Annotated in this window: 99 protein-coding genes and 1 riboswitch (1 of these 100 running past the window's edge); of the genes, 54 read left to right on the forward strand and 45 right to left on the reverse strand. The window is 59.9% G+C overall.

What is annotated here, in order from left to right; all coding sequences use genetic code 11:
• Positions 1 to 324: 324 nt before the first annotated feature.
• Positions 325 to 2514: a TonB-dependent siderophore receptor gene (locus ACUTQY_RS15660; RefSeq protein WP_042784526.1), complete on the reverse strand. Its 2190-nt coding sequence runs from the start codon at positions 2512 to 2514 to the stop codon at positions 325 to 327.
• A gap of 202 nt (positions 2515 to 2716) precedes the next feature.
• Here ACUTQY_RS15660 and fes point away from each other — a divergent pair, with 202 nt between their 5' ends.
• The 4 genes from fes to entS are packed head-to-tail and all read left to right on the forward strand — an operon-like array spanning position 2717 to position 14182.
• The gene (gene fes / locus ACUTQY_RS15665) at positions 2717 to 4024 is read left to right on the forward strand and encodes an enterochelin esterase (protein WP_230079597.1); all 1308 of its coding nucleotides are present in this window, start codon (positions 2717 to 2719) and stop codon (positions 4022 to 4024) included.
• A gap of 29 nt (positions 4025 to 4053) precedes the next feature.
• Positions 4054 to 4278, forward strand: coding sequence for an MbtH family protein (locus ACUTQY_RS15670; RefSeq protein WP_033643114.1), 225 nt, complete (start codon positions 4054 to 4056; stop codon positions 4276 to 4278).
• Positions 4279 to 4329: 51 nt separating this feature from the next.
• Positions 4330 to 12840 (forward strand): amino acid adenylation domain-containing protein, encoded by an 8511-nt coding sequence (locus tag ACUTQY_RS15675; RefSeq protein WP_342188183.1) that lies wholly within the window; start codon positions 4330 to 4332, stop codon positions 12838 to 12840.
• Positions 12841 to 12898: 58 nt separating this feature from the next.
• Positions 12899 to 14182: an enterobactin transporter EntS gene (gene entS / locus ACUTQY_RS15680; protein ID WP_046687064.1), complete on the forward strand. Its 1284-nt coding sequence runs from the start codon at positions 12899 to 12901 to the stop codon at positions 14180 to 14182.
• Between the two features lie 4 nt (positions 14183 to 14186).
• Here entS and ACUTQY_RS15685 read toward each other — a convergent pair whose 3' ends face one another.
• Entirely contained in the window at positions 14187 to 14546 is a 360-nt protein-coding gene (locus ACUTQY_RS15685; protein WP_033643111.1) for a winged helix-turn-helix transcriptional regulator, read from the reverse strand.
• Between the two features lie 101 nt (positions 14547 to 14647).
• Here ACUTQY_RS15685 and ACUTQY_RS15690 point away from each other — a divergent pair, with 101 nt between their 5' ends.
• Both ACUTQY_RS15690 and ACUTQY_RS15695 read left to right on the forward strand, forming a co-directional pair.
• Positions 14648 to 15202 carry an NAD(P)H-dependent oxidoreductase gene (locus tag ACUTQY_RS15690; protein WP_033643110.1) on the forward strand — a complete coding sequence of 185 codons (555 nt, stop codon included), beginning with the start codon at positions 14648 to 14650 and terminating at the stop codon, positions 15200 to 15202.
• A gap of 91 nt (positions 15203 to 15293) precedes the next feature.
• Positions 15294 to 15944, forward strand: coding sequence for a LysE family translocator (locus tag ACUTQY_RS15695; RefSeq protein WP_072022528.1), 651 nt, complete (start codon positions 15294 to 15296; stop codon positions 15942 to 15944).
• A gap of 15 nt (positions 15945 to 15959) precedes the next feature.
• Here ACUTQY_RS15695 and ACUTQY_RS15700 read toward each other — a convergent pair whose 3' ends face one another.
• The gene (locus ACUTQY_RS15700; RefSeq protein WP_046687062.1) at positions 15960 to 16736 is read right to left on the reverse strand and encodes an NAD(P)H-dependent oxidoreductase; all 777 of its coding nucleotides are present in this window, start codon (positions 16734 to 16736) and stop codon (positions 15960 to 15962) included.
• Between the two features lie 84 nt (positions 16737 to 16820).
• Between ACUTQY_RS15700 and ACUTQY_RS15705 the strand changes: the two genes are divergently transcribed.
• Positions 16821 to 17714 (forward strand): LysR family transcriptional regulator, encoded by an 894-nt coding sequence (locus tag ACUTQY_RS15705; protein ID WP_096242258.1) that lies wholly within the window; start codon positions 16821 to 16823, stop codon positions 17712 to 17714.
• 21 nt (positions 17715 to 17735) lie between these two features.
• Here ACUTQY_RS15705 and ACUTQY_RS15710 read toward each other — a convergent pair whose 3' ends face one another.
• From ACUTQY_RS15710 to ACUTQY_RS15730, 5 genes are all read right to left on the reverse strand, one after another.
• On the reverse strand, positions 17736 to 17897 hold the full coding sequence (locus ACUTQY_RS15710; protein ID WP_162882344.1) for a hypothetical protein: 162 nt from the start codon (positions 17895 to 17897) through the stop codon (positions 17736 to 17738).
• A 141-nt stretch (positions 17898 to 18038) separates the two neighbouring features.
• Positions 18039 to 20105, reverse strand: a complete 2067-nt coding sequence (locus ACUTQY_RS15715) for a TonB-dependent copper receptor (RefSeq protein WP_046687060.1) — start codon at positions 20103 to 20105, stop codon at positions 18039 to 18041.
• Positions 20106 to 20328: 223 nt separating this feature from the next.
• The gene (locus ACUTQY_RS15720) at positions 20329 to 20742 is read right to left on the reverse strand and encodes a DUF2946 domain-containing protein (RefSeq protein ID WP_072055820.1); all 414 of its coding nucleotides are present in this window, start codon (positions 20740 to 20742) and stop codon (positions 20329 to 20331) included.
• A gap of 337 nt (positions 20743 to 21079) precedes the next feature.
• Positions 21080 to 22381: a PQQ-dependent sugar dehydrogenase gene (locus ACUTQY_RS15725; protein ID WP_046687059.1), complete on the reverse strand. Its 1302-nt coding sequence runs from the start codon at positions 22379 to 22381 to the stop codon at positions 21080 to 21082.
• A gap of 10 nt (positions 22382 to 22391) precedes the next feature.
• Positions 22392 to 22817 (reverse strand): DUF2231 domain-containing protein, encoded by a 426-nt coding sequence (locus tag ACUTQY_RS15730; protein ID WP_033643104.1) that lies wholly within the window; start codon positions 22815 to 22817, stop codon positions 22392 to 22394.
• 168 nt (positions 22818 to 22985) lie between these two features.
• Here ACUTQY_RS15730 and ACUTQY_RS15735 point away from each other — a divergent pair, with 168 nt between their 5' ends.
• Positions 22986 to 23444 (forward strand): YbaK/EbsC family protein, encoded by a 459-nt coding sequence (locus tag ACUTQY_RS15735; protein ID WP_033643103.1) that lies wholly within the window; start codon positions 22986 to 22988, stop codon positions 23442 to 23444.
• An 80-nt stretch (positions 23445 to 23524) separates the two neighbouring features.
• Here ACUTQY_RS15735 and ACUTQY_RS15740 read toward each other — a convergent pair whose 3' ends face one another.
• Positions 23525 to 23902 (reverse strand): VOC family protein, encoded by a 378-nt coding sequence (locus ACUTQY_RS15740; protein WP_033643102.1) that lies wholly within the window; start codon positions 23900 to 23902, stop codon positions 23525 to 23527.
• Between the two features lie 24 nt (positions 23903 to 23926).
• Between ACUTQY_RS15740 and ACUTQY_RS15745 the strand changes: the two genes are divergently transcribed.
• Positions 23927 to 24142, forward strand: coding sequence for a hypothetical protein (locus ACUTQY_RS15745; protein WP_033650383.1), 216 nt, complete (start codon positions 23927 to 23929; stop codon positions 24140 to 24142).
• A gap of 240 nt (positions 24143 to 24382) precedes the next feature.
• Here ACUTQY_RS15745 and ACUTQY_RS15750 read toward each other — a convergent pair whose 3' ends face one another.
• From ACUTQY_RS15750 to ACUTQY_RS15760, 3 genes are all read right to left on the reverse strand, one after another.
• A complete protein-coding gene (locus ACUTQY_RS15750; RefSeq protein ID WP_128868960.1) occupies positions 24383 to 24772 on the reverse strand; it encodes a hypothetical protein in 390 nt (129 codons plus the stop codon).
• Positions 24773 to 24778: 6 nt separating this feature from the next.
• Complete coding sequence (locus ACUTQY_RS15755) at positions 24779 to 25159, reverse strand: nuclear transport factor 2 family protein (protein ID WP_046687056.1); 381 nt, start codon at positions 25157 to 25159, stop codon at positions 24779 to 24781.
• 229 nt (positions 25160 to 25388) lie between these two features.
• A complete protein-coding gene (locus ACUTQY_RS15760) occupies positions 25389 to 26399 on the reverse strand; it encodes a LacI family DNA-binding transcriptional regulator (RefSeq protein ID WP_033643098.1) in 1011 nt (336 codons plus the stop codon).
• Positions 26400 to 26715: 316 nt separating this feature from the next.
• Between ACUTQY_RS15760 and ACUTQY_RS15765 the strand changes: the two genes are divergently transcribed.
• From ACUTQY_RS15765 to ACUTQY_RS15775, 3 genes are all read left to right on the forward strand, one after another.
• On the forward strand, positions 26716 to 27639 hold the full coding sequence (locus ACUTQY_RS15765) for a substrate-binding domain-containing protein (protein ID WP_033650386.1): 924 nt from the start codon (positions 26716 to 26718) through the stop codon (positions 27637 to 27639).
• A gap of 67 nt (positions 27640 to 27706) precedes the next feature.
• Positions 27707 to 28882, forward strand: coding sequence for a Gfo/Idh/MocA family protein (locus tag ACUTQY_RS15770; protein WP_033643096.1), 1176 nt, complete (start codon positions 27707 to 27709; stop codon positions 28880 to 28882).
• Positions 28883 to 28892: 10 nt separating this feature from the next.
• Complete coding sequence (locus tag ACUTQY_RS15775; RefSeq protein WP_033643095.1) at positions 28893 to 29834, forward strand: sugar phosphate isomerase/epimerase family protein; 942 nt, start codon at positions 28893 to 28895, stop codon at positions 29832 to 29834.
• A 53-nt stretch (positions 29835 to 29887) separates the two neighbouring features.
• On the opposite strand, the gene ACUTQY_RS15780 is transcribed toward ACUTQY_RS15775, so the two are convergent.
• The 9 genes from ACUTQY_RS15780 to ACUTQY_RS15820 form a co-directional block, all read right to left on the reverse strand.
• Positions 29888 to 30985 carry a hypothetical protein gene (locus ACUTQY_RS15780; protein WP_046687055.1) on the reverse strand — a complete coding sequence of 366 codons (1098 nt, stop codon included), beginning with the start codon at positions 30983 to 30985 and terminating at the stop codon, positions 29888 to 29890.
• A gap of 61 nt (positions 30986 to 31046) precedes the next feature.
• Entirely contained in the window at positions 31047 to 32084 is a 1038-nt protein-coding gene (locus ACUTQY_RS15785; RefSeq protein ID WP_046687054.1) for a Glu/Leu/Phe/Val dehydrogenase dimerization domain-containing protein, read from the reverse strand.
• Positions 32085 to 32100: 16 nt separating this feature from the next.
• The gene (locus ACUTQY_RS15790; protein WP_046687053.1) at positions 32101 to 34980 is read right to left on the reverse strand and encodes a type I polyketide synthase; all 2880 of its coding nucleotides are present in this window, start codon (positions 34978 to 34980) and stop codon (positions 32101 to 32103) included.
• Between the two features lie 13 nt (positions 34981 to 34993).
• Positions 34994 to 36169, reverse strand: a complete 1176-nt coding sequence (locus tag ACUTQY_RS15795) for an NAD(P)/FAD-dependent oxidoreductase (protein WP_033643091.1) — start codon at positions 36167 to 36169, stop codon at positions 34994 to 34996.
• 40 nt (positions 36170 to 36209) lie between these two features.
• Positions 36210 to 36767, reverse strand: a complete 558-nt coding sequence (locus ACUTQY_RS15800; RefSeq protein ID WP_050440105.1) for an allene oxide cyclase barrel-like domain-containing protein — start codon at positions 36765 to 36767, stop codon at positions 36210 to 36212.
• 22 nt (positions 36768 to 36789) lie between these two features.
• Positions 36790 to 37818, reverse strand: a complete 1029-nt coding sequence (locus ACUTQY_RS15805; protein WP_033643090.1) for a PLP-dependent cysteine synthase family protein — start codon at positions 37816 to 37818, stop codon at positions 36790 to 36792.
• A gap of 42 nt (positions 37819 to 37860) precedes the next feature.
• Positions 37861 to 38589, reverse strand: a complete 729-nt coding sequence (locus tag ACUTQY_RS15810; protein WP_033643089.1) for a thioesterase II family protein — start codon at positions 38587 to 38589, stop codon at positions 37861 to 37863.
• Positions 38586 to 40193: an AMP-binding protein gene (locus ACUTQY_RS15815; protein ID WP_445652998.1), complete on the reverse strand. Its 1608-nt coding sequence runs from the start codon at positions 40191 to 40193 to the stop codon at positions 38586 to 38588. The genes ACUTQY_RS15810 and ACUTQY_RS15815 overlap by 4 nt, the downstream gene beginning before the upstream one ends.
• Before the next feature lie 300 nt (positions 40194 to 40493).
• Positions 40494 to 40718, reverse strand: coding sequence for a hypothetical protein (locus ACUTQY_RS15820; protein WP_033643087.1), 225 nt, complete (start codon positions 40716 to 40718; stop codon positions 40494 to 40496).
• Positions 40719 to 40855: 137 nt separating this feature from the next.
• Between ACUTQY_RS15820 and ACUTQY_RS15825 the strand changes: the two genes are divergently transcribed.
• Both ACUTQY_RS15825 and ACUTQY_RS15830 read left to right on the forward strand, forming a co-directional pair.
• Entirely contained in the window at positions 40856 to 42997 is a 2142-nt protein-coding gene (locus tag ACUTQY_RS15825) for a TonB-dependent siderophore receptor (RefSeq protein ID WP_052752691.1), read from the forward strand.
• Positions 42997 to 44136 (forward strand): ABC transporter substrate-binding protein, encoded by a 1140-nt coding sequence (locus ACUTQY_RS15830; RefSeq protein ID WP_071845143.1) that lies wholly within the window; start codon positions 42997 to 42999, stop codon positions 44134 to 44136. The genes ACUTQY_RS15825 and ACUTQY_RS15830 overlap by 1 nt, the downstream gene beginning before the upstream one ends.
• A 4-nt stretch (positions 44137 to 44140) precedes the next feature.
• On the opposite strand, the gene ACUTQY_RS15835 is transcribed toward ACUTQY_RS15830, so the two are convergent.
• Positions 44141 to 44749, reverse strand: coding sequence for a TetR/AcrR family transcriptional regulator (locus ACUTQY_RS15835; RefSeq protein WP_033643085.1), 609 nt, complete (start codon positions 44747 to 44749; stop codon positions 44141 to 44143).
• Positions 44750 to 44928: 179 nt separating this feature from the next.
• Here ACUTQY_RS15835 and ACUTQY_RS15840 point away from each other — a divergent pair, with 179 nt between their 5' ends.
• Positions 44929 to 46470, forward strand: a complete 1542-nt coding sequence (locus ACUTQY_RS15840; protein ID WP_342188388.1) for an MFS transporter — start codon at positions 44929 to 44931, stop codon at positions 46468 to 46470.
• Positions 46471 to 46472: 2 nt separating this feature from the next.
• Positions 46473 to 47858: an MmgE/PrpD family protein gene (locus tag ACUTQY_RS15845; RefSeq protein ID WP_033650510.1), complete on the forward strand. Its 1386-nt coding sequence runs from the start codon at positions 46473 to 46475 to the stop codon at positions 47856 to 47858.
• Positions 47859 to 47903: 45 nt separating this feature from the next.
• Here the strand turns inward: ACUTQY_RS15845 and ACUTQY_RS15850 are convergent, their stop codons facing one another.
• Positions 47904 to 48218, reverse strand: a complete 315-nt coding sequence (locus tag ACUTQY_RS15850; protein ID WP_042784504.1) for an ArsR/SmtB family transcription factor — start codon at positions 48216 to 48218, stop codon at positions 47904 to 47906.
• Between the two features lie 186 nt (positions 48219 to 48404).
• Between ACUTQY_RS15850 and ACUTQY_RS15855 the strand changes: the two genes are divergently transcribed.
• Positions 48405 to 48827: an MAPEG family protein gene (locus ACUTQY_RS15855; protein ID WP_033650398.1), complete on the forward strand. Its 423-nt coding sequence runs from the start codon at positions 48405 to 48407 to the stop codon at positions 48825 to 48827.
• Entirely contained in the window at positions 48824 to 49180 is a 357-nt protein-coding gene (locus tag ACUTQY_RS15860; RefSeq protein ID WP_046687050.1) for a thioredoxin family protein, read from the forward strand. The genes ACUTQY_RS15855 and ACUTQY_RS15860 overlap by 4 nt, the downstream gene beginning before the upstream one ends.
• Here the strand turns inward: ACUTQY_RS15860 and ACUTQY_RS15865 are convergent.
• The 5 genes from ACUTQY_RS15865 to ACUTQY_RS15885 form a co-directional block, all read right to left on the reverse strand.
• Positions 49161 to 50696 carry a phospholipase D family protein gene (locus ACUTQY_RS15865; protein ID WP_046687049.1) on the reverse strand — a complete coding sequence of 512 codons (1536 nt, stop codon included), beginning with the start codon at positions 50694 to 50696 and terminating at the stop codon, positions 49161 to 49163. The genes ACUTQY_RS15860 and ACUTQY_RS15865 overlap by 20 nt on opposite strands.
• An 86-nt stretch (positions 50697 to 50782) precedes the next feature.
• Positions 50783 to 51574 (reverse strand): AraC family transcriptional regulator, encoded by a 792-nt coding sequence (locus ACUTQY_RS15870; protein WP_033643079.1) that lies wholly within the window; start codon positions 51572 to 51574, stop codon positions 50783 to 50785.
• A 357-nt stretch (positions 51575 to 51931) separates the two neighbouring features.
• Entirely contained in the window at positions 51932 to 52249 is a 318-nt protein-coding gene (locus tag ACUTQY_RS15875) for a cupin domain-containing protein (RefSeq protein WP_033643078.1), read from the reverse strand.
• A 233-nt stretch (positions 52250 to 52482) separates the two neighbouring features.
• Positions 52483 to 54453 (reverse strand): FAD-dependent oxidoreductase, encoded by a 1971-nt coding sequence (locus tag ACUTQY_RS15880; RefSeq protein WP_342188366.1) that lies wholly within the window; start codon positions 54451 to 54453, stop codon positions 52483 to 52485.
• 17 nt (positions 54454 to 54470) lie between these two features.
• Positions 54471 to 55643, reverse strand: coding sequence for an MFS transporter (locus ACUTQY_RS15885; RefSeq protein WP_232092961.1), 1173 nt, complete (start codon positions 55641 to 55643; stop codon positions 54471 to 54473).
• Between the two features lie 181 nt (positions 55644 to 55824).
• Between ACUTQY_RS15885 and ACUTQY_RS15890 the strand changes: the two genes are divergently transcribed.
• Positions 55825 to 56694, forward strand: coding sequence for a LysR substrate-binding domain-containing protein (locus tag ACUTQY_RS15890; protein ID WP_046687048.1), 870 nt, complete (start codon positions 55825 to 55827; stop codon positions 56692 to 56694).
• Between the two features lie 90 nt (positions 56695 to 56784).
• Here ACUTQY_RS15890 and ACUTQY_RS15895 read toward each other — a convergent pair whose 3' ends face one another.
• Positions 56785 to 58563: a bifunctional diguanylate cyclase/phosphodiesterase gene (locus ACUTQY_RS15895; RefSeq protein ID WP_046687047.1), complete on the reverse strand. Its 1779-nt coding sequence runs from the start codon at positions 58561 to 58563 to the stop codon at positions 56785 to 56787.
• A gap of 4 nt (positions 58564 to 58567) precedes the next feature.
• Complete coding sequence (locus ACUTQY_RS15900) at positions 58568 to 60448, reverse strand: diguanylate cyclase domain-containing protein (protein ID WP_046687046.1); 1881 nt, start codon at positions 60446 to 60448, stop codon at positions 58568 to 58570.
• A gap of 180 nt (positions 60449 to 60628) precedes the next feature.
• Positions 60629 to 60704, forward strand: a riboswitch (Fluoride riboswitch).
• A gap of 40 nt (positions 60705 to 60744) precedes the next feature.
• On the opposite strand from ACUTQY_RS15900, the gene ACUTQY_RS15905 reads away from it, so the two are divergent.
• The 3 genes from ACUTQY_RS15905 to eno are packed head-to-tail and all read left to right on the forward strand — an operon-like array spanning position 60745 to position 63442.
• Positions 60745 to 61710, forward strand: a complete 966-nt coding sequence (locus ACUTQY_RS15905; RefSeq protein WP_084710292.1) for a DHH family phosphoesterase — start codon at positions 60745 to 60747, stop codon at positions 61708 to 61710.
• 3 nt (positions 61711 to 61713) lie between these two features.
• Positions 61714 to 62142: a universal stress protein gene (locus tag ACUTQY_RS15910; RefSeq protein WP_046687045.1), complete on the forward strand. Its 429-nt coding sequence runs from the start codon at positions 61714 to 61716 to the stop codon at positions 62140 to 62142.
• A gap of 16 nt (positions 62143 to 62158) precedes the next feature.
• Positions 62159 to 63442: a phosphopyruvate hydratase gene (gene eno, locus ACUTQY_RS15915; protein WP_046687044.1), complete on the forward strand. Its 1284-nt coding sequence runs from the start codon at positions 62159 to 62161 to the stop codon at positions 63440 to 63442.
• Here the strand turns inward: eno and ACUTQY_RS15920 are convergent.
• Positions 63439 to 63846 (reverse strand): MerR family transcriptional regulator, encoded by a 408-nt coding sequence (locus ACUTQY_RS15920; RefSeq protein ID WP_033643072.1) that lies wholly within the window; start codon positions 63844 to 63846, stop codon positions 63439 to 63441. The genes eno and ACUTQY_RS15920 overlap by 4 nt on opposite strands.
• 70 nt (positions 63847 to 63916) lie before the next feature.
• Here ACUTQY_RS15920 and ACUTQY_RS15925 point away from each other — a divergent pair, with 70 nt between their 5' ends.
• From ACUTQY_RS15925 to ACUTQY_RS15935, 3 genes are all read left to right on the forward strand, one after another.
• Entirely contained in the window at positions 63917 to 65137 is a 1221-nt protein-coding gene (locus tag ACUTQY_RS15925; protein ID WP_046687043.1) for an NADH:flavin oxidoreductase/NADH oxidase family protein, read from the forward strand.
• Between the two features lie 505 nt (positions 65138 to 65642).
• The gene (locus ACUTQY_RS15930) at positions 65643 to 67025 is read left to right on the forward strand and encodes a diaminobutyrate--2-oxoglutarate transaminase (RefSeq protein WP_071845182.1); all 1383 of its coding nucleotides are present in this window, start codon (positions 65643 to 65645) and stop codon (positions 67023 to 67025) included.
• 18 nt (positions 67026 to 67043) lie between these two features.
• A complete protein-coding gene (locus ACUTQY_RS15935; protein ID WP_046688476.1) occupies positions 67044 to 68513 on the forward strand; it encodes a pyridoxal phosphate-dependent decarboxylase family protein in 1470 nt (489 codons plus the stop codon).
• 76 nt (positions 68514 to 68589) lie between these two features.
• Here the strand turns inward: ACUTQY_RS15935 and ACUTQY_RS15940 are convergent, their stop codons facing one another.
• The gene (locus ACUTQY_RS15940) at positions 68590 to 69117 is read right to left on the reverse strand and encodes a carboxymuconolactone decarboxylase family protein (RefSeq protein WP_046687042.1); all 528 of its coding nucleotides are present in this window, start codon (positions 69115 to 69117) and stop codon (positions 68590 to 68592) included.
• A 3-nt stretch (positions 69118 to 69120) separates the two neighbouring features.
• The gene (locus ACUTQY_RS15945) at positions 69121 to 70158 is read right to left on the reverse strand and encodes a cyclase family protein (protein WP_228287379.1); all 1038 of its coding nucleotides are present in this window, start codon (positions 70156 to 70158) and stop codon (positions 69121 to 69123) included.
• Between ACUTQY_RS15945 and ACUTQY_RS15950 the strand changes: the two genes are divergently transcribed.
• The gene (locus ACUTQY_RS15950; protein WP_232094043.1) at positions 70148 to 70843 is read left to right on the forward strand and encodes a helix-turn-helix domain-containing protein; all 696 of its coding nucleotides are present in this window, start codon (positions 70148 to 70150) and stop codon (positions 70841 to 70843) included. The two genes, ACUTQY_RS15945 and ACUTQY_RS15950, sit on opposite strands and share 11 nt — an antisense overlap.
• Positions 70844 to 70911: 68 nt before the next feature.
• A complete protein-coding gene (locus ACUTQY_RS15955) occupies positions 70912 to 71817 on the forward strand; it encodes a LysR family transcriptional regulator (protein WP_128868953.1) in 906 nt (301 codons plus the stop codon).
• A gap of 37 nt (positions 71818 to 71854) precedes the next feature.
• Here the strand turns inward: ACUTQY_RS15955 and ACUTQY_RS15960 are convergent, their stop codons facing one another.
• Positions 71855 to 72496 carry a TetR family transcriptional regulator gene (locus tag ACUTQY_RS15960; protein ID WP_033643065.1) on the reverse strand — a complete coding sequence of 214 codons (642 nt, stop codon included), beginning with the start codon at positions 72494 to 72496 and terminating at the stop codon, positions 71855 to 71857.
• Between the two features lie 93 nt (positions 72497 to 72589).
• On the opposite strand from ACUTQY_RS15960, the gene ACUTQY_RS15965 reads away from it, so the two are divergent.
• The 9 genes from ACUTQY_RS15965 (at position 72590) to ACUTQY_RS16005 (ending at position 82617) form a co-directional block, all read left to right on the forward strand.
• On the forward strand, positions 72590 to 73252 hold the full coding sequence (locus ACUTQY_RS15965) for an O-methyltransferase (protein WP_033643064.1): 663 nt from the start codon (positions 72590 to 72592) through the stop codon (positions 73250 to 73252).
• A gap of 81 nt (positions 73253 to 73333) precedes the next feature.
• Complete coding sequence (locus tag ACUTQY_RS15970; RefSeq protein WP_033643062.1) at positions 73334 to 74383, forward strand: dipeptidase; 1050 nt, start codon at positions 73334 to 73336, stop codon at positions 74381 to 74383.
• 117 nt (positions 74384 to 74500) lie between these two features.
• Entirely contained in the window at positions 74501 to 74578 is a 78-nt protein-coding gene (gene pqqA / locus ACUTQY_RS15975) for a pyrroloquinoline quinone precursor peptide PqqA (protein WP_004937827.1), read from the forward strand.
• Positions 74579 to 74636: 58 nt separating this feature from the next.
• On the forward strand, positions 74637 to 75548 hold the full coding sequence (pqqB, locus tag ACUTQY_RS15980) for a pyrroloquinoline quinone biosynthesis protein PqqB (protein ID WP_033643061.1): 912 nt from the start codon (positions 74637 to 74639) through the stop codon (positions 75546 to 75548).
• A gap of 9 nt (positions 75549 to 75557) precedes the next feature.
• Entirely contained in the window at positions 75558 to 76313 is a 756-nt protein-coding gene (gene pqqC, locus ACUTQY_RS15985; RefSeq protein WP_033643060.1) for a pyrroloquinoline-quinone synthase PqqC, read from the forward strand.
• A complete protein-coding gene (gene pqqD / locus ACUTQY_RS15990) occupies positions 76313 to 76591 on the forward strand; it encodes a pyrroloquinoline quinone biosynthesis peptide chaperone PqqD (RefSeq protein WP_033643059.1) in 279 nt (92 codons plus the stop codon). The genes pqqC and pqqD overlap by 1 nt, the downstream gene beginning before the upstream one ends.
• Entirely contained in the window at positions 76584 to 77720 is a 1137-nt protein-coding gene (gene pqqE, locus ACUTQY_RS15995) for a pyrroloquinoline quinone biosynthesis protein PqqE (RefSeq protein WP_033643058.1), read from the forward strand. Before pqqD ends, pqqE begins: the two co-directional genes overlap by 8 nt.
• A gap of 2 nt (positions 77721 to 77722) precedes the next feature.
• Positions 77723 to 80032: a pyrroloquinoline quinone biosynthesis protein PqqF gene (gene pqqF, locus ACUTQY_RS16000; RefSeq protein ID WP_046687036.1), complete on the forward strand. Its 2310-nt coding sequence runs from the start codon at positions 77723 to 77725 to the stop codon at positions 80030 to 80032.
• A 149-nt stretch (positions 80033 to 80181) separates the two neighbouring features.
• A complete protein-coding gene (locus tag ACUTQY_RS16005) occupies positions 80182 to 82617 on the forward strand; it encodes a glucose/quinate/shikimate family membrane-bound PQQ-dependent dehydrogenase (protein ID WP_033643055.1) in 2436 nt (811 codons plus the stop codon).
• Positions 82618 to 83061: 444 nt separating this feature from the next.
• Here the strand turns inward: ACUTQY_RS16005 and ACUTQY_RS16010 are convergent, their stop codons facing one another.
• The 3 genes from ACUTQY_RS16010 to ACUTQY_RS16020 form a co-directional block, all read right to left on the reverse strand.
• Positions 83062 to 84621: an autotransporter outer membrane beta-barrel domain-containing protein gene (locus ACUTQY_RS16010; protein ID WP_445583307.1), complete on the reverse strand. Its 1560-nt coding sequence runs from the start codon at positions 84619 to 84621 to the stop codon at positions 83062 to 83064.
• Complete coding sequence (locus ACUTQY_RS16015; protein ID WP_445583308.1) at positions 84618 to 86198, reverse strand: S8 family serine peptidase; 1581 nt, start codon at positions 86196 to 86198, stop codon at positions 84618 to 84620. The genes ACUTQY_RS16010 and ACUTQY_RS16015 overlap by 4 nt, the downstream gene beginning before the upstream one ends.
• A 362-nt stretch (positions 86199 to 86560) precedes the next feature.
• Positions 86561 to 86770: a hypothetical protein gene (locus tag ACUTQY_RS16020; RefSeq protein ID WP_046687034.1), complete on the reverse strand. Its 210-nt coding sequence runs from the start codon at positions 86768 to 86770 to the stop codon at positions 86561 to 86563.
• 245 nt (positions 86771 to 87015) lie between these two features.
• Here ACUTQY_RS16020 and ACUTQY_RS16025 point away from each other — a divergent pair, with 245 nt between their 5' ends.
• The 7 genes from ACUTQY_RS16025 to ACUTQY_RS16055 all read left to right on the forward strand — a co-directional run bounded on the left by ACUTQY_RS16025 (position 87016) and on the right by ACUTQY_RS16055 (position 96394).
• The gene (locus ACUTQY_RS16025) at positions 87016 to 89121 is read left to right on the forward strand and encodes a putative bifunctional diguanylate cyclase/phosphodiesterase (protein WP_046687033.1); all 2106 of its coding nucleotides are present in this window, start codon (positions 87016 to 87018) and stop codon (positions 89119 to 89121) included.
• 304 nt (positions 89122 to 89425) lie between these two features.
• Entirely contained in the window at positions 89426 to 90775 is a 1350-nt protein-coding gene (locus ACUTQY_RS16030; RefSeq protein WP_230328342.1) for a glycosyl transferase family 2, read from the forward strand.
• A 76-nt stretch (positions 90776 to 90851) separates the two neighbouring features.
• Positions 90852 to 92129 (forward strand): glycosyltransferase family 2 protein, encoded by a 1278-nt coding sequence (locus ACUTQY_RS16035; RefSeq protein ID WP_069100351.1) that lies wholly within the window; start codon positions 90852 to 90854, stop codon positions 92127 to 92129.
• Positions 92129 to 93577, forward strand: coding sequence for a radical SAM protein (locus ACUTQY_RS16040; RefSeq protein WP_033643048.1), 1449 nt, complete (start codon positions 92129 to 92131; stop codon positions 93575 to 93577). The genes ACUTQY_RS16035 and ACUTQY_RS16040 overlap by 1 nt, the downstream gene beginning before the upstream one ends.
• A 3-nt stretch (positions 93578 to 93580) precedes the next feature.
• Positions 93581 to 94390, forward strand: coding sequence for a hypothetical protein (locus ACUTQY_RS16045; RefSeq protein ID WP_046687030.1), 810 nt, complete (start codon positions 93581 to 93583; stop codon positions 94388 to 94390).
• A complete protein-coding gene (locus ACUTQY_RS16050) occupies positions 94387 to 95559 on the forward strand; it encodes an MFS transporter (RefSeq protein ID WP_046687029.1) in 1173 nt (390 codons plus the stop codon). Before ACUTQY_RS16045 ends, ACUTQY_RS16050 begins: the two co-directional genes overlap by 4 nt.
• Positions 95560 to 95581: 22 nt before the next feature.
• Positions 95582 to 96394, forward strand: a complete 813-nt coding sequence (locus ACUTQY_RS16055) for a hypothetical protein (protein WP_046687028.1) — start codon at positions 95582 to 95584, stop codon at positions 96392 to 96394.
• A 30-nt stretch (positions 96395 to 96424) separates the two neighbouring features.
• Here ACUTQY_RS16055 and ACUTQY_RS16060 read toward each other — a convergent pair whose 3' ends face one another.
• Positions 96425 to 97618 (reverse strand): MFS transporter, encoded by a 1194-nt coding sequence (locus ACUTQY_RS16060; RefSeq protein WP_060660734.1) that lies wholly within the window; start codon positions 97616 to 97618, stop codon positions 96425 to 96427.
• Between the two features lie 149 nt (positions 97619 to 97767).
• Between ACUTQY_RS16060 and ACUTQY_RS16065 the strand changes: the two genes are divergently transcribed.
• Entirely contained in the window at positions 97768 to 98685 is a 918-nt protein-coding gene (locus ACUTQY_RS16065) for an ABC transporter substrate-binding protein (protein ID WP_089191740.1), read from the forward strand.
• A gap of 57 nt (positions 98686 to 98742) precedes the next feature.
• On the opposite strand, the gene ACUTQY_RS16070 is transcribed toward ACUTQY_RS16065, so the two are convergent.
• Positions 98743 to 100518: a sigma-54-dependent Fis family transcriptional regulator gene (locus tag ACUTQY_RS16070; RefSeq protein ID WP_046687026.1), complete on the reverse strand. Its 1776-nt coding sequence runs from the start codon at positions 100516 to 100518 to the stop codon at positions 98743 to 98745.
• Between the two features lie 275 nt (positions 100519 to 100793).
• Here ACUTQY_RS16070 and exaC point away from each other — a divergent pair, with 275 nt between their 5' ends.
• Complete coding sequence (gene exaC / locus ACUTQY_RS16075) at positions 100794 to 102314, forward strand: acetaldehyde dehydrogenase ExaC (RefSeq protein ID WP_342188375.1); 1521 nt, start codon at positions 100794 to 100796, stop codon at positions 102312 to 102314.
• Between the two features lie 60 nt (positions 102315 to 102374).
• On the opposite strand, the gene adhP is transcribed toward exaC, so the two are convergent.
• From adhP to ACUTQY_RS16090, 3 genes are all read right to left on the reverse strand, one after another.
• Positions 102375 to 103391, reverse strand: a complete 1017-nt coding sequence (gene adhP / locus ACUTQY_RS16080; protein WP_033643042.1) for an alcohol dehydrogenase AdhP — start codon at positions 103389 to 103391, stop codon at positions 102375 to 102377.
• Positions 103392 to 103588: 197 nt separating this feature from the next.
• Positions 103589 to 104878 (reverse strand): bifunctional sulfur transferase/dioxygenase Blh, encoded by a 1290-nt coding sequence (blh, locus tag ACUTQY_RS16085; RefSeq protein ID WP_033643041.1) that lies wholly within the window; start codon positions 104876 to 104878, stop codon positions 103589 to 103591.
• A gap of 16 nt (positions 104879 to 104894) precedes the next feature.
• Positions 104895 to 105680 carry a sulfite exporter TauE/SafE family protein gene (locus ACUTQY_RS16090; RefSeq protein WP_033643040.1) on the reverse strand — a complete coding sequence of 262 codons (786 nt, stop codon included), beginning with the start codon at positions 105678 to 105680 and terminating at the stop codon, positions 104895 to 104897.
• A gap of 191 nt (positions 105681 to 105871) precedes the next feature.
• Here ACUTQY_RS16090 and ACUTQY_RS16095 point away from each other — a divergent pair, with 191 nt between their 5' ends.
• Together ACUTQY_RS16095 and ACUTQY_RS16100 are read left to right on the forward strand one after the other, a co-directional pair.
• Positions 105872 to 107107: an NAD(P)/FAD-dependent oxidoreductase gene (locus tag ACUTQY_RS16095; RefSeq protein ID WP_046687024.1), complete on the forward strand. Its 1236-nt coding sequence runs from the start codon at positions 105872 to 105874 to the stop codon at positions 107105 to 107107.
• 127 nt (positions 107108 to 107234) lie between these two features.
• Positions 107235 to 107528: a SelT/SelW/SelH family protein gene (locus ACUTQY_RS16100; RefSeq protein ID WP_033643038.1), complete on the forward strand. Its 294-nt coding sequence runs from the start codon at positions 107235 to 107237 to the stop codon at positions 107526 to 107528.
• A 6-nt stretch (positions 107529 to 107534) separates the two neighbouring features.
• Here ACUTQY_RS16100 and ACUTQY_RS16105 read toward each other — a convergent pair whose 3' ends face one another.
• Positions 107535 to 108476, reverse strand: coding sequence for a LysR family transcriptional regulator (locus ACUTQY_RS16105; protein WP_046687023.1), 942 nt, complete (start codon positions 108474 to 108476; stop codon positions 107535 to 107537).
• Positions 108477 to 108573: 97 nt separating this feature from the next.
• Between ACUTQY_RS16105 and ACUTQY_RS16110 the strand changes: the two genes are divergently transcribed.
• The 7 genes from ACUTQY_RS16110 to ACUTQY_RS16140 all read left to right on the forward strand — a co-directional run bounded on the left by ACUTQY_RS16110 (position 108574) and on the right by ACUTQY_RS16140 (position 113189).
• Complete coding sequence (locus ACUTQY_RS16110; RefSeq protein WP_046687022.1) at positions 108574 to 109773, forward strand: MFS transporter; 1200 nt, start codon at positions 108574 to 108576, stop codon at positions 109771 to 109773.
• A 94-nt stretch (positions 109774 to 109867) separates the two neighbouring features.
• Positions 109868 to 110362 (forward strand): TIGR00645 family protein, encoded by a 495-nt coding sequence (locus ACUTQY_RS16115; protein ID WP_025302805.1) that lies wholly within the window; start codon positions 109868 to 109870, stop codon positions 110360 to 110362.
• Between the two features lie 188 nt (positions 110363 to 110550).
• Positions 110551 to 111006, forward strand: coding sequence for a 3-hydroxyacyl-ACP dehydratase FabZ (gene fabZ, locus ACUTQY_RS16120; protein ID WP_033643035.1), 456 nt, complete (start codon positions 110551 to 110553; stop codon positions 111004 to 111006).
• Between the two features lie 34 nt (positions 111007 to 111040).
• Complete coding sequence (locus tag ACUTQY_RS16125; protein WP_033643034.1) at positions 111041 to 111829, forward strand: spermidine synthase; 789 nt, start codon at positions 111041 to 111043, stop codon at positions 111827 to 111829.
• Positions 111830 to 111909: 80 nt separating this feature from the next.
• Positions 111910 to 112104: a ribbon-helix-helix protein, CopG family gene (locus ACUTQY_RS16130; RefSeq protein WP_004928567.1), complete on the forward strand. Its 195-nt coding sequence runs from the start codon at positions 111910 to 111912 to the stop codon at positions 112102 to 112104.
• 147 nt (positions 112105 to 112251) lie between these two features.
• On the forward strand, positions 112252 to 112653 hold the full coding sequence (locus ACUTQY_RS16135) for a VOC family protein (RefSeq protein WP_015377846.1): 402 nt from the start codon (positions 112252 to 112254) through the stop codon (positions 112651 to 112653).
• Positions 112653 to 113189 carry a dihydrofolate reductase family protein gene (locus tag ACUTQY_RS16140; RefSeq protein ID WP_169539571.1) on the forward strand — a complete coding sequence of 179 codons (537 nt, stop codon included), beginning with the start codon at positions 112653 to 112655 and terminating at the stop codon, positions 113187 to 113189. Before ACUTQY_RS16135 ends, ACUTQY_RS16140 begins: the two co-directional genes overlap by 1 nt.
• Here the strand turns inward: ACUTQY_RS16140 and ACUTQY_RS16145 are convergent.
• Both ACUTQY_RS16145 and ACUTQY_RS16150 read right to left on the reverse strand, forming a co-directional pair.
• Positions 113174 to 114568 (reverse strand): MFS transporter, encoded by a 1395-nt coding sequence (locus tag ACUTQY_RS16145; RefSeq protein ID WP_128868950.1) that lies wholly within the window; start codon positions 114566 to 114568, stop codon positions 113174 to 113176. The two genes, ACUTQY_RS16140 and ACUTQY_RS16145, sit on opposite strands and share 16 nt — an antisense overlap.
• 113 nt (positions 114569 to 114681) lie before the next feature.
• Positions 114682 to 115343, reverse strand: partial view of an oxidoreductase gene (locus ACUTQY_RS16150; protein ID WP_033643030.1) — the 3' portion only. Its footprint extends 406 nt past the window's final position; only the last 662 of its 1068 coding nucleotides appear in the window; its start codon lies off the right edge, out of view; it ends in the stop codon at positions 114682 to 114684.

Here is a 115343-nt window from a genome sequence, read left to right on the forward strand (position 1 = left end):
GCGGTGTTGGGCGCCCTTGAAGACGCCGAACGTAGGCATAGCGCATTAGGAGAAACCGCCATGGACGGCGGTTTCAGGTGAGACAGGCAGGGACGCCTGTCGCAGCCGGCCTCAATGCGGTATGGCGGAGAGAGGGCAGTTGGCAAAGCCAACCGTCTGATAGGGCAAAGGCGCGGGTTGCAAGGGACCGCGCCTACGGTCCCTTGCTCGGTCGAGGCGCATGAGTTTCATGGTGCATCTCACATTTATCGACCGAAATACGTCACCAATACCTTCAGAAAAAAGCTAACTGACAAGCATTACGGCGCTGGCCGCCCCTTTTCGTTACCAGCGGTAGTTCACCGAAGCGATGACGCTGCGGCCGCTGCCGTAGAAGCAGGCGTACTCGCCGCTGCAGGATGAAACGTATTTCTTGTCCGTCAGGTTCTGCACGTTGAGCTGCAGCGCCGCACCGCGCAGCGCCGGCGAGGCCTGGCCGAGATCATATTTCACCATGGCGTCGTACAGCGTGTAGTGCGGCACGTCGTACTGGCCGGTGGCGTCGGCCGGCGCATCGCCGATGTAACGCACGCCGCTGCCGACGGTCAGGCCATTGAGCGCACCGCTCAGGAAGCTGTAGCTGCCCCAGGCGGACGCCGCGTGGCGCGGAATGCCCGCCGGGCTGTGGCCGATTTCGTCCGCCGAGTTGGAGTCTTTGGTCACCACGTCGGTGTAGGTGTAGGCGGCGATCAGCTTGATCTCCGGCGTCGGCTGAGCGTGCACTTCCGCCTCAATCCCTTTGGATTTCACCTCACCGATCTGCTCGTAGGCGGAGGTGAGACGGTTGTAAGACGCCACATTGCGTTGGGTGATGTCGAACCAGGAAAGGGTCAGCAGGGTGTTGCCGCCCGGGATCTGGTACTTCACGCCCACCTCGGTTTGTTTGCCGGTGGTCGGCTTGAGCGGGTCGGCGCCCGGCGCGCTCGGGTACAGGTTAGGATCGAACGAGGTGCTGTAGCTGACGTACGGCGAAATGCCGTTGTCGAAGGCGTAGAGCAGGCCCGCACGGCCGGTGAACTGGGCATCGTTGTAGGTCTGCTCTTTGCCGCCGCTGGTGCGATCGCGGGTGTTGACCTGCGACCAGTCCTGACGGCCGGACAGCAGCAGGTTCCAGTTATTCCACGCCAGCTGGTCCTGCAGATACACCCCGACCTGATTCAGCGTCTTCAAATCGCTGGAAGCCAGCGCCAGCGTGCTGCCATCGATGCTGGGACGAACCGGGTTGGCCCAGTCGATCGGGTAATCGTTGCCGCGATCGCGATACATCTTCGAATCGATATGGCTGTAGCGGTAATCCAATCCGCCCAGCACCGTGTGCTTCACCTCGCCGGTGTCGAACAGGCCCTTCAGCTGGTTATCCACGCCAAACTCGTTGGTCATCTGCGTTTCATGTTGCGCCATGCGGGTGACGGTGTGGTCGTTGACCTTCGAGTTTACGTTATAAACCAGATATTTATAGTCCTCATCACGGTGGGTGAAACGCAGGTTCTGGGTAAACGACAGCGCATCGCTGAAGTTGTGCTCGAGGCTGTAGCCGATCGACGCCTGCTCGCGCCGCGACTTGTTGAAGCTGGGTTCGCTGATGTTGAAGTCATAGGGCACATAGCCCGCGCTGGTCGGGAACAGCGTGCCGGCGCGCGGCAGGAAGTTGCGCGATCCGGCTTTCGGATCGTTCTGGTAGCTGGTCAGCAGCGTAAAACTGGTGTCTTCGTTCGGCAGCCAGGTGAAGGCCGGGGCGATGGCCACCCGTTGCTGCTTGCTGTCTTTGACAAACTCATGTTCGGTTCTGGCGATACCGTTCAGGCGATAGAACAGGGTGTTGTCGTCGTTGAGTTTGCCGCCGAAGTCGAACGCCGTTTCCGCAAGATGACGGTTACCGGTGCTGAATTTAACTTCGTGAATGCTCTGGGCGGTAGGGCGTTTGCTGGTCATCACCACCACGCCGCCGGGGCTGACCTGGCCGTAAAGCACGCCGGCCGGGCCGTGCACCATTTCCACGCGCTCCAGCAACCAGGGATCGATCTGCCCGGCGCCGCCGTTTTGGCTCGAGAGGCCAAAGTGCAGGCCGTCGAGCAGCTTGGGCGCGTAGCGGAAGCCGCGGCTGATCACTTCGTCATTGCGGTTGGAATTGCCGCGATAGGTGGTGATCACCCCGCTGGTGTAGTTCAAGGCGTCGGCGACCGACGCCGGTTCCTGGTCGTTCATTTGCTCGCGCGTCACCACCGAGATGGACTGCGGGGTTTTGCTCAGCGGGGCGGCGGTTTTGGTGCCGGCGGCGCTCTCTTTGGCGACGATCCCTTTGACGGGCGCGGTCACGCTGCTCTGCGCGTCGGCGGTCACCACCATCGTCTCGTCCGCCGCGGCAAAAGCGTTTTGCGCGAAGGGCAGTAGCGCCAGCGTCGCCCCCAGCAACAGCCGGTTGGCGGACATCGCCTCTGCACTATCGTTTTCTATCCCTTTGTTTCTAATATTCATTATCTCTCCTGCATGCCTACTTTTGTGTGTAATGCCACCCTGATAAACCCCGCAATGCCGATGAATACGGTTTCCCTCGTCAACGCGGAGACGTCGCGTTTGCACGACGGCAAAAATCCGACAAATAGTATTGAAAATGATAATGAGTATCAATACGATTGTCAGGTTTTGTAAAAGTCACGCACGTTATGTAAGGGGCGCTATGGAGTTTTTGCCGGAAAAGAGGCCAGAAAACGGTCGTGAGGGATTGGCGGCGCAGTGGCTGCGTGAAGAGGCGGCAGGGCAATCCGCGTGGTGGCAGAAGGTTGCCGCTCATGGCACGCCTGTCGTCGAAGCGCACGATGAACAGCACGTCAGAATGACCTGGCTATGGCGCGATCCTGCCGGCGACGAGCGGCTCTCGCCGATATGTCGCGTCTATGCCGATATCAACGGCATTACCGACCATCACAGCACGACCCCCAGCAGCCTGAAAAGGCTCCCCGGCACCGACGTTTGGTACGGTGCGGCCGTTGTCGATCGCCGCTGGCGCGGCAGTTACAGCCTGATCCCGATTACAGCGCGGGATCTTCCTCCCGTCTTCAGCGACGACGAAACGTTGCGCGATCGCCAGCAGCGCGCCTGGTGGGTATCGCTGTTCCCGTTGGCGATCGCCGATCCGCTGAATCGCACCTCGCTGGGGCCGGCTTATCGCCCGCGCGCCGTTTCCCTGGCTCAGGGGCCGGACGCGGACGACCAAAGCGCCTGGCAGGCCGCCGATCGGCCGTTGGATGAAGCGCGGCTACAGCTTTTTCACTGGCACAGCGAACGGCTGGGCACCCGGCGGCGCGTATGGCTGTATGCCGGCGGCGAGGCGGCGGACAACGCGAACCGCCCGCTGGTGCTGCTGCTCGACGGCCAGAACTGGATCGAAAGGCACGCATTGCTGCCGGTGATTGAGAACGAGACCGCAAAAGGGCATCTGCCGCCCGCGTGCTGGCTGCTGATCGATGCGATCGATGGCGAACACCGGGAAAACGAGCTGCCTTGCAACGCCGCCTTTTGGCAGGCGGTGATCGACGAACTGCTGCCGCAGGCGCAGCGGCGCGAACCGTTCAGCGAAGAGGGGGCGCGCACCGTGGTCGCCGGCCAGAGCTACGGCGGACTGGCGGCGTTATACGCCGGCCTGCACTGGCCCGAGCGCTTCGGCCATGTGCTGAGCCAGTCCGGCTCCTTCTGGTGGCCCACGGTGCAATTCGTTACCCAGTTCGAAAAACGCCATGAGTTGGAGGAAGGCTGGTTGATACGCCAGGTTCGGCAGCGCGGCGCGACCGCGCCGACGCTCACCGTGATTCAGCAAGCCGGCGATCGGGAGGCGGACATCGAATTCGTCAATCGCCAGATGCACCAGGCGCTGACGGCGGCCGGGCATCGTGCCGACTACCGCGTGTATTCCGGCGGACATGACGCGCTCTGCTGGCGCGGCGGTCTGGTGGACGGCGTGCGCCGGCTGCTTTCCGCAATGAAGTAATTCCACATTTTGACAGACAGGTAAGGCAAATGACTCAGGAACAACAAAACCCGTTCGATGACGAAAGTCTCCGTTTCTCCGTGTTGGTCAACGCGCAACAGCAGTACTCGCTGTGGCCGCAGTTTGCCGATACGCCGCCGGGATGGCGCGTGTTGATGGGGCCGGCGTCGCGCGGTGAATGTATCGACTATATCGAAGCGCACTGGCAGGACATGCGGCCGGCGTCGTTGAAAGCGGCGGATGCGCCGCGTTAATCGCCGCACAGCCACATCGCTACATTCCGTTTGAGGAAAAGGACAGACACCATGTCAGAAACGCTTTCTTTGCCGGATACTCAGGTCGAGTATCGGGATTATCCGCTGGTTGCGGCGCAACCGGGGATCTGGATTGCCGACCAAATCGCGCTGCGGCGCAACAGCTTTGCCGTGGCGCACTACACCGAACTGCACGGCGATATCGATCGTTCGGCGCTGGAGCGCGCGATTCGCCAGGGGCTGGCGGAGGCGGATACGGTTCAGGCGCGCTTCTTTGAGGCGCAGGACGGCCAGCCGGTGCAACGTTTACCGCTGAACGCGGATCCCGCGCGGGTGCTGGCGCCGGAGTGGTTTGACTTCAGCGCGCGGCCAGACGCCGAACAGGCGGCGCTGGCGCTGATGCACGACGATCTGGCGCAGGATCTGCCCGCGGACGGCGAGCGCCCGCTCTATCGCCATGCGGTGATCCGCATCAGCGCCGATCGCTGGTTCTGGTACCAGCGCTTTCATCATCTGACCCTGGACGGCTTCAGCTTCGAGGCCATCACCCGCCGGATCGCCGATATCTACCGCGCGCTGCGCCACGGGCTGTCGCCGGCGGCCTCGCCGTTTACCCCGTTCGGCAAGGTGGTGGAAGAGTTTCAGCAATGGCAAACGTCGCCCGCACGCCAGCGGGCGGCCGAATTCTGGCGGCAGCATCTGCGCGATCTGCCGTCGCCGCTGTCATTGGCGACGGAAAACCGCGAGGTCGAACCGGGCGCTCGGCCGCTCAAACAGGCGCTGGTGCTGCCGGAGTCGCTGTTTGACGAAGCGCTGCGCGATGCAGCGCTGCAGTCGTTGCAACCGGCCGATATCGTCACGGCGGCGCTGGCGATGTATCTGGCGCGCATGAGCGGCGAAACCCGGCTCTCCATCGGTTTTCCTTTCATGCGCCGCATGGGCTCGCAGGCGCTGGCGGCGATCGGCCCGGTGGTTAACGTGCTGCCGCTGCTGCTGAACGTGACGCCGGAGATGTCGCTGGCGGACGTCTGCCAGGCCACCGCGGCGGAAATCAAACAGGTGCGGCGCCATCAACGCTATGAGGCGGAGCAGGTCAAACGCGATCTCGGCCTGGTCGGCGGCCATCAGGAGCTGTACGGCCCGGTGGTCAACGTCAAGGTTTACCACAGCGCCTTGTCCTTCGACGGTCAAGCGGCCGTTACCCATACGCTGGCGATGGGGCCGGTCGACGACCTCGAGTTTGAGATCGGTTTTCGAAGCGGCGTGCTGACGCTGTCGTTGGTGGCCAACCCGGCCAAATACGCGCCGCGCACCTTGCAAGGCCATGCGGAGCGCATTGGCCATTGGCTGCAGCAACTGGCGCGGCGGCCGCATCAGCCGAACGGTCAACTGGCGCTGGTCAGCGAAGGGGAGCTGCGCCAACTCGCGGCCTGGGGGCGCGGCGCTGAGCTGACGCCGCCGGCGGGCATGGTGTCGATCATGGACGCTTTCCAGCGTCAGGTTGAGCGACAGCCCGAGGCGTTGGCGGTGACCTGCGGCGATGTGCGCCTCAGCTACCGTCAACTCAGTGAACGGGTGATGCAACTGGGGCGCGTGCTGATCGAAAGCGGCATCGGCGCCGAAGACGTGGTCGCCATCGGCATTCCGCGCTCGGTGGACACGCTGGTCGCGCTGTTTGGCGTGTTGGCCAGCGGCGCGGCCTATATGCCGCTCGATCTGGATTATCCGCGTGAACGTCTGGCGCTGATGTGCGACGACGCGCGGCCGGTGATGCTGCTGACCCACAGCGACACGCGGGCCAACATGCCGGATCTGCCGCAGATCATGTGCCTCGATGAGGCGCAATGCCGGGCGCGCTGCGCGGCCGCCGAGGCCGCGCAGATATCGGACGAAGAGCGGCGCGCGCCGCTGAACGAGGCGCATCTGGCCTACATGATTTACACCTCCGGTTCGACCGGCAAACCCAAAGGCGTGATGTCCACGCACCGCGGGCTGCTGAACCTGTTCTTGTCGCATCAGGCCTCGCTGTTCGGCCCGGCGATTGAAAAATTCCAGGCTCGCCGCGGGCGGCGTCTGCGCGCCGGGCATACCGCTTCGTTCTCTTTCGACTCCTCCTGGGAGCCGCTGTTCTGCATGATGATGGGCAGCGAACTGGTTATCTTCGATGAAGAGCTGCGCCGCGACCCCTGGGCGTTGCTCGAACAGACCCAACAGACCCCGATCGATCTGCTGGATATCACGCCGTCGTTCCTCTCGCAGTTGGTGGATTGCGGCCTGCTGAAGGGACAGTTTCCGCTGCCGGCGTTTGTGATGATCGGCGGCGAGGCGGCGACACCGACGCTGTGGAACCTGATGCGGCAGCATCCGGAAGTCGAGATCCATAACTATTACGGCCCGTCCGAATACACCGTCGATACCCTCGGCGCGCCGGTCACGGCCGCAGACCAGCCGGTGATCGGGCGCCCCCTGGCCAATACCGAAGTCTGGCTGCTCGACAGTCGCCTGCAGCCGGTGCCGATCGGCGCGGCGGGGGAACTGTACATTTCAGGCAAGGGCATCGCGCGCGGTTACCTGCGCCGCCCGGATCTGACGGCGGCGCGCTTTGTCGCCAATCCGTTCGCCGACGGCGAGGTGATGTACCGCAGCGGCGATCTGATGCGTTGGAGCGCGGACGGCCAGCTGGTGTTCATTGGCCGTACCGATCACCAAATCAAGGTGCGCGGCTTCCGCGTCGAGCTGGGTGAAGTGGAGAGCGCGCTGGCTGCCTTGCCGGACGTGGGGCGGGCGGTGGTGATCGCCGAGCCGATCGGCGCTACCTATCGCCTGATCGGTTACTGCTCGGTGCAGGATGACGCGCGGCGCGCCTCACCCGCGCTGCAGAGCGAGCTGCTGGCGCAGTTGGCGCAGCGTCTGCCGGATTACATGGTGCCGGCGATCCTGGTGGTGATGCCGGAGCTGCCGCTTAACGTTAACGGCAAGATTGACCGTCAGGCGCTGCCCAAACCGCAGGAGACGCTGGCGCAAAGCCTGCGCGAGCCGGCCACCGAGCAGGAAAGGCTGATTTGCCGCGCCATGGCGCAGCTGTTGGGGATGGAGCGCGTCGGTGCCGACGACGATTTCTTCGCGCTCGGCGGCGACAGCATCTCGGCGATGGGGCTGGGCACCGCCCTGCGGCGCAACGGGTATCTGCTGCGGCCGCGTGAGATCTTCGCGCTGCACACCCCCGCGCGCATGGCGCAGGCGATGCAGCCGCTGGCCGTTGGATCTCAGGCCGCGCGCAGCGTGCAGCAAGGCCCGATCGACGGGCTGCCGATCCTGCACTGGTTTGCCGAGACGGGCGACATGCATCGTCTCTTCGCGCACGGCGTTTTCCTGCGCGTGCCTGCCGAATTGCAACCGGCACAGCTGCGTTATGCGTTGGAACAGCTGCGTACGGCACACCCGGCGCTGGGCGCGCGGATCCGCGACGGCCAGTTGGTGGTTGAAACCGCCGCCGCCGGTGAATTGATGCAGCGTCATCCCGTATCCGGCGATCTGGAAACCGCGGCGGAACAGGCGTTTGATGCCGCGCTGGCGCGCCTCAATCCGGCCGAGGGCAGCATGATGCAGGCCATCTTGTTGCAGCGTGACGGGCAGAGCCTCGGGCTGGTGCTGGCGATCCACCACCTGGTGGTTGACGGCGTTTCCTGGCGCATCCTGCTCGACGAACTGCGGCAAGCGGCCGACAGCGCCATGCAGGGGCAGCCGATCGCGCTGCCGCCGGAGGAAACCTCGCTCTATGAGTGGTCCGCGCGTTTACGGGCCGACGCCGAACGCCGGGAAACCGAGCTGCCGTTCTGGCGGCAGATGCTGGCGGACGGCGTGCCGCGCTTGGGGGGACGCGCGCTGGATCCGCAGACCGATCGTCTCGCTTCGGTGAGCGAACGGCGCACGCTGCTCGACAGCCGGCTGACCGCCGCGCTGCTGGGCGCCTTGCCGCAGGGATACCGCGCTCAGGTCGAAGAGATCATGCTGTGCGCGCTGGCGCTGGCCTGCCGGCGTCATTTCCAGGCCGCTTCGCTGCGCTTTTCGCTGGAGTCGCACGGCCGCGCCGAACTGGACGATAGCCTCGATCTGGCGCGCACCGTCGGCTGGCTGACGGCGGAGTACCCGCTGTGCATCGAACTGCATGACGCCGAACACCACGAGGCCGTGCGCGCGGTGAAACGGGTGACGCGCGCGGTGGCCGATCGCGGCATCGGCTATGGTCAACTGCGCTATTTACATCCGCAGCGTGACGAACTGGCCGCGCTGGCGCAGCGCAATGCGCCGGAGATTTTGTTCAACTACCTCGGGCGCTTCGGCCAGGATGAGGGACACTGGACGCCGCAGCGCAGCCGGACCCGTTTCCGCGACGCCTTCGCAGTGGCGCAGGATACGCAGCAGGCGCTGTGTTACGGGCTGGAAGTGAACATCTTTGTCGTAGAGCGGCGCGACGGCGCGTGTCTGGCGATCAACTGGAGCTGGCTGGAGGCCATCTTCAGCGCGAGCGACATCGAGGCGCTGCATAGGGGCATCGAGCAGGCCGTGCGTGCGCTGTGCGAGTTTGCTGAACGGCATCCCGAACGCGCAGCGGCAACGTTGACGGCGGCCGAGATCGCCCAACCGAACGTCGACGATGAAACGCTGCGCGCCTGGGAGCGGGAGTATGGGCCGTTGGCCGATGCGCTACCGCTGTTGCCCTTGCAGCACGGCTTGCTGTTCCATGCCCAGACGGCGCAGCAGGGCGGCAGTTATAACTCGCTGACGCGCCTGAGCCTCTGCGGCGAACTGGACGCGCCACGGCTCCAGCAGGCGCTGGATGCGGTGATCCGCCGCCATCCGCAGCTGGCCGCCCGGTTCAACCGCGAGGGCGAACCGCTGCAGCTGATACCGCAGGAAAGCCATTGGCCGCTGGACAGCCTCAGGCTGCCGCCGCTGTCCGCCGAACAAGAAATGCAGGCGCTGAATGAGCTGGAGCAGAAAGAGCTGCAGCGCGATCTGTTTAACCAGCCGGGCGCGATGCTGCATGCGCTGTGGGTCAAACACGGCGAGAGCGAACGCTGCACGCTGTTCCTCAATGCCCACCACCTGATCGTCGATGGCTGGTCGACGCCGGTGGTGCTCAACGATCTGATGATCGCATTGCGTGAAGGGATAACGGCGTTGCCGCCGCTGCGTTCGAACTATGCCGATATCGTGCGCCGCCTGGCCGCGCGGGATGCCGACGCCTCGCGCCGCGTCTGGCGCGAGACGCTGCAGGACGTGCGGCCAACGCTGCTGTTTGGCGAGGCTCAGGACGACCGCGTGTTTGAGCGGGAAATGACGCTGCCGCCGGCGGAGGAACAGCGTTTGCTGACCCTGTGCCGCGAACGCGGGCTGACGCTCAATACCGTGATGCAGGGCATCTGGGCGCTGCAGCTGGCCGGCTGTTGCGGCCATCAGGACGTGGTGTTCGGCTCGCCGGTTTCCGGGCGGTTTGGCCAGATCGACGGCGTGGAAGAGCACGTTGGCCTGTTCAGCAACACGCTGCCGGTACGCGTACGGCTGGAAAACGGCCGGCCGTTGACGGAACAGCTGACCGCTCTGCAACACCGGCAGATTGAACTGCTGGAGCACGACGATTTGGGATTGGGTGAGATCCAGCACCTGGCCGGCGCGGGCACGCTGTTCGATACGCTGTTGGTGGTAGAGAACTACCCGGACAACGATGCCTTGCTCGGCGGCACAGGTTCCCTGCGCTGCGACGCCATCCGCAACAAAGGCTATACCCACTATCCGCTGACGTTGCTGGTGCTGCCGGGCGAGCGTCTGCGTCTGCTGATGGAGTACCGTGACTCGGTGCCGCAGCCTGAACGCTTCGCCGCGCGGCTGATGGCGCTGCTGCAACAATGGATTGCGCAACCGGATCTGCCGTTGCCGCGCTGGCAATTGCAAACCCCGCAGGAACAGGCGTTGATCGCGGCGGTCAACCGCACCGCACAGGCGGTAGCGGACACCACCTTGCATCAGGCGATCGCCGATCAAGCTCGGCGCACGCCGGAACGCATCGCGTTGCAGGATGCCGGGCACACCCTCAGCTACCGTGACATGCAGCGCCAGGCCGCGCTGTTGGCCGAACAGCTGACGGCGGCGGGCATTCAGCCGGGCGATATCGTCGCGGTGGCGTTGCCGCGTTCCGTGCGCCTCAGCCTGGCGCTGACGGCGATTGTGCAAACCGGCGCCGCCTGGCTGCCGCTGGATACCGGTTACCCGGATGAGCGTCTGGCCTACATGGTGGCAGACGCCAAGCCACGGCTGATTATCACCGAGAGCGCCTTGGATGCCCGTTTTGCCGCGCTGGCGCCGACGTTGCGGTTCGATGCGCTGGACGACAGCGGGCGCGAACCGATGCAGCGCGCACCGGCGGGGAACGGCGATTATCCCGCCTACGTCCTGTATACCTCGGGCTCTACCGGGCGGCCGAAAGGGGTGGTGGTGAACCACCGGGCGATCGTCAACCGTCTGTTCTGGATGCAGCATGAGTATTCGCTCGATGCGCAGGACGTGGTATTGCAGAAAACGCCGTGCAGCTTCGACGTTTCCGTCTGGGAGTTCTTCTGGCCGCTGATGGTCGGCGCGCGCCTGGTGATGGCGCCGCCGGAGGCGCACCGCGATCCGCAGGCGCTGACGACGTTGATCGACGACTATGGCGTAACCACGCTGCATTTCGTTCCGTCCATGTTGGCTATCTGGGTTGAGGCGCTGAACGAACGTGCGCCGCAGCGCGCCGCCGCCAGCCTGAAACGCGTGTTCTGCAGCGGTGAGGCGTTGTCGTGTGAACTGGCATCCCGCTACCAGGCGTTGGTCGCCGCGCCGCTGCATAACCTGTATGGCCCGACGGAGGCGGCGGTTGATGTCACCTATCAACCGGCGTCCGGCGAGGCATTGGCGGCGGTGAGCGGCGCCGGCGTGCCGATCGGCAAACCGGTCTGGAACACCCAACTGAGCATTCTCGACGCCATGCTGCGGCCGGTGCCCGTCGGCTGCGCCGGCGATCTCTACCTGCGCGGCATTCAGCTGGCCGACGGCTATCTGCATCGGCCGGGATTGACGGCGCAGCGGTTTGTCGCCGATCCCGCCGGCAACGGGGCGCGCATGTATCGCACCGGCGATATCGCCCGCTGGCTGGAAGACGGCAGCGTCGAGTATTTGGGGCGCAGCGACGATCAGCTGAAGATCCGCGGCCAGCGCATCGAACTGGGCGAAATCGAACAGGCGCTGCTGGCGCAGCCGGGAGTAGCGCAGGCGGCGGTGCACGCCATCGAACTGGGTGAGGGCGCGACGGGGCTGGGCGGCGCCGATATGCGGCAGTTGGTCGCCTGGCTGATCGCCCAGCCGGGCGTGACGCTGGATACCGCCGTCCTGCATCAGGCGCTGGAGGCGCGTTTGCCGGCGCACATGATGCCGGTCAGCTATGTCATGACCGACAGCTTCCCGCTCAGCGCCAGCGGCAAGCTGGATCGCAAAGCGTTGCCTCGGCCGCAGCTGAGCCCGCAGAGCGGCCGCGTGCCGCACAGCGACAGCGAGCGCCTGCTGGCGGCGCTGTTCAGCGAACTGCTGGGGCGCGAGACGGTGTATGCCGACGACGACTTCTTCGCGTTGGGCGGCCACTCGCTGCTGGCGATGCGCCTGGCGGCGGAGCTGCGTCGGCGCGTCACCCGGCCGTTGAGCGTCGGGCAGATCATGTTCGCCCGCAGTCTGGAGAAAATGGCGCACCTGCTCGATGATGCGCAGGCCGCCGGCTCGGCCGAGAGCCGCGGCGTCGGCGAGTGCCTGCAGCTGCGGGCGGGCCAAGGCCCGGCGCTGTTCTGTCTGCACCCGGCTTCCGGTTTCGCCTGGCAGTACTCGGGGCTGAGCCGGTATCTGCCGGGGAGTTACCCGATCATCGGTCTGCAGTCGCCAAGACCGGACGGCGTCATCGCCACCTGCGAGGACATTGAGCAGATGGTCGATCGTCATCTCGCCACTCTGCGCCGCCTGCAGCCGCAGGGGCCTTACTACCTGCTGGGCTATTCGCTCGGCGGCACGCTGGCGCATTCGATGGCCGCGCGTCTGCAGCAGCAGGGTGAAGAGGTGGCGTTCCTCGGCATGTTGGATACCTATCCGCCGGAAGGCCAGGACTGGACCGGCCCCACCGAGGAAGAGGCGCAGAAGGAGGTGGCGCAGGAACAGGCCGAGTTTATGGCGGAAGATCATGGCGATCCGGCGCTGATGGCGGAGAAGGCGGCGATGTTCGACAGCATCGTCGCCAACTATCGTGACGCGGTGCGCCTTCTTTCTCAGGCGCGCAGTCAGCGTTTCCACGGCACGGCGACGCTGTTTGTCGCCGACCGGACGCTGCCGCCATTGATGGACATCAACGCCGTGTGGGCGCCGTATCTGGATCGGCTGATCTGTCATCACCAAGGCTGCGAGCACGCGGACATTCTGTCGCCGGCCTCGCTGGAGACGCTAGGGCCGCTATTGCATTCGCTGCTGACGCGGCAATACGGGTTGGTATAACGCAACCGGGCCGGGGTGTGCGCCACGGCCCGTACTAAAACATGATATGCAGGACACTATGGCCAAACCTTCTTTTTTTCTTGATTTCAGTTTGCTGAGAAGCAATGCGCATTTTCGTGCGATTTTCTGCGCCCGCATGCTGTCGGTGTTTTCACTCGGCATGCTGGCGGTGGGGGTGCCGATTCAGATCCAGGCGATGACCGGCTCCACGTTGCAGGTGGGCGTGGCGGTGGCGCTGGACGGCGTAGGCATGTTTATCGGCCTGATGTTGGGCGGGGTGCTCGCCGATCGCTACGATCGCCGCAAGCTGATCCTGTTCGCGCGCGGCACCTGCGGGCTGGGCTTTGTCGCCCTGAGTCTGAATGCCTTCGCGCCGGCCCCGTCGCTGTGGGCGCTCTATCTGCTGGCAGCCTGGGACGGGTTCTTCGGCGCGCTCGGCATGACGGCGCTGATGGCGGTGATCCCGCTGCTGGTCGGGCGCGAAAACCTGGCGGCGGCGGGGGCCTTGAGCATGGTGACGGTGCGCATCGGCGCGATCCTGGCGCCGGCGCTGGGGGGGATCATCATCGTGTTCGGCGGCGTCGGTCTCGCCTTCGCCGTCGCGGCGGCAGGGACGCTGGGCACCCTGGTCCCGCTGGTGCGCCTGCCGACGCTGCTGCCGCAGCAGCAGGAGCCGGAACACCCGCTGCGCGCGCTCGCCAGCGGCTTCCAGTTTGTCTGGCGCAATAAGGTGGTCGGCTCGGTGGTGTTGCTGGGGATGTTGATGAGCATCGTCGGCGCCGTGAGGGTGCTGTTCCCGGCGTTGGCGCAGGACGCTTACCACGTCGGCGCGTCCTCTATCGGCCTGATGTACTCCGCAGTGCCGCTCGGTGCGATGCTGGGTGCGCTGACCAGCGGCTGGGTGGGGCGTTTCCCTCGCCCTGGGGTGCTGATCCTGATCGCCGCTATCGTCGCGTTCACCGCCATCGCGTCACTGGGGCTGTTCAGCCATCTGGCGCCGGCGCTGCTGGCGCTGGTGTGTTACGGCTACGCCAATGCCATCGCCTCGCTCTTGCAGTTCATGCTGATCCAGAGCAATACGCCGGATCATCTGCTGGGGCGGGTGAATAGCCTCGGCACCGCGCAGGACGTGACCGGCGATTCGATCGGCGCGCTGGGGCTCGGCGTACTGGGCAGGGTGTTCACCCCATTGATGAGCGTGCTGTCGTTTGGCGCATTCGCCGCAGTGCTCGGCGTGCTGGTGGCCTTCAGCGTGCGCACGCTGCGCCAGTGCCGGCCGGCGGACGCGTTGGTTGAGCACGATGAGCCGGCTCCGGCAACCTCAGCAGCGGCGGACAACTGACCCCTCACGGCGCCGGCTGTTCCGGCCGGTGCCGCTCCCCCCAGTCGCACATCATGTCGATCACCGGGATCAGCGAACGCCCGCGCTCGGACAGGCTGTACTCCACCTTGGGCGGGATCTGCGGATACTCCTTTCTCACCACCAGACGGTCTTTTTCCAGCTCTTTCAACGTCGAGCTCAGCGTCTTATACGAAATGGTGCCGATGCAGCGCTGCAGTTCGTTGAACCGCAATACCGGCTTATACAACGCCAGCCAGTAGAGAATAATCATTTTGTATTTACCGTTGATCACCGACAGGGTGTAGCCATAACCGGTGTCTTCAAGGCTGATGCCCGTAGGGCTGCAGTGGGATTCGGCGGTCATTTACACTTTCTCCAGGGTAAGTATGTGTCGTGAGTGTGCGTATTTTACATTCTGTCAGCATACCCTAAGATGCGTCGAAACACCTGACTGGAGAGATCAGTATGAAAACGTTGGTGGTAGTGACACATCCCGATATGGCGAACTCGGTGGTCAACAAACGTTGGCTGGAGGAACTGCGGCGCTATCCGGCGCTGTATACCGTGCACGAACTGCATCAGGCCTATCCGGACTGGCAGATCGACGTCGCCAAAGAACAGCAGTTGATTGAAGCGCATGACAACATCGTGCTGCAGTTCCCGATTTACTGGTTCAGCAGCCCGCCGCTGCTGAAAAAATGGCTGGACGACGTGCTCACCTACGGCTGGGCCTACGGTTCTCGCAGTGGCTATAAGATGCAGAACAAGAAACTGGCGCTGGCGGTCACGGCGGGCGTGCGCGCAGAAGATTACGCGCGTGAAGGGCGTTATCGCTACTCGCTGGAGGAGATCTTCCGGCCGTTTGAAGTGACCGCCGATTATGTGCGGGCCGACTATGCTTCGTTCTTTGCCTTTTACGGCAAGGAAGCCGCTTCGGACGGGACGGCAGAGCAGGTTCAGCAACACGAGTTGGACAGCAGCGCGCAGGGCTATCGGGCATTTCTCGCCGCCCTGAATTAACGAGACTCCCCGGATGCGCCTGATAGTGCTGTTGCGAATGTCCGGGGAGGAATATGATTGCCGTATCCTTTGACTCGCCGGTGATAACCCCATGCCTTCAGCCGAAACGTTTATTGCTTTTCTTGTTGCACTTACCCTTCTGGAACTGTCTCCTGGACCGGACATGATGCTCACGTTGGCCCGGGGTATCGGCCAAGGCCGCCGTATCGCGCTGCTCAATGTTTTCGGCATGGTTTTTGTCGCCGGTATGGTGCAGGTTTCCATGCTGGTGCTCGGCCTCGCCACGCTGCTGCATGCTTATCCGCTGGCGTTGGACGTATTGCGTTGGGTTGGGGCCGCCTATCTGGTCTGGCTGGGGATAAAAATGCTGAAGGTAAGCCGGCAGCGTTCCGATGCCGTGCGAAAACCCCGGATGATGACCGAGTGGCAGGCGGTGAAAGAAGGAGCGATTAACAGCCTGACCAACCCTAAGTCGCTGCTGTTCATGTTTGCTTTCCTCCCGCAGTTTGTTAACCCTGAAACCGGGCCGGTTTGGCTGCAATTGCTCGTTTTAGGTTCCATTCAGAAGCTGGCCGGGATCCTTTCGCTGGGTTCTGTCGCTATGGCCTCCGGCACCGTGGGACAATGGCTCGCCCGCAATCCCCGGTTGTTGGTGTGGCAGCAGAGATTCACGGGCTTGGTCATGATGGGATTGGGCGCCAAACTCCTCCTCGGGGGCGGCGCTGCGTCAGCGCCGCGATAAGGGGAGCGGCTCGCGCTATTTCAGGTGAATGCTAAAACCGTCTTGCCCTGGCGCGAGATGCGCTTTCAGCGTCAGCTGCGGGATCAGGTAGTCACCGGCGTTCTGCCGCCGAAACGGAATCGGCTCGGTGTGCCACAGATTATCGAGCCGCTGTCCGAGCTGCTCGCACAGGGTGGCGAAGCGCGTCTCGTCGGTCTTTCCGGCGCGATAGGTGACGAACGGCGGCAACACCTCGAACCCCGGGTAATGCAGCATGCCATGCTGGATAGGAAACAGAATATCGTCGATCGGCCCGTTGATACCGCGCGGGGCGTAATGGGATTCCCACCCGCCGGCGCTGACGATCAGCATCGCCCGTTTGCCCGCCAACATACCCTCGCCGTAACGGTCGCCCCAATGCGTATCGGAATGTTCACCGACGCCATAGGCAAAACCATAGGCATAGACACGATCGAACCAGCCTTTCAGAATCGCCGGCATCGAGAACCACCACAGTGGAAACTGCAGCAGCACCGCGTCCGCCCAGCGCAGCTTTTGCTGTTCCCGTTCGATGTCGGCGCTCTGCACGCCGTTGGCGAACGCGCGCTGGGAATCCAGCGAAGGAACGAAACGAGGCCCTGATGCGCCTTCCAGGCTGTCGTCGGCGTCGATCGCCGCTTTCCACTTCATGGCGTACAGGTCGGACACCTGTACCTGATGGCCGGCCTGCGTCAGACGCTCAACGGCGAAGTTTTTCAGTGAGCCGGTCAGCGACTGTGGCTCCGGGTGGGCGTAAACAATCAGCACATTCATAACAACGCTCCTTGGGGTGAGAGCTGCAGGTTAGGGCGTCACAAGGTATATTAGAAATGAATTACCGTTATCACAGGTATAACCATGAATAATTTAAGGCGGCTGGATCTCAACCTGCTGGTGACGCTCGACGCGCTGCTGGCGGAGCACAACGTCACGCGCGCGGCGCAGCGGCTCAATTTCTCTCAGCCGGCGGTCAGCGTGCATCTCGCCAAACTGCGGGCGATCTTTGACGATCCGCTGCTGTTGCCCGGCCCGCGCGGCATGCGTCCGACTGCCAGAGCGGAGCAGCTGCGGGAACCGCTGCGTCAGGCGTTGGCGGCGCTTGAGTTGGCGGTGACGCCGGCCACGCCGTTCGATCCCGCCGTGGCGACCGATACCTGGCGTGCGGCCGCCTTCGACTACGGCGAATCCACCATCGTCCTGCCGGCGCTGAACGGTTTACGTACGGCGGCGCCCGGCACCCGGCTGGCGGTGCTGGAGACCGCGCCGTCACGCATCGCCAAACTGGCGGAACAGGGGGAGATCGATCTGGCGTTTCACACCCGCGAAGGGGCGCCGCCCGGTCTGCGTCAGCGCACGCTGTTCAGTGAACGCTATGTGCTGGTGGGCAGAGTCGGCCATCCCAAGCTGCATGAAAACCTGACGCTGGCGCAATTTTGCCAATTGGAGCAGGTGATGGTCTCACCGGACGGCGGCGGGTTCTACGGCATCACCGATCGGGCGCTGGCGGACTTGGGACTGACGCGGCGCGTGGTGCTTTCCGTGCCGCATTTTCTCTTCGTTATCTCGGTGCTGACGCAGTCCGATTTGGTGGCGATGCTGCCGGAGCGGCTGGTGCGCAACCAGCCTTTATTGCAACAACTCGAGCCGCCGCTGGCGGTGCCGGGTTTTGAAATGACCATGCTGTGGCACGAACGATCGCATCGGGATCCCGCGCACCGGTGGCTGCGCGAACATATCGTGCGGTCAGTGTGAGTGGGTTAAACTGCGCGGGAATTACATGAACAGGAAGCGGTCGGCCAGCGCAACGCCACGCTCGAGGCGCGGTGGCAGCGCGTCGTCGCGATCGTCAGGCTGAGCAGCCTGCGGCGCGACATCTTCGGCTTTTTCAATCATCAGCTCGCCGAGCAGGGCCAGAAAACGAGTGAGCTTTTGCATATTCCCTCCGGATCGTTGATTACGTTGAGAGTGATAGTAATCGCCGCTAAACCGAATGGGAAAAACTTAAAACTCATATCCTAAGAACCGGATCGCATATCGCGTAACCGGGCGACGGTTGCCCATCGCCCGATGGATGGCTTAGAAGGTGACGTTAACCTTGGCCCACAGGGTGCGGCCCGGTTCATTCACCGCGCTGTTGGCCGAATAGCCGAAGGCGCTGTTGCCCGCCAGGTTGAGGTGCTCGCTGTAGGTCTTGTTCAGGATATTATCCAGACCGGCGCTCAGCTTGACGTTTTTATTCACCTTGTAGGCGGCGTTGGCGGAGAGCACGCCGAAGCCGGCGCTTTCGGCAAAATCTTTGCCCACCACGTTGCCTTCGTTGATCGCCACGCGGTGCTGGCTGCTGACCAGACGCCACAGGCCGGTGCCGCTCCAGTCGCCGTACTCATAGGTCAGCCCCAAGCGTGCTTCCAGCGGCGGGATCTGCGGCAGCGGGCGACCGTCGCTGGTGTTTTTCCCCCAGGAGTAGGCCAGGCTGGCGTCGGTTTTCCAGTGCTCGCTCAGTTGATAACCCATGCCCATTTCGCCGCCCATGATGTTGGCGTTGACGTTATCGGCCTGGCTGAGACGCGCATTGTGCGGATCGTATTTGAACAGGATGAAATCATCGACGCGGCCCACATAAGCGGAGACCCAACCGTTGAAGCGCTTGCCGTTGTACTGCGCGCCGATGTCGAGCTGCGTGGTTTTCTCGTTCTTGACGCTGGAGAACGGATCCTTGCTGCCGTTCGGACCCAGCTTCGGCGAGAACAGCTCCCAGTAATCCGGGAAGCGCTCGGTATAGCCGACGCCGGCATACAGCATCAGCGGCAGCTCGGCCAGCGTATGCTCCAGGCGCATAAAGCCGCTCGGCAGGGTATCTGAACGTTCCACATCGCGGCCGCTGCGGAAGTTCTCCACCAGGGTGCGATCGAGACGCGCGCCGCCGATCAGCTTATCCTGATCGCTGGTGGACCACGTCAGCTCACCGAAGGCGCCGTAGCTGTTGAACTGGGCGTCTTTTTCCCAGCTACCGCGGCTCATGCTGCGGTGGGTATTGGTCTGCGTGTCCAGGCCGCTTTCAAGCTTCACGTCCTGCCACTGCCAGGTGCCCATCACGCGGCCGCCGACGGTGCGGCGATCGAGCTGCATCGTCATGCCGGAAGACATCATGTGCCCGCCGTGGCCCCCCATGCTCATGCCGCCATGCCCACCATGGCCGCCCATGCCGCCGCTGCCCGGCGAGCGCAGGGTCACGTTGTCCATCACGTGGTTGGCGTAGTTGTAGTAGACCTGCGCTTCCAACTTATCCAGCACCTCGCCGATGTTGGATTTCTCCACCCGCATGCCCAGGCTTTCGCGTTTGAACTGCGAACCGTCCATGCTGCGGCCGGCATAGCGCGCTTCGCCGTTGCCGCGCCCCATCGTCACTTCCAGCAGCGTGTCGGCATCCGGCGTCCAGCCGAGCGCCAGATCGCCGTTCCATTTGTCCCAGCGCGACGGCACGCGCGTATTCGTTCCGTCCTGGTAATCATTGGCGCGCGACTTGTTGGCCATCACCCGCAGGTAACCTTGTTCGGCGCCGAGGCTGGCGTCGATATTCTCGTCCCAGCGGCCATTGGAGCCGGTCAGCACGCTGGCGTTGCCCTTGATGCCCGGTTTGTCGAAGCGCGGACGTTCACGTTCGAAACGCACCGTGCCCGCCGACGAACCCGGCCCCCACAGCACCGTCTGCGGCCCTTTGGTGATGGTCAGCAGATCGAAGCTTTCCGGCGAGATGTAAGAGGTGGGCGCATCCATTCTCGATGGGCAGGCGCCGAGCATCTCCGAACCGTCAGTGAGAATTTTCAGCCGCGAACCGAACATGCCGCGAAATACCGGATCGCCGTTGGTGCCGCCGTTGCGGATCTGCGAAAAACCGGGAATGGTTTTCAGATAGTCCGAACCGTCGCTGGCGGGCACCGGCTGACGCGGGGTTTTCGGTGATGTCACGATGGTCAGCGGAGAGTAGAGCGGTGCGGTGACGGTGATCACGTCGCCATCATTAACCTGTGCGTCGGTAGGGTGCTGATGCGCCTGCGCCGCGTGGCCGGCCAGCAGGAACAGCGGCATGGCGGTGGTGATTGCGCGGGTGACGGCGTTCTTTTTATAAGCGGGTTTAAACATCATCTTTCCTTAAGCTAACTTTTTTCCATTATTCTCCGGCGATTTATTCAGGCGTGGGGATGCCTGGCGAAAATCACCATCGGAAAATACGGGGGTTAATTCCCTCAACGTGGAAATAACCGGGCTAATAATGTCGTCTCAATGCATAACCATTGGGCGTATTAATTCCGCCATGTTGAAACGATCAACGGCAATACAGAAACGGCAATGGGGTATTGTTAAATCAGAGGAAAGAGACGGGCGGCGCGCGCGGCTGTAATTCGGTATGAACGACGTGGGCAAACAGGGGAACGAGATAATGAGTCGGCGGCGGGCGCGAGGCCAGAGATTGAGACCAGAACAGCGGGGCGTGGCTCACGTCCAGCAGCGGCGCGTGCAGCAACAGCACGCAGTAGCCGCAGGCGCTGTCGTCCATCATCATCGCCATGTTGTGGTGGCCGCCGCCGTGCTGCATCATCGGCGATGCGGCCTTTTCCGGCGCGGCCGGCGGCGAATGCATATCATGATGCATCGGCTTCGGCTTCGGCATCGCCATGCCGCAGTCCGCCATGACGGTCGTTTCAGCACTTCCGGCGCGCGCATGCTCCAGGGATCGCGAGACCACCGGCGCAATGAACAACATCAGAATGGCGAACATCCCTAACCAGGCGGCGGCCCGGTTACGTGATGCAGGGGGCTGAATTAACGACACAATCAACCTAAAAAAGGGTTAACACAGGGGATGGAATTGTACTGGTTTATGTCGAAATGTTAAAACCTTTTATTTCTGATCAACGATCTGTTGATGAATATATTATCGAATGAGCGCTTTAATTCTGACCGACGGCTATTTTTTTGCGCCAATAACGTGACGGGGATAATATTAATGACGAAAAAACTGGCGAGAACGATTATTCCGCTTTATGACGATCTGGCTGGCGCTGAGGAGTGAGTGACAATGTCACGGGCGAGTTCACCGGAACCCGCCCGTAACCTTACTTCGCGCTGACGCGCCAGACAGTGTTGCCGACGTCATCCGCAACCAGCAAAGCGCCGGTCTTATCGATAGCCAACCCCACAGGGGCGCCATAGAGTTCCTTCTCATTATCGGAGACAAAACCTGTCACCACGGCCTTGAGCTTGCCGACCGGTTTGCCTTGCTCAAACGCCACATAGCTGACCCGATAGCCGTTCAGCGGCGAGCGATCCCAACTGCCGTGTTCGCTGATAAAGGCGCCGCCGTGATAGTCGGCCGGCAGAGCGCTCGCGGTGTAGAACAGCAGCCCCAGCGGCGCGACGTGCGAGCTGAGCGCGTAATCCGGCTTGATGGCTTTCGCCACCAGGTCCGGCCGCGGCGGCTGTACCCGCCGATCGACGTGCTGGCCGAAATAGCTGTAAGGCCAGCCGTAGAAACCGCCGTCTTGCACCGAGGTCAGGTAATCCGGCACCAGATCGGCGCCGATTTCGTCACGCTCGTTGACAATCGCCCACAGCTTGCCGCTTTGCGGCTCCCACTGCACCCCGGTCGGGTTGCGCAGGCCGCTGGCGAAGATGCGGCTGGCGCCGGAGGCGGTGTCCACTTCCAGCACGGCGGCGCGCCGGTACTCTACGGCCAGACCGTTTTCGGTGATGTTGCTGTTGGAACCGACGCCGACATACAGCTTTTTCCCGTCAGGGCTGGCCAGCAGGGCCTTGGTCCAGTGATGGTTGATGGTGTCCGGCAGATCGGCCAGTTCTTTGCCCGGATCGCTGATGCGCGTTTCGCCTGGCTGATAGGCGTACTGCATGATATTGCCGGTATTGGCCACGTACAGCGTATTGCCAATCAGCTGGACGCCGAACGGGGAATCGAGCCCCTCGAGGAAGACGTGCTTTTCCCAGTTGCCGCCGGCGGTTGGGCGCAGCAGGGTGATGCGATTGCCCCCTTTGCCGCCTTTACCGGACTGGCCTTTCACCAGGCCGGCGATCAGCTGCTTGGGCGTGCTCACCGCTTCCGTGCCCGGCCCGTTGGCCTCCACGACCAACACGTCGCCATTGGGCAGCGTGAGCAACTGACGCGGATGAAGCAAATCGTCTGCCACCTTATCGATTTTCAAGCCTTCCGCCACTTTCGGCGTCTGATCTTGTTGCCAGCCAACGCCCTTAGGCACCTGCATCGGCGGCATCAGAAAGTCTTGCGCCGCCGGCAACGTCGGGTCCGGGCCCATTTGTTGCTCTGGCGAAATGACGGCGCTGTTATCGCAGCCGGCCAAGGCCAAAACGGCGGAAAGGGTGAGCGCCAGAGATGAGAGCTTCATGAAAACCTCCTTATTTTGCGCGGGCGCCAAGGGCCAGCAGAATATTCGCCAGGCTGAGCAGCGCGACCACGATCGCAGACAGCACCAGGCCTTGGGGCACCACGGCATACGCATCCCGGCTATGCACGAAAGCGTTGATAATGGCGAGAACGATGGCCAGCAAATTCAGCCAGAAATGGAGTTTGACCGACGCTCCCCGCAGCCGAGCGCTGCCGAACCATACCTGTACCAGGTTAATCAGGCGGGGAATGATGGCAAAAATCAGGCCGATGGCAATTAGCCAACTTGCGCCATTGACCCACTGAATATTAGCGGTACAGGCATAAATGATGTCGAAAATCAGCGCCGCGGTGAAAAATCCGTAAGGTATCGGGTTGAGCCATTCATAGACGGCCACTGCGGCCGCTGAGGGCCTTGCTGTCGTTTGCGTGGTCATGCAGGCATCTCCATGAAAAATGATGGGTAAAAAGGCCATTGGCCCCTTAAAGCTTTGTTCAGATCCAGCGATTTGAACAATTTTGATTCTCATTTTTAGCATGCGATTTTAAAACCGAAACCATCACTTCGGCATTATCAATGGCTTAGCAATATCAGGAGGCAGGGCATGAGCATAGAACGCGTTCAGCGTTTTCTGGCCGAGCACGCACCGGAGACGACGGTGACGGTGCTGGCAAAGAACACCGCAACGGTGGCGCTGGCGGCAGAAGCCTTTGGCGTGGAGAGCGGGCAGATCGCCAAGACGCTTTCGTTTCGCGTTAACGGCGATGTGGTGCTGCTGGTGATGGCGGGAACTGCCAGAATCGACAACAAGAAGTACAAGCAATTCTTCGGCGTGAAGGCGCGTATGCTGCCGGCGGAAGAGGTTGAAGCATTAACCGGCTATCCGCCCGGCGGCGTTTGTCCCTTTGCCGCACCGGAGGCGGTGAGGATCTACTGCGATCATAGCCTGCGCGTTTTCGATGAAGTGCTTCCGGCAGGCGGCAGCGATAACTCTGGCGTGAGAATTGCGCCACAGCGGCTGGCCGGCATCACGGGAGCGGAGTGGATTGACGTGACGGGGTAACTAATAGTGACGCCGTCACAATACGTTATGTTAAATACAGAGTCTTTTCTCTGTATAATTATTTGTTTTTAAATGGAAAACTAGGCTATCGCATTGTGGCAAACCGCCTCGATATTATGACCATCCGGACCAATGACAAACGCCGCATAGTAGTGGGCATGATAATTGGGGCGTAAACCGGGCGCGCCATTGTCTTTGCCGCCGGCGCTTAACGCGGCGTGATAGAACGCATCGACCTGTTCACGGCTGCTTGCGGTAAATGCCAGGTGCAGATGCGCCGGTTTTTCATCGGTCTGAAACAGGCATAATGACACGTTACCCCGATCGGGACACAGCTCAACGCCATAATCGGGTTCACCTTCGGCAACGATCTTTACGCCCAGCGGCGCCAGCGCATTAAGGAAAAACGCTTTGCTCAGAGCAAAGTCGCTGACGCCAAATTTCACATGGTCAAACATGGGGATGTCCTGGAGTGTGGAAGAATGTTCCCATTCAGTATAGCCAACGCCATGAAGGCCACCGGAAACGGTGAAGACGAACGCCAGTACGCATTTGGCAGGCAGAAGTTGTTCATTTTTATGGCGCGTTTTGGTGAAATCTGCAGTATCGCAGTAGCCATGTTTTATCAGATTTCACGTAGCGCGATCAAAAAAGCGGGGGGATTTTGCCTCAATATCCGCAGAGATGTGTCGCTATAAGCATGTCCGGTCATCATTAATGGCAGAACGCATTTATCTATGATCCTCAGTGAGTGGAACGTGATAAAGCTGAAACTTCGCGAGATACTGGCTGGCGTGTTAACGGCAGTCCATCACATCGGTAGAGTTGGCTGGCGGCCAAACCAACGATTGATAATTTTGCTGGGCGGTTAAGCGGCGTTGGAACGCCAGGTACCGAAATCCTGGGAAGCGGCAAGCGCATGCCTCACATGCATGCATTTACTGCAGGAAGTGAACAGGCGACAGGCATTGGGTGTTCAGAGATTTTTGCGCAAACATCATAGTGTCGCTCAGCAATAAGCGGCAATGGCAATGAAGCCTGCAGCGAAAACTCGACGGCTTAAGACCAGCTGAAAAACGAATTCGTTCAACGGCATGAGCAACGGGCGTTGAAATGGTTGGCCACAGGAGAAAACCCATGATCAAGCCAGGACGCCAGAATCCACGTATAACCACATGGATGCGCATAATGTATATTATGTTAAATTTAATTATTGGATACGCACCGCCGTTAGCCTGGCCGTCCTTTCTCACCTCACCTTCAAGCCTTATCAGGCTGCTAACCTTTTTTATGTTTAAGCCCATCATCAGCCCGTTCAGTTTCAGCACCTCAGTTTAATCCTCGGTCGGTGTGCCCTGATGAAACCGCATCTGCCAACCGGCCTTTTCCGTCAGCATCCAAATCGACGACCGTTCTGTGCAACGAATGGCGTTGCCCTGCGCGTTGCGTTGAAAACTCTTATACGTCAGCAACACGGCGCCTTCACTGATTTTCGCCAGCGTAAAACCTTCGGCAACAATCTGCGGATGCTCAGTTTCCATTTCCAGCGCCGCAACGGTCTGGCGTTTGTCATAACGCCGACCTGAGCGACCAATCTCTTCAAAGTCTTCATGCAACAATGCCGCGACGCGCTGCGGATCGCGGCGCACCGATGGCTGATGCAGTTCAACCTCAAGCGTCTGGATTTGGCTAAACAACTTTGCAGAATGCGTCAAAATGCCCTCCTTTTTGATCGCGCTACGTGAAATCTGGCAAACTTCGGCAGTCAATCTACACCAGAATGACACTCGTGAAACCTGACTTTGCCATGGCGCCCCCAGCGGTACTCGCCACCGCTGGCTATGGGGCATCTGAAGGTAACACTTTCTCTTCTATAGAGTTTTTTTTATCGCGACGAGTTCTCATTAAACCTCCAAAGTGACGACGTCACCAAAAGGAAAAACCTCACGCCTGTTTCTCTCCCAGGTGCGACCGCCGAACCCGCAATTCCCCATGCCGCCAGGCGCCGTCTGCCGTGGTGCGATTATCGAGCAGGCGATTCAAGGCTTCTTCGACCAGCCGGTCGATGCGTTGGCTGTAGCTGGTCAGCGCCCAGTTGGCTGATCCGGCCTCGTCGATATCGTCGAAACCTACCACGGCCATTGCAGACGACGGTGTCACTTGCCTGAGCGCTTCGAGCGCCCCCAGCGCCAACACGTCGTTCTCGCAGAACAGCGCCTCAACCCGCTCGCTTTCCGGCGTTGCCTGCAGGTATTCGCTCATCAGCTGGAAACCGCGTTGGCGATCGTAGTGGCCAGCCGTGAGCACCCGATCCAGCTGAAAGCCAGAGGTTATCAGCCTATCGCGGTAGCCTTCCATGCGCAGCAAATGGCTACTTTGCGTGTCTGGCCCCTTCATGTAGCCAAAGCGCCGATGCCCTTGCTCTATCAGCAACCCAGCGATCTCTTCGCCGGCGCGGTAACCGTCGATATTGACCACATCAATGTGTTCGCTTTCCGTATTGCGGCACACCTGCACCAGCGGGATCTGATGCAGATCTTGCGCGATCGCCGCCCACTCTTGGGTTAACACCGTCGCCAGGAACAAAATGCCATCGACCTGCAGCTGATCGGCCATCGCCATTACCGCCCGGTAGTTTTCCCCGGCGGTGATATTCAGCAGCAGCGCCATATAGCCGCGGGTTTGCAGCTGTTTGGTGACCATATCGAGCATCATCATCGAATGCGGGTTCTTCATCTCGTCGATGGCCACGCCGATGATGTGCGTGCGTTTTTGCGACAGGCTGCGCGCCAGCAGATTGGGTCGATAGCCCAGCTCGGCCGCCGCCGCCAGTACGCTTTCACGCGCGCTGTCTGAGATCGACGCACCGGGCGTAAAGGCGCGCGATACCGTCCATTTAGAGACGCCGGCCTTTTCGGCGACGTCGCTGGCGGTGGCTTTGTGGTGTTTCGTCATGGTTGCGTCGATCCCTGCTTCGGTGAAGTCACACTATACCCTGCTCGCTCAGATCCCCTAAGCGCCTGCCGGCATACCTGCTGCGATTATGTCCCGTTTTTGCACCCGATTGCAATTTGTTATGCAACCGGGTGCAAAACATAAAGAGTTTGTGATCGTCCGCGCTGTTTTCACCTTTCCCCTGTTGACCAAATTTTATCCATGGCCGACATTCACGGTGGCATTCAGAGACTCATCGCCGTTTTGTCTCCTGTTTTGCACCCGATTGCAAAACACTGTTTTTACATAACACCTCTCTTCTCAACAGGATACCGTAATGAAAAAAACCAGACTGTTGTTGATGTTAGCCTGCTCGCTGTTTGTCGTGACCGCCCAGGCCAAGACCTACCAGGTCGGCGTGGCGCTGGCCAACTTCGATCTCAACTTCGTCTCTATCCTGCGCAGCCAAATGGCGCGGGAACTGGTTGCGCAGCAGCTGCAAGGCCAGTTCGTTGATGCCAAAGGCGATGTCGCCCTGCAGGTGCAGCAGGTAGACGATCTGATTAATCAGGGCGTGGACGCCATTATCCTCAACCCGGTCGATACGCAAGGCGTTCAGCCGATGATAGCGGCCGCCCAACGCGCCGCTATCCCCCTTATCTTCGTCAACCGCAAACCCGAAGTGCCGCTGAGCGGCGCGACGGCCTACGTCGGCTCCGATTCGGCGCTCAGCGGTCGCCTGCAGATGGAGGCTCTGGCGAAAAAAATGAATTACCGCGGCAACGTGGCGATCCTGATGGGCGCCCTCTCCAACGAAGAAACCCGCGAGCGCACCCGCGCGGTGGAGGCGGTGATCGCCAAACACAAAGAGCTGAAAGTGGTAGAGAAACAGACTGCGAAATGGCAACGCAATGAAGCGGTCGACGTGGTCTCCGGCTGGTTGCTGAACGGCGTACCGATCGATGCGATCGCCGCCAACAACGATGAGATGGCCATCGGCGCGATCATGGCGCTGAAGCAGGCCAAAAAGAACGGCGTACTGGTTGCCGGTATCGATGGCACGCCCGACGGCCTGCAATTTATCAAAAACGGCGACCTGGCGGTGACCATTTTCCAGGATGCCAAAGCCCAGGCGATCGGCGCGGTGCAAGTGACCCGAGCGATGTTGGATCACGCCAAAACCGAGTCTTACAACTGGGTGCCTTATGCCACCGTGACGCGAGAAAACTACCCGCAATTTGCGCAAATGAACCAGAAATAAACCGTTGCCACTCTCTTTTTCAACCCACTTTGCACCCGAGTGCAAAACCACAGTATCAGGAGTCAGCATGTTAAATGGTGAAAGAAGCATCCCTCGCCCGCTGCGTTGGGCGATGATCGGCGGCGGCCGCCTCAGTCAGGTGGGCTACAAGCACCGTTCCGGCGCACTGCGCGACAATACCGCCTATCGGCTGGTTGCCGGCGCTTTTGATATCGACGCGGCGCGCGGGCGTGAGTTTGGCGTCAATCTCGGCGTGCCCGCTGAACGCTGCTATGACGACTATCAGCAGTTGCTGAAACAAGAGGCCTACCGCGAAGATGGTGTTGAGGTGGTGACCATCGCCACCCCTAACGGCACCCACTATGAAATCACGCGCGCCGCGCTGAATGCCGGCCTGCATGTCATCTGCGAAAAACCGCTGTTCTTCACTACGGCGGAGGCGAGAGAAATCAAGGCGCTGGCGGCGGAGAAAGGCCTGATCGTCGGCGTAACCTACGGCTTCTCCGGGCATCCGCTGCTGATGCAGATGCGCGCCATGATCGCGAACGGCGACATCGGCGAAATACGCATGGTCGAATTGCAGTACACCCATGGCTTCAACGCCAACGAAAGCGCGGACACGTTCGAGGCGCAAAAGTGGCGCGTCGATCCGAAAATCGCCGGCCCCTCCTTTGTTCTGGGTGATATTTCTACCCACACCTTCTACATCTCACAGCTGGTGATGCCCGACATGAAAATTGCCTCCCTGCTGTGCGATCGCCAGAGCTTTATCCCTTCCCGCGCCCCGCTGGAAGACAATGCCATGGTGCTGATGCACTACGAAAACGGCGCCGTCGGCCGCATGTGGGCCTCCGCCATCAACGCGGGCGCGATGGACAGCCAAAGCATTCGCGTGGTGGGCGCACGCGCCAGCCTGCAATGGAGCGATTCCACGCCCGGCGAATTGCGCTATGAGATCCAGGGGCGGCCCAACCAAACGCTGCACCACGGCATGCCCTATCTGGACGACAGCGCGCTGGCCGAAGAGCGGCTCGGCGCGCTGCATACCGAAGGGCTGGCCGAATCCTGGGCCAATATTTACCTCAAGTTCGCCATCGCCATCAGCGCCAGCCAGCACGGCGATCGGCAAACGCTGGCCACGCTGATCTATCCGGATATCGATGCCGGGTTAGAAGGCGTGCGCTGGATTGAAAACTGCGTTCGTTCCGCCGACAACGGCGCCACCTGGGTCAATTACCGATAAGGAAAGCATCATGAAACTTTCATTCTGTACCGACAGCCTGGGCCATTTGCCCTTCGAGCCGATGCTGGATCGGTTGCTGGAGCTGGGGGTGCGCGGCGTGGAAATGACCACCGGCGGCTGGTCTCCGGCGCCCCATCTGGATACCGACGATCTGCTGGCCAACCCGGCCAAACGCCGGCAGCTGCAGCAGGCCCTGGCCAGCCGCGGCATGGAGATCGCCGCGCTCAATGTCTCCGGCAATCCGCTCGATCCGGGCGAGCTGGGGCAGCGCCATCTGCGCCAAACCGACAATACGCTGGAGCTGGCCGGCCTGCTGGGGGTGAAGAAGATCGTTATGATGAGCGGCCTGCCCCCGGCCAGCCCGCATGACACCATCCCCAACTGGATCACCTATACCGTCAGTTGGCCCCCTACGGTGAAAAACTGTCTGGACTATCAATGGAATGAGGTGGCGATCCCCTATTGGCAGGCGCTGGTCGCCCGAGCCAAAGCGTGCGGCGTCGAGCGCTTTGCGCTGGAAAACTTCAGCGCCATGCTGGTGTGGAACCCGGAAACGCTGTTCCGGCTGCGAGAGGCCGTTGGCCCGATGGTGGGTCTGAACCTCGATCCCAGCCACTTGATCTGGATGGGCGCAGATCCCATCGCGGTGGCCCGCGCCCTTGGGCCCGCCATTCACCATGTGCACGGCAAAGACGTACGCCTTGAGCGCGGCGTCGTCGAGGTTAACGGGCTGCTGGAGACCAAACCGATAGACGAGGTAGCTGACCGGGCCTGGAATTATGTCGCCGTCGGCTGCGGCCGGGATCTGCAGTGGTGGAAGGAATTCTTCTCGGTGGTGCGCATGATGGGTTACAACGACTGGGTGTCACTGGAAATGGAAGACTTGACCATGTCGGTCGATGCCGGCATCGCCTCTTCCGTTCAGGCGCTGCAGCAAACCCTCAGCCAATAAATATCCTGCGCAGCGGCCACGGCCGCTGCGCCACCCAGTGAATTGCCAACCGCTTACAAACACCATACCGGCCGGGCGCCCACCGTCGCACTGGCATGCCCAGCGCCATGGCTCAGGCACAGCGTTCTCAGCCCGGCACCCGCACCGGAATACCAGGCGCCGCCTCGCATCAGCATGCGTTCGCCGTAGTTGCGCAGATAAACCTGATCGCCGTCCGCACACCGGTGATGCGGTACAACGCCGAGGATTTTCAATATATCCGGCACCGACTCTCCACTTGCCGCACCAATACGCCCGAACTCATCATCCATCAAACCTGGCGGATACCCATTGTCATGCGGATCGCCGTTGAAATGCCGGATACAGTCCGAAATGCGCGGCGTGCCGGCATTGCCGGTAAGACTCGGCGATGAAGCATCGAATTTTGCGGTTCCCGGGCTGCCGGGAGGTAGCCACTCGCCTGTTGCCAGCTCGACCGCGCGCCAGCGTTCGTCTTCATCGTCGGTCATCGGCATCGCGGCGTCATTATCCGGCAAGAGCAGAATTTCCCCCGCGACCAATTTCAGCCCGTGTTGCCATTCCCAAAGGTTGCCGCAGAGATCGCCAATACCGTGCGGCGTACCGTCATGATACCAGGCGGCCGGACCGGATGCGGTAAACGTTGTCGGATCGCCCTGCTCATCGCCCACGGCACCGCCGTCACATCGCTTGCCATACTGGCGTCGATCGCGATGCGATCGCCCACTCTCGGTATTGCCTAACTCCGGCCAGCCATGACGACGGCACCAGAACATCAACGCGGCCCATTCGGCGTTGGTGCCAATGTGCCAGCCGCGTCCATTGCGAGCCGCCGCCTGTCGAAATGCGGCCAGGTCATGCCAGCTGGCCGGGGCCGTCTCAGGTTGGCTGACCAGTTCGCCATGGATCAGCGTGCCGGGGTAACAGCCGTAGAAGAAAGCCTCTTTTCGTTGACCGTTGACGATAAACGCCGGATGAACCGCCTCGCCTAACCCTGATGTGACCTCTTGCAGCGTAAAACGAGGTATCACATGCATATAGCTGGGCTGCCCACTTGCGGTGTAAAGCACGGTGCGACGCCCTTGCGATTCGGCCTCTACTTTGCAACGCAAAGCGTCTTTTACAATAATCATGGAGTTATGTGCCCGTTAAAAAAGCCGAGGCCGGGAAAGCGCAGGCCCCCCGGCCCATTTCTTACGCCACCATGGCGGCGGATTTGATCGGTTGCAACAATTGTCCAATATCGCAATTGAGCAGTTGAGCGCGCTGCAACAACTCCTCCGTCTTGGCGCCAATCACGGAGTGAACATAGGCGTTGACCTGCTCCTGATTCATTTGGTTATAACGGTCGGTAAACGCCATTTCGATGCTGTCGCAGATCACTGCGCCGGCGTTGCTGACGTAGTCCGGCAGATAGTGAATACCGCGCGCCAACAGCCGCTGTTCAGCCTGCGGCGTATTAAACGGTGAGTTGGCGCTGCTCACCACCCAGCGGGTATTCAGCTGTTCAATATTCTGTGCATTCAATACGTTGGACATTGACGCGATGCACAGCACCTCGCTGGGTTGCGCCCAAAGTTCCTCTTCGCTCACGCGGCGCACCCCCGCAGGAAATTGCGCTGCGGGGTTGATGTCATAGGCCGTCACATCACAACCGAACAGCAGGCTTTGTTTCGCCACTTCAGTGCCGACCTTACCCATACCGTGAATGGCAATGCGCGCGCGAGGCAAATGATTGAGCCTCAGCGTCAACACTTTTTTCATCGAACTCCAGACGCCGTAGCCGGTTGCCACCGATGTATCGACTTGTGGGCTGTCCATGGCATTCAGGATCCACGGCGTAAACTGCCGCAGATAGTCCATCTCTCTATTGCCGGTATTGATATCGCATCCCGTAAACATGGTGCCGCCATAGCGATTGAGCAGAGCGCCTATCGCTTCAAGCACTGCCGGTTGCTCTTGGGGAGAACGTTTGCTGTTCACCACGATTTTGCCGCCGCTGAAGCCGGTATTGTACAGCCCGTGCTTCAGCGACATGCGCTGCGCCAGCATGATCGCCTCCTCTTCCTGCTGCTGCCGGGACGCATAGTTTCGCCAACGGATACCGCCATTGGCCGGTAGCAGCTTGATCTGCGACGAGTAAGCCAGGGTGAATGACGTTTCGTCATCGATTACGACCGTTTCTATCTGGTATTGGTTATGTGTATTCAGCAATTCATTGTTAACTGACATAATTTGCCATCCTGTTTTAATGAGAATCTTGCTCGAATGCTCCAGCCTGGTCCAACTGTTGTTTAATGCCCCACGGCGTAGGCCGCTTAAGAAAATCGGCCATCCCTATTGCCTTGCCAAACTCTTGCTCCAACATCGCCAGCAGGCGCAGCGCCATCAGCGACTGCCCGCCGGCGTCAAAAAAGTCACAGTGGTTAGAATCGGGGTTCACGCCGGTCACATCCCCCCAAACGCGCCAGATACGCGCCATCTGGGGATCTGACTGGCTTGTTGCCGCCGGCGTTCGCTCGGCTTGCGGCCCCTGCCTGTCCCGTTCGCCCAACCACCAGTGCGCCGGATCGAAGGGATACATCGGCAATGCGATGCGCGAAGGCGGCAGTTGCCACAGGCGGCGCCAGTTAACGTTGACGCTGGCGCGCCAGATTTTTTGCAGCGCCTGGATCCATACGGCACCTTCATTCTGCGCTTCGTCGCGACGCGGCAAGGTTCGCACCGCGGTCACAGAACCGGCGGATTTCAGCTGTGCAACCAACGCCGTGAGCGTCGAACCCGGCCCAACTTCGATAAACAACGTCTTGCCGCGCTGCGGTAGCTGCTGCAAGGCGCGGTGGTAATTGACCGGTTCACGGGCATGACGCGCCCAATAGCGGCCGTCAAGCGCCGAACATTCGACTTCGGTCGCCAGCAAGGCGGAGACGTAACGTACCCCCGTCGCCGATTCACCCGGCGGCGGCGCAATATCGGCCAGCTCGTCAAGAATGGGATCCATCAGGGTCGAATGAAACGCATGTGAAACATTCAAGGCTTTGCATCGCACGCCTCGGTCTCGCATCTGGCGTTCGCAAGCGCGAATGGCTTCAGCGGTGCCGGACAGCACGCAGCCGTCATCACTGTTTTCTGCCGCCAGCGATAGCTGATGACTCAACCAGGGCTGAACCTGTTGAACGCTCAGCTCTACCGCCAACATCATCCCGGACGGCAACCCGGCCATCAGACGCCCACGATGAGCGGCGAAAACCAGCGCCTCTTGCACCGAGAACACCCCAGCGGCCCAGGCCGCCGCAATTTCGCCGAGGCTGTGCCCAATGACCCAATCCGGCTCGACGCCGTAATGCATCAGCAGTTCGGCCATGGAGATTTCGACGGCGATCAGCGCGGGCTGCGTCAACGCGGTATCGTTAATCGACTCGGGTGCGGCCTCTCCGGTAAATAACGCCGAGAGATCCAGTGCGGCTTGCGTTTGCACTATCTGCAGTTTGTCGTTCATCAGTTTTCTGAAGGTCGCATCCTGCGCCATCAAATCGCTGGCCATACCGATAAACTGGCTTCCCTGGCCAGGGAATTGGAAAACTACCGACAAGCGCCCTTTCCCCGTATCCATCATGTTTTCTTTCACGCTCAACGCGCCCCGATCGTCTATCTGCAAGGTGCCGCGATAGCGCAGCGACTTTCTTCCGCTTTGCGCGCTCCAGGCCAAGCGTTCGTCGTTTTCGCCGTGCGGTCGCTGCAGATAGCGTTTTACCAGCCGATGCCAGGCCTGTTCTGACTGTGCGCTGATCGGTACGACGGTGGAGGACAATGAGGCCGCTGTTCGCGCCGGCGGCATGACAGGCGGCCTCGCCAGTACGACATGCGCATTCGTACCGCCAATACCGAATGCGCTGACGCCGATGGCCTGGCGCGGATCCTCGCGATCCCACCGTTGAGCGGAACAGATAAACTCAAACGGACTCTCCGCCAATGCCATTTCCGGATTCGGTGAGCCAACGTTGATCTGCGGCGTGAGCCAGCCATGCTGAATTTGCAGGGCGGCCTTAATCAATCCCACCATGCCGGCGCAGGTTTCCAGGTGCCCGACGTTAGCCTTGACTGCGCCGATGGCGCAGAACCCCCGTCGTGTCGTATGCTCTCGGAAAACGCCGTTCAGCGCCTCGAATTCGATGGGATCGCCGGCCAGAGTGCCCGTACCGTGGGCTTCGATGGCGCGAAAATCCTCAGGCGTCAACCGGGCATCGTCCATCGCCTGGCGCAGCAGGCGTTGCTGGCCATGCAAACTGGTGGTGGTAAAACTGACTTTGCGCGCGCCGTCATTATTCATCGCCACGCCTTTGATCACCGCGACGACGTTATCGCCGGCCGCCAGCGCATCACTCAGGCGCTTCAACACCACCACACCGACGCCGCTGCCGAATACCGTACCGCTGGCATCTGCGGAAAATGGCCGGCAGTGCCCATCGGTGGAAAACACCATGCCTTGCTGCGCAAAATAGCCGTCGTTTTGCGGGATCCTTAGGGTACAAGCGCCTGCTAACGCCAGGTTGCAACGGCCGCTGCGCAAGGCGTGGACCGCTTCGTATACCGCCACCAGCGAAGTGGCGCAGGCGGCTTGCACGTTGCACACCGGCCCCCCGATGCCCAGATGCCAGGCCACCCTGCTGGTGAGGTAATCTTTATCGCTCATTATTTGCCGCTCGAACGGCGAAGGATTGAGTTTATCGAGTAGCTCGGATCCTTGCGCCTGACGTAAATAGTCAGAGCTGCTACAGCCGGCGAACAGCCCGGTATCCTCAAGTTCCCCCGGTGTCACACCGGCGCTTTCCAGCGCGTGCCAGGCGCATTCCAAAAAGAGCCGCTGCTGGGGATCCATCAGCAGCGCATCGCGCGCGCTAATACCGAAGAATCCTGCATCAAAGCGAGATATGTCGCCGGCCACAGGCGCGGCGACGGGAATATATCCCTTGTCGACGGCATCATCCCGATCGTTATCGGCGCGAACCAGGGATTCGACACCGTTGATCAAATTATGCCACCAGCTTTCGATGTCCTCGGCACCCGGGAAACGGCAGGCCATGCCAACCAGGGCGATATCCCGTTCATTGCTGTTCACCTGCTGCATGAAGGTTCTCCGCTCAGAAACGCAATGCGCTGATGTCCCAACGGGGCTCTCGTTCCGCCAGCAGATCGGCGCAAATTTGCCCCATCAGAGGCGTAAATTTGAACGCCCATCCCCCTGCCGAGACCACCAGATGTTCGCCGCCGTGGCAGCGGCCCTTGGCGCTGTCGAGATAGAATTGGCGCGCCGGATCGGTGGGCAACACGGCCAGACAGCTTGCAGCGGAATGCTGTTTATCCGGTTCGAGGAACGGCATATGCCGGCGGGCAAACTCCAACGCGCGCTCCACGTGCTGCGGGTTTGCCCTATAGCCAGGCGCATTGGCTTCGGTGATCGGATCCACTTCGAAATCGGTCCCCAGCCGATCAAACCCATTGACGGACCAAGGGTTAGGCGGGAAGCCATAAAACAGGTTGCTGTCGCTCTCCACCGGCGGTTGGAAAGCAAACCAGAAGGGATCGTTGGCTCCCAGGCGCTGGCTGCGCAGCATGCTGATGCAGGCCATCTCATAGGTAGAAAGCGCAAGTTCAATATCCAACTGGCGCAGCAGTTTCTTGCTGCCCGGCCCACTGGCAACCAGGACTTTACGGGCGCGATAACGGTTTTGCGTCGTCAGCACCGTTGCGCCCCGAGCATCGGGCTCCACGGCCTTCACGCATTGCTGGAACTGGAACTCCACGCCGGCTTCGCTGGCCAGCGAGTAAAGCGACGCCAGGGTGCCTTTAACGTCGATCACGCCGCCGTCTTGCTGCAAGAAACCTTCATAGTTGCTGTCCAAGCCGGTGAAACCATAGCGCCGTTCGATTTCACGCATCGTCAGACGTTCATAAGGCAACCTCATTTCATCCATTGAAAGCATGGTTTGGCGGATTTGCCCCTCATTGGTCCAGACATCCGCATCGCCGAACCATAGGCTGCCAATGCGGTGGATCAGTTTTCTGTCCGCCTGTTGTTCCAACTGCCGCCACAATTTGTCGGCCTCCAGGGTAAGGCGGAATATTTCCAGCTCCGAATATTGCAAACGCCAATGGCGCTCCTCCCCGCTGGTGCCGGCCAGTTGCGTAAATAGCGCATGTTGTTCCAGGACCAAAACCTTATGGTCGCGATGCTCTCGCGCATAATTCCATGCGGCGGCCAGCCCGATGGGGCCAGCGCCGATAATAATGACATCCCAGTGTACCGACGTGTGCATACCTATCCCTCGTAATGGATATTGTGTGTGTTTGATAAAATTATTTTTTAATTAAGCTTTTAATCTGATCCAGCGGCAACAGGACGATCAGCGTCAGATATTTTTCTCGCGGAATATCCTGATAGAGCTGACGAACGCCGATCTTCCCCATGACATCCCCGCTAACGCCAGCGGCGAACAACGATTGCCATTGCCCCGCCCAAATCGCACTGGAATTCCAAATGCCGGCGGTTTCGATTCGCCCCAGCGGCGTCTCGGCCGTCTCGTGGTACCAGGAAACCACGCTGTCGTCCGGCAGTGAGGCGATTTTCCACCCCTGACCCTTCATCGTGCCGATATCATGCCCCTGCTTATCCACCAACCGATCGATATGTGAATTGGCATCGCCAACGTTAGGGACATTATCCGCTTTTGCTTTAAAGGTAATATTTGCCATTTCGATAACGGAAAGCACGGTGGCATTGTTATAGCCGTCTTTCGTCGCCAAAATATGCTCAATATCGTTGGCCTCTTTACCTGAACTTATTAACTGGCGAACATAATCGCCAAGCGCGATCAGCTCAGACAATACATTATTATTGCCCTGTATAATTTCCATGAAATATTCCTTTTAGACGTTATTAAACGGTCAAGGCTTCAGATTGTTTGAACCACTCGCGCCCTTTTTCTCGATCGATATCGGAACCGGCGTCGGCAAAGAGTGTGACAACCCGTTGATCCGCACTCAGCGTTTCTGCCAGCTTACAGGCCGTTTTCCAGTTGGCGGCGGAAGATGCGCCGATTTTAACGCCGGTCAACTGATGGAATTCGTGCATCGCGCTGAGCGCTTCCCGATAGGAAACCGGATTGAAAGGCGGTTCCTGCGGCATCAACTTACTGATGAAAGGCTGACGGAAACCGAAGCCCAACCCGCCGGCTCCGGCAAATTTAGGTTCACCGTTCGGCGCAGACAGCGTACCGTAAGGCAGTTCGCGCGGCGTGCTGCCCCACACGATCAGCTGTGGGTTATCCTGACGCAACGCGGCGGCCACCCCCGACAAGGTCCCGCCGGTCCCTACCGCCGATACCCAACCGTCGATGCGTTCACCCTCCAGCTGCCGGCGAATCTCTGCGCCCGTCGCATGCTGATGTACGGCGGTGTTGACCAGGTTAAGATGCTGAGAAAGCAGCGTCCAACTGCCATCTTCATGCGCAATCTGCTGGCTGCGGGCAATGACGCCGAGCAGGAACTGATTGCGATCGACCAGAGTAACGATGGCTTTATCGGCTTTTAACGTGTCGATAAGCGGTTGCGGAGATGAATCCGGGATCACCACTTGCACCGCTATCCCGCACATATTGCCAAGCTTGGCCAGGGCTTTCGCCATATTGCCCCCCGAGGAATCGAGCAACTTCAATTCACCAGCGGCGAAGTCGTGTTGATTGATGGCATCGCAAAACAGACCGAACGCGGTGCGGTCTTTCACCGAGCCAAACGGATTCTCAAACTCAAACTTGGCGTAAATCGACGCCTTTCCCTTTGGCGACGGCACTTCAACCAGCGGGGTATTGCCTAACGTCGCATAGAATTTTTTCAACTGGGGGAACAGAGCGAAGGCTTTCTCCGTATCCGGTGCGCAATCCTGTGGGTTAAACAGCTCAAAATTCATCAGAGGTTCCTTTAAAGCCATACGTTGACAAATAAGCCAGCGTTACCGGAGCAGCTGGCGGAGAAACGCAGCGGTGTCCTGCGCGAAATAAAAGTGATCGCCCGCGAGGAATTGCACCCGGCTGCCGGGGAGTTCTTTTTCCCACAGCGACAGCGCGGCGCGGCTAACCAACGGATCGTTATCGCCGCCCAAAATGCGTGGCTGCATGTCGGGCAAAGGTTCTGCGCTGAGCGCGCCCAACAGCTGTAGATCTTGCTGTATCAAGCGGGTGACAAGCGGGCGAGTGATCTCATCCAGCGACAGTGCGCCGCTGCTTTCACTGAATGTCAGGATGTCGCCCAACACCTCTTGCCGCAGGCTTTCCTGTTGAAGTATTTTCAGTTCAGAGGGGGCACGCTGGGCCGACAACACGGCGTCGATGTTAAAACGCGACGCTTGTAATGCCGCGGCAACCTGCAGGGCAAACAGCGCGCCCATGCTATGACCGAAAATCACCACCGGCGCGATGCCCAGCGAAGAATGCAACGCATCAACGCAGCGCGTAATGGCTCGCTGCGCCGTTTCCCAAGCCGGCGCGTCTTGCGCGTCTTCTCGCCCGGGATACTGCACGATGAACAGATCCACCTCGTCCGGCAGCAGATCACGCCAGTGCTGATAGAACGCAACGCCGCCGCCGGCATGTGGAAATACGACCAATTGTTTGCTGACCGGTGAACTGCATGGGCGGCTGAGCCTCACCACGCAACCGAGAGACGTGCGCAATGGCGTCATGAGTTCAACCCCGCCGTATTTTTGACCGTCTGTTCCTGGCGCAGCATGTCGCGCAACGTCACGCGATCTATCTTGCCGATCCCTTTCATCGGAATGGTATCGATGACAATCAGCCGCTCCGGCGCCTTGAACGCCGCCAGCCCTTCTTTCTCAAAGAAGCGGCGCAATGCGCTGAGAGTCAGAGTGGCATCCGTGCTGGTGACAAACAGACAAGGCACCTCACCGTAGAGATCGTCCGGCATACCAACGCAGGCGGCTCGCACCACGGCAGGATGCTGTTCAGCCAACTCCTCTATCTCATTGGGACTGAATTTCTCTCCCCCGCGGTTGATCGAATCGTTTACGCGGCCGTCGATGAAAATGTTGCCCGCGGCATCGACGTGCGCCAGGTCGCCGGTACGGTAGAAGCCGTCCGCCGTAAACGCGCTACGATTAGCCTGGGGATTTTGGTAATACTCGGTGAGCGTATAAGGGCCGCGGGTGATCAGTTCGCCTGATTTGCCCACGGGCAAAGGACGGCCGTTTTCGTCGACGATCAGTACTTCATCATGCGGGCTCAACGGCCGGCCCTGAGAGCTGAATCGCAGAGTGTCATCATCGTCAATCGAGTTAAAACACAGCAGCCCTTCGCTCATGCCATAGCACTGCTGCAGGGTAATGCCGAGGTTGCGGGAGGCGGAGGCCGCTAGCTCAGGCGTCACCCTGGCGCCACCCACCTGAACATGCCACAAAGACGTCAGGTCGCGCGGCGTTTGCCGCTGCAGTTCGCTCCATTGAGACAGCAACGCAGGCACCAGCGTGGTGTGCGTCACGCCGCATTGCTCGATCACGTCCAACGCCGTTGCGCTCGCCGACGGGGCGTCGGCGAGCGCAACGGCGCCGCCGCGGGAAAGCGTACCGAGTATACCGGGGCAATTGATGACAAACCCATGCGAAACCGGCATCGCGGCGAAATAGACCGAATGGCTGTCTAAAGCAAACACGTCACAGCCGCACTCGATCATATAGCTGTAGCCGCCATTTTTACGGGCAATCGCTTTAGGTAAACCGGTGGTGCCGCTCGAGAGCAACATGACGGCGGTATCCGACGGCGTCATGGTGGCGGCGTGAAGTGGCGGCGCGGGCGTCAAAGGCGAACAGAAATGTTGCAGGTTTAGGTAACGAGTGTCGTGCCCGGCGTCATCGTAGTCTTCGACCAATATCACATCGATATTGAGACCTTCGGCCAACAGCGTCTGCAAAGCGGCAAGTGGGTTATAGCGACGGGAACCTCGCTGCAGGGCAAATACTTTTGGCGCCGTCAGATGCAGAATGTGCCTCAGCTCTTTTTCTCGATAAGAGGGTAATATCGGCACCGGGATCGCACCGAGCATCAACGAAGAGAGCATGATGACAACCGCTTCACGGGTGTTGCGCAATTGATAGGCGATCCGATCGCCCTTCACAACGCCCAATTGACACAGCTTCAAAGCGGCTGAAGCCACCGCACCGTTCAGCCAGTCGTAAGTGTAAACCTCCCCGTGTTCAAAAAGCGCCGGGCGCTGTCCATGTTGTTGAAGGGCCAGCAATAAACGTTGGTTGATCGAATCCTCAACACTAACCATAGAGACTCCATAATGAGTTAACTCACTGTTTGACTGTTATCTTTCTCAATCACAATTCGTTAAACAAACAGCTTTCGGCACCTCGGTCAGGCGGCGCCATCACTTCTGTATTGGCTCAGAATGAAAAGCAAAACGGACTCAAAAACACTTCATTTTCTGGCCGACATCAAACACCATGACCGACCGTCAGTCAATTACCTTGGCGTTAATTATTTGTAGATCTTATGTTTCACCCCTATCATGTCGTTTTAATCTCCTTTATAAACAACACATTATAAATAATACTTTTTTTATACTTGCTTATGACATTTCAGAAATAAGCTGTTCTAATGAATAGTCTCGCCCTCCCCACAGCGATGGCGCGTTAACACAGCGGGCTTTCAGCAGGGCTTGCAATGCCACCGTTTCCGCCGAACTGAGTGCTAAATCTTGACGCAACTGCCAGCTGCCATCCGCCTCTTGCAGCACATCTTCAGGTACCCCCACCTCAGCCAACAGCGCCAACAAATCATCCAGAGTCTTCATAATGTTATCCAATCGTTAAATGGTATTGATAATTATTCATATTGACCGTCAGTCGGTCAATGAGTATTTTAACGCTTGCCTGAGATGACCAGACTCCCGCCCTCGCAGCGAGACTCTTACTTAAAGAGGGATTTTTTTTGAATAAATTCAACGGATTTCGCCTGCGGAAGGCTTATCTTTGCCCGTTATTGCTGGGCATGATGCCCTGCCTGACCCTGGCGGCCGATGAAGAGTCGATCTGGGTGGTCGCAGAGGGTTCCTCCTCAGACAATGCCCCACTGGGTTATGCCGCACAGCAAGCGACGGTGGCGACCAAAACCCGGTCACCGTTGGTCGACGTGCCGCAATTTGTCTCGGTGGTCAATCGCCAGCAAATGGACGTGCAGTCGGCCGACACGGTTAGCCAGGCGTTGCGCTACAGCGCCGGCGTTGCCGTGGAACGTTTCGGCGCCTTTTCCAGCGGCGTGGACTTCGCCAAAATGCGCGGTTTTGAGGCCGACTACTACCTGGATGGATTGCGCGTCATCGGCAATACCGGCATTTGGGGACCGCAAATTGAAACCTGGGGAGTGCAAAGCGTTGAAGTCTTGCATGGCCCTTCATCCTCGTTATACGGCCAGGGGGGCGCCGGCGGCGTAATTAATATGATTTCCCGACGCCCTTCCACCGCCGAGTCGAATCAGCTTAAATGGGATGTCGGCAATGACCGCTCGCACGCCCTCAGCCTCGATTCCACCGGCGCGCTGACCGATGACGAACGGTGGGTGTACCGCTTCGATGGCCTGGCGGCCACGCGCGGTTCGCAGATCGAAGACACCAGGCAAAAGCGCCTCTTTCTGGCGCCCGCAATCACCTGGCAACCCAATGATCGCACGCGCTGGACCGTGTTGGCTCACTATCTTCGCGAACCCCAATCAGGCTATTACAACACCCTTCCCGCCCAGGTTTTGGGGCTGTTGCCCAATCCGCACGGCAAGATAGATACCGATAGAAATTACAGCGATCCCGCGCACGAGCACTCGAGCCGTACGCAATACGATATGACCTCGCTGCTTGAATTCGAATTGAACGATCGCTGGCGCCTAAAGCAAAACCTGCGCTATTCCCACGTAGACTCGACGGTGCGGCGCGATTTTACGCGCGCCATCACGCCGGACGAGGGACTTTTGACGGCGGTTTATCAGGACGCACCGAGTCAGGCGGACAGCATCGTGATGGATAACCAGACCGAGACGACACTCGTTACCGGCGCCATCGTCCATCAGGGATTGGCCGGGATCGACTTTCAGGCCGGTAAATTGGATAAAGACTGGTGGGGATCGCAAACCGTGACGTTTGATCCCTGGTCCGAACAGTACCGCCCTTCATTCGAACCTATCCCGGTTTCACGCACGTCGACAACGCAACGCTTCCAGCGCACGGGCTTATACGGACAGGACGAAGCCAGCTGGCGCGGATGGCATTTGTTGTTGGGCGGCCGTCATGACTGGTCACGCATGCGTACCAGTGACAATCTGGCCCATACTCAAACGCAAACCAATGACGCAGCCTGGAGCTATCGCGCCGGGTTGAGCTACCCGTTCGACAATGGCCTGGCGCCGTGGGCCAGCGTCTCTACCGCCTTCGATCCGTTGACCGGCACAAACGCTCAAGGCACGCCGTTCAAGCCAACCCATTCCACTCAGTATGAGATGGGGATGAAACTGCAGCCACCCGGCAGCGCAACGATGACCAGCCTGGCGGTCTACCAACTGACGCAGCGCGATGTGAACACCATCGATCCCCTTAATCCCAGTTATTACACCCAAACGGGTGAAGTGCGTTCTCGCGGCGTGGAGCTGGAATCACGGGCGGCGGTGACCGATAACCTTAATCTGATGCTGTCCTATGCCTGGGTCAACAACGTCGTGACTGAGGCTAACGATAGCACGCAGGGGAAACATCCGGTGGGGGTTCCGGCGCAGACCGGCTCGATGTGGCTGGACTATCGCTTTACTAAAGGGCCGCTGCAGGGGCTGCTGATCGGTGGCGGTACCCGCTACCTGGGGGCCAGTTGGGGAGATGGCGCCAACACCTTCAAAGTGCCCGCCGTTTGGCTCGGCGATATGACCGTTCGCTATACGCCGGGTGCCTGGGATCCTCGTCTGTATAATCTGGAGCTGGGATTGACGGTCAACAACCTGACCAACAAATCTTACATCGCCAGTTGCACCAGTGCGCCTTACTGCAGCATCGGCATCGAACGCCGCATCATCGGTTCGATAAGCTGGTATTTCTGATGCACAGACGACGTTTTCTTCAGGTGGCCGCTTTGCTGGCACTTTCTTCGCCTTCACGCTCTCTGCGCGCCCAGGCTGATACACAGATCGTGACCGATATCGTCGGGCGTACGGTGACTTTACGCTATCCTCTGCGGCGTATTTTCCTGGCGGAAGGCAACCTGTTTTATACCGTTGCGGCGCTCAACCCACGCGCGCCGATGGAAAAACTGGTGGGTTGGCGAGACAATTTCCGCACCGCCGACCTGGACAGCTACCGGCTGTATCTGCGCTATTTTCCCGAACTGGCCAAGCTGCCGGCCTTCGCCGGCGTGCAGCAAATGCAATTCGATCTGGAAAGGTTGATCGCCTTGCGGCCCGAAGCCATGTTGCTCAACGCGAATACGCGTTCTGTGCTGGAAACGAGCGGCCTGATGGCTAAGCTTACGGCGGCGAACATCCCCGTGGTGTTTGTCGATATGAGCATCGGCCTGATGAACAACAGCGCCAGAAGCATCGCCATCATGGGGCAGCTGTTTGATAATCCGCAAAGTGCACATAGCCTGATTCGCTTCCGCCAGCGTCATCTCGATACGATCCGCGACACGCTGATGAAACGGGCTCCGCCGCGCCCACGCATAATGATGGAGCGCGCCGCCGGATTATACGAGGATTGCTGCCTGTCTTGGGGCAATGGCAACTACGGCGAGATGGTGGATAGCGCAGGAGGATTCAATTTGGCTCAGACGCATATTCACGGCGTTTACGGCGCATTGAGTCAGGAAACGGTGATCGCTTCCCGGCCCGATAAAATCGTCGTGACCGGCAGTAACTGGAGTCATTACTCGCCCCACGGTGACTGGATCAACCTTGGGCCAGGCGCAGATTTGACGCTGGCAAAAACGCGGCTGGAAAAATTGATGCGACGCCCGGCTTATCGCACCCTGGCCGCGGCAAAGAACGGACAGGCGTACGCCATTTGGCACCCGTTTTACGATCACCCTTTTAATTTCGTCGCGATCGAACGTCTGGCCACTTGGTTCCATCCGTCGCTGTTTGCCGGCGTTGATCCCGAAGCGACTTTTGCTGAACTCTTCGCCCGATTTCTTCCCATTCCGTATCAGCCCGGTTACTGGGTGTCGCTCAAGGCGGCGCCGTAAACGATCAGCGACATCCCAGCAAACGCATGAATTCCTGCGCCAGCGCAGGCCCCAGCCCTTGGCGGTCGGCGTCGGGGTTGACCATGACGTCATCCACGGCACCATGCATGCCGTGATACATCAAGATGGCGGTCAGATGCGGATTCTCCAGACGCCAGGCGCCCGCCGCTGCGCCATCGTTTAAAATCGTCAGGATCTGCTCCAGCACGGCATCACGATCCTGATTGCCTCGGGTATGATAATGATGATCGTGATACAACGCATCGTGCAGTTCCATGCCTTCAAAATAGGTCGCCACGCCGGCATCACACCAGGCTCTCAGACGCGCCAACCAGTCATCCGGCGCGCATTCATCGATAGCCAGCTGAATTTTCTCGATAAAGTGATTGGTGAAACGTATACGTAAAGCGGACAACATTTCATTTTTGGACGGAAAATAGTGGTAGAAGGTCCCTTTGGCGACGTTGGCGTCGCGGACGATATCGCTGATGGTGGTCGCTTCAAACCCTTTTTCGATAAACAGCTTCTGCGCCGCATCCATCAATTCATCCAAGCGCACTTCCGCCGGTTTGGTTCGAGGCTGTGTTTCTTTCATCTTCTCTTTTGTCTTCATATCAACATCCACTAGGAGTCCAGCGGCCATCGTAACCAATGTTGTTGCCATTGACCAGCCGGCCTATCTCAGTGAAATCAATATTTACGCTCCATTGACCGACGGTCAGTCATAATATAGGATGAGAATAGTTTTCACTTTCACCCCCCATCTCAATAAGGAGCCCCACTATGTCCGGTATGCGCAGGATTTCGCTCGTTGCCGCCATCTGTCTGGGTACATTTATGGCGTCGCTTGATATCAGCATTGTCAATGTGGCGCTGCCCACGATGCTGGAATCGCTGCAAACCGACATGTCGGGCCTGCAGTGGGTCGTTGACGCCTATGCCCTTTGCCTTTCCGCGTTAATCCTTTCCTCCGGTCCGCTGGGCGACAGATTTGGCCGTAAGCGTATTTGGCTGTACGGCGTTGCATTGTTTACCGTCGGTTCGATCGTTTGCGCATTCGCCTCCTCTCTCGGCATGCTGCTGACGGGCCGGGTAATACAAGGGATCGCCGGCGCAGCCGTTATCCCTGGGGCATTGTCGTTATTGACTCATGCTTTTCCGGAGGAGCAGTTGCGCACCCGCGCGATCGGGATCTGGTCTTCGGTCAATGCCCTTTCGCTGGTGATTGGCCCGGTTTTGGGCGGCTTGCTGGTGCATACCACCGGTTGGCCAGGCATATTCTGGATCAACATTCCGGTCGGGATCGTCGCGTTGATATTGGGCGGTTGGGGGCTGCGAGAAAGCTCGCATCCTGAGCACGCTGCGCTTGACCCGCTGGGGCAAGGGTTGAGCATCTTGTGGCTTGGCGCGCTGACCTACGGGCTGATTGCCGCCGGAGAATTCGGTTGGCACAGTGTGCAATCGCGTTTTCCGTTGTACGCCGCCCTGGCGCTGTTGGCGCTGTTTCTCTGGGTGGAAACGCGGGTCAAACGCCCCTTGCTGCAGCTGAGCCTGTTTCGCAACGCCGATTTTAGCGGCTATAACCTCGCCTCTTTTGTACTCGGTTTTTCCGCTTACAGCAGCGTCTTCTTCGTCTCGCTATTTCTGCAACAGGCCCAGGGCTGGAGCCCCGCCGACACCGGTTGGCGCATGGCGCCGGAATTTCTCGCCATGGCGCTGGCCGCTTCCGGTTTTGGCCGCCTGTCCGCCAAACTGAGCGTGAACTCGCTGATGATCGTCGGTTATGGCCTGATGGGCGTTGCCCTGCTGTTGCTGACGCAGCTGCACGCCGATTCGCCTTACGCTCTGGTGGCGCTCTATTTGGCCCTGCTCGGTTTCGGCATGGGGCTGTCCATGCCGGCGACAAGCGCCTTGGTGATGCGCACCGTTGCGCCGCAACGTTCCGGGATGGCGTCGGCAACGATGAACGCGCTGCGACAAACCGGCATGACGCTGGGCATCGCCTTGCTGGGCACGCTGATGAGCATGAAAGCGGTGACCACCTTGACTGCGGCTTTGCAAACGCAAGGCGTGGAACAGGCCGCCGCAATCGCCCGGACGGCGGTCATCGAACAACAGCAAACGGCCGTTGATGCATTGAGCACGAGCCGCATGCAAGCGCTGACGCACAGCGCCTTCGCCGATGGTTTCGGGATCGCCATGCTGTGTGCCGGATTACTCAGCATCGTGATGACCGTGTGGCTGCTGATCATGCTGCATCCGCGTTTCCGTCTGCATCCTCAGGCCGGAAACGCCGTGCTGAACAAGTCACCTGAACGACTGAACGAGGAATGAACATGACAAAATTATCGGTCGACCCGATCGAAGAATTGATCGCTTTCGCTTCGCAGGTAGATGCGTGCATGATTCCCCCCGCCGTCCTGGCATTCCAGTGTAAACGGCTCATGGATAATCTTGGCTGTCTCGCCGCCGGCTACGATCAAAGCGGCGTTGACGCGGCGCTGTCGCTGGCCAGACGCTGGAGCGGCAACGCCGAAGCCAGCATTATCGGCAGCGAAGAGCGGCTCGCCGCGCCGCAGGCGGCGTTTGTCAACGCCGTACGCGCTCGCGCGCTCGATTATTGCGACGTGCTTTCTCCTGGCTGGCACCCCAGCTCCTCGGATATTCCTGTGGCCTTGGCGGCTGCGGAACTGTCGGGCGCTTCCGGCCTCGACACCTTGGCTGCGTTGGCCGTTGGGCAAGACTTCGCTCAACGCATCAACCTCGCCGCGCAGGCGAACGGCTTTTTCTACCGCGGATTCGACTCGAACATCCTCGGCCTATTTTCCGGCGCAGCGATCGCCGCCCGCCTGTTGCGCCTGGACCTGCACGCCTTTACCGACGCTATCGGCCTGGCTTTCGATTTTGGCATCGGCACCTTCCAACACTATCAGGACAAGACGCTGGCGGTACGTATCAGCCAGGGATTGGTGGCTCGCCATGCGCTGGAAGCGGTTTTAATGGCGCAGGCTGGAATAAGTGGCCCTAAACGCGTCCTGAGCGGCGAGAACGGATTTTTCAATCTCTATGCCCCGGGCGAACCCGACCTGGGATTGCTGACCCACCAATTGGGCTCCGCCTTTCTGGGTGAAGAAGCGACCTGTTTCAAACTCTACCCGCACTGCAGCATTCTGCTGGCGCTGACCGAAGCGCTGTTGAACGACGGCCCGCATCGGCAGTTGTCCGATCCCGCACGGGCGAAGATCACTCTGCATGCCTCGCCGACCATGCGCATGGTCTGCGGCGCGCCATACGAGCCGCAGAAAACGGCCGAAATCGATGCGCAGTTCAGCGCGCGTTACATCATCGCCAATGCGCTGCTGCGCGGCCAGGCCAGCGCACGTGAATTCAGCGCGGCTTCAGCGACAGAACCTACGGTCGTTGCTCTGGCGCAGCGTATCGAAGTTCATGAACAACATGCCTTCGATAGGTTTGACCGCTTCGAACTACACATCACGCCGGAGCAGGGTGATACGCTGCGGCTCGAGGCCGAGTTCGGCCGCGGCTGGCCGGAGAATCCGGCCGACATGCAGGATATTCGTGAGAAATTTCTTCACTGCTGTGCGCAATCACCCAGTGAGGGATTACGCCTCAATGCGCGAAAACTGATGGCCTGCATCGAGAATCTGGTCGAAGCGCCTTCGTTACAAGCCTTGTTGGCCGCAACGCGAGAAGTGCGCTAGTCCCGACGCACTTCGCCGGCGTCAAAGCGGCGATCGCCGGCCCCCTCACTTCGGCGCGTAAATCTCTCTGAGCGTGGCGATCACTTTCGCCACGTTTGGGTTATCGATACGGTAAAACAGGGTTTGCGCTTCGCGTCGGTACGTTACCAGACCTTCATTGCGCATTTTCGCCAGGTGCTGCGACAGCGCCGATTGGCTGAGCGGCACCAACTGTTGAAGCTCCCCCACGGCAATCTCATCGTGTTTCAATAGCAGGCAAAGCACCAGCAAACGGTGTTCGTTGCCTATCGCTTTCAACAGCCTGGCGGCCTCAATCGCCCCTTCATTCAAAAAGGGATCCTGCTTAGCTTTTGCATTCATGGTCAATCACGGCCCCGTCATCATTCAGCCGCATTATAGCGGCTTTCAGGCGCCGGCACAGCATTACATTAGCATCCATTAAATTAGTCATTGCTAATTTATATAATTCTAATATAGCCTTGTATTCAAGCCGAGCGGCTCTCCCTGAGGCCGCAGGCTCTTTCCCAACACAAGTGAGAATGCGTTATGAATATGCCAACCCTGGTACTGCTGGCGTTTGCCGGCTGGACATTATTGATTCTATTCGGCACCGTCGGCGTTTATCGCTGGTCCCGAATTTTAACCGGCCGCGCCACGGTCAGCGAATGGCAAGCGAATAAACCGCAGGGCAGCGATGGCTACCAGCGCGCCATTGCGGCGCATCGTAACTGCATTGAAAATTTGCCGGTTTATACCGCCCTCGTTGTAGCGATAGCCGCATTTCAGGTGGAAAGCACGACGCTGAATGTCTTGTCTCTGGTCCTGCTCGGCGCGCGCATGGCGCAGAGTCTGGTTCACATCGGTTTCGAGCAGACGGAGAAAGTCGCCACCTGGCGCTTCGCTTTCTTTTTCACGCAAATCGTCACGATGATTTGGATGGGGATAGAGATCGTCAGGAGCCTGCCATGACGATCACGAACCTGGCAGAGCCCCATGAGGTGACCCGTTTCCTCTATGACGCAGACAAACCCGAGGGGCAGCGGGCCATCCTCTACTTTTCCGCCTCCTGGTGCCGCCCTTGTCAGAATATGCAGGGGATCGTCGAACAGCTGCACCGTCACGCCAACGAGATCGCCTTCGGCCGCATTGACGTCGCGCAGGCGCCGACGGTCGCCCCTGCGTTCGGCATCAAGTCCGCGCCCTCCCTCGCCCTGTTTGAGGATGCGCGCCTCATCGCAATCATCGCGGGCGAGGTTCCCTTGCAACGGCTGTTACACCGGGTGGCGACAGCCTTCGCCGGCGTTACAGCATCCACTCGATAGGCAGCCAGCCGGCCACGGTAAGAACGATGCGTTTTACCCAGCCGGCGCCGGGTTCTTGCTGGTGCACCTGGGTGTGGCCGTCTTCGAAGGCTTCTTTCCACACCATTTTGCCTTCGGGTGTCAATACCGGCCGATAGGCGGCGTATTCGAGCGGGCCATCAAACAGTTGGCGGGTGTCGGCCGCCAGCGACGGGCTATCGATCAAGAATCCCATTTCGCAGTTCAGGTGCGCCGAGCGCGGATCGAAATTGAACGAGCCGATAAACACCCGTTTGTCATCGATGGCGAAGGTTTTAGCATGCAGCGCCGCACCGGACAGCCCCAGCGGCTTGAGTTCCTTGCGCCCCGTCGGTTGCCCGGCGCGCAGCTTCAGCTCGAACAGCTCGACGCCCGCCTGCAGCAGCTCACGCCGGTATTTGGCGTAGCCGGCGTGGACCACCAGCACGTCGGTGGTGTTCATCGCGTTGGTCAGTACGCGGATGGATTTTCCCTGCTTGGCAAGCGATTCAAAGAAGGTTGCCCCTTCCCGCCCCGGCACGAAATAGGCGGAGACCAGATCCAATTGCCGGCTGACGCCGCCGATGATCTTGCCCAGCTGCGTCACCATCAAGCGATCGCGCGACGCTTTGCCCAATCCCTTCGCCGGATCGTCGGCCACCAGCTCTACCTGGGTGAATTCCGGCTGCACGGCGCCATCACGAAAGCGCACCGCACTGGTTTCCAGCTGCACCGCCAATTTACGGGCGCGCTCGCTGGTTTCGGTTGCGGCGGCCTGCGTCAGGAATGCCGAGAGGTTGCCCTGGCCCCGGATAATTTGCTCAACGCCGAATACCGAGGCGCTGTTCCAGTAGCGATCGAAGACATCGGCGGTCTCCGCCACCACGCTGCCGACGCTCAACACGTCGAGATCGAGGAAATAGTTCTCGTCGCCGACCTGGAAATACTCATCGCCAATGTTGCGGCCGCCGATGATCGCCACGGCGCCGTCGACGATGTAGGACTTGTTATGCATGCGCCGGTTCATGCGCATAAAGTCGAAGGCGTAACCGGCCAGCTTCGGCGTACGCACGGTAGACGGGTTGAACAGACGGATCTCGACGTTTTTCTGCGCGTTCAGCGCCGCCAGCGTCTCATCCATGGCGACGCCGTTATCGTCCAGCAGCAGCCGCACACGCACGCCGCGTTGGGCCGCGTCATACAGGGTTTTCAGCAGGATCTGCCCGGAGGTGTCGTTATGCCAGATATAGTACTGGGCATCGATCGACCTTTCCGCCATCCGCGCCAACGCCAGGCGGCTGGCGAACGCATCGTGGCCGCTGACCAGCGGCACCACGCCGCTCAGGCCGGGGTGTGCCGCCATCTGTTCGGCGGCCCGCGCCGGCAATAGCGCGGCAGGATCCGCCGGCAATGCCGCCTGCGGTGAACGTTGGGAAATATCCGGCAAACGAAAGATGACTCTTGCCGCAATAATGGCGATCGTCACGGCGATAATCAGGTACACGACAATTTTTATCACGGGAAGCGGCCTCGGAGGTTGACTGCTTTGCTTTATACGTCATTAGGTTGCTTCAATCTATAGGAGAAGCGCGCTCTGCAATACGGCTATAGCGTAAAGCGCGAAGGCGAAACGCCAAACAGTTTTTTAAACGCCACCGAATAGGCGCTGTGGCTCTCATAACCGCTTTCGAAAGCGGCGTGTATGATGGAGTGGCCGGCCAACAGCAGCGGAATGGACGACAGCAGCCGCAGACGCTGTTTCCACTGGCCAAAGGTGATGCCGGTTTGTTGAGTAAAGTGACGCTGGAAGGTTTTCGCGCTGATCGACAGTGAATCCGCCCAGATCTCAATGCCGCGATCGTCGGCCGGCGTGATGACCAACTGCCGGCAAATGGCGGCCATTCTCGCTTCCATCGGCCAAGGGAGATGCAGCGCCAGCTGTGGCTGCAGGCTCAGTTCCTCGAGGAACAGCGCTCTGAGCAGCGCGTGGCGTTTGGTTTCCTCGCCCTCGGGTGCCAGCGTCGCCAGTTGGGCGATCAGCTCCCGCAGCAGCGGTGACACCTGCAAAACGCCGTCGCGCAACGGCAACCGCGCGGCGGTGAATTCATCGACAAAAATCCCGTAAACGCAGATATTGCTCTGCATGACCAGTTGATGCTCCACCCCCGGCCGCAGCCAGACTGCGGTGGTTGGCGGCACGATCCAACGCCCGCTGCCCGCCTCGACCGCCATCACTCCCTGTTGCGAATAGAGCAAATGGCAACGTTTATGCGAGTGGAAAGGAACGACAAAGCCTGCCGGATAGTGTTTCACCAGCCCTGTCACCTCGAACGAGGAATTCTCGTGGCTGCTGAGGTTGATGCGTTTCGTTTCGGCGTTGTCGACTTCGAATCCCATGGTCGTTTGTCCCTTTTGATAACGCGAATGTCTTTTATTTGATAGAGAGGCCGCATGATCCTCCATATAGTGACGTTCTCGCAAGCCACACCAGGGGCCTTATGCGAATAAACTCACTATGACACCCACATTTCATCGTTCTGCGTGGTAACGGGGCGATGACATTGTGCATGCGCTGCACAATGGCGGCAACGTTGCGGGGGCGACGGAGGCCGAAAGTGATGGAAAGGGAAAGCGCGGTGGATTGAATCAGGAGGTTTATGCCTAGTCAGCAGGTAGCTTAGCCTGGGGGGCGGCTCAATGCTGAAGGGATAGGGAGAGCGCCTAGGCTCTCCGCTATCCCTTCTTGTCAATACGTCAACGGGCCAGTTCGGCGCCGTCCAGCTCGGAAATCGCCAGACAAATCACTTCCGTTATGGCCTCTACCGTATAGGCGGTATTGGCAGGAATGATTAACATCTCATGAGGTTGCAGCGTCTGATCGTCAACCTTCAGTTCACCGCTCAGCACCATCAGTTTCACCCATCCCGGATGAAAACGCGCCGGTTGTCGGCTGCCCGCATCCAGCTTCAGCAACGCCGTATGGCCCGGCGTCTCCCGTTTCAAAATATGAAAGCGCACCCCATCGTAAGGCATGTTTTCGTAATGCAGTGACGCCAGTGTTCTCTTATGCATGGTAAGTGTCCTCGTGACCTGTGAGTAGCTGCTCTGCCTTCGGTCGCCGTAAAAACGTTTGGCGGCTGTCCCTACCGAAAGCACCGTCTCGCAGCCTCTTGGCGAACGGATTAACTGTCGTGCTTGCAGCGGCCTGTACGGCCACCGCTTCATGCCTAACCTGCCTCAGGCATGCTAATAAATATATAAGAGCCTCGCCAACGGCGCAAAAAACCACTGTAACGTTGAGCGCATTACGGTGTTAATCCGTAGTCGGAAAGATTATCCAGCAGCCCGATCAGAGAGAAGAACAGCGCCGTTTGCCGAGGATCGCGCCAGCCATCGGCAAAGTCCGCCATCAGCCACAGGACTTCGTCGAGAAACAGATGCTCTACCGCCTGATGCCAGCTTTGCACTTCGCCGGCCGTCAACGCGACAGACTCACCGTACCCCGTCAAAAACAGCCGCCATTCCCGTACGGTGAACACGCGGTCGGGCGCCGAGTCCAGCGCGTTGTGGAACAGCAGCAGGACCAGAGCCAGATCGAACACGCGCGGCAAAAACAGCGCGTTATCGGGGTCGATCAGCACTGGCCTATCCTGCGCGACATAAATCAGATTATCGGCTTTAAAGTCATAGGGCGTTTCCACGCAAGGGAGATCCCGTGCGCTAAGCGCCGTCTGCCGCCCGGCAATCTGCAGCATACGCGTTTTTAGCGCCTCGATGTCGAGCGTCAGCCCCTGGCTTGCCGCATGACTGGCGATCTCGGCCAGATCCGCCGAGATATCGTCTTCAGTCAGTGCATACTCGTCATAAACCGCCAGCCCGGCGTTATTGTTTGCCGAAGATAACGCGTGGATCCTTCCCAACAGCCTGCCCGCCGCGATAATCTGCTCATCGCGGCCCGCATATTTTTCTCCCGCCACAAAGGGATAAACCACCCACATACTGCCCGCTATCTCTTGCGGACAGGCCGTCGGCGCCACGACGTCAACGCCCTGACGACGCAACGCGGTGAGATACGCCGCCAGCGCCTGGGCTTCGCCCGACGTCGGACGGGTGCGCTTCAGGACGTGCTCCCCTATCTTATAAACCGGCGCATAGGGATAAAGACTGAGCGGCGGCTGCGCGGTATCCAGCGCGAACCGACCGGCAATCGCGATGATATCCCCCCCTTCACCCCCATCATCAATAAATCGCGCCGGGCGGTAACCGTGAGGAATGGCGGGATTAACGCCGTGCAACAGCTCGTCGCTGACCAGCCGACCCAACGTCGGAGCGCACATCACGGCCGGATGCATCACCGCCACATAGAGACAGGTGGCGCCCAGCGGCCCGAGGATGGGATAACCGTCGCGCGGCCTGGGGCGCAGCCCCACCGAACACGCCTGCAGTTGCAATGGCGCCGAGCCGTGCAGGCGGTTTTGAATCGCCGATCGCGCGTCCTCTTCCACGCGTTTGACATCGCCGCCCGCAGGATAATCCTCCGCCGCGAGCAGATCGCCATTTTGCGCATGACGCACTTCGATGTCGTCGCCCGCAATCAGCGTGTTCACCGCCTGCGCCGCCGCGTGATAGCGCAACAAAATTGCCGGCGACGCCTCGATCGACAACGAGAATTCGCTGCCGTCCAGCAGCGCCGAGATCCCCGTACCGCAGGCGAGCACTACCCGTTCGGCGGCGATCGCGCCCTCCTCGGTAACGATGCCGGTTATCTGACCACCGACCTCGCGCAGAAATCCGCTGACCGCACGTCCCAGAAGCAACTCGCCGCCCAACGCGCCCACCCGTTCGAGCAGCCGCTGTGTCACTTCTTGCGGATCGACCGCGCCATCGCGCGCCGCAAAATAGGCCTGGCTATCGGGCAGCCCGAGCGCCGGCTCCAGCGCCATCACCTCGGCGGAGGACAGACGCCGATTGTCGGGGTTTTGCGTCGCCGGCGCCTGACCATAGCTGAGCGCGCCGGACCAATTCACCCACAATTCCGGGATCTCCTGCGTCAGCCGCACCCAGTCAGCCACGATCTCGCGCCGCAGAAACGCGTCGGGAGCGCCCTCTGGCACACCTTCGCTGATCCAGCCGAACGAGCTGCCTGTGGCCCCCGCCGCGGGATGCGCCTGCTCAACGACGATAACGCGCTGCCCCTGACGCGCGAGATGATAGGCGATCGATGCCCCGACAATCCCGGCGCCCACGATAACAATGCGTGATGATGTTCCATTCATTTAATGATGTCCGTACCTCATTTCAAATGTTGTCGCCAAAGCAAGCAGGCCGCCAGACAGGCTACCCCGCCGCCGCAGGCCAATACGGCATAAGACGCGCCCCAACTGTGGGTGGTATCCATCACCACGCCAAAGGAGAAAGGGGCGAACGAACCGATGCCGAACCCCAGCAACGATCGCCAGCCCATCACGCTGCCGAGCTGTTGCGGCGGTACGTTGTCCGCCATCGCGGCCGACAGCACGCCGGAGTCGCCGAGAATAAAGAAACTGCCGATGCTGACGAGCAGCAGCGTCCAGCCCGGCCCCCAGTTCGCCGACCCTCCCATCAGCAGCGAACCCAATGCGCCGGCGGCGCCCATAAACATCAGCACCGACGCGCGATTGAAATAGTCGGAAACGGTGCCGACAATCAGCGTGGCGATCATGCCGGCCAGGTGGATCACCGCCGCGACGATCAATCCGGCGCTGAGCGGATCCAGAGAGAAACCGCTCAACGCCTCGCTGACCAGGCTGGGCGCCCAGGCCCAGTTGCCGAGCAGTTCCCAGCTGTGGGCGATATACCCAATCAGCAACAGCAGGGTCGCATAGGTGATAGCATAGCTCTCACGTTTCGTCTTCCTCCCCAGCATGCGCGGCTGCGGTTCCCGATAACCGACCAGGGCCAACGATCCCGCCAGCGCTCCCAGTAACGCACCGGCGGCGCACAGAGAAAACGCCACGCCGGCGCCCCAGCGCATGGCGCTCCAACCGGCGATGAAAACCGACAGAAAATACCCCAACGAACCGGCCGCCAGCACCATGCCGATGGCATAACCGCGCCGCGCCGGACCGTTCATCCCCATCGCCAACAGCAGCGCCGGTGTATAAGCCCCGCCCTGCGTCAAACCGACGAAGGCCATCAACACCAACGCGCTGAGATAAGAATGGGCAAATACGGCGAACAGCATCAACGCAGCGGCGCCCAGCCAGGAGAACAGCAGATAAACCCGGCGGGCGCCCAACGAATCACACCACCAGGAGGCCACCAGCAACGCCAGGGCGTTGGTCAGGCTGAACACCGTCTGCACCGTGCCGGCGGAAGCGGCGTCGAGCTGCCACTCGCTCCTGATGGTCGGCAGCGCGCCGGCGAACATCATGGTGCCCAGACACAGACCCGCCCGGCTCACGCAAAGCAGATAAAAAGCCCGCATTTCAGCGCCGCCTCCCTGCCAACCGCAGGGGGAGAATAACGCCATTAACACACATGACCGATAGCCAAAAGATCCGCATCATAAACTCAGCAATCAGAAGGAGATGCCTCATCATAGTGAGCAAAATCAAAGGCTGACAAACGATCTTTCTTCCCCCATTTGGTTGAGCTAGACTCAACCTATGAAAAAAATCCACTCCCTGCCGCACCTGTCCGCTTTCGAAGCCGCCGCCCGTCTCGGCAGCTTCAGCGCCGCTGCGGATGAGCTGTTTCTCACCACCGGCGCGGTCAGCCGCCATATTCGCAGTCTCGAAGCACAGCTGGGGATCACGCTGTTTTATCGCGGACACAAATCCGTGCGGCTGACGCAGGCCGGTGAGAACTTTTCCCGCACCGCGTCCCGGGTGATAAGCGAACTGTATGCCGCGGAAAGCGCACTGAAAGCGAGCGCCGGCCGGCAGCGGCTGGTGGTGCACAGCCTGCCGACGTTCACCATGCACTGGCTGATGCCGAAGCTGGCGGCGTTCAATGAGATTCATCCGGAGGTCGCGATTGATATCACCACCAGCACAGGGGCCGTCGATCGCAATACGCCGTTTGATCTGGCGATCCGGCGCGATCCCGCGCACTTCTCCGGGCTGAAAGCGATCCCTTTTCTGCAGGAAGAGAGCCTGTTGGTCTGCAGCCAGAGCTACTTGCGCGCCATGCCGGTCAGTGCGCCCGGCACGCTGGCCGGGCATACCGCTATCCGCATCCGCGCCCGTGAGGATTTATGGCACAGCTGGCTGAATACCTACCCGACGGCGTTGGACGCCTCGCCGCCGCCGCTCACGCTCGACCATACCTTCGCCGCCATTCAGGCGGCCGAGGACGGCCTGGGGCTGGCCGTTGTGCCTTATTTGTTCTGCGCCAAACACCTGTCGTCCGGCCGACTGGTGTCGCCTTTCCCGACGCTGACCATCCGAACCGGCGTCTATTCTCTGCTGCTGCGCGACCGGGACGATGACGTCGTGAGAACATTCGCCGCCTGGCTGCGCACTTACCAGGCCTGACCGGGTGACGACATTGACGGACAGTCATGGCCTGCGCCTGGGTGAGAATCGCCGGCGATTTCCGGTTGGCGCGCCATGAGCGGCGCTGCCTCAGGCATTTCGCCGCTGCTGCCCGTGAATGTCGACGAGCGCGCACAGCTTTTCCAACGTCACCGCCGGTGAAAAATAGAAGCCCTGTACGACATCGCACCGATACTCGGTCAGGTAGTGGAGTGACTCCAGGTCTTCCACCCCTTCCGCCAAGACTTCATAGTTGAGTTTATGCAGCATATCGATGATGCTTTGCACGATGATGCGGCTTTCCGCATCGCTCTTCAGCTTTCTTATCAGGGAGGTGTCCAGTTTGACGACGTCGGCGGGGATATGGCGCAGATAGTTTAAATTGCTGTAGCCGGCGCCGAAATCATCCAGCGCGATGCGATGCCCGTTGGCCTTGAGCGCATGCAGACAGGCCAACGCCGCGCTGCTTTCCTGAATGCGTTGCGACTCCAGGCACTCTATCTCAATGTCCCCCGCCTGCAGCCCGCGCCGGGTGATGGCTTCATTCAACCGCGCCGCAAAGTGCCGCTCGGCCAGATTGCCGGCCGTCACGTTGATCGAGATGGGAAACGCGATCCCCGCTTCACGCATCAACAACAACTGTTCAATCGACTGCGCGATGACAAACTCGGTCAACGGTTTGATCAGCGAGGTATTTTCCACCAGCGGAATGAACTCCCCCGTCGGGATCGCCCCCCAACGTTCATGCCGCCAACGCAGCAATGCTTCCGCGCCGACGATCCTGCCGCTCGCCAAATCAATCTGCGGTTGGTATTCCAAAAATAGCCCGCGATTATTTTCCTTCAGACTCTGCGCCAACTCATTAAAAATATTGAAATTATGCTTGCGCGCCGCATCCTTCGGCTCGCTATAGAGGGAGACGGCTCGCCCCTCGTCGATCGAATCATGCAGCGCGCTGGTCGCCTGGCGCAAAATCTCGGGAGGATCGGCATGCGGCGCGGAAAACAACGCATAACCGGCATTAAGCTCCAGGCGCAGCGGCACGGCGCCTCTCACTTCGTGATGCAAACGGTCGGCGCAACGCAACAGATCGCGCTTCGCCTGCGGCATGTGCTGCGCCTCGATAATGACGGCGAAACGTCCGGGCGCGATGCTGTACAGCATGCGCTCACTGAGAAACGTCTCTTTCAGGAAATGGCTGATATCCCCCAGCAGTAACTCTACCGTAGACAGGCCGAAGGAACGCGCCATCTCGTAGGCGTATTGGATATCTATCGTATCGAACAGCAATAACGCGTATTTGCCCGTGTCCGGTAAATTGCCGAGTTCCCCCATCAGCCGCTGTCGATTGGGCAAGCGAGTGATGGCATCGACCAGGCCGATCTCACTCTGCGCTTCGATCAGCTCGCCGACGATGGTGGCCATGCTGCGCAGCAGTTCGACCTGACGGCGAGTCAGATGCTTTGGCTGCGAACCCACGAGGCAGAACGCGCCGATCGTATAGCCTTCGCGGGTGCACAGCGGGATGGCGGCGCAGTGGCGGATCGCCGCGGCGCCGTTGACCATGGGATCCGAGGCAAAGCGTTCATCCGCATGGGTGTCCGGACAAATCAACGCCTCGCCGCTCAGACGAACGAAATTGAACAAGGGGCTGACGAAATCGATCTCCTCGAACCCGACGTCAATGTGCTCGCGGATCCAAATCTTGCGCGTTCCGTGCAGGTAAATGAGGCAGCCCTCGGCCTGTAACAGCTTGCAGGTGATCGTCAGCACCTGATGGATCGCGTCGTCATGGCCGGCGCCCAACCCCGCCAGCGCATCGATGGCCGCCAGGCGCTCGTCTTCGTTCTTACTGAGATGTCGTAACATTGGCTCATAGCTCACAGATGGCGTAAGTGCCTTTGCCGGCGGATTTCGCCTGATACATCGCGCCGTCGGCGCTGGCCAGCAGCATTTCCGGCGTCACGTCCCCACTCGCAGAGATAGCGGCGCCAATGCTGGCGGACAGGCAGACCTTCTGCTGACCGATCTGCGAAATACCGGCCAGCTCCGCCAACACCTTTTCGCAAAACGCGCTGACCTCAGGCCGCGGCGCTGTCAGCGGCCACAGGATCACCGTGAACTCGTCGCCGGCCAGGCGCGAGACGCTGTGCCGTTCGTCGGCGCAAGCGCTGAGCAATTTGGCGAACGTCTTCAGGATCAGATCGCCGAAGTCATGGCCGTAACTGTCGTTCATGCCCTTAAAACCATCGAGATCGATGAACAACAGGGCCATCTGCCGCTGATGACAGCAGACTTGCAACGTGCCCGACAACCGGCGCAGAAATGCGCGTCGGTTGGTCAACCCGGTCAGCATGTCGTGCGTGGCGTCATATTCCAATCGTTGCTGCAGCCGCTTCAACTCGGTGATATCCATGGAGAGAATGTAAAAGCCCTGAGCCTCGCACGGCACCAGCGTGGTATGGATCATCAGCAGCCCCTGCTGGGTCTGCAATTCGTTTTCGAAGCTGACCATTTCGCCCGCCAAAGCCCGCGCGATCATCGGCCGGGCCATCTGATACACGCTTTCCCCCATGAACTCGCGCACCGTCATGCCCTGCAGGCTGGCCTCTTCCAGACCAAACCAGGTCTTATAGGCGCTATTGGCGAACAGGTAGCGTTCATTGGCGTCGATTTGGCTGATTAACGCCGGCATATTGTCGGTAATGGCGCGCAGGCGTTCTTTTTCCGCACTGAGCTGAGATTCGGCGAGCACCCGGGTTTCTATCTCTTCGTTAAGCTGTTTGACCACCACGTTAAGCTCATGCGTACGAATTTCGACGCGTTCTTCCAGCTCATGCTGCAAGGCATACAGGTCGGCCTCCGCCGCCTTGCGCTCGCTGATATCGACGATGACCGAGATGAAATGATCCGGCTTGCCGTTCGGCAGCCGATTCAGCGCCACCGTCAGTTCCACCCATACGATCGTGCCATCGGCGCGGAAATAGCGTTTCTCCAGCGAGTAGGTGTCGATCTCGTTTCTCAGCAACTGCTGCAGTTTTTCCAGATCGGTGTTGAGATCGAGCGGATAGGTAATGTCCTGAAAGGTGCGATCCATCAGCTCGCGCTCGGAGTATTGCAGCATTTCACAGATGCGCGGATTGACCCGCAGCCAATACCCCTGCAGCGAAACCAGCGCCATGCCCACCGCCGCCTGAGAGAAAGTCTGTTCGAATAACGCCTCCGTGCGCTGCAGATCGGATTTCAGGTTTTCGGTATAGACGTTGCGTTCGATGCTCTGCAGATACTCTTCCACCACCGCGGCGAAGTCACGCAGGTCGGCCAGTTTATCTTGAGGAAACGACTGCGGGTGGCTGTCGATAATGCATAGCGTGCCGAGCGGCAACCCGTCGAGGGACAGCAGCTGTTGCCCGACGTAGAAGCCGATGCGCGGGCCACCGACCACCAGTGGGTTATCGAAAAAGCGCGGATCCTGCGCGGTATCGGGCACCACCAGCGCTTCGCGTTGCAGGATGGCATGGCCGCAGAACGAGATGTTGCGCGGCGTTTCCCGGACATCCAGGCCATAACGTGATAAAAACCATTGACGATCGCGGTCGATCAGTGACACCAGCGCAATGGTGACGCCGAAATATTTCGCAGCCAGCCGCGTGATGCGATCCAGCTTTTCTACTGAGTTCGAATCCAGCACGTTCAGCGAATCCAATACCGACAGGCGTTCGGCTTCGTTTTCGGGGAAGCATGGCTCGAGCATGTTGACTCCCATTGTGACACCCACGGATCCGGTGCAGCCGGCCGGCGTGATTCCGTTCAGCCTATCCGTCGGTTAGCGGCAAATATCCTTGTCCATCATAGACTCACTCAGTATCAATCCGATTATGCATTCTCGCCAGCTTTGCCGGGCGTTGCGTTTGCCACCGCGCTGCGCTACAGTCGTTCACAAGGTGATGGTGTTCCACCTTTCCCAACCGCCGCGTTCGCTCGAACCGGATGATGACGCCTGATATACAACTTCGCTTTATTTTTTAGGCAGGTATGTCAGGAGTCGCTATGAATGAAATCTCACGTATTACCCCTTTTCCGTCCCAGCCTGATCTCGCCGTGCGGGAAATGCCGCTGTACGTTTTCGGCCATAAAAATCCCGACAGCGACAGTATCTGCAGCGCGCTGGTGGTCGCGGACTGGCTCAATCACCTCGGCAAACCGGCCGTCGCTTTCCGCCTTGGCGAATTGACGCCGGAAACCCGCTACATACTGGCCGCCGCCGGCGTACAAGCGCCTGCGCTGCTGACAGACGATCTCCGTGACCGCAAAGTCTGGCTGGTGGATTTTACCGACGTCGAACAAGGGCCGGCCTCATTGCCCGACAGCGATGTGGTCGGCGTTATCGATCATCACCGGCTGGGCACCTTGATCACCCGCAACCCGCCCGATGTCTGGATCCGCGCCGTTGGCTGTTGCGCCACCGTGATCCTGTCCATACTGACGTCAGATACGCCGATGCCGCTTTCTTCCGCCCAGGCCACGCTGCTGCTGGGCGCGATTTTGAGCGATACCGTTGCGCTGAGCGCACCGACCACCACCGAACAGGATCGGGTGGCGGTCGCGCGATTATGCGCAATCTCTCACGTTGACTATGACGCCTTCACCGCCGGATTGCTTGCCGCCAAAACCGATCTTTCGGGGCAATCCGCCCCGCAGTTGCTGCACCGTGACGCCAAGAATTACCGCATCCATACCGTTTCGCTGCTGCTGTCGCAGATAGAAGTGCGGGCCATGAGCGACATCGATCCGCTGTTGCCCGCGCTGCAACAGGCGCTCGAGCAGGCGAAGCAGGAAGCCGGGCTGGAGATGACCGCACTCCTGGTTACCGATATCACCCACCGCCGTTCCACCCTGTATTTCTCGTCGAACCGGGTGCTCGCCATTCGGCAAGTGTCGCTGCCCGGTATGACGAGCCGAAAAAAAGAGGTTTTACCGTGGTTAACCCTACAGATTGCTCACGCAGGGAGATAAGACATGCCGATCTACCAACACGCTTTACTGCTGGTACAGGATGAACGCGACGGCCGGCTGCTGTTGCGCCATGCCGAACGCCTCAATCAGCAGATGAATACGCGCATTACCGTGGCGCACATCAGCGCCGACTATGCCGAGCTGGACTACCTCAGCGATGCGCAAACCAAAGATCGCCAGTCCAGCGAGGTGATCGCCGCCAAAGCCATGCTCAGCCGCCTGGTGGAAGACTGCTCAATCCCCCTGGAGGTACGCGCAATGGTCAGCATCCATCGCTTCAAAGACGTCGAAGCCCTGATTGCCCGTGAAGGCGTCGATCTTTTGTTGCTCGGCCATCAGAACCGTCCGTTTGGCGTCTATGCCTCCTTCGGCTTCGAATTCATCAACCATTTATCCATCGATGTGCTGATAAAGCACGTTCCCACTCCCTAGAACGAGGTGACTACCCATGAGCTATGAGATTGAAAGCGTAACCGCCAGAGAGATCCTGGATTCGCGCGGCAACCCGACCGTCGAAGTCGACATGAGCGCGGCGGGCGTCGTGGCCCGGGCTTCGGTTCCCTCCGGCGCCAGCACCGGTTCGCGCGAGGCAGTGGAACACCGCGACGGCGATCCGCACCGTTACGGCGGTAAAGGCGTGCAGGAAGCGGTGCAAAGCGTCAAAACGGCAATCAATGAGGCACTGCGTGGGGTGGATGTACGCCAACAAGAGGAGATTGACCGCCGGCTGATCGCGCTGGACGGCAGCGAGAACAAGAGCCGATTGGGAGCCAACGCCCTGCTTGGCGTTTCTTTGGCGGCCGCCCGCCTCGCGGCGAAATTGTCGCAGCTGCCGCTGTATCGTTATCTGGGCGGTATCGGCGCCAACCTGCTGCCGGTGCCCTGCATGAATATCATCAACGGCGGCGTGCATGCCCGCTGGCAAGGCGCGGACTTTCAGGAGTTTATGATAGCGCCCCTGGGCGCGCCGTCGCTGCGCGAGGCCGTGCGCTGGGGCAGTGAAGTTTATCAGGCGCTGCGCCAAATCCTGTTGGAAAAAGGCCTGTCGGTCGGCGTCGGCGACGAAGGTGGTTTCGCGCCGGCGGTCGCCTCAAACCGGCAACCGCTGGAGCTGATCGTGCAAGCGATAGAGAAAGCCGGTTATCAACCGGGTGACGATATCGCCATTTGCATGGATCCGGCCTCGAGTGAATTCTACGCCAACGGCAAATATCGCCTGCGCAGCGAAAACACCGAACTGGATGCCGAACAGATGACGGCCTATTACCAGCGGCTGGTGCAAGATTTTCCCATCGTGCTGATTGAAGACGGTTTGGCCGAGGACGACTGGGCGGGCTGGCGCATTCTCAGCGACGCCCTGGGCGATCAGGTGGAACTGGTCGGTGACGATCTGTTCGTCACCAACGTGAAATACATCCAGCGCGGGATTGATGAAAGATTGGCCAATGCGGCGCTGATCAAGCTGAACCAGATTGGCACGCTGAGCGAAACTTTCGCCGCCGTGCAGCTTTGCCAGGCAAATGGCTGGGGCGCCTTTATCTCACACCGCAGCGGCGAAACCGTCGACAGCTTTATCGCCGATATGACGGTTGCGATGCGAGCTGGCCATGTGAAAACCGGCGCGCCGTGCCGCGGCGAGCGGATCGAAAAATACAATCAGCTGATGCGCATCGAAGACCAATTGGGCAGCGCGGCGGTATATGCCGGACGCGCCGCCTTTAAACACCGTTAATCTTTGCAGGCCGGCCACGCACCGGCCTGTTTTTCATTTTTTGCGCGGCATAATCCCGCCACGCCGGATTCCAACAGAATACGCCGCGTCGCCATCAACGTCTCACGCTGCTCGTTCAGCGTCGCCATCATCCGTTCGATTTCCGCCAGCCGGCTGTCGACGCCTTGCATCAACCCATCCTGATAGGCGCTGCCCTGCAGCGCCAATACCCCGCGGATCGCCTGCAGCGAGAACCCCAGATTCTGGCCGATTTGGATCAGGTGCAGCCGCTCCAGCGCGCTTTCGCTATACACCCGATATCCGTTAACGCCGCGCACCGCTTTGGGCAGCAGACCCTGCTGTTCGTAGTAACGTATCGCCGAGGCGGCCATGCCGGCGCGCTCCGCCAACTCTCCGATTTTCATGCCCTATTGACCTTAAAGTTAACTTTAAACCTAGTATAGCGCCATTCCCCCTGCGACAGGAACGTACCCGATGTTTACCCCGCTGATTCTGCCCAATGGCAGCCGCTTACCCAACCGTTTGGCCAAAGCCGCGTTGGAAGAAAATCTGGCCGATGAAGGCCAACTGCCCGGCCCCGCGCTATGGCGTCTGTATCGCCACTGGGGTATCGGCGGCGCCGGCCTCATCATCACCGGCAACGTGATGATCGACGGACGCGCCATGACCGGCCCCGGCGGCGTGGTGCTGGAACAGGATACGCCGCTCGAGGCGTTCAAAACCTGGGCGGCGGCCTCGCGCCAGGAAGGCGCGCAGGTATGGATGCAGCTCAGCCACCCGGGCCGTCAGGTGATGGCCAACATGGGCGGCAACGCCTGGGCGCCCTCCGCCATTCCGATGGCGATGGGCAAGTACAGCAAGGCGTTCGCGCAGCCGGAAGCCATGAGCGAAGCGCAGATTGCCGAGGTGATCGCCCGCTTCGCCGCCAGCGCGCACGCCGCCGAAAAGGCCGGGTTTACCGGCGTGCAGATCCACGCGGCGCACGGCTACCTGATCTCCCAGTTCTTGTCGCCGTTGGCCAACCGGCGCAGCGATCGTTGGGGGGGCGAACTGGCGAATCGCGCCCGTCTGCTGCTGGAGGTGGTGCGCGCGGTGCGCCAGCGTGTCTCGCCAGATTTTTGCGTGGCGGTGAAGCTCAATTCAGCCGATTTTCAGCGCGGCGGCTTTTCGCCGGACGAGGCCCGACAGGTGTTGTTGATGCTCAACGAACTGCCGGTCGATCTGGTGGAGTTGTCGGGCGGGAGTTATGAAAGCCCGGCGATGCAGGGGGAAGCCGCAGACGACAGCACCCTGGCGCGCGAAGCCTATTTTCTGACCTTCGCCCGCGATCTCGCCGCAGTAGCGCGCATGCCGGTGATGACCACCGGCGGCATCGCCCGCCCGTCGGTGGCGCAACGGGTGCTGAACAGCGGCGTCGCGGTGGTCGGCATCGCCACCGCCATGGCGGAAATTCCCGATCTGCCGCGCCGCTGGCAAACCGGCAAAGCCCCTCATGCGCTGCCCGAACCGGTAAAATGGCGCGACAAAACGCTGACGCTGCTCGCCCGCATGGCGCTGATCAAGCGCCGCATGCACGCTCTGAGCCGCGATCGGACGCGCAACGTGCGCTACTCCCCGCTGTGGTCGCTGCTCATCGATCGGTGGCGCACCCGCCGCACTCTGCGGCGCTATCATGCCTGGTTACGGCAACGTTAATGACCGCGGCGCCGGCAGACACGCCGGCACCGCACAAAAATCCCGCTGTTTTGATCGCGCTACGTAAAATCTGCAAGAAATCACCACTCTGGATACTGCGCTTTTAACGCTCGGCTGCTTATATTCATCACAAATTTTGTGTATATAACCGCTATAGGACTTAAGGTGGTGAATAGATGAAAATAAGCCGCTATTTTCTATTTATGTTATTAATCGGAAATTCACCTTAATAATAAATGCATTAAAGAAGCAGCCAAAGGAAAGCAGAAAAGGATTTTTACGCAATGTTAAAGAAATGTTGTTTTTTGCCGGCAAAACCAACGGTCAACAAATCAACAACATATTGATGAGCCTAAGAAAAAACTAAACAATTCAAAACAAAATCGGCTATTGAGTCCCAGGCGAAAAAGCCATATATTGGTCGCGCTTTTCACAAGGCAGTTACTTTTCTAATTCATTAATTCAATCGTTGCGTCTTGAGACCTTCGGTTGTAGGAGAGATATGATGACGGATAAAGTCCGTATTGATACTTTAGTTGCAAACTCATTAAACGGAAACAATGAAACCTATTTGGCGCGTCAAGCCGAATTTGAGTCGAATGTTAGGAGTTATCCGCGCAAATTGCCGTTGGCAATTGCGAAAGCCCAGGGCGTTTGGATCACTGATGTTGAGAATAATCAATATCTTGATTGCCTGGCCGGGGCGGGAACGTTGGCTCTTGGACATAATCACCCCGACGTCCTGCAAAGCATCCAAAATGTCATTACCAGCGGCTTGCCGTTACATACTCTCGATCTCACGACCCCGTTGAAAGATCGTTTCTCCGACTACCTGCTCTCTCTGTTGCCGGGCGAAGGCAAAGGGTACTGCCTGCAGTTCTGCGGCCCGTCCGGCGCCGATGCGGTGGAAGCCGCGCTGAAGCTGGCGAAAAAACACACCGGCCGTTCCGGCGTGATCAGCTTCTCCGGCGGCTACCACGGCATGACCCACGGCGCGCTGTCGGTCACCGGCAACCTGTCGCCGAAAGCGGCCATCAACGGCATGATGCCGGAAGTGCAATTCATGCCTTATCCGCATGAATACCGCTGCCCGCTGGGCATCGGCGGCGAAGCCGGCGTCAAGGCGCTGACCTACTACTTCGATAATCTGATTAACGACGTGGAAAGCGGCGTGCGTAAACCGGCGGCGGTGATCCTGGAAGCCGTTCAGGGCGAAGGCGGGGTTAACCCGGCCCCGGCCGAGTGGCTACAGCGCATTCGCAAAGTGACGCAGGAACACGGCATTCTGCTGATCATCGACGAAGTTCAGGCCGGTTTCGCCCGTACGGGCAAGCTGTTCGCCTTCGAACACGCCGGCATCGAGCCGGACATCATCGTGATGTCGAAAGCGGTCGGCGGCGGCTTGCCGCTCGCGGTGCTGGGCATCAAAAAAGAGTTCGATGCCTGGGAACCGGGCCACCACACCGGCACCTTCCGCGGCAACCAGCTGGCGATGGCCACCGGCCTGACCACCCTGCAGTACCTGAAGGAGCATAAGGTCGCCGACAAAGTGGCCGCTCAAGGCGAATGGCTCAAAGGCAAGCTGGCCGAGCTGCAGAAACGTTATCCGGTGATCGGTCACGTCCGCGGTCTGGGCCTGATGATCGGCATCGAGATCGTCAAGCCGAACGAAGCGCAGGATCACATGGGCTGCTACCCGGCCGATGGCGAGCTGTCCGCGCTGCTGCAGAAAAAATGCTTCGAATCCGGCTTGATCCTGGAGCGCGGCGGGCGCAACGGCTGTGTGCTGCGCCTGTTGCCTTCCCTGCTGATCACCAATGATGAGCTGGGTATTTTCCTGGATAAATTTGAGCAGGCGCTGTTGGCCGCCGGCGTCAAGCCAGTCTGATTGGAGCGAATGACCGCGATGTCCAAGTTAAACCCGATTCTGGCTTCCTCGGCGCACAGCGCCGAGGCTTACCGCCAGGCGATCGCACAGAGCAGTGAAGCCGTCGTGCAGTGGCTGCAACAGCCCGAGATGTATCAGGGCAAAAGCGTTGCCGAACTGCGCGAGCGCATCCAGCTCGACTTTACCCCGCAAGGCCTGGGCAACCAGGCGGCGATCGAGCGCGCCATCGAGTACTTTTTGAAAGACAGCCTGTCGGTGCACCACCCGCAGTGCGTGGCGCACCTGCACTGCCCGAGCCTGGTGATTAGCCAGGCCGCTGAAGTGCTGATCAACGCCACCAACCAGAGCATGGACTCCTGGGATCAGAGCCCGTCGGCCACGCTGATCGAAATGAAGCTGATCGAGTGGCTGCGCGCCCAGGTCGGTTACCAGCCCGGCGACGCCGGGGTGTTCACCAGCGGCGGCACCCAGAGCAACCTGATGGGGCTGATGCTGGCGCGCGATGCATTCTTCGCGCATCAGGGCCACTCCGTGCAGCAGGACGGTCTGGTGGGCGATCTGCGCAAGCTGAAAGTGTTCTGTTCTGAAAACGCCCACTTCTCGGTGCAGAAGAACATGGCGCTGATGGGCCTCGGCTACCAGTCCGTCACGCTGGTGAAAACCGATCGCTTCGCCCGCATGGACGTGAACGATCTGGCGGAAAAACTGGCGCAGGCCAAGACTAACGGCGAGCAGGTGATGGCGATCGTCGCCACCGCCGGCACCACCGATGCCGGCGCGATCGACCCGCTGCGCGATATCGCGCGGCTGGCGGCGGAGCAGAAAATTTGGGTGCACGTGGATGCGGCCTGGGGCGGCGCGCTGCTGCTCTCCGAGCAGTACCGCGACTACCTGGACGGCCTGGAGCTGGTGGACTCCATCACTCTGGACTTCCATAAGCAGTTCTTCCAGACCATCAGCTGCGGCGCCTTCCTGCTGAAAGACGAGCGCCACTACGAGCTGATGCGCTATCAGGCTGCCTACCTGAACTCCGAATTCGACGAAGCGCAAGGCGTGCCGAATCTGGTCTCCAAATCGCTGCAGACCACCCGCCGCTTCGATGCGTTGAAGCTGTGGATGGGGCTGGAAGCGCTGGGGCAGAAGCAGTATGCCGAGATCATCGATCATGGCGTCTCGCTGGCGCAACAGGTGGCGCGTTACATCGCCGACCAGGAATCGCTGGAACTGGTGATGCAGCCGCAGCTGGCAAGCGTGCTGTTCCGCTACCGTCCGGCGCAGCTGGCGGCGAAAGGCGACGCGGCCGTCGCGCTGTTCAACCAGCGCATCGGTGATGCCTTGCTGGAGTCGGGCCGCGCCAACGTCGGCGTGACCGAGTTCGATGGCGTGACCTGCCTGAAGATGACGCTGCTGAACCCGATCGTGACGCTGGAAGACATCAAGCTGCTGCTGGCGCTGGTCGAGAAAACCGCGCAGCAGCTGCCGGCGTAACCCTCCGCCACTGCGCATTAAAGCCGATAACCCCCAGGTTATCGGCTTTTTTATCGCGCTCACGCCGTGCACGCACTCAATCCGTAGACATGTTTTCCCACGACGTTGCTTGCTCGTCCAGCTCGATTTCCAGCGTTTCCAAAAAACGCGCCGTCATCATGTAGTGCCCAATAATTAATGACAGCTCAGCAAGTTGAACCTCATCGTAATAGTGCCTGACCGCGTGAAATGTGTCGGCAGAAACCTTCACCCGCTTCACGCATTCATCGACAAAATGCAAGATGGCCGTCCCTCTGGCATCGACACCAACTCCCTGCTCTATTTTCTTGATATCGTCATCGTGCCACCCTGCAAGGATCGCCAGCGGATAGTGTTGCATACGCTCATAAGCGCTGTGGCTTAACGCGCCAACCCTTAATATGATCATTTCCCGATCTTTATCGCACAGTCGCCCGGCAGGAAAGGAAGCCCCCAGGGACAGATATCCCTGCGCCGAACGGCTGGTTTTCAACAGCCCCAGCGTAAGGTTGGCGGGGAAACGGGCATATTGCTGCTGCTGTTCAGCCGTTAATTCACTCACCGTCGGCAGTTTTATTCTGGCCATCGTTTATTCTCCTGCGCGTTCATCGATAAATGCAACCGGCCGTGCCCAGCCGGCGGATGCCTTATAAACCTTGACCGGCAGGCTGATCACGTTAAATCCACAGGGCGGCAGCAATTCAAGATTGCACAGTTTTTCAATCTGGCAATAAGGATATTGACTGCCGGCATAATGCCCTTCCCAAATAAGCGAAACATCGCCGCTTTGTTCAAATTTGGTGCGCGTATGGCTGAATGGCGCGTCCCAGCTCCAGGCATCGGTGCCGACCACCCTGACGCCGCGCTCGGTAAGATACAGCGTCGCTTCACGGCCCATGCCGCAACCGCGATGAATGAAATCTTCGCTGCCGTAACGCCCGCCGGCCGCCGTGTTGACCAGGACGATATCGCCGGCGGTGATATGATGGCCGATCTTCGCTAATTCACGCTCAATATCATGCGCAGTGGCCACATAACCGTCGGGAAAATGGCGAAAATCCAATTTGACGCCAGGGCCGATACACCATTCCAACGGTATTTCATCAATGGTTTTTGACGCCGATCCGTCATCCATATGTGAATGGTAGTGATAAGGGGCGTCCATATGCGTCCCCGCGTGGGTGCTCATGCGGACAAACTCCACCGCCCAGCCCTCCTGACGCGGCAGCTCCCGGGGATCCAGGCCGGGAAATGATTCCGCCAGCTGCAACGCTCCGCGCTTGTTATCAACATACTCGATTTCCGGCAGAAAACTTTCCGGATCGGAGGCGATCCCGCTCATCAGCGGCACCGAAAGATCAATGATTTTGCCGTACATAAGGTTACCTTTATCCAGGGGAATGACCTGCCCAGAGTAAGCTTTCCCCATAGAATAGAAATGCCGATTATCAGACAACTTATTGTTATAATAGGAAGGCGCAGCCATGAGCGGACAGGAAGGCGTCATGAAACCGTCAGAATTGACCGGGGAAGCCCCAATATCGATTTGGTTCAGAAATAAATCCTGGCCGGCAGGAGCGCAATTCCCTTTACAGGCGTTGCCCTGGGGAAAACTGATGTATTCCATGAAAGGGCTGGTGGAAATAAATATTGAGAGCAATATTTATTTATCCACGCCGGAATATGCCATTTGGCTTCCCGTTAATACCGAACATGAATCCGTCGCAAAGAGTGCAATTGATTATGTCATTCTTCATGTCAGTCCCCCACTATGCCAATTCTTACCGAACAAACCGCAAACCCTGCGGCTGAATAAGGTCGTCAAAGCGGTGCTGGCCGATTTTTCAGAAAGGCGTATTGGCTATCCGCGCACGCCTCAGGACCAGACGTTGGTTACCGCGTTGCTTGAGCAGCTGGCGCTGTCGGAGCGTTTTGACAGCTATCTGCCGCTCGGCAGCGACGACGTTATCAAGATCATGACGGAAAAGATGAGCGCCGCCTCGCACCATCTCAACACGCTGGCACAATGGTCGGGCATGCTGGGCTTGAGTGAGCGTACGCTGTCGCGGCGATTTCTCGCCGCTACCGGCATCTCTTTCAATGAATGGAAGCTGAGAAGCAAAACCCTCATGGCGATGAGGCTGTTGCAGGAAGGGAAAGCCGTCAAATATGTCGCCTCTACCCTGGGGTATAACGATCCTTCCGCCTTTATCGCCATGTTCAGACGACAAACGGGCCAGTCTCCCTCCGGTTTTTTAGCGGTAAGTCATGGCACATCGAAAACAGGCTCAGGCATAATGCATGGCGACTGATGCAGCATTAGCACGCACAAACTGCATCGAACGCCTTCCCCCTATTCAGCACGACAGGATGCGCACGCATGACAGACCCTGATTTCAACCTGCTGATCGCGCTCGACGCGCTGCTGACGGCGGGCAGCGTTGCCGGCGCGGCGCGACGTCTCGGTTTAAGCGCCTCGGCGATGAGCCGTACCCTCAGCCGACTGCGCACGGCGACCGGCGATCCCCTGCTGGTGCGTGCCGGCCGTCATATGGTGCTGACGCCCTACGCCGAAACGCTGCGCGAGCGGGCGCGGCACGCGGCGTTCGAAGCGCACGCCGTGTTGCGTCCGGCGCAGGGGACATTGGATCCCGCCGCGCTGGATCGTACCTTCACGCTGCGCGCCAACGACGGCTTTGTCGAGGCCTTCGGCCCGGCGCTGATCGCCGCCGCCGCCGAACAGGCCCCGCGAGTGCGGCTGCGCTTTGCGCCCAAGCCGGAGAAAAACGACCGCCCCCTGCGTGAAGGTCTGGTCGATCTGGAGATAGGCGTACTGGGTGACATGGGCCCGGAAATCCGCCTGCAGGCGCTGTTTCGCGATCGCTTCGTTGGCGTGATGAGAACCACGCATCCGCTGGCGCAACAGCCGGAGATCGGCGCCGCCGACTACGCCGCCTGCGGCCACGTGGTGGCCTCGCGCAGCGGGCGCATCCTCGGGCCGGTAGATGCCGCGCTGGCGGAGCTGGGGCTGACGCGCCAGATTGCCGCCGTGGTGCCGAGCTTCCCGGCCGCGCTGGCGGTGGCGCAGGCCTCGAACCTGCTGGCGCTGTTGCCCGCCTCCTTCCTGCAGGCCCAACCGGCCGACGGCCCGCTGCGCGTCTTCGAGCTGCCGGTGAAAACGCCGCCCATTACCGTCTCGCAAATGTGGCACCCGCGCCTGGACGCCGAGGCGGATCACCGTTGGCTGCGGCAGCTGGTGCTGGCCGTTTGTCGCCAACGGGTATAGGCACTGCGCGCAGTGGGTGACAATGTCACAAAGAACCTTACCGCGCCACACGCCCGTTTAAATCGGCTAAATACGCGCAGAACATGTCCGCCATCGCATCGGCATAAGACGCGATCTCGGTATCGGTTCGCGGCGTTTCGGAGAATTGCTTGCCCGCCGCCCCCAACGTGCCGACGATCAGATCGCCCGCCAACCGACGAGTGAACGGCGGCACATCAGGCAACGCTTCGCACATGAAAACCTGCACGATACCCTTGCCGGTCGCCTTCACCGCCTGTGCCTCCGGCGCATCTCGGTAAAGCGGCGCCGCATCATTCAACGCTACGCGCATCTGCGCTTCTTCACATTCCGAACGGATAAATGCCTGCGCCAGCAACCGCAGGCGCTCGTACGGCGTTTTCTCGCGGTCGGCCAAAATACGGCTCAGCATATCGGTGGTCTGTCGCCATTCGTCGCTCTGCAAACGAAACAGGATTGCCGCCTTGTTGGGGAAATACTGATAAAGCGACCCGACGCTGACGCCGGCACGTTCAGCCACTCTGGCGGTAGTGAAACGTGCCGCCCCCTCCTGCGCCAAAACCTGAATAGCAGCGGTCAGAATGGCGGAAACCAGTTCGGCAGATCGCGCCTGTTGTGGTTGTTTTCTCGAGGAAATTTGCTTACTGCGGCGTTCAGTCATAGCGGACGGCCAATGCGAATAGAGGAATACGAATAGTTCGTCATATTATAGCGGCATGCGCTAACGCGCTCCATTTACGACAGGAAATTAGCCATGAGTACCCTGACCACTGCCCCCTTAGCGCCGCTGCTAAGCCGCCTGTTTCAACAGGCATCCCGCCGCTCGCCGGCGCTTGCCGCCCTGTTCCGCGACGTGCCGGACGCAGAGCAAAGCCGGCTGATGCAGAGCAAAACCGAGTATCGCGAACTCTACCACCGCCTGAAGGATTTCCCGCTGGCCGTGTCGCCGGCAACCGGCGCATTGCTGTATATGTTGGCGCGCGGTTGCCGGGCGCAAAACATCGTCGAATTCGGCACGTCGTTCGGCATTTCTACTCTGCACCTGGCCGCCGCACTGCGCGATAATGGCGGCGGCCGATTGATTACCTGCGAGTTTGAACCGAGCAAAGCGGTGCAGGCGCGCAACAACCTGACTGAAGGCGGCGTCGTCGATCTGGTGGAGATCCGCGTCGGCGACGCCCTGGAAACGCTGCGCGACGATCTGCCGGCCACGGTCGATCTGCTGTTGCTCGACGGCGCCAAGGGACTTTACCCCGATATACTCGACCTGCTTGAGAACCGTCTGCGGCCCGGCGCGCTGATCGTCGCCGATAACGCCGATGACAGCCCGGATTACCTGGCGCGGGTTCGCGCTCCAGCGTCGGGCTATCTCTCCACGCCGTTCGCGGATGACGTCGAGCTGTCGATTCGGCTTTAAAATCCCCATTGAGCGAGGGTTGTTCCCCCTCGCGCGATGGGAGAACATAGCGTTCACGATGCCTGACTCAGTGAAGCGCCCATGACACTTCCCCCTCTCTGGCCGGTGTTCGACGGCCATAACGACCTGCTGCTCAACCTGTGGCTGCAGCATGACGACGATCCGGCCACCGCCTTCTATTCCCGCGTCACGCCGGGCCACCTCGATTTCGCCCGCATGCGGCGCGGCGGATTTTTCGGCGGGCTGTTCGCGGTATTTATTCCCCCGGTCAGCTATATCGCCCAGATGCGCCACCAAACGCAGGACGAGGCGCAGGCCACCTTCGATCCGCTGGCGATCGCCGAACGGCAAATCGCCATCCTGCAGCAGCTGGAGCAGGCTTCTCAGGGGCAACTGCGCATCTGTCGCACCGCCACCGAGATAGAACAGTGTCGTCTCAACCGACAAATCGCCGCGGTGCTGCATATTGAAGGCGCCGGCATGATCGATGCGGAGCTGACGCAGCTGGCGGCCTTCTACCGGCTGGGCGTGCGCAGCATCGGGCCCTTCTGGAATCTGCCGAACGCCTTCGGCACCGGCGTCAGCGGGCCGTTCCCCGGATCACCCGATACCGGCCCCGGCCTGACGCCGGCCGGTGAAGCGCTGATCCGCGCCTGCAACCAGCGCCGCATCATGATTGACGTCTCGCACATGAACGAGAAAACCTTCTGGCAAACCGCCGCGTTGAGCACCGCACCGCTGGTCGCCACCCATTCCAATGCCCACGCCCTCTGCCCGCAGCCGCGCAACCTGACCGACGCGCAGCTGGACGCTATCGCCCAGAGCGACGGTATGGTCGGCGTCAATTTCGGCACCGCCTTCCTGCGGGCTGACGGAAAACGTGACAGTGCAACGACCGGCTTAACAGAAATTGTTAAACACGTTGAGTATTTGATCGCTAAACTTGGTGAAGATCGCGTGGGATTTGGCTCTGATTTTGACGGGGTTAACGTACCGCAACCGTTGGAGGACGCCGCAGGCCTGCCGCGCCTGACGCAAGCGCTCAAGCAGGCGGGGTTTGACGACCGGCTGCTGGAGAAGCTGACCTGGCGCAACTGGCTGAACGTGCTCTCCGCCACCTGGGGTGAATAACCCGGTTACGCTTTAACGGTTGCGATCTCCGTCACATTTCGTCAACATTGAGCCAGCCGAATGCGAATTTTTCTCATTGGCTTCGAACTATCACGATGCATGCAAAGGAGCACCGCTATGACTACCTGGACCAAACCTGAGTTTGTTGACCTGCGTCTGGGGCTGGAAGTGACGCTGTACATTTCCAACCGTTAATCGCCTGTCTGCCCGCCTTTCGCGCGGGCATTTCTTTCCTTCTTTTTCTGGTTCAGACATGCAGATAAAAGTTCTCGGCTCGGCAGCGGGCGGCGGCTTTCCCCAGTGGAATTGCAACTGCGACAACTGCCGGGGCGTTCGCAGCCACAGCATCAACGCCACGCGCCGCACGCAGTCTTCCATCGCCGTCAGCGACGACGGTAAAAACTGGGTGCTGTGCAACGTTTCCCCGGACATTTGCCATCAGCTGCTGGCCTCGCCCGAATTGAACAATCCCGACGTGCTGCGCGGCACCGGCATCGGCGCGATCGTGCTGACCGACAGCCAGATCGATCACAGCGCGGGCTTGCTCAATTTGCGTGAGGGCTGCCCGCATCAGGTCTGGTGCACCCCCGAAGTGCACGACGATCTCAGCACCGGTTTCCCTGTGTTTCCCATGCTCTCTCACTGGAACGGCGGGTTAATCCATCACCCTGTGACGCCCGGCGAACCGTTCCACACGGCGGTCTGCCCAAACGTGCGCTTCACCGCCATTCCGCTGCTCAGCAACGCGCCGCCCTATTCGCCGTACCGCGATCGCCCGCTGCCGGGCCACAACGTGGCGCTGTTTATCGAAGATACCGCGCGCGGGGTCGGTCTGCTGTACGCGCCGGGCCTGGGTGAGCCGGACGAGGCTTTGATGCCCTGGCTGCGCCGGGCGGATTGCCTGCTGATCGACGGCACGCTCTGGCGCGACAACGAGCTAGCCAACGCCGGCGTGGGGCGCAATACCGGCAAAGACATGGGGCACCTGGCACTGGCGGAAGAGCACGGGCTGGCGGCCCTGCTCAGCACCTTGCCCGCCAAACGCAAGATCTTGATCCACATTAACAATACCAACCCGATCCTCAATGAAGACTCCGCGGAACGGCAGAGCCTGAGCGCCGCCGGCATCGAAGTGAGCTGGGACGGCATGAATATCGAACTGTAGGGAATCGCCATGACGCAACCACTCCCCCTGACTCCGCAGGCATTTGAAGCGGCGCTGCGCGCCAAAGGCGCTTATTATCATATCCACCACCCGTATCACATCGCGATGCACAACGGCGAAGCGACCCGTGAGCAGATCCAGGGCTGGGTGGCCAACCGTTTCTACTATCAGACCAGCATTCCGATCAAGGATGCGGCGATCATGGCCAACTGCCCGCAGCCGGAAACCCGTCGCAAATGGGTGCAGCGCATTCTGGATCACGACGGTTACGGCGGCAGCGAAGGCGGCATCGAGGCCTGGCTGCGCCTCGGCGAGGCGGTTGGGCTGCAGCGCGACGCCCTGCTATCCGAGCAACTGGTGCTGCCCGGCGTGCGTTTCGCGGTGGATGCCTACGTCAACTTCGCGCGCCGCGCCTGTTGGCAGGAAGCGGCCTGCAGCTCGCTGACCGAATTGTTTGCGCCGCAGATCCACCAGTCGCGCCTCGACAGCTGGCCGCAGCACTACCCGTGGATTGACGCCGCCGGCTACGGCTATTTCCGCAGTCGCCTCGGCCAGGCTAACCGCGACGTGGAGCACGGGCTGGCGCTGGCGCTGGACTATTGCGATACCGTTGAAAAACAGCAGCGCATGCTGGAAATCCTGCAGTTCAAGCTGGATATTTTGTGGAGCATGCTGGACGCCATGAGCATGGCCTATACCCTGAACCGCCCGCCTTACCACAGCGTGACCGCCGCGCGGGTCTGGCACAATCAGAGGCTGGTGTAATGACACTGAATCCTGAACACACCCCCGTCTTCCGCCGCGGCTACCGCCTGCAATGGGAGCAGGTGCAAAACAGCCACGTGATCCTCTACCCGGAAGGCATGGCCAAACTGAACGACAGCGCCGCCGCCATCCTGCAGCTGGTTGACGGCAACACCACGCTGAACGGCATCATCGCGCAGCTGAACGCCCGCTTCCCCGGTGCCGAGGGGCTGGCGGACGACGTGCTGGCGTTTTTCCAGCGCGCCTACGAACAAAAATGGGTGACCTTCCGTGACTGAGCCACGCGCGCCGGCGGTAAATCCGCCGCTCTGGCTGCTGGCGGAGCTGACCTATCGCTGCCCGCTGCAGTGCCCCTATTGCTCCAACCCGCTCGACTTTGCCGCGCAGGAAAAAGAGCTGACGACCGAGCAATGGATCGCGGTGTTTCGCCAGGCGCGGGCGATGGGCAGCGTACAGCTCGGTTTCTCCGGCGGCGAGCCGTTGGTGCGTAAAGACCTGCCCGAGCTGATCGCCGCCGCGCGCGATCTCGGGTTTTACACCAACCTGATCACCTCCGGCATCGGCCTGACCGAGAAAAAGCTGCAGACCTTCGCCGACGCCGGGCTGGATCATATTCAGATCAGTTTTCAGGCCAGCGACGAAACGCTGAACGCCGCGCTGGCGGGCTCCGCCAAGGCGTTTCAGCAGAAGCTGGCGATGGCCAAGGCGGTCAAGGCGCTCGGCTATCCGATGGTGCTTAACTTCGTCTTGCATCGCCATAATATCGGCCAGATCGACCGCATCATCGAACTGGCGATCCAGCTGGATGCCGACGACGTCGAGCTGGCGACCTGCCAGTTCTACGGCTGGGCGCACCTGAACCGTGAAGGCCTGCTGCCGACCCGCGAACAGATCGCCGATGCTGAAGCCGTGGTGAAACGCTATCGCGAGCGCATGGCTGCCGACGGCAAGCTGGCCAACCTGCTGTTCGTCACGCCGGATTACTATGAGGAACGCCCCAAAGGCTGCATGGGCGGTTGGGGGGCTATTTTCATGAGCGTGACGCCGGAAGGCATGGCGTTACCCTGTCACAGCGCCCGCCAGTTGCCGATCGCCTTTCCGTCGGTGCTGGAGCACGATCTGCAGCATATCTGGTATCACTCCTTCGGCTTTAACCGCTATCGCGGCTATGACTGGATGCCTGAGCCCTGCCGTTCCTGTTCGGAGAAAGAGAAAGACTACGGCGGCTGCCGCTGCCAGGCGTTCATGCTGACCGGCGACGCCGACAACGCCGATCCGGTGTGCGGCAAGTCGCCGCACCATGGCACCATTCTGGCGGCGCGTGAAGCGGCGAATCGCTCGCAGATCGGCATCGATCAGCTGCGTTTTCGCAATCAGACCAACTCCCGATTGATCTTCAAGGGCTGACGATGACACTCGCCGCCTCGTGGCAGCTCGATAACGGTTTGGCCGTCAGGGCGATTAGCACCCCTGACGCCGAGGCCGCCGCCGCGCTGGTGCGCATCGAGGCGGGCAGCTTTCAGGCGCCTGCCGCCTGGCCGGGCCTGGCGCATCTGCTGGAGCATATGCTGTTTCGCGGCAGCGTGAACTTTAGCGCGCAGGATGGGCTGATGGGCTGGACGCCGGCGGTCGGCGGCCGGTTAAACGCCACGACCCAGGCCACGCAAACCGCGTTTTTCTTTGAGGTGGGCGCCGAACAGCTGGCGGAGGGGTTGGCCAGGCTGATCGATATGCTCGCCGTCCCACAGCTGGCGGCTGAGGCAATCGCCCAGGAGATCGAGGTCATCGACGCCGAATATCGCCTGCTGCGCGCCGACGTTGAAACCCGCTGCGAAGCGGCGCAGCGGCAGATGTTCAGCGGCATTGACGCGTTGCACCGCTTTCATATCGGCAGCCGCGCCGCTTTCGGCAGCGATATTCCCGCGTTGCAGCGGGTGCTGCGGCAGTTTCACCACCACTATTACCGCGCGCCGAACATCACGCTGTGGCTGCAAGGCCCGCAATCGCTCGAGCAGTTGCATGCGCTGGCGCAGCGCTACGGCGGCGCCTTGCCGCCGGGCAGCATCGAGCCGCCCGAGGCATTGCCGCCGCTGGCCGCCGGGCAAGATTACACGCTGTCTCTCCCCGGCGCGCCGCAGCTGCGGTTGGTGTTTGCCCTGCCGCACTCCCGTTCACGCGGCTGGCTGCGGCGGCTGGAGCGTTTATTGCTGGACGAAGCCCCTGGCGGGCTGCTGGCACGGCTGCGCGCTCACGCGTGGGCCGACGCCGTTAGGCTGGATTACGCCCGCTGCGCTGAAAACAGCGCCCTGCTGAGTTTTATTTTTACCGTCAATCACGGCTCGGCGTCTGAAGCCGCCCACATCGAAAGCGCCTTGCTGGCCTGGTTGCAGGCGCTTATCGCGCTGACACCGGCTCAGCTTGCGCATTTCGGGCAACTGGCAAACCGCGATTTCCACCGTTTGGCGCCGCTCGATCAGTTGCGCGCCAGAGCATTTGGGCTGCCGCCGGTGGAGCCGAACGACGATTGGCCACGGCATATTTCGGCGCTGATTAGCGCGCCGCATCGCCGTCTGGCCATGCTGCCTGAGGGAGGCGGTGAAACGCGTGAAATTCAAGGGCTGCCGTTGGCGCTCGCGCCCTTCGTCCGCACCGTGCCGACGCCCACAATAGATCCTTTCCGCTTTTTCTCCACCTCGGCGGCGCTGCCGATCCCGCCCCTGCCGGCCGGCCAGGCGCCGCTGCGGCATCTGCACCCCGACGAAGCGCAGCCGGTGCTGCTGCTGCGCCCATCGCCGCATGGCGCTCTCAGCGAAGAACAGGCCTGTGGTTTGCAGGCGGCATTGCGCCCTGGAGCGGCCGAGTTAGCCCATCGGGAGGGACATTTAAGCTTCGAGCGCCACCAGGGCGTGTGGTTGTTACAGCTGGCGGGCAGCGCAGCGCTGATCTGCCACGGTCTGAACGTCGTGAATCGAGCCCTGGCGGCGCTGCCGCCGGCCGTCATCAACGAGGCGGCGAGAAACCTGCGCCACGCGCAGCTCAAAGCGCAAAACGATATCGCCATTCGCCGCCTGTTAGCCCAATTGCCGGCGGCGTTGAGCGTATCAACGGCAACGGCCCCACTCTGGCATGCCACCCTGGTCGGCGGCGACGGCGAGTTAAAACGGCGGCTGTCGCATTTGCTGTATGACTTTCCTTTTCCCATAACCGACGAGGCTCAGCGGCCGGCGCCTCTGCATCACCACCCCGTCACCCTGACGGAAAGCGGCGCAGAACACGCCTTGCTGCAATTTTACCCGCTGCCGAACGACGAAGCCGAAGGGCGTTGGGCGCTGCGCGTGCTGGCCCGGCTTTACGCGCCGCGTTACTTCCAGCAGTTGCGCGTCGAGCGCAACGTGGGTTACGTGGTGCAATGCGCCTTTCATCGCAGCGCCGATGCCGAAGGCCTGCTGTTTGCACTGCAATCCCCGACGTTCGCCGTTGCGCAGCTGCGGCAGTTAACCGACGAATTCTTGCTGCAGATGCGCCATGAACTGGCGCACCTCGGCGCCGGCGAACTGGCGCTGGCGCAACAGGCGCTGCGGCAAAGCGTGCAGCGCCTCAGCGCCGAGCCGTTGCAACGCGCCCGGGAAATCGCCCTGGAAAATCGCCACCGGGTGGCGCAGGTTGCCTCTCTGCCTGCCGCGCAGCTCGTACACTGGCAGAAACGGATATTCCTCTAAGCCAAACCGAGGTTGTGCCGATAACGTCGGCTTTTCCCTCATAAATGCAGTTACATATCCTTAACAAGCGCACCTCCATCAATGTTACAATAGTCGCCAATAACGACCTTTTCACCTTTAAGAATCAGTATGTTATTGGAGATTATTCAATGTCAGATGCCAATGCACGTTCGGGCATAAAACTTACGCTGTGGTGTTGCCTGTTGGGCATCATCCTGGCCGCCACCGGCCTGTTCTTCACCGTCGCCGGCGGCAAACTGCTCTCGCTGGGCGGCAGCGCCTACTTCCTGATTGCCGGCCTCGTCATCCTGCTGTCGGCCATTCAGTTTTTCCGCCGCAAGTCCTCAGCGGTTTGGCTGTTCCTGGCGGTGTTCATCAGCACCGTCATTTGGGCGCCGTTGGACGCCGGTTTTGATTTTTGGCCGTTGATTTCCCGCCTGATGGTGCCGACCGGCCTGATGCTGCTGGCCTTCCTCACCTGGCCGGCGCTGCGCAAGCGCGAAGGCAAAGCGCCGTTGGCCAAGCCGGCTTACCTGCTCTCCGCCTTGCTGGCGGTCGGCATGGTCGGCGCCTTTGTCCAAATGTTCCAGCCGCATCCCACCGTTGCCTTCAGCGGCCAGCCGCTGCCGCTGATCCCGGTTGATAAAGCGCAACAGCAGAAAGATTGGGATAACTACGGCAATACGCCGGGCGGCAGCCGTTTCGTCGCGCTGGATCAGATCACCCGCGATAACGTGCGGGAGCTGAAAGTCGCCTGGACGTTCCATACGGGTGACATCCCTATCAGCCCTGATGGCAACGGCGCGGAAGATCAGCAAACGCCGCTGCAGATCGGCAACCGCATTTTCCTGTGCACGCCGCATAACAATGTGATCGCCGTCGACGCCGACAGCGGCAAAGAAATTTGGCGGCGAGAAGTCAACGCCAAGTCGCAGGTATGGAACCGCTGTCGCGGCCTGGCCTACTTCGACGTCAACAAGCCGTTGCCCGCGCCGAGCGTGCCGGGTTCAACCCCCGCCGCGCCCGTCGCGCTGGCGGCCGGTGACAGCTGCCAACGACGCATATTGATGAACACCATCGACGCGCGCCTGATGGCGATTAACGCCGACAACGGCGAATTCTGCCAACACTTCGGCAACCAGGGCGTGGTGGACCTGAAGGCCGGTCTGGGCGACGCCGCCGATCCTAAATATCAACTGACGTCAGCGCCGACGCTGGCCGGCACCACCGTGGTGGTCGGCGGGCGCGTTGCCGATAACGTGCAAACCGATATGCCCGGCGGCGTGCTGCGCGGCTTCAACGTGATCACCGGCGAAATGCGCTGGGCGTTTGACCCGGGCAATCCGCAGCCGAACGCTGCCCTGAAACCGGATCAACACTTCGTGCGCAGCACCCCGAACTCCTGGGCGCCGATGTCGTACGATCCGGCGATGAACACGGTCTTCCTGCCGATGGGCAGCTCCTCCGTCGATCTGTGGGGCGCCAACCGCAACGCGCTGGATCACCGATACGGCGCCTCGGTGCTGGCGCTCGACGCGACCACCGGCAAAGAGAAATGGGTCTATCAGACCGTGCATAACGATCTGTGGGACTTCGATCTGCCGATGCAGCCCAGCCTGCTCGACTTCCCGATGCAGGACGGCACCACCCGCCCTGCGTTGGTTATCGGCACCAAAAGCGGGCAGATCTTCGTGCTGGATCGCCATACCGGCAAACCGCTGACCGAAGTGAAGGAACTGCCGGTGAAGACCCGCACCATTCCGGGCGAGCAATATTCCGCCACGCAGCCGTTCTCCGTCGGCATGCCGCAGATTGGCGCGCAGAAGCTCAGCGAGTCCGACATGTGGGGCGCTACGCCATTCGATCAATTGATGTGCCGCATCAGCTTTAAATCGATGCGTTATGACGGCCTGTTCACCGCGCCGGACACCGACGTTTCCCTCAGCTTCCCCGGCTCGCTGGGCGGCATGAACTGGGGCGGTCTCTCTACCGATCCGAACAACCGTTATATTTTCGCCAACGATATGCGTCTGGGTCTGTGGGTGCAGATGATCCCGCAGAAAGCCGACGCAGGCGCGCCGGCCGGCAACGGCGGTGAAGCCGTGAATACCGGCATGGGCGCGGTCCCGCTCAAAGGCACGCCGTATGCCGTCAATAAGAATCGCTTCATGTCGCCGCTGGGCATTCCTTGCCAAAAACCGCCGTTCGGCACCCTCTCCGCCATCGATTTGCAGACGCGCAAAGTGGTGTGGCAGGTTCCGGTAGGAACGGTGCAGGATACCGGGCCGTTCGGCATCAAAATGCGCGCGCAGATGCCGGTCGGCATGCCGACGCTGGGCGGCACGCTGGCGACTCAAGGCGGCCTGGTGTTTATCGCCGGTACGCAGGATTATTATCTGCGCGCCTTTGATTCGTCCACCGGGCAAGAGCTGTGGAAAGCGCGCTTGCCGGTCGGCAGCGGCGGCACGCCGATGAGTTACGTCTCGCCGACCACCGGTAAGCAGTATGTCGTCATTTCCGCCGGCGGCGCACGTCAGTCGCCGGATCGCGGTGATTACGTCATCGCCTACGCGCTGGATAAATAATCGCCGGAACGCCGGTTAAATAAAGCGGCGCACCGCGCTCAATGGGCATTTAGAGGGAGACGTTGCATGACGTCTCCTTTTTTTTGGGTTTATTGCCTGAACAGCAGAATATTAACCATCCGTTTCATTTTCATCCCTTTTCTTCTATTTCTCTTACGGCGATACAGCACGCGCCACCGGCACCGGTGATACTCATAGGAAATTGATATGTATAAGGTAAAAAATAATAAAATGAAGAGAAATTCCATGTTTCGGCCTAAATCCTTTTAGTCATTTCAGATGATTATCATCAATTTTTCTAACCAAAAGAATTAGAAACATCCTGTTCTAACGCGCCTTTATCCTGTGAAGACACCGCCGCCCGGCCTGTCGCTTCCGCGCGCCCAATAAAAAACCCCCATCGTTGCGATGGGGGCTGAGTAGCGTGAAACGGATCAACGGCTATCAGAAGCGCCAGGTCAGACCGGCATTGACGCTGTTGTCCTGATGGTTGGACGACAATTGCCCGCCGTAACCGAGGGACAACACGGCGTTTTTGTTAACCCAAACATCGACGCCCGCCTTCAGAACCGCCCCGTCACGGGAAACGGGGACGCTGTTCACGTCGAACGCCGCATCGCTGCGTTTGAACATCAGCTGTGTTTTACGCTCCAGCTTGCCGTACTGATGTTGCCAACCCAGCTCGCCGCGCAACGCGATCGCCACGCTGTCGGTCTGCCATTGCGTATCGGCGCGCAGGCCCAGCGTCGAAGCGGTGGCGGACTGACTTTGCTTATCGCCGCGCAGCGCCGCCGCCCCGCCTTGCTCGTTGATCCCCTCGTTGCGATAGTGGGTGTACGCCAGGTTGGCGAACGGCTCAAGATTGACCACGTCGTTGCTCCAATCGTAACCGCTTTCGATAAACAGCTGACCGGTGCGCGCGTTATAGCGGGCCTTTTCGCGATCCGCCTGCGCGCCGTAGTTTACCGAGCGCGACGTGTCGATGCGATGCCAGGTATAGGTGCCGCCCGCTCGCAGCGCCAACGCGCCGAAACGTTTGTCGCCGTACAGCCCCAGATGGTAGTTGTCGCTGTGAGCATCTGACTGATAGCCGCCATCCAGCGACGTGCGGGTATACCCGGTCATCACGCCCAGCCGGCCGTCGTCAAACAGTTCGCTGTCCAGACCCAACAGCACGCCATAGGTGGATGTCTGGTAACCGGTAGCGTTGTCGTTGCCGGAAGCATGCCCCCAGTTGCCCAGCAATTTCGCCCAGGCGCCATTATCATCCGCTTTGATATCGGAAGCGGTGCGGCGGCCTTCAGCCTGGCGCAAGCGCTCGGTGGCGGTATCGCGCAGATTACGGCTTTCGTTGATCTGAGCGGAAGCCATATCCGCGTGGATCTGGCCGGACAGTTGACGGGTCGCCTGTTGCAATTCTCTGGCCGAAGTGAAGCCGAGGAAGCTTTCATAAACCGGATGGCCGGCCACGGGGCTCGTCGCTTCGGTAACGGCTGTCGCCTCGCCTTCAACGCCCTGCAGTGCGGTTAGCGCTTCAGCGGTAGGCGCCGCGACGCTGCGTTTGGCCGTTTCCGTGACCGGTTCCGTGGCGTTGAGCGTTTCCACCGCGCGGGCGACCGCTTTCTCGTTTTCGGTGCTGGCCAGGCTGTCAAAACGGGCGGCGGTGCGCGTGATCCCAAGGCCGACGTCATTGCCCTGATAGTCCAGCGTCACATTGACAAACGGATACGAAGGATTGGCGTTTTCGAAGCGGCCGGTCACGCCATCCGTCGTCGTCAGGATGGTGTATTTGTTGCCCAGCAGGCTTTGCGCCTCATTTTGCGACAGCAGGTTTTTGCTGTGCTCCAGGCTGACGTTCACACTGCCGCCGTAGAGGAAAGCGCGGCGCGCTTCGATTTTATCGCTGCGGCCATTGTCTGCGACCTCCACGTTATACTGCGAGCCGCGATCAAACACGGCGTCATGCAACACGTGCAGCGTACCGATGCCATTTCCCGGCGTCACGCTGCCGCCCCGAACCGCTCTGAACGCCCCACCGTGCCGTCGCCGGCCAGCGTGCCGCTATTTTCGATATAGACATTGGACGCCACCGAACCGTTGATCGCCAGTACGCCCTGTTTCACCCAGGTGTCACCGCTGTAAGTATTATTGCCCAACAGCGCCAGCGTACCGGCGCCCGTTTTGGTCAACCCGCCGTGGCCGCGGATGTCATTGCTCCACGAATCGAAGTCGCATTCGCCCGACGTGCAACGCCGCTCAACCGGGGTTCCGGCTTCGACGATATTCCCAAGACCGGGGATATTCACCACAAACTGTTTTTCACTGTAGGAACCCGGCACATAGAATTCCTGCGGAATATCCTCTTGGGTGATAAACATCTTCGGCCCGTTGATCGCATCGCGTAAATTGACGCGGCCCCAGCCGAATAAATGATCAATGCCGGCCTCGCCTAAATCGGTGGCGGTGGTTTTGATGACCGCGGATATTTGAGCGGCGCTCATATAAGGGAAGCGCTGCATCAATACGGCGGCAAATCCGGTGACGTGCGGCGCCGCCATTGAGGTGCCCGACATATTTCCGTAATCGGGTTTAACCGTCAGCTCGCCCTTATTATAGGCTTCGCGGTTCACCGCCCCGCCGGTATTGGAAACCAGCTCCCCTACGCTGCTGTAAATACTGCTGCCCGGCGCTGACACGCAAAAACTGGCCGTATGTCCGCAGCTGGTTGAGGAAACGCTTAACTTATCGTTATTACTCAGATTGGTCACGATCAGATAATTGTTTAATACCTCAGGGAAAGCATAGGGAAGTGACTTTTGCGCCTCAGGAATATTGTAGTTATTGTAATTGCCTGCCGAGAAAACGATCAGCTTGCCATGCTTGGCGGCGCGCAGCAGCGTCGCCATGGCGCTGTGCCCGCCGGTGGGCACGGGTTGCTCGCTGCCCCATTCCAGGTTGGACTTATTGCGCATCACTTCATTGATGACGTCGGTTTTCACCCACGCCACATAGTCAGGCCGCCCGTTCGGCAGCCAAATGGTGTTGCCATTGGCATCCTTTCTGACCGCCGGTGGGATCCCCCAGCTGTTATTGATAACCCGGGCTGGGCTCTGGATCAGTTCTTCGCGGCCGTTGCGATTGCCGAAGTCGTTCAACTTGGCGCCGATAATGTCCGCGTCGTAGGCGACGCCATGCATACCGGAGCCGTCTCTTTTGGCGGCTGCAATACCGGCGACATGCGTGCCATGCGTACCGAATGACATATTATCTTGTTTATCATACGAGAAATTATAGCTGCCGTTATCCAGCCGCGTCAGTTTACCGGCGAATTCCGGATGAGAGAGAATGGCATCATCAATAACGCCAATCGTCACGCCCTTTCCGGTATAGCCTCTGGCATAAGCGAACTCGGCAGAAATAGCCTCAAGCCCCCATTGGCGATTAAATTCTGCGGTTTTCCAACTGTCGGGCGAACCTAATTGTCCTGGTTCCCGATAAGCGGCAAGAGATGAATGAAGAGATAAGCCATAACAACCCAGAAACACGCAATACGCTAACTTCAATTTTTTATTAAGTATCATTTTACGCTCCATGTTTATTTATACCCAGAAGAAAACTGACGTTTTAACTGCGCTGAAACCTCCTATGATCGTGAAACGACAGATAACGCATGCCTGCCCGACGCGGGCCGCATAAAACAGGCTGAGTGATAAAAATTCGGGCGTGCGGACATGAAGATGTCACCACGCCATACGCTTAGGGCACAGAAGTGCAGACAGGTGGCGAATGTACGTTTGCCGGCGATAAACCCGGCGCCGTTATACCGGCACGGCTCGGCCATCCGGCCGAAGCGCGAGAATCAGGCTGTGAGTGCATCCCGCTCAATCATCCAGTTTTGTTAATGATTTTCATTCGCGAGGCTATCTTATACGTAAGCAAAGTGTCAACAGATGAAACAAAACATTTCTTGATTTGCATCATAACTTTCACCGCAAACGTCGGCGACAAGTGCATCGGCCACCGCTGAGCCGGGCATAACATGGCGCTTTTTACCGCCCAGCATGCGGATTTTGTCAGTCATGATGCATAAGAGAGGCGGTATGACGAGTGAAAGAGCAGCAGAAAGACTGAACATTTCCTCAAAAAGAAACATCAGGTTTGATTACTTTTTTGCGATTATTAAACCGCCTGGTCGGAGCACTTATTTTTCGATGCAATATAAGAGGGGCTTATAAATAACAGGAGTATTCCTAATGCGTTCTTGCGTAATCTATTTCATGCTACCAGGCCGATTTTTAGCCGCGCCCGCTGGCTATTCCCATTTTCATTGGCAAGACTATATTGAAAGAGGCTCTGCTATAGAGCAAGAATATGGGTAATTTTCCGAGGAAATACCGCATGAGCCTGTTGCCCGAGCAGAAAAATAACAAAAATCCGATCGACCTCTACAGCGAAATCGTAGACGACTTGCCGGGTCTGATCTGCTTCGGCAACCGCCTTGGCGGTTACTTCAACAAGCAGTGGCGCGACTATACCGGCGCAATCGCCGGTGAGCACGGCGCCGCAGACTGGCTCGAGGCCCTGCACCCTGACGATCGCGAACGCCTGGCCGCGCAATGGCGCCAGGCCATCGTTGCCCTCTCCTCGTTCGCCGGCGAAGCCCGTCTGCGCGAGCGCAGCGGCGCCTACCGGTGGTTTATGCTGGCGTTTAACGCCCGCCAGGACGGCAAGGCGCTGGAGCCCAGCTGGTACCTCACCGCCACCGACATCCATCCGCAAATGCTGCAACGCCAGCAAAACGTTCAGGTGCTCTCTATCCAGCAAGACATGCTGGACGCCAGCGTCGACTGCATCAAAGTGATCAATCGCGACGGCACGCTGCGCCACATGAACCGCTCCGGCAGCCTAGCGCTCGGCCTCGATCCGGCGCAAAAAGAGTTTGGCATGCCCTGGCTGGGGCTGTTGTCGCCCGAAGTTCGCCGCCGCGGCAGCAAAGCGTTGCGCAGCGTCAAAGCCGGTAAGAATGCGCGCTTCGCGGGATTGAGCGTGACGCCGCAGGGCAAAAAACAGCATTGGGACAACATCCTCTCTCCCGTCAGCGATGAGCACGGGGTCGTGGCCGAGATCTTGTGCGTCTCACGGGATGTGACGTCGCAGCGCGTGATGGAGCAACGCCTGCTGCTTGCCAGCGAGTATGACGAACTGACCGGCCTGCCCAACCGGCGCCTCTTCAAGAAAAAGCTGAAGCAAGAGATGAAGCGCGCCCTGCACGGCAACAAGTCGCTCGGGCTGATGCTGCTGGATCTTGACCATTTCAAACTGGTGAACGATACGCTGGGCCACGCGGCGGGCGATCATCTGCTGCGGGTGCTGGGCAAAAGGCTCAGCGCCTGCATGAATACCCATTCGTTCGTCTCTCGCCTCGGCGGCGACGAGTTCGCCGTCGTGATCAGCGACGTCGAAAACGAGCAGGATATTTTCCGCATCGCCAACAAGTTTCTGCTGCAGCTGGAGACGCCGATCACCCACGGCGGCAAGACGTTGCATTGCGGCATGAGCATCGGTGGCGCCATCTATCCCAAAGATGCCCGCGATGCGTCAGAGCTGATGAAGTGCGCCGATACCGCGCTGTATGAACTGAAAGAAGGCGGCCGCGGCGGCGTCTACATGTTCGACAGCAAGATGATGGACAAAGCCCGCGCCCGCGCCAGTCAGCTCAACTACGCGCGCCAGATCGTACGCGATAATTGCATTCGTCCCAACTACCAGCCGAAGGTCAGCCTCGCCGATGGCAGCATCGTCGGCTTCGAAGCGCTGCTGCGCTGGCATTGCCCGCAAAACGGCATACAGCTGCCGGCGACGGTCAGCGAGGCCTTCAACGACTATGAACTGGCGACCAAAATCAGCGAAGCCATGCAGCTGAAAGTCTTCGCCGATATCGCCCGCTGGCGCGCGGCCGGCGTGGCAGTGCGGCCCGTTTCGCTGAACGTGTCGCCGATCGAGTTTTTACGCGACAACTACGCCGAAACCTTCCTGCAACGCCTGCTGAAGTTCCACATTCCCCACCACCTGATCGAACTGGAAGTGACCGAACACGCGTTCAACAAGCACGGTTCGAAATACGTACTGCGCGCGCTGCACATGCTCAAAGAGATGGGTATCCGTATCGCGCTGGACGACTTCGGCACTGGCCACTCCTCGTTCAGCCATATCATGGACTACCCGCTGGACTGCATTAAGCTGGACTGCGACTTCATTCAACGCATGAACACCGAACCGGCGATCCTGGCGATCGTGGAAAGCATCGGCATTCTCGGTCAAAAGCTGTCGATCGATATCATCGCCGAAGGCGTGGAAACCGAGCAGCAGCGCCAAACGCTGTGCGAAGCCGGTTTCCATATCGGCCAGGGGTTTTTGTTCAGCCCGGCGGTGGGATCCCAGCAGGTGCCGACGCTGCTGCAGGCGATACTTCAGCCTGCCGAAGGCGGCACGGCGAATCGTTAAATCGGCATCGCATGCCCCACATTCGGGGGGCTTGATCCCCCCTCTTTTCCTCTGCTTGTTTCACGCCTCCCGCACCGGAATATTTGTGAGAGCCCTCACAAAGCATAAACGTATCTTTACATTTTTGAACGGTTAAGCTTCCGTTCTGTCAGATTTGAGTGTATTCCAGAGCGTCAAAACGATTCTTTTTCCACTCAATTGGGAACGTTACCGGAGACTTGTTAAGAAATAGTTAATTTAAATCAATGCACTACAAATAATAGCAGGAGGTACTGCGATGCACGAAAGGCAAGAGAAGAATGCAATGTTCATTTCGTTCGATGCCGTCTCGGTCTCGGGGATCACGGTGGAAGCAATGAAGATTGCCAAACGACTGCAAGCCTGTGGATTTCGCTCTTATCTTGATTTGGGATACGACATCAAGATTGATAAGGGAAACTTTAATAAACCCTATCAGCATGAGCATGACATCTACCGCGATGTCTTTACGCTGGTCCGCCTGGACGACATCACGTCGATTCCAGATTACCACCCCGCCTTTCTCGAGTACGCGCACGCGGCGTTGATCGGCCAGAAAACGCCCATTGACGAGCAAGAAAAAGCCGCTTTGTTGCATACCATCGCGTTGACGGCGCGGCAGCTGGCGGATCGCCTCATCGCCCAATGGGAAGCGCTCGCAATCAGCCATGTGGTGGTGGAAAACGGCACGCTGCCGGAAAACATCATCTATACCAAAGCGCTGTATCTGGCGATCGAAGATTATGGCCGACGTTATCGACTGACGCGTTTCGTCATCTGGCGCGATCATGACCTGATGTGGAACAGCGAAAAAAAGGTGCTCAAATACGGCCCGCCGCCTTATTCTCACGCCATCAAACCTATCCCTTCAAAATACATTACCTATGTCACGCTCAATCACGATCTGAAGCAAAAGCTGGAGGCCTGGTGCAATCATGATGTCCATGTCGAGGTAAAGAAAAATACCTATGACTTCTCGGACAGTCACGAAAGAACGAATGTCAGAAAGCAGATGAATATTCGCGATAATGATCTTCTCATTGCCAGAACCACCCGCATCATCCCTCAGAAAAGATTGGATCGCGATATTATACTGATCAGCCGGCTTAACGATTTATTTATCCGCGACCACAACACGCGACGCGCCTATTTGGCGATCGCCGGCAATGAATATGAAAATCCGTCATGTTATCTGCAACTCGCCAAATTGGCGCAGGAACTGAATGTTCTCCCCTATGTCAAATTCGTCGGCATGCTTCCTCATGTCGATATGCGCTCGGAAAACGACGCGTTTTGCATAGAGGACCTCTATCACTCTTGCGACCTGGTCTCTTTTCTCACCTCGTATGATTATGATAGCTATGGCAATCCTATCGGCGAAGCGATCAGTTGCCGCCGTTGCTATATCACCACTCGCTACGAATATTATCACGAAGTCTACGGCCGGCATGGGTTTGAAGCGCCCGTCATGCCGATCTCCGAGTTACAGGATGGGCCGCCGAACGACGAATTCATCCAGGACGTCTACCGGTTCATTAATAACAAGGAGAAGATGAAGCGCGTGGCGGAAAAGAATTACGCGCTGGGCAAGCGTATTTTATCCAACAACGTCATGGAGTTCTTAAATATCAGCTAATCATCGAATGACGTGAAATTTAACTTTCAGACAAGCCATTTCTAACTGTGGACTTTCATTAGCCCTTGGAGGATCTATGCGTGATACTGTTTTTGTGTCTGTCGTACTGCCCGTTTATAATGAAAGCGACCGTATTGAGGCGGTTTTACTTTCGCTGTTCAATCAGCACACCAAGAATGAATTAATCACCCACGACACTTACGAACTGATTGTCGTTGATAACAACTCCACCGATGATTCCGTCGCTAAAATAAACGCGTTTAGTGAAAGGCATCCGGCTATGGCCATTCATGTTATCGCCGAAACGGTGCAGGGTGTCTCCTCGGCCAGAAAACGCGGCATGGACTATGCGTCGCTGCGTTCTAAAGCCCGCGACAGCCGGCTGGGAAATAAACGCAAGCACTATATCGTTTCCGCCGATGCCGATTGCACCGTGGATGCATTTTGGCTTTACGAGCTGGTGAATACCATGATCGAGCAACAAGGCGACCTGGGCACCTGCAACTATTACTACCCTCCCGCAGAGTTTGAGCACCGCCCCAACCTGTTCCGCGAGATCCAAAAAACGCTGCGTCTGCGCGAATTTTCGTTCTCCCTGTTCGGCGGCTTCCCCGACGGCAAAGGGTTCGGGGTGGAGCGCAGCCTGTATGACGCGGTAGGCGGCATCGAAATCTTCTACCAGCTCAACCATGGCCGCTTTGTCGAACACCTGTCCGACGACTGGGACTTCGGCATTAAGGTCATCGCCTACGGCGGCAAGCCGGTTTACGCTCGCCATGCTTACGTTGAGATCAACAGCCGCCGGGTGGACACCATTCTCGATGAGGTGATCAACGGCATCGCCTACGGCAAGGACGGCATCATTATCATGAAGGACGTTCGGCCGGACGTTGAGCGACAGAAAACCGCGCTGGCGGACGCCACATCGGCGGAGGCGAAACTGGCCTGGGACTACTCGGTCAAGGACTTCACGCCAAAAAATATCTTACTGCCGGTGCTGCTCAATCCGTATCTGCTGTTGGAAAACAGCGAAGTGCGCGATTTCTTCTCCGGCCCGCTGGCCGACAGCCTCTACCGTCGCATTCACGAGCTGAAACACGAGATGCGCCTCATCGATTTCAAACCGATCCATGCCTACAAAACCCCCGCCTATCGGCTCTACCTCGAATTTCGCGATGCGTTGTTTGCCGCCATGCGGCGCGCCGTCGGTGACGATATCGGCTTCCCGCCCGCATTGCCGGCCTGCTTCGATACGGTCAAAGACGAAGATTTCACCCGCTTTGTTTATTACTTCTGTGAAGACCGCGAGTCCGGCGAAGCCCACAACTATTTCGGCAACGGAGGGGTATTCTGATGAACGACGAAGCCTTGCACTCATTGCTGGATATCGATGAAAACTATCCCACGCCGCGGGTGAACGCGTTCCTGGCGCAACCGGAAAACCGGGCCTTTCTGGAGTACGTCCATAAGGATCCGTTCGGCTGTCACGTGTTCCCCGGCGATCTCGTCGACTACCCGCTGGCCGCGTTTTTTGCCGATATGGAGGCCGACATTCGCCAGGCGGGCAAAATCCACCTCTGGGCCTATATCCCGACCTGCCGCTATCGCTGCCATTTTTGTCAGTACCCCACGGTGATCCTCAATCCCAAGGCGCCCGCCTCTCAGGCGGTATTCCGCGATTTGGTCGATTTCAACATCAAGGAAGCGCAAATGTGGCTGGCGCGCGTGCCCAGCCTGGCCGAAGTGGAAATCGGCGAATTCAACGTCTTTGGCGGCACGCCGTCCTTGCTGCCGGAGCCGGAACTGCGCCGCATGATGGCCTTCTACTTCAGCCACTTTAACTTCACCAACGCCACCCTGCGCTTCGAAGGGGAGCCCGGCACCCTGAACAAAGCCTATCTGGCACTGCTGAAAGAGCTCGGCTTCAGCAAAATCAGTTTCGGCACCCAATCCTTCAATGACGACATCATCACCGCCTGCGGGCGCATGCACTCGGCCGAAGAGTGCGTGGAGACCATTCATCATGCGCGCGCGCTCGGCATTGATTGGGTCAGCGTGGACCTCATTTACGGCATGCTGGGCCAAAGCGTGGACGACGTGAAATACGACATGGAAAAAACCCTCGAGCTGAATCTGTCGCACGTCGTCTGCACCAAGCTGCACATGGATGAGTTTATTAAAAATCGCACCGGCGTCTCGGGCGAGCGCGAAAGCCTGTGGCAGAAAAAGGGGCTGATCAGCATCAACAACCTGCGCTTCCCTGGCCTGGGCAAACAGTACCAAATGCGCGAGCTGGTCGAGAACTACCTGAATGGCGGCTATACCGAACACCCCACCATGTACTTTCACCGCAATGATCAACAGCCGGAAAAGTGGAAAGCGCTCATCACCGATCTCGACAAGCAGTATCCGGAAGTGGCGATCGGTTTGGGCGGCAGCTCCAAATCGACGCGATCCGAAGCCATCAACATCACCGGTTACAAGAAGTACAAGGAGGCGCTCAACCAAGACCGCCTGCCCATCGAGGAAAGCCGCGGTTTCTCCCCGATCCAGCGTGAAGTGAACGCCTTCAAAATGGCGCTCTCCACCTTGCTGCCGGTGGACGATCGGGTGTTTAAACGGCGCTTTGACGGCAACAGCCTGTTTGCTAACCCGGTCATCCGCCGCACGTTGAAAACCCTGGTGGATAAAGCGCTGGTCACCGTCGATGGTCCGTGCGTGACGCTCACGCCCATCGGCGTCACGCTGGTCGAAGCCATTATCAATACCCAATTTTCCGCCGCATTCGCCAATCAGGAGTGAAAGATGACGACGACAGTCCCCGATCCCAAACCGGTATTCAGCTTCTATTACATCGGCATCGATACCGAAGCCGGCGTCACGCCACAACAGTTTGAAACCTTCGTGCGCGAACAAGGCGTGCATATCCCCTGTTATCCCGGCTGGCGCTGGACGTTGCTGCGCGGCCTGCGCGGCGAACGCGTCGGGCAATACCTGATGCTGTACGAGATTGACAGCGCCGAGCAGCGCGATCGTTACGTCACCGCCACCGGGCAGCGAACGGCGCACGCGCACGAATTCTGGCGGCGGCATGCCGCCGCGCAGGAAATCCTCGCCGAGTGGCGAAAACTGGGCACCTACAGCCTGCTGCCGACGCTGTTCAGCGATTATCGCCTGCTGGCTGAGAACAGAAAAAGCGACGTGCCGCCCGGCCCGCGCTACCGGGAACGGCCGGGCGAACCGCCCGAGGCGCGCATTATCGGCATCCACAATCTGGCGCTACGCGAAGGCGTGACCCCGGCGCAATTCGAACGCTTTATCGCCGAAAATCACCATCGCATTGAGGATTATCCGGGCTGGAAGTTTCACTTGCTGAAGGGAGAGCGCGGCAATCGGCTCGATCAGTACGCGGTGATGATGGAAATCGTCAGCCTGGCGGCGCTGGACGTGTTCTATCCGGAGCCCGATATCGCCACCGCCGAAGCGGCAACCTTCGCCAAAGCGCATCGCGACACCAAGCAAATGTATGAAGAGTGGAAGCAACTGGCGTCATTTTCCGGTTCACCGCAGATTTATACCGATTATCTGTCCGTCGCGCAGAGCCGATCGTCATGATGCTACCTTGGCTAACCGGCGAGGCCGCAGAGAATCATCGCCGGCAAATCGCCACCCGAGCGATCTTCTTCCTCGCCGGGTTGGGCATGGCCGCCTGGGCGCCGTTGATCCCTTTCGTGAAAGCGCGATTGGGCATCGATGACGGCGCGCTCGGTTTGCTGCTGTTTTGCCTTGCCGCCGGCTCCATGGCGATCATGCCCTTCGCCGGGTATCTGATCGCCAAACTGGGGTGCCGCGCCGTGTTGCTGGGCGCTGGCGCCTTGCTGTGCATCGACTTGCCGCTGTTGGCGTTACTCGATGCTCCGCTGTTGATGGGGGCGGCATTGGGGGTATTTGGCGCCGTCAACGGCATCATGGATGTGGCGATGAACTCACAGGCGATAATCGTCGAGCGGGAGAGCGGCCAGGCGAAAATGTCCGGTTTTCATGGCTTCTACAGCCTTGGCGGCATTGCCGGCGCCGGCGGCGTCAGTCTGTTGCTGCTGGCGGGTCTCGCCCCGGTCCAGGCCATCGGCCTGATCGCCCTCCTCATCGCGATCCTACTGCTGATCGTCGCCGGCGATTTACTGGCGCACGGCGGCATCGGCGAGCGGCGACGGGGCGGCGCGCGGTGGGCGCTGGCCCACGGCAAGATCCTGTTTATCGCCCTGCTCTGTTTCTTCGTGTTCCTGACCGAGGGGGCGATGCTCGACTGGTCGGCATTATTCCTGCATGCCGAGCGCGGCGTGGCCAAATCGCAGGCGGGGATCGGGTTCACGCTGTACGCCGTCGCCGTGGCCTGCGGGCGGCTGTATGGCGACAGGCTGATCGGCGCCGTCGGGCGCTTTCGCACTCTGCTGCTCGGCAGCCTGTGCGCCGCGGCGGGCGTGCTGTTGACCGTCACCGTCCCTCTGGCATCGGCCGCCTTTGGCGGGTTGATGCTCGCCGGCCTGGGCATCGCCAACATCGTTCCCATTCTGTTCAACGCCGTCGGCAATCAAAAACAGGTGCCGCCTGGCCAGGCGTTTCCGGCCGTGACGCTGGTCGGCTATCTCGGCTTATTAACCGGCCCGGCGCTGATCGGTTTTATCGCCAATTACACCAGCCTGGCCCTGGCTTTCGGCTGCACGTTGCTGTGCCTGTTGCTGGTCAGCATCAGCGCCAAAGCCGTGACGAACACATCTCACTAACTTAACTTGCGAGGATCGTTTAATGCATGCATCAACCACGCCGGTTTTCTCCCTGCACTACGTGGGAATCAACCTGAAACGGGGCGTCGCCTCGGATCGTTTCGAAGCGTTCGTTCGCCATAAAGGCGTCGCCATCCCGGCCTATCCCGGCTGGCGATGGACGCTGCTGCGCGGCCTGCGCGGCGAGCGTGAAAATCAGTACCTGATGGTTTATCAGGCTAAAGACGCCGCCACCTACGCGCGCTATATCGACGGCAACGGCGAGCTGACCGACGAGGCGCACGCCTTTTGGCGGCAGCGTCCGGAGGCCGCCGCGCTGATTGAGGAGTGGAAAACCTTCGCGACCTTCGCCGAACTGCCGACCCTTTACACCTGTTACCGTCTGGTGGCCGAGAATAGCCGCAGTTCATTGCCGCCCGGCCCCAATTACCGCAGCGAACCAGGGAAGGAAAGCATTCAGCGTGTCATCGGCATTCATAACCTGGCGCTTAAAGCGGGCGTCTCACCCGAGCGGTTTGAACGGTTCATTACCGACAACATCCACCGCGTGGAAGACTACCCGGGCTGGAAGTTTCACCTGCTGAAGGGCCAGAGCGGCAACCGGCTGGACCAATACGCGGTGATGCTGATCATTGAAAGTCTGGCGTCGCTCAACGCGTTCCATCCGGAGCTCGATGTCTCAACCGAGCAAGCGCTCAGGTTCGTGGCCGAGCATCAGGACACCGAACGCATGTACGACGAGTGGAAAACACTGGCGTCGTTCTCCGGCGCGCCACAAATCTACACGGATTACCTGGCGATTGGCGGCAACGAGAATGACGCCCATCCGGCGTAAACCGCGCGGCGGCGTTGAGCGCCGCCGCTTTCACGGCCGCCGTTCGCCGAACGGCGCCAGCTTCATGCCGATAAGCGTCACCACGCAGATGAGCGCCCCGGCGTAGAAGGTGGCGGCGGAACCGAACAGCTCCCACAGGGTTCCGGCCCCGAGACTCGCCAGCAGCAGCGCCACGCCGCTGATCAGATTGAACATGCCGAACGCGGTGCCGCGCAGGTGCGCCGGCGCGATATGCGCCACCATCGCCGCCAATAACCCCTGGGTCATGCCCATGTGCACGCCCCACAGCGCGACGCCAAAAAGCACCCCGCCCCAATGATCGCTCTGCGCCAATACCAGGTCGGCGGCGATCAGTACCAGCAACCCGGCTTTCAGCAATCCTTCATGGCTCATGCGGTCGGACAGTTTTCCGAACGGATAGGCCGAGCAGGCGTAGACCAGATTCATGGCGACCATCACCAGCGGGATCAGCGCCAGCGGCGTGCCGCCCTGCTGCGCCTTCAACACCAGGAACGCTTCACTGAAGCGCGCCAGCGTGAAGATCGCGCCGATGCTCACCACCCACCAATAGCTGCGCCCCAGCAGCCGCAGGTTGGCGCGAGTGATCGGGTTGGTGCGCTTGTGGGTTATCGTGGCGGCCGGCTCTTTCAGGCCGAAAAACAGCAGCGCAATCGCCAGCGCCGCCGGGATCGCCGCCACCCAGAAGATGGCGCGAAAATCGTTGTGCCACAGCAGCATCAGACCGACGGCCAGCAGCGGCCCTAAAAAGGCGCCGACGGTATCCAGCGACTGGCGCAGCCCGAAAGCCGCGCCGCGAATTTCCGGCGGCGTCACGTCGGCCACCAGGGCATCACGCGGCGCCCCGCGAATGCCTTTGCCCACGCGATCCAGCAGGCGCGCGCTCATCACCATGCCGGACGACGACGCGATGGCGAAAAACGGTTTGCTGATGGCGCCCAACCCGTAGCCCAGCAGCGCCAGCCCTTTACGTTTGCCGAGGTAATCGCTGAGCACGCCGGAGAACACCTTGACGATCAACGCCGTCGCCTCCGCCAGCCCTTCGATCAGACCGATGACAATCACGCTGGCGCCGAGCGTCGTCGCCATAAACAGCGGCAACAGGCTATGGATCATTTCCGAGGAAACGTCCATCAGCAGGCTCACGCCACCCAATACCCACACGCCGCGCGGTATGCGGCCCAACGTAGCGAAACGCGACGGCATGGTTCATCCTCGATCGGTTCAGCGCCGCCAGAGGCGCCTCATGATTTTTCCAAGATTGGTTAGTTGATTTTGTTCGTTCACAGATCTGCAGCCTTTAGAGATAGTGCAACGACCGTGTGACATCCATAATAATGAAGGTAATTAACATAATGATATATAGCAAAAAGATGATAGTGATTGCGGCGCTGCTGAGTTTTTCCGCCGCCGCCGCACCGGGCGTGGATCTCGTCGCCAACGAAACGCCGATCCACACGGTGAAGAGCGCCGAAGCCGTGGCCAAAATCCCCGCCGGCTTCCGGTTCGTGGAACCCGGCACGCTGACGGTGGCCATTTCCCTGCTGGGCAGCGGCCCGCCGTTCGGCCTGTACGCCCGCGACAATAAAACGGTGATCGGCAGCGAGGCGGACATCGCGCGCCTGGTGGCCGACGGTTTGGGGCTGAAACTCAGGCTGGTGCCCACGTCGTGGGAAGACTGGCCGCTGGGGGTGGCCTCCGGCAAATATGACGCCGCGGTTTACAACATCACCGTGACCAACGAACGCAAGACTAAATTCGATTTCGCCACCTATCGGCAGGATACGCTGGGCTTCTACGTCAAGTCCGACAGTAAAATCACCCAGATCAAAACGGCGCCGGATATCGCCGGTAAAAAGATCATCGTCGATTCCGGCACCAATCAGGAAGCGGTACTGCTGGCCTGGGACAAGGAGAACCGCGCCAAGGGATTAGCGCCGCTGCAGCCGGTGTACGTCACCGATAAGGCCGCCTCCACGCTGGCCATTCAGTCGGGCCGCGCCGACGCCACCTTCGGGCCCAACGTCTCCGGCGCTTATCAGGCGCGGCTGACCGGTAAAACCCGGCTGGTGGGCATCGTGCCCGGCGGCTGGCCGAAGACCGCCAACATCGCCGTCACGCTGAAGAAAGGCAACGGCCTGGTGGACGCGGTGCAGGCTTCGCTCAACAGCGCCATCGCCAACGGCAGTTATCTGCAGGTGTTGGATCGCTGGGCGGAGAGCGACGAGAAGATTGCCCACTCCGAGATTAACCCGCCGGGACTGGGGGATTGAGAGAGCAACAAACAGGCCCCGCGCAGCGGGGCCTTATCGCCCGTCAATCGATAAGCGTCATTCCTCTGCCGCTCTTCGCCTCCCCAGCTTGCGGTACAGCGTGCTGCGCGAAACGCCGAGCGCCTTCGCCGCCCGGCTGAGATTGCCGCCCGCCCTGTCGATCGCCGCCTGCAGATCCTCGCCGCCGGCGTCGGCGCATGCCTGGCGCGGCGACAGTACCGCGATCGACTGCGGCAGATCGTCCAGGGTGATCACCGCGCGATCGTCCGCCAGCGCCAGCAGCACCTTGAGCGTACTTAACAATTGCCGCACGTTGCCGGGCCACGGATAGCGCGCCAGCATCGCCAGCACCTCCGGCAACAGGCGAATGTCGCGCCGTTCGCCGCCCAGCTCCCGCCACAGCTGCAGAATGAACGCCTCCAATTGCGCCCGCTCTCTGAGCGGCGGGATGCGCAGGCTGTATTCCTGTATGCGATACAATAAATCTTCGCGAAACGCCCCCGTTTGCACCTGCCGATGCAGATCGTGGTGCGTCGCGCAAACCAGCGCGAAATCGACCGCATAGGCGCTGCGGCTGCCGAGCGGCGTGACCGTTTTCTCCTGCAACACCCGCAGCAGGCGCGTTTGAAGGCCCGCCGGCATGTCGCCGATTTCATCGAGGAACAGCACGCCGCCGTCCGCCTCGCGGATCTTGCCGATATAGCCTTTGGGGTTGGCACCGGTAAACGCCCCCGGCGCATAGCCGAACAGTTCGGACTCGATCAGCGGTTCCGGCAGCGCCGCGCAGTTGATCGCCACAAAGTTGCCGTTGCGCCAGCGACTTTCCTGAAACAGGCGGCGGCTGAAGTGCTCCTTGCCGCAGCCGGTTTCGCCGGTCACGCACAGAGAAAGGCCGGCGTTGAGAATACGCAACGCTTTCTGATGCTGCTCGTCGTGCCGTTCCGCCGGCGGCGTCGAACGCAGAGCGCTAACGCGGCGTTGGGGCGCCTCGAGCAGCGAATAATAGTGCCGTTGATTGCCGGCCAGCGTCTGGCGCGGCGCGCCGGAGGGTTGCCGCAACAGATCGGGGAACAGCTGAGCGAATTCAAGCGAGCCGAATGCGGCCGGCGAGAGTTGGAACTCGACCATCGCCAGCCGATTGGCGGCGATCAGCACTTCGTCGTGAAACACCAGCAGCAGTTCCTGCGCGCTGCCCAGGCGCCCAGCGTCGGCGTGCAGGCGCAGCGTCCAGTGACGATCGGCGATCGCGCTTCTGACCCAGCGGTGTTCGATATGGCGCACCGCCTGCATGATCAGACGCTGCGCATCAGGATACGGGCGCTGGGCCGGGGCAGAGAGATCCAGTATGCCGGCAATATGGCCATCCGGCCGGTAGATCGGCGCGGCGGTGCAGTTCAATCCGGCGTTTTGGTTGAGAAAATGCTGATCGCCGCGCACTTCGCAGAAAGCGCCCAGCGCCAGCGCAGTGCCGATGGCGTTAGTGCCCCGCTCCGCTTCTCCCCACTGGTTGCCCGGCGCCAGCGCAAAGCGCGACGCCTTGTGCAGAAAATCGTGATTGCCACGGGTTTCCAACACCAGCCCGTCGGCGTCGGCGATCACCACGATGGCCGGTTGACGCGTAATTTGCGCGCCCAACTGTTCGATCAGCGGCTGTACCCGTTGCGGCACCCAGTCGTTGCGGCTGCGCAGTTCTTCGAGCAGACCTGCTTTGATAAACGGGATATGTTGATCGGCGCGCGTCAGGCCGTAACTGCGGCTGCGCTGCCAGGATTCCGCCAGCGGGTGGGTCAGCAAACTGGCGCTCTCAGTGAGCAAGCGATCGTCAGGCAACATGCGTTTCTCCCCCGGCTGCAAGTGTTGCAAATATGTATCATAGATGTGTATCAGGCGTTGCGACACGGAACACAAAAAATCATCGGCGGCAGCGGCACCGCTCGATTGGCCTACCCTCATCAATGCTTAACGTTTTAATAAATAGCCATTTTTTAAATAACGCTACGTCCGTCGCTAATCTGGCACGGGGCGTGCTTCTCTGTGCTGCGGCGACAGGCCGCACTCACAGGCGCAGCGCAATAGCGCCGGTTATCATCTGCAGAGAGGTGCTTCACATGAAATATGTTCACCCCGGTTTGCCTGGCTCGCTGGTTTCGTTCCGTCAACGCTATGGCAACTACATTGGCGGCAAATTTGTCGAACCGGTATCCGGCAACTACTTCACCAACACCTCGCCGGTGACCGGCCAGCCGATCGCCGAATTCCCGCGTTCCGACGCCAAAGACATCGAGCTGGCGCTTGACGCGGCGCATGCGGCGGCGGACGCCTGGGGTAAAACCAGCGTGCAGGAACGCGCCAATGTGCTGTTGGCCATCGCCGATCGCATCGAGTCGCGGCTGGAGATGCTGGCGCTGACCGAAACCTGGGACAACGGCAAACCGATCCGCGAAACCCTGAATGCCGATCTGCCGCTGGCGGTCGACCATTTCCGCTACTTCGCCGGCTGCCTGCGCGCGCAGGAAGGCACCGCGGCGGAGATCGACCAAAATACCGTGGCCTACCATATCTATGAACCGCTGGGCGTGGTCGGCCAGATTATCCCGTGGAACTTCCCGCTGCTGATGGCCGCCTGGAAACTGGCGCCGGCGCTGGCGGGCGGTAACTGCGTGGTGCTGAAACCGGCGGAACAGACGCCGCTCGGCATCAGCGTGCTGATGGAAGAGATCGGCGATCTGCTGCCGCCGGGGGTGCTCAACGTGGTGCAAGGTTTCGGCGCCGAGACCGGCGAAGCGCTGGCGCGCAGCAAACGCATCGAAAAAATCGCCTTCACCGGCTCCACGCCGGTCGGCCGCCACATTCTCGCCTGTGCGGCGGAGAACATCATCCCCAGCACCGTCGAGCTGGGCGGCAAATCGCCGAACATTTATTTTGAAGACATCATGCAGGCGGAGCCGGCGTTTATCGACAAGGCGGTTGAGGGGTTGGTGCTGGGCTTTTTCAACCAGGGAGAGGTTTGCACCTGCCCTTCACGCGCGCTGATCCAGGAGTCCATCTACCCGCAGTTCATGGAGAAAGTGCTGGCGCGTATCGCCACCATCCGCCAGGGCGATCCCTTCGACACCGAGACCATGATCGGCGCCCAGGCGTCAAAACAGCAGTACGACAAGATCCTGTCCTACATCGACATCGCTAAAAACGAGGGCGGCAAAATCGTTGCGGGCGGCGAGCCCGCTCAGCTCGGCGACGAAGTGCAAAACGGTTTCTACCTGCAGCCGACGCTGATCACCGGCGACAACAGCATGCGTTTCTTCCGCGAGGAGATCTTCGGGCCGGTGATTGGCGTCACCACCTTCAAGGATGAGGCCGAAGCCCTGGCGCTGGCCAACGACACCGAGTTCGGGCTGGGCGCCGGGCTGTGGACCCGCGACATCAACCGCGCCTACCGCATGGGACGTGCGATCAAGGCCGGCCGCGTATGGACCAACTGCTACCACCTGTACCCGGCGCACGCCGCGTTCGGCGGCTACAAAAACTCCGGCATCGGGCGCGAGACCCACAAGGCGGCGCTGTCGCACTATCAGCAGGTGAAAAACCTGCTGGTCAGCTACGACGCCAAACCGCTGGGCCTGTTCTGAAGCCGGCGTAATGAGATAACAAGAAGGCCACCCGCAGGTGGCCTTCTTTTTTCGCGTGGCCTACTTCGCCATGCCGAGATCGATCACCATGCGACCGCGAATGGTGCCCGCCTTCATCTCCTCGAAGATGGCGTTGATATCGCCCAATGGCCGTTTGGTCACTTTCGGCGTCACTTTGCCTTCGGCGGCGAACTGGAACGCCTCTTTCAGATCTTCGCGCGTGCCCACCAGCGAACCCACCACCTGAATGCCGTCCAGCACCAGGCGCGGAATGCTCAGATCCATACTCTCCGGCGGCAGCCCCACGGCCACCACTTTACCGCCGGCGCGCACCGCATTGACCGCCGAGTTGAAGGCGGCTTTCGCCACCGCCGTCACCACCGCCGCGTGAGCGCCGCCGGTTTGCTGCTGAATGATCTCCTCCGCGTTTTGCGTTTTGGAGTTGATAGTCAGATCGGCGCCGATCTGTTTGGCGAACTCCAGCTGGCCATCATTGACGTCGATGGCGATCACTTTGGCGTTAAACACGTTCTTGGCGTACTGCAACGCCAGGTTGCCCAGCCCGCCCAGGCCATAGATGGCGATCCACTGCCCCGGCTTGATATCGGAAATCTTCACCGCCTTGTAGGTGGTGACGCCGGCGCAGGTGATGCTGCTGGCGGCGAAAGAATCGAGCCCGTCCGGCACTTTCACCGCGTAGTCCGCCACCACGATGCACTCTTCCGCCATGCCGCCGTCAACGCTGTAGCCGGCGTTTTTCACCGAGCGGCACAGGGTCTCGTTGCCGCTGACGCAGTATTCGCAGTGGCCGCAACCCTGGTAAAACCAGGCGACGCTGGCGCGGTCACCCACTTTTAACGAGGTGACGCCCTCACCGACGGCGGAGACCACGCCGATGCCCTCATGCCCCAACGTAATGCCCGGCACCTCGCCGAAATCGCCGTTTTTCACGTGCAAATCGGTGTGGCACACCCCGCAACACTCCATTTTCAACGCCGCTTCGCCGTGCTTCAGCGGGCGCAGCACTTTATCCTGAATGTCTACGGTATGGTTTTTCGTCACTACGGCAGCTTTCATGGTGTTTTCCTTAGCAGTGTGGGAAGTACAGTTGTTAATGTAGTGACTGTATTCGGCGAGGGCAAGCGCCGCGTGTTTTGTGTAAAAACAAATAATTAAATATGAATCAGTCTGATTATTTCATAAAAAACCATTAACAGACGGCGCGATCGCCTTGAGATTGGCAGCCGTGAACAATCGCGCCTCTCTGGCTTGATTTACCCCTTGAAGCGATTAACAGGGATTTTGAGGTAGTGCCGCCCATCATCTTCGCAATCAGGCAGAACGCCGCCGCGAATGTTGACCTGCAGCGCCATCAGCATCAATTCCGGATGCGGCAACGTGGCGTCTCGCTGCTTTCTTTGCGCGATAAATTGGGCTTTATCCATGTTGGCCACCCAGGGGTTGTTCTCGCGCTGCTCTCGCACGGTGCTTTCCCAGCGGGCCTCACGCCCCGCCGGGCGATAATCGTGGCCGGTAAACAGGCGGGTATCCGCTGGCAGGCTCAAGATCCGCTGCAACGAATCCCACAGGGCTTCCGCATTTCCGCCGGGGAAATCGGCCCTTGCGGTGCCGCTGTCAGGCATGAAAAACGTATCGTGAATAAACGCCGCATCGGCAATGTGATACGTGACGGAAGCCAGGGTGTGGCCAGGAGACAGCAAGACTTCAGCGCGCAGGTTGCCGATAAAAAAGACGTCCCCATCCGCAAACAGCGCATCCCACACGGTCTCGGCGGGAGGCAGTTCCTTCAAATTATAGATGTCTTGCCACAGCCCCTGCACGGCGGTGATTTTTTCGCCTATGCCGCTGAGGGCGCCGGTTTTCTGCGCCAGCCAGGTTGCGGCAGAAAAATGGTCGGCATGCGGGTGCGTATCCAGCACCCAGGCCACGCCCCATCCTTGCTGCCGGATAAAGCTCAAAATGGTGTGCGCCTGCTGATGCGATACCGTGCCCGATCGGCGGTCAAAATCCAGTACCGGGTCGATGATGGCGCAGCGACGCGCCTCGGGATCGGCGACGACATACTGCAGGCTGCCGCTTTCCGGCTCATAAAATGCGTGCACTTGCGCATGAGACTGAACGGACTGATGCCGGCGATACCAGCTGAGCGCCTTATCGGCATCCGCGCCATATTCTTCGCATTGGCTGCGGAATCGCGCTTCATCGATCCGCCCTTCGCGCAGCGCATGCAGCAGAGCAAGGCAGGCTGAGCGCGCCCCGCTCCGGCAGTGCGCCAGGGTCTTCTTGCCTCGCCGCAACAGGTAATGGAAGGTATAAACGGTCTCCCAGGTCAGCGTGTCGAACGTGTAAGGAAGATAGACGTAGTCTATGCCCATGCCTTCAGCCAGCGTTTTCTCTTGCTGATGGGATAGATGCTCCCCCGGTTCTTCATCTGGCCGGTTGTTGACGATAAGCCGGTAGCCTTGTTGATGCAGGGTAGCGAAATCACTCGCTGCGGGCGCCCCCGAAAAGGAGAGCTGATGATGGTATGTACGGATGCGCATATTTTTTCCTTCTGTCTTATAAGCTTTTAAAAAGCATATAAAGGGCCAGCACCAAGAGCATGGCGGCGTAGAGCACACGGATAATGTCCTCGCGTTTCTTCAGGCGTTCGGTGAGCGCAACCCCCACGACGCCCCCCAGAACACCGCCGACGATCAGCCAGCACGTGATGACGAGCGACACCTTGCCGGACAAGGCATAGCTTGCGCTCGTCGATAAACCCATGGCAGAAACCACCACCAGCGAGGTGGCCACCGCTTCAAGCAGCGAAAAGCGGAAAAACCAGAGCAGCGCCGGCACCACTAAAAATCCGCCGCCGATACCCAGAAAGCCGGCCACCGCGCCGAGCGCCAACACGCTGGGCCACACGATGGCGGGATGAAAGGTTGCATCCGGGGAAGCCAACCCGTTGCCGGCCCGGTGATTTTTTTTCAGCGTTAATCCGGCGACAATCAGCATCAGCAAAGCGAAAGGCAGGGTTAGATAGCGCCCGTCCGTGATTTTTCCCATCTGTGAACCTGCCAGCGTTCCTGCCACCGCGACCAGCGACACGACAATGCCGGTTCGCCACCGGACGTTTCCTTTGGCGGCGTGCGCAAAAAGGTTGAGCAGCGCACTGACGGCGACGGACATGGCGCTGGTGCCTATCACCAAATGCGTATCCGGGATTTGCACCATATACAGCAGCAGCGGCACACAAACGATGGAGCCGCCTCCGCCTGTCAGGGCCAAGAGAAATCCGACTATTCCTCCGGTTATCACCAATAACATCAGGGTATAAAAAGTAAAATGGAAAAAATCCAATGCGTTAATTCCTGAACGGTGTTTGTGGCATTTATTAACGATCAGTTCGCATTGATTGTCAAATAACTTATTACATTTAGCTATTACATATAGCTAAATCGAATATGTGATTTTCAATATAACCATAAGTTCTATGAATTCCCTTTTAATCTGGGCATTAACCCCCTACTTTCTTATGAAAGGAGGCCTGCATGAAACCGGAAAAAATAAACACCCAGAAAAAAGTTGTTGTTATTGGCGGTGGTTCATCTGGAATAAGCGTCGTGGCAAGCATAAGGAAGCGAGTTAAAGGCATTGATATAACGGTAATTGAACCTGGCGACTGTCATTATTATCAACCGGCATGGACCCTGGTGGGCGGCGGGCTTTTTGATATCAATGAAACGCGGCGTTCCATGCGCGCCGTCATCCCCCCAGGAACCGCATGGATTCAGGATAGCGTGGTCAGAGTGGAGCCCGGCCCAAAATATGTCGAGACCCGCCAAGGGCAGAAAATAAACTACGACTTCCTTATTGTTGCCTGCGGCCTCGTTTTACGTTGGGATAAAATAGAGGGTCTTGAAGAAACGTTGGGAATGAATGGCGTCACCTCTAATTATCGTTTTGATCTTGCGGAATACACCTGGAAACTGGTTCGTGAAATGCAAGGCGGCGAGGCGATATTTTCTCAACCACCAATTCCGATAAAATGCGCCGGCGCGCCGCAAAAAGCCTTATACCTTTCATGCGATCACTGGCGGCGACAAGGTGTCCTTAATAATATTAACGTCAATTTTTGCCTGGCGGGCGCGGCGGTATTCGGCGTGCCGCAATTTGTTCCTCCGCTGACCCATTACTTGAAAAAATACCGCGCACAGGTCAACTTCCGGCATAATTTAGTTCGCGTTGATGGGCAGCGTCGGCAAGCGACCTTTTCTCTGGACGGTGATGAAGAAGGCAAACGCGAAGTGACACTGCCCTTCGATATGCTGCACGTAGTGCCGCCGCAATCTGCGCCGGCGTTCATTTCGCAAAGTGGGTTGTCTGACGAGTCAGGTTGGTGCGACGTGGATAAATTCACCCTACGGCATAAGCAGTGGCAGACGATTTTTGCGGTTGGCGACTGTTGCGCCACGCCAAATGCCAAAACCCTGGCGGCGGCTCGCAAACAGGTGGTGGTGGTGGCAGAGAACATCGCGGCGCAGCTTAACGGCGCTCCTGATGCGGCACGGTATGATGGTTATGGCTCCTGCCCATTGACGGTAGAGAAAGGCAAGGTTGTTCTGGCGGAGTTTGGTTACGACAGTAAATTGCTCCCCACCTTTCCTCTGTTCGACAACACGCATCCCAGCCGTATGGCATGGTGGCTGAAGGCCTGGTTTTTACCCAAATTTTACTGGGCGGGCATGTTGCGCGGGGTCGAATGGTTTGCCAAAAGCAAGCCATAGCGACCGTCATCGTTATCCGCGCCTCGCGGCTTCCGCAGGCGCTTGACTATTTGGCGATACACAGCCACCATCGCTTGCGAGCCATCAGGCTGATTGCAAGCCGTCACCACTAACCGGTCGATCAACGATGAAAAATGCCCCCGCCGTTACGATTCACTACTGTTCACAATGCAATTGGTTGCTGCGCGCCGGCTGGATGGCGCAAGAGCTGCTCAATACCTTCGGCGACGATCTCGCCTCCGTCACCCTGATGCCGGGCACCGGCGGGGTGTATCAAATCAGCGTCGATGGCGTGATGATTTGGGATCGCAAAATTGACGGCGGCTTCCCCGATGCGGCGCAGTTAAAGCAGCGGCTGCGCGATCACAGCTTTCCCGAGCGTTCCCTCGGCCACAACGACGGCAAAAAAGCCCGGCACTGAACGGCGTCAGCCCGCCGCCGGCGGCCGCGCGCCGAGAATGCGCGGCATCACTTCTTTCATCATTTCCATGAACTTGCGCAGGCGAGCCGGGTAATAGCTGGCGTAGGGATACAGCAGGTAGATAGGCAGCGGCGCGGCGCGCCAGGCCGGCAACACGGTTTGCAGCGCCCCGTCGGCCACATCGTCCCGCACCAGCCAGGAGGAGACAATCGCGACGCCCAGCCCCTCCAGCGCCGCCTTGCGTACCGCGTACAGGCTGTCGGTGCTCAACCTTGGCGTGATATCGAACCGTCCCTGCTCGCCGCGCTCAACATGGGTCAGCACCACTTCATTGCGATAAAAACTGTTCAACGCCAGCCACGGCAACCGCGCCAAATCGTCAAGACAGCGAACCGGTTCTCGGCTCTTCAGCAGCGCCGGCGACGCTACCGTGCTGCGCGGCACCTCCGCCAGCAATACCGCCACGACCGACGGATCGGTCACAGCACCGACGTGAATGGCGCAATCCACGCCTTCGGGAATAAAGTCCGGAGAATGATCGTTCAGCGTCCACTCAACGTAAGTTTGCGGGTAGCGCCGCAAGTACTCGCCCAACGGACCGATCAGCTGATCCTGGCCGAAAGCGTGCGGCGCCCGCACGCGCAACACCCCGACCGGTTCGTCGCGCGCGCCGCCCAGCCCTTCTTCCAGGCTTTGCCATTGTTCGATCAGCCCCCGCGCCTGGCGGTAACAGCGCTCGCCGTCGTCGGTCAGTTTGAGGGCGTGAGTCGTCCGCTGGATCAGTTTGGCGCCCAGCAGCTGCTCCAACGCCTGCAGACGCCGACTGATCGTCGGTTGTGAGGTGCCCAGCTGGTGCGCCGCCGCCGACAGGCTGCCGCTTTCGACGATGCGCACCAGCGTATGCAGCAAAGTTATGCGGTCGCCGTTGGGTAAATTAATTTTATTCATACGTTAAGTGTATAACAGTTTTACCTGCGAGGGGGCTACAGCGGAATGAAGCAAGCGGTAAAAATGGCCGCACATTCACTTTGCAGGGATCTTTGCCATGAGCACCACCGCCACCAACGGCGCCCCGTCCACCAACGTCGTGTTTCTGCTGGCCGCCGGCGCCGGCCTCAGCGTCGCTTCAATCTATTACAGCCAGCCCATGCTCGGCATGATGGGCGCCGATTTCCACGCCGGCGTCGCCGATGCCGGCATGGTGCCGACGCTGACCCAGTTGGGTTATGCGTTGGGCATTTTACTGTTGGCGCCGCTGGGCGACCGGTACGATCGCCGGCGGATCATTCTGATCAAAGGCGCGCTGCTGACGCTGACGCTGCTGTTTTGCGCGTTTGCCGCCTCATTCCCGCTGTTGTTGCTCAGCAGCCTGGCGATAGGCCTGACCGCCACCGTCGCCCAGGACATTATCCCCGCCGCCGCCACGCTGGCGCCGGAGGCCAGCCGCGGCAAAACCGTCGGCGCGGTGATGACCGGGCTATTGGCCGGTATTCTGCTGTCGCGCGTGTTCAGCGGCGCGCTCGCCGAGTTCGCCGGCTGGCGCAGCGTTTACGCGCTGGCGGCGCTGGGCGTTTTGCCGATCACGCTGGCTATCTGGCGCATGTTGCCGCGTCTTCGCCCCCATAACGCGCTGAGTTACCCCGTGCTGCTGCGCTCGCTGGGGCATCTGTGGGCCGCGTATCCCGAGCTGCAGCGTGCAACGCTGGCGCAAGGCTTTCTGTCATTGGGCTTCAGCGCTTTCTGGTCAACGCTGGCGTTGATGCTGGCGGAGCGCTACCAGATCGGCAGCACGGCGGCCGGCGCGTTTGGTCTGGCGGGGGCGGCGGGGGCGCTGGCGGCGCCGTTGGCGGGAAGCCTGGCCGATCGGCACGGCCCTGACGCCGTGACCCGCATCGGCGCGGCACTGGTCCTGGCCGCCTTCGCCCTGATGTTTCTGCTTCCGCTGTTGCCGCTCCCGGCGCAGCTGGCGCTCATTGCGCTGAGCACCGTCGGATTTGATCTGGGCATCCAGGCGACGCTGATCGCACACCAGACCATCGTCTACGGTCTTGATCCGGCGGCCCGCAGCCGCTTGAACGCCCTCTTGTTCACCGGCGTATTCATCGGCATGGCGACCGGCGCCGCCCTCGGCAGCCGCATTCTGGCAAGCGCGGGCTGGCCGGGCGTCGTGGCGCTGGCAACCGCGGCGGGGGCCGTGGCGCTGTGGATCCGCTGCGGGCGTAAAACGGCACGCGTAGCGGCCTGATATCGCCCTCTACTGGCGCAAGCGGTTGATTTCACCCAGGCCTCTTGCGCTATACTGAGCGCCCTTTTTGCTACGCATTCAAAACAATTTTATGATGGAACGCTTGCTAGAAAACGCGATGTACGCCTCCCGCTGGCTGCTCGCGCCGGTTTATTTCGGCCTTTCACTGGCCCTGGTCGCCCTGTCTATCAAATTTTTTCAGGAGATCCTGCACGTCCTGCCCAACATTTTCTCCGTCGCTGAAGCCGATCTGATCCTGACCCTGCTGTCGTTGGTCGACATGGCGCTGGTCGGCGGGCTGCTGGTGATGGTGATGTTCTCCGGGTACGAAAATTTCGTCTCGCAGTTGGATATCACCGAAGGCAAAGAAAAGCTGAGCTGGCTGGGCAAAATGGACGCCACCTCGCTGAAAAACAAAGTCGCCGCGTCTATCGTCGCCATCTCGTCCATCCATCTGCTGCGGGTGTTTATGGACGCCAAGAACGTGCCAGACAACAAGCTGATGTGGTATGTGATCATCCACCTCACCTTCGTGCTCTCCGCCTTCGTGATGGGTTATTTGGACAAAGTGACCCGCTCCAAGCACTAAACGCGCCGCCACGCCCGATCGTCAGGATCGGGTGTCTTCCCCTCCTTCGCTGTTTCCCAACCGTCGTCGCCGTCATGTCTTTCATCTGGCACATCTGATGATAATTTTATTATAATGTCATTACACTCATTATGGACCGAACGCCGGCCATCGCGCCGGATTCGCCGCAGACAGGATCACGCTCCCCCATGCCATTACATGGTCACCCCCTGCAATTCCACGATATTCAGGCGATTCTGCCTCATCGCTATCCCTGTCTGTTGGTCGATCGCGTGCTGCCCGCCGGCACCTGCATCGCCGAAGGGCGGCTGAGCGCCATCAAGAACATCACCGCCAATGAGCCGACGTTCTGGAGCGGCCATGCGCGCTTCGCCGGTTTTCCTGGCGTGCTGTTGGTGGAAGCGCTGGCGCAAAGCACCGGTCTGCTGGCGCATTACTATCTCGGGGCGCTTAACGAAGGGGAACATTACTACTTCGCTTCCATTCAGCGGGCGCGGTTTTATCGCGCCGCCCGTCCCGGCGACCAGGTGTTGATGGAGGTCGCCTTTGTACGCCGGCGCGGCGCGATCGCCCGCTTCACCGGCCGTGCCAGCATCGATGGCCGGCGCATTTGCACCGCCGATTTCATGTGCGCCCGTAAGTAAACAGGCCGCTTGCCAAAGGAGCCCTGCGAATACCATGTCTCTGGTTGACAGCTTACTCAGAACCCTCGATTTCTCCCCGCGTGGCCAGGTGATCGCTCGCGAAGCCGACGCCTGGGGCGAAATCATCGTTTCCGATCACAAGGACTACCGCACGCTGCGGTTTGACGGCATCTGCGAGCAAAGCAAGATGAGCCTCAGCAACCCCGCGCAGCCGATCCACAACTACATCAAAGCGATGCTGATGGCGGTGGCCTGGCAGCCGCCGACGTCGGCGTTGATCCTGGGGTTAGGCGGCGGCAGCCTGCTGCGTGCGCTGCACGCGCTCGATCCGGCTATGCGCTTGGAGGTCGTTGAGCTGCGCGCCGCGGTGATCGCGGTCGCGCGCCGCTATTTTACGCTGCCGGCCACCGACACCATCAGCCTGCGCACCGCCGACGCCATGGACTTCGTGCGCCCGCCCGCCGAAACGCGTTACGATCTGATTTTCTCCGATCTTTATTCGGCGTTCGCCATGGATCCGCAGCAAGGCACCCAGACATTCCTGGAGAACTGCGCCGCGCGGCTGAATGACGGGGGCTGGCTGGTGCTGAATTACCACGATCTGCCCGACGAAAACAGCCTGCTGTACCACAGCCTGCACCGGATATTCGCCACCGTGCTGTTTTGCATCGCCCCCAGCGGCAACGTGATCATTTATGCTACGCCGGCCCAGGTGTCGCTGCCGCTCAGCACGCTGCGCACGCTGGCCGCCGGCAGCGGCGAGCTGTTCAACTGCGAACTCGGCTACCTGTCACGCAAGATAGAGCGGCTGCATTTCCGCTAAAGACGAGCGGCGGCGCGGTCTGGCTGGCCGCTTCGCTCACATGGTATTATCATTCAGTCATCATTCTCTGGAGGATCCTGATGGAAAAGAAAACGGCGCGGCTAACGGTGCTGATTGACCCGGACAAGAAGAAAGCCCTGGAAGAGCTGTGCCTGCAGCAGGATGTCACCCCTTCCCAGGTGGTGCGCCAGCTGATACGCGATTATCTGCACAAGCATCAGGTGGATTATCCCAGCCAGCCGACCCACGCCAATCCTCGCGTAGAGAGCAATTGAGGCGGCCCGCCCCACAAACCGTGAAGCGCGCTTTGCCCCCCTGCGCGCGTCCCTAATCCGAATCCTCCACCGCGGTCTGTCCATCCTGCGCTATCGCTGCTACTGTTTTATCCGTTCATTATTCTCTCTTGGGAAAGGAAACGCGCCATGTTCAGCCATATTACCGTCGGCGTCAGCGATCTGGACGCCGCCGCCGCGTTCTACGACGCCATTTTGTTGCCATTGGGTTTACAACGGCGGGAAGTGACGCCGGACGGCGGCCCCGCCGCCCGCTGCTGGGTGATGCCGGGCCAAACGCTGCCGCGGTTTTATGCCTACCAACCCTTCGACAGACAGCCCGCCAGCGCCGGCAACGGCAGCATGCTGGCCTTTCTCGCCGCCGACGAGCTGGCGGTTAAACGCGCCTACGCCGCCGGCCTGCTGGCGGGTGGCAGCAGTGAAGGCGAACCCGGCGAGCGCGCGCACTACGGCAAAGGCTATTTCGGCGCTTACCTGCGCGATCCCGACGGCAACAAGGTCCATGTGGTTTACCGCGGAGATCTCGCCTGATGAAATGCTCGGTTTACATCGCCACCAGCGTAGACGGATTCATTGCCGGCCCCGACGGCGACATCGATTGGCTGCTGCGGCCCGAGTACGCGGTGTCGTTGCTCAATGGCCTGAGTTTTGAAGCGTTTATCGCCGACATCGACGCGCTGGTGATGGGCCGCCATACCTATGAAAAAGTCCGCGCCTTTCCCGAATGGCCCTATGGAGAACTGCCGGTGGTGGTACTGTCGACGCAATCCGCACCGCACGGCGCAGAGCCTGTCCGCTGGATGAGCGGCGAACCGGCCAGCGTCGTGGCGCGGTTGGCCGAGGCCGGCTGCCGTCACCTGTATATCGACGGCGGCCAGACCGTGCAGCGTTTCCTGCAGGCCGGGTTGATCGACGAATTGACGATTACGCGCGTGCCGCTGCTGCTGGGCGGCGGCATTCCCTTGTTCGGCGCCGATGCCCCTGAGCAGCGCCTGCGTCTGCTCGCCGTCACCCAGTCGGACAACGGTTTCGTGCAAGAACGCTACGCCGTTCAGCGCGCGTCATAACGCAGCGCCAGTCGGCGGCCGCCGAAGGCGATAAGTAATGCCGCCAACGCCAGCAACGCCGCCGCGCCGTAGGTGACGCGCATGCCGTAAGCCGCGGCCGCCGCGGCGCCCGCCACCCGCTGCGAGGCCAGATAAAACAGCGCCCCCATCGCCGACGCGCCGGTGATCGCCCCCAGATTGCGCGCCAGATTGACCATGCCGGCGATCAACCCGCGTCGTTCGGGAAACAGGTCCTTCATCAGCACCGTGTTGTTGGCCACCTGAAACAGCGCATAACCGGCGGTCAACAGCGCGATCGGCGCGACATAGCCGAGTACGCCCCAGCGGCACAGCAGCGACAGCAATCCCGCCCCGGCGGCCACTGCCGCCAGCCCAAGCTGGGCGATGCGTTGCGATCCAAAGCGATCCACCAGATAACCCGCCGGAATACCGGTCAGGATCGCCACCGCCGGCCCCGCCGACATCACCAGCCCCACCTGCGCGGCGCTTAACCCCAGCGCGCGCGACAGATAAAACGGCCCGACCACCAGCGTGGCGGTCATCACCGTCATGACCAACGCGCTGGCCGCCAGCCCCGCCGTCAGGGCCGGATGGCGAAACATCGTCGGCGCCAACAGCGGCGACACGGCGCGGCGTTCCACGCGGATAAACAACCCTGCCGCCAACAGAGCGCCCAACATCAACGCCAGGTTAAGCGCGCCGAAATCACCGCGTCCCAGAGTCATCGCCAGCGAGTAGCAAAGCAATGCGCCGCCCAGCAGCAGCGTGCCAGCGCGGTCGAACGGTTCAGGGCGCGTCGCCGCCCGCGCCCCATCCGGCAAGTATCGCCAGGCGAGCCACAGCGCCAGCAGCCCCAGCGGCAGGTTGATCAGGAATATCGTTCGCCAGCCGAAGCCGGCGATCAGCGCGCCGCCCAACGACGGCCCCAGCGCGGTGCCCACGGCCGACATAGTGCCGAGCAGCCCCATCGCGCGGCCGATCTTTTCCGTGCCCAGCGCCTCGCCCGCCAGCGCCATGGTGATTGACATCATGACTGCGCCCCCCAGCCCCTGCGCCAGGCGCGCCGCCAGCAGCAGCCACAGCTGCGGAGCCAACGCACAAGCCAGCGAAGCGGCGGTAAACAGCGCGATGCCCGCCAGCAGCAGGCGGCGGCGATTGAGGCTGTCACCCAAGCGGCCGATGCCGATGATGCAGGTGGTGACGGCCAGCAAATAGCAGAGCAGCACCCACTGCACTGCCTGGAACGAGGCATGGAATGCGGTGGCGAGCGCCGGCAGCCCGACGTTGGCGATGCTGATGCCGAGCGATGACAGCAGCATACACAGAGAAAGTGCGGCCAGTATGCCGCGGATGCCCTGCGGCGAGGGATGGGATAACATGATAAGCACTCCTGACATAGACTGAGGCTTAGCCTATGTCAGGGGCTGGGATGGCGGAAGACGCATGCGATGCACTGTATCAATGCATCTGACGCCTTATCTGGCGCGATGCGTTACCAGGCGGCGATCTCCGCCTCGGTGAGCGGCAGCGTTTGGGTTACGCCGGTTTCCGCCGCCAGCGTGGCCGCTTCCAGCACCGCCATCACCGCCAGCGCCTGCGAAGCGGTGACCGGATTGGCGCCGGCGCCGCGCAGCGCGTCACGCACCTGGACGTAATATTGGCGCTGATCGCCATCCGGCGTCGGCAGCGTGCGCACCGGTTCCGTGCCGATAAACAAGCTCATCGCGTCGTCGTCTTTACCCCACTCAGCCGAACCCGGCGTTACGCCGGTCAGCAGTTGGCTCTCCTGCCCGTCGGCGCGCGCTTTGACCACGCTGCCTTTATCGCCGTGCACGGTAAAGCGCGCGACGCCGCCCGCCACCAGCATGCTGCCATGCAAAATCACGCGGTGCGTCGGGTAGTTCAGCACCACATGCGCCCAGTCATTGATCTGCGCATTGGCGCGCAGCGTGGCGATGTTGGCCTGCACGCTGTGCGGCAAACCGAACAGCTGCAGCGCCTGATCGACCATGTGCGGCCCCAGATCGAACCACAGCCCGCTGCCCGGCAGATTCTGCTCGCGCCAGCGCACCCGCACTTCGGGGCGGTAACGATCGATGTGCGACTCAAAGTGCGTCACCTTGCCGATCAGTCCCTGCTCGATCACCTGCTTCA

This window comes from Serratia sp. TSA_130.1, from assembly GCF_052691795.1.

What these genes read in the sequence shown, in the direction of transcription:
- ACUTQY_RS15660 (WP_042784526.1), bottom strand. Translation starts at nt 2,514, where the DNA reads ATGAATATTAGAAACAAAGGGATAGAAAACGATAGTGCAGAGGCGATG.
- fes (WP_230079597.1), top strand. Translation starts at nt 2,717, where the DNA reads ATGGAGTTTTTGCCGGAAAAGAGGCCAGAAAACGGTCGTGAGGGATTG.
- ACUTQY_RS15670 (WP_033643114.1), top strand. Translation starts at nt 4,054, where the DNA reads ATGACTCAGGAACAACAAAACCCGTTCGATGACGAAAGTCTCCGTTTC.
- ACUTQY_RS15675 (WP_342188183.1), top strand. Translation starts at nt 4,330, where the DNA reads ATGTCAGAAACGCTTTCTTTGCCGGATACTCAGGTCGAGTATCGGGAT.
- entS (WP_046687064.1), top strand. Translation starts at nt 12,899, where the DNA reads ATGGCCAAACCTTCTTTTTTTCTTGATTTCAGTTTGCTGAGAAGCAAT.
- ACUTQY_RS15685 (WP_033643111.1), bottom strand. Translation starts at nt 14,546, where the DNA reads ATGACCGCCGAATCCCACTGCAGCCCTACGGGCATCAGCCTTGAAGAC.
- ACUTQY_RS15690 (WP_033643110.1), top strand. Translation starts at nt 14,648, where the DNA reads ATGAAAACGTTGGTGGTAGTGACACATCCCGATATGGCGAACTCGGTG.
- ACUTQY_RS15695 (WP_072022528.1), top strand. Translation starts at nt 15,294, where the DNA reads ATGCCTTCAGCCGAAACGTTTATTGCTTTTCTTGTTGCACTTACCCTT.
- ACUTQY_RS15700 (WP_046687062.1), bottom strand. Translation starts at nt 16,736, where the DNA reads ATGAATGTGCTGATTGTTTACGCCCACCCGGAGCCACAGTCGCTGACC.
- ACUTQY_RS15705 (WP_096242258.1), top strand. Translation starts at nt 16,821, where the DNA reads ATGAATAATTTAAGGCGGCTGGATCTCAACCTGCTGGTGACGCTCGAC.
- ACUTQY_RS15710 (WP_162882344.1), bottom strand. Translation starts at nt 17,897, where the DNA reads ATGCAAAAGCTCACTCGTTTTCTGGCCCTGCTCGGCGAGCTGATGATT.
- ACUTQY_RS15715 (WP_046687060.1), bottom strand. Translation starts at nt 20,105, where the DNA reads ATGTTTAAACCCGCTTATAAAAAGAACGCCGTCACCCGCGCAATCACC.
- ACUTQY_RS15720 (WP_072055820.1), bottom strand. Translation starts at nt 20,742, where the DNA reads ATGTTCGCCATTCTGATGTTGTTCATTGCGCCGGTGGTCTCGCGATCC.
- ACUTQY_RS15725 (WP_046687059.1), bottom strand. Translation starts at nt 22,381, where the DNA reads ATGAAGCTCTCATCTCTGGCGCTCACCCTTTCCGCCGTTTTGGCCTTG.
- ACUTQY_RS15730 (WP_033643104.1), bottom strand. Translation starts at nt 22,817, where the DNA reads ATGACCACGCAAACGACAGCAAGGCCCTCAGCGGCCGCAGTGGCCGTC.
- ACUTQY_RS15735 (WP_033643103.1), top strand. Translation starts at nt 22,986, where the DNA reads ATGAGCATAGAACGCGTTCAGCGTTTTCTGGCCGAGCACGCACCGGAG.
- ACUTQY_RS15740 (WP_033643102.1), bottom strand. Translation starts at nt 23,902, where the DNA reads ATGTTTGACCATGTGAAATTTGGCGTCAGCGACTTTGCTCTGAGCAAA.
- ACUTQY_RS15745 (WP_033650383.1), top strand. Translation starts at nt 23,927, where the DNA reads ATGTTCCCATTCAGTATAGCCAACGCCATGAAGGCCACCGGAAACGGT.
- ACUTQY_RS15760 (WP_033643098.1), bottom strand. Translation starts at nt 26,399, where the DNA reads ATGACGAAACACCACAAAGCCACCGCCAGCGACGTCGCCGAAAAGGCC.
- ACUTQY_RS15765 (WP_033650386.1), top strand. Translation starts at nt 26,716, where the DNA reads ATGAAAAAAACCAGACTGTTGTTGATGTTAGCCTGCTCGCTGTTTGTC.
- ACUTQY_RS15770 (WP_033643096.1), top strand. Translation starts at nt 27,707, where the DNA reads ATGTTAAATGGTGAAAGAAGCATCCCTCGCCCGCTGCGTTGGGCGATG.
- ACUTQY_RS15775 (WP_033643095.1), top strand. Translation starts at nt 28,893, where the DNA reads ATGAAACTTTCATTCTGTACCGACAGCCTGGGCCATTTGCCCTTCGAG.
- ACUTQY_RS15780 (WP_046687055.1), bottom strand. Translation starts at nt 30,985, where the DNA reads ATGATTATTGTAAAAGACGCTTTGCGTTGCAAAGTAGAGGCCGAATCG.
- ACUTQY_RS15785 (WP_046687054.1), bottom strand. Translation starts at nt 32,084, where the DNA reads ATGTCAGTTAACAATGAATTGCTGAATACACATAACCAATACCAGATA.
- ACUTQY_RS15790 (WP_046687053.1), bottom strand. Translation starts at nt 34,980, where the DNA reads ATGCAGCAGGTGAACAGCAATGAACGGGATATCGCCCTGGTTGGCATG.
- ACUTQY_RS15795 (WP_033643091.1), bottom strand. Translation starts at nt 36,169, where the DNA reads ATGCACACGTCGGTACACTGGGATGTCATTATTATCGGCGCTGGCCCC.
- ACUTQY_RS15800 (WP_050440105.1), bottom strand. Translation starts at nt 36,767, where the DNA reads ATGGAAATTATACAGGGCAATAATAATGTATTGTCTGAGCTGATCGCG.
- ACUTQY_RS15805 (WP_033643090.1), bottom strand. Translation starts at nt 37,818, where the DNA reads ATGAATTTTGAGCTGTTTAACCCACAGGATTGCGCACCGGATACGGAG.
- ACUTQY_RS15810 (WP_033643089.1), bottom strand. Translation starts at nt 38,589, where the DNA reads ATGACGCCATTGCGCACGTCTCTCGGTTGCGTGGTGAGGCTCAGCCGC.
- ACUTQY_RS15815 (WP_445652998.1), bottom strand. Translation starts at nt 40,193, where the DNA reads ATGGTTAGTGTTGAGGATTCGATCAACCAACGTTTATTGCTGGCCCTT.
- ACUTQY_RS15820 (WP_033643087.1), bottom strand. Translation starts at nt 40,718, where the DNA reads ATGAAGACTCTGGATGATTTGTTGGCGCTGTTGGCTGAGGTGGGGGTA.
- ACUTQY_RS15830 (WP_071845143.1), top strand. Translation starts at nt 42,997, where the DNA reads ATGCACAGACGACGTTTTCTTCAGGTGGCCGCTTTGCTGGCACTTTCT.
- ACUTQY_RS15835 (WP_033643085.1), bottom strand. Translation starts at nt 44,749, where the DNA reads ATGAAGACAAAAGAGAAGATGAAAGAAACACAGCCTCGAACCAAACCG.
- ACUTQY_RS15840 (WP_342188388.1), top strand. Translation starts at nt 44,929, where the DNA reads ATGCGCAGGATTTCGCTCGTTGCCGCCATCTGTCTGGGTACATTTATG.
- ACUTQY_RS15845 (WP_033650510.1), top strand. Translation starts at nt 46,473, where the DNA reads ATGACAAAATTATCGGTCGACCCGATCGAAGAATTGATCGCTTTCGCT.
- ACUTQY_RS15850 (WP_042784504.1), bottom strand. Translation starts at nt 48,218, where the DNA reads ATGAATGCAAAAGCTAAGCAGGATCCCTTTTTGAATGAAGGGGCGATT.
- ACUTQY_RS15855 (WP_033650398.1), top strand. Translation starts at nt 48,405, where the DNA reads ATGAATATGCCAACCCTGGTACTGCTGGCGTTTGCCGGCTGGACATTA.
- ACUTQY_RS15860 (WP_046687050.1), top strand. Translation starts at nt 48,824, where the DNA reads ATGACGATCACGAACCTGGCAGAGCCCCATGAGGTGACCCGTTTCCTC.
- ACUTQY_RS15870 (WP_033643079.1), bottom strand. Translation starts at nt 51,574, where the DNA reads ATGGGATTCGAAGTCGACAACGCCGAAACGAAACGCATCAACCTCAGC.
- ACUTQY_RS15875 (WP_033643078.1), bottom strand. Translation starts at nt 52,249, where the DNA reads ATGCATAAGAGAACACTGGCGTCACTGCATTACGAAAACATGCCTTAC.
- ACUTQY_RS15880 (WP_342188366.1), bottom strand. Translation starts at nt 54,453, where the DNA reads ATGAATGGAACATCATCACGCATTGTTATCGTGGGCGCCGGGATTGTC.
- ACUTQY_RS15885 (WP_232092961.1), bottom strand. Translation starts at nt 55,643, where the DNA reads ATGCGGGCTTTTTATCTGCTTTGCGTGAGCCGGGCGGGTCTGTGTCTG.
- ACUTQY_RS15890 (WP_046687048.1), top strand. Translation starts at nt 55,825, where the DNA reads ATGAAAAAAATCCACTCCCTGCCGCACCTGTCCGCTTTCGAAGCCGCC.
- ACUTQY_RS15895 (WP_046687047.1), bottom strand. Translation starts at nt 58,563, where the DNA reads ATGTTACGACATCTCAGTAAGAACGAAGACGAGCGCCTGGCGGCCATC.
- ACUTQY_RS15900 (WP_046687046.1), bottom strand. Translation starts at nt 60,448, where the DNA reads ATGCTCGAGCCATGCTTCCCCGAAAACGAAGCCGAACGCCTGTCGGTA.
- ACUTQY_RS15905 (WP_084710292.1), top strand. Translation starts at nt 60,745, where the DNA reads ATGAATGAAATCTCACGTATTACCCCTTTTCCGTCCCAGCCTGATCTC.
- ACUTQY_RS15910 (WP_046687045.1), top strand. Translation starts at nt 61,714, where the DNA reads ATGCCGATCTACCAACACGCTTTACTGCTGGTACAGGATGAACGCGAC.
- eno (WP_046687044.1), top strand. Translation starts at nt 62,159, where the DNA reads ATGAGCTATGAGATTGAAAGCGTAACCGCCAGAGAGATCCTGGATTCG.
- ACUTQY_RS15920 (WP_033643072.1), bottom strand. Translation starts at nt 63,846, where the DNA reads ATGAAAATCGGAGAGTTGGCGGAGCGCGCCGGCATGGCCGCCTCGGCG.
- ACUTQY_RS15925 (WP_046687043.1), top strand. Translation starts at nt 63,917, where the DNA reads ATGTTTACCCCGCTGATTCTGCCCAATGGCAGCCGCTTACCCAACCGT.
- ACUTQY_RS15930 (WP_071845182.1), top strand. Translation starts at nt 65,643, where the DNA reads ATGACGGATAAAGTCCGTATTGATACTTTAGTTGCAAACTCATTAAAC.
- ACUTQY_RS15935 (WP_046688476.1), top strand. Translation starts at nt 67,044, where the DNA reads ATGTCCAAGTTAAACCCGATTCTGGCTTCCTCGGCGCACAGCGCCGAG.
- ACUTQY_RS15940 (WP_046687042.1), bottom strand. Translation starts at nt 69,117, where the DNA reads ATGGCCAGAATAAAACTGCCGACGGTGAGTGAATTAACGGCTGAACAG.
- ACUTQY_RS15950 (WP_232094043.1), top strand. Translation starts at nt 70,148, where the DNA reads ATGTATTCCATGAAAGGGCTGGTGGAAATAAATATTGAGAGCAATATT.
- ACUTQY_RS15945 (WP_228287379.1), bottom strand. Translation starts at nt 70,158, where the DNA reads ATGGAATACATCAGTTTTCCCCAGGGCAACGCCTGTAAAGGGAATTGC.
- ACUTQY_RS15955 (WP_128868953.1), top strand. Translation starts at nt 70,912, where the DNA reads ATGACAGACCCTGATTTCAACCTGCTGATCGCGCTCGACGCGCTGCTG.
- ACUTQY_RS15960 (WP_033643065.1), bottom strand. Translation starts at nt 72,496, where the DNA reads ATGACTGAACGCCGCAGTAAGCAAATTTCCTCGAGAAAACAACCACAA.
- ACUTQY_RS15965 (WP_033643064.1), top strand. Translation starts at nt 72,590, where the DNA reads ATGAGTACCCTGACCACTGCCCCCTTAGCGCCGCTGCTAAGCCGCCTG.
- ACUTQY_RS15970 (WP_033643062.1), top strand. Translation starts at nt 73,334, where the DNA reads ATGACACTTCCCCCTCTCTGGCCGGTGTTCGACGGCCATAACGACCTG.
- pqqA (WP_004937827.1), top strand. Translation starts at nt 74,501, where the DNA reads ATGACTACCTGGACCAAACCTGAGTTTGTTGACCTGCGTCTGGGGCTG.
- pqqB (WP_033643061.1), top strand. Translation starts at nt 74,637, where the DNA reads ATGCAGATAAAAGTTCTCGGCTCGGCAGCGGGCGGCGGCTTTCCCCAG.
- pqqC (WP_033643060.1), top strand. Translation starts at nt 75,558, where the DNA reads ATGACGCAACCACTCCCCCTGACTCCGCAGGCATTTGAAGCGGCGCTG.
- pqqD (WP_033643059.1), top strand. Translation starts at nt 76,313, where the DNA reads ATGACACTGAATCCTGAACACACCCCCGTCTTCCGCCGCGGCTACCGC.
- pqqF (WP_046687036.1), top strand. Translation starts at nt 77,723, where the DNA reads ATGACACTCGCCGCCTCGTGGCAGCTCGATAACGGTTTGGCCGTCAGG.
- ACUTQY_RS16005 (WP_033643055.1), top strand. Translation starts at nt 80,182, where the DNA reads ATGTCAGATGCCAATGCACGTTCGGGCATAAAACTTACGCTGTGGTGT.
- ACUTQY_RS16015 (WP_445583308.1), bottom strand. Translation starts at nt 86,198, where the DNA reads ATGATACTTAATAAAAAATTGAAGTTAGCGTATTGCGTGTTTCTGGGT.
- ACUTQY_RS16020 (WP_046687034.1), bottom strand. Translation starts at nt 86,770, where the DNA reads ATGTTTCTTTTTGAGGAAATGTTCAGTCTTTCTGCTGCTCTTTCACTC.
- ACUTQY_RS16025 (WP_046687033.1), top strand. Translation starts at nt 87,016, where the DNA reads ATGAGCCTGTTGCCCGAGCAGAAAAATAACAAAAATCCGATCGACCTC.
- ACUTQY_RS16030 (WP_230328342.1), top strand. Translation starts at nt 89,426, where the DNA reads ATGTTCATTTCGTTCGATGCCGTCTCGGTCTCGGGGATCACGGTGGAA.
- ACUTQY_RS16035 (WP_069100351.1), top strand. Translation starts at nt 90,852, where the DNA reads ATGCGTGATACTGTTTTTGTGTCTGTCGTACTGCCCGTTTATAATGAA.
- ACUTQY_RS16040 (WP_033643048.1), top strand. Translation starts at nt 92,129, where the DNA reads ATGAACGACGAAGCCTTGCACTCATTGCTGGATATCGATGAAAACTAT.
- ACUTQY_RS16045 (WP_046687030.1), top strand. Translation starts at nt 93,581, where the DNA reads ATGACGACGACAGTCCCCGATCCCAAACCGGTATTCAGCTTCTATTAC.
- ACUTQY_RS16050 (WP_046687029.1), top strand. Translation starts at nt 94,387, where the DNA reads ATGATGCTACCTTGGCTAACCGGCGAGGCCGCAGAGAATCATCGCCGG.
- ACUTQY_RS16055 (WP_046687028.1), top strand. Translation starts at nt 95,582, where the DNA reads ATGCATGCATCAACCACGCCGGTTTTCTCCCTGCACTACGTGGGAATC.
- ACUTQY_RS16060 (WP_060660734.1), bottom strand. Translation starts at nt 97,618, where the DNA reads ATGCCGTCGCGTTTCGCTACGTTGGGCCGCATACCGCGCGGCGTGTGG.
- ACUTQY_RS16065 (WP_089191740.1), top strand. Translation starts at nt 97,768, where the DNA reads ATGATATATAGCAAAAAGATGATAGTGATTGCGGCGCTGCTGAGTTTT.
- ACUTQY_RS16070 (WP_046687026.1), bottom strand. Translation starts at nt 100,518, where the DNA reads ATGTTGCCTGACGATCGCTTGCTCACTGAGAGCGCCAGTTTGCTGACC.
- exaC (WP_342188375.1), top strand. Translation starts at nt 100,794, where the DNA reads ATGAAATATGTTCACCCCGGTTTGCCTGGCTCGCTGGTTTCGTTCCGT.
- adhP (WP_033643042.1), bottom strand. Translation starts at nt 103,391, where the DNA reads ATGAAAGCTGCCGTAGTGACGAAAAACCATACCGTAGACATTCAGGAT.
- blh (WP_033643041.1), bottom strand. Translation starts at nt 104,878, where the DNA reads ATGCGCATCCGTACATACCATCATCAGCTCTCCTTTTCGGGGGCGCCC.
- ACUTQY_RS16095 (WP_046687024.1), top strand. Translation starts at nt 105,872, where the DNA reads ATGAAACCGGAAAAAATAAACACCCAGAAAAAAGTTGTTGTTATTGGC.
- ACUTQY_RS16100 (WP_033643038.1), top strand. Translation starts at nt 107,235, where the DNA reads ATGAAAAATGCCCCCGCCGTTACGATTCACTACTGTTCACAATGCAAT.
- ACUTQY_RS16105 (WP_046687023.1), bottom strand. Translation starts at nt 108,476, where the DNA reads ATGAATAAAATTAATTTACCCAACGGCGACCGCATAACTTTGCTGCAT.
- ACUTQY_RS16110 (WP_046687022.1), top strand. Translation starts at nt 108,574, where the DNA reads ATGAGCACCACCGCCACCAACGGCGCCCCGTCCACCAACGTCGTGTTT.
- ACUTQY_RS16115 (WP_025302805.1), top strand. Translation starts at nt 109,868, where the DNA reads ATGGAACGCTTGCTAGAAAACGCGATGTACGCCTCCCGCTGGCTGCTC.
- fabZ (WP_033643035.1), top strand. Translation starts at nt 110,551, where the DNA reads ATGCCATTACATGGTCACCCCCTGCAATTCCACGATATTCAGGCGATT.
- ACUTQY_RS16125 (WP_033643034.1), top strand. Translation starts at nt 111,041, where the DNA reads ATGTCTCTGGTTGACAGCTTACTCAGAACCCTCGATTTCTCCCCGCGT.
- ACUTQY_RS16130 (WP_004928567.1), top strand. Translation starts at nt 111,910, where the DNA reads ATGGAAAAGAAAACGGCGCGGCTAACGGTGCTGATTGACCCGGACAAG.
- ACUTQY_RS16135 (WP_015377846.1), top strand. Translation starts at nt 112,252, where the DNA reads ATGTTCAGCCATATTACCGTCGGCGTCAGCGATCTGGACGCCGCCGCC.
- ACUTQY_RS16140 (WP_169539571.1), top strand. Translation starts at nt 112,653, where the DNA reads ATGAAATGCTCGGTTTACATCGCCACCAGCGTAGACGGATTCATTGCC.
- ACUTQY_RS16145 (WP_128868950.1), bottom strand. Translation starts at nt 114,568, where the DNA reads ATGTTATCCCATCCCTCGCCGCAGGGCATCCGCGGCATACTGGCCGCA.